Source organism: Blautia sp. MSJ-9, assembly GCF_018919065.1.
Lineage (GTDB): Bacteria > Bacillota > Clostridia > Lachnospirales > Lachnospiraceae > Blautia_A.
On record NZ_JAHLQG010000053.1, the window covers coordinates 1 to 100,214 of the forward strand.

At 40.3% G+C, this 100,214-nt stretch carries 80 protein-coding genes, 8 tRNA genes, 1 rRNA gene and 2 pseudogenes; 9 read left to right on the forward strand and 82 right to left on the reverse strand.

The annotated features are described in order from the left end of the window. The 3 genes and pseudogenes from KQI87_RS14880 to KQI87_RS14890 form a co-directional block, all read right to left on the reverse strand. Nucleotides 1-3,872: pseudogene (locus KQI87_RS14880) on the reverse strand (hypothetical protein); the annotation flags it as partial. Between the two features lie 274 nt (nt 3,873-4,146). Continuing rightward, entirely contained in the window at nt 4,147-5,166 is a 1,020-nt protein-coding gene (locus KQI87_RS14885) for a PD-(D/E)XK nuclease family transposase (protein ID WP_330655903.1), read from the reverse strand. Nucleotides 5,167-5,945: 779 nt separating this feature from the next. Next, nucleotides 5,946-7,241 (reverse strand): ATP-binding protein, encoded by a 1,296-nt coding sequence (locus KQI87_RS14890; protein WP_026650289.1) that lies wholly within the window; start codon nt 7,239-7,241, stop codon nt 5,946-5,948. A 643-nt stretch (nt 7,242-7,884) separates the two neighbouring features. Between KQI87_RS14890 and KQI87_RS16705 the strand changes: the two genes are divergently transcribed. Genes KQI87_RS16705 through KQI87_RS14900 form a run of 4 tightly spaced genes read left to right on the forward strand, consistent with a single transcriptional unit; the run spans nt 7,885 to nt 9,523 of the window. Next, nucleotides 7,885-8,643 carry an AAA family ATPase gene (locus KQI87_RS16705; RefSeq protein WP_253292546.1) on the forward strand — a complete coding sequence of 253 codons (759 nt, stop codon included), beginning with the start codon at nt 7,885-7,887 and terminating at the stop codon, nt 8,641-8,643. Then, nucleotides 8,624-8,815: a hypothetical protein gene (locus KQI87_RS16710; RefSeq protein ID WP_253292547.1), complete on the forward strand. Its 192-nt coding sequence runs from the start codon at nt 8,624-8,626 to the stop codon at nt 8,813-8,815. Before KQI87_RS16705 ends, KQI87_RS16710 begins: the two co-directional genes overlap by 20 nt. 20 nt (nt 8,816-8,835) lie before the next feature. After that, nucleotides 8,836-9,069: a hypothetical protein gene (locus KQI87_RS16715; RefSeq protein WP_253292548.1), complete on the forward strand. Its 234-nt coding sequence runs from the start codon at nt 8,836-8,838 to the stop codon at nt 9,067-9,069. Next, the gene (locus KQI87_RS14900; RefSeq protein WP_216460804.1) at nt 9,062-9,523 is read left to right on the forward strand and encodes a hypothetical protein; all 462 of its coding nucleotides are present in this window, start codon (nt 9,062-9,064) and stop codon (nt 9,521-9,523) included. Before KQI87_RS16715 ends, KQI87_RS14900 begins: the two co-directional genes overlap by 8 nt. Nucleotides 9,524-9,980: 457 nt before the next feature. Here the strand turns inward: KQI87_RS14900 and KQI87_RS14905 are convergent, their stop codons facing one another. From KQI87_RS14905 to ileS, 6 genes are all read right to left on the reverse strand, one after another. Further along, entirely contained in the window at nt 9,981-10,190 is a 210-nt protein-coding gene (locus KQI87_RS14905) for a hypothetical protein (protein WP_216460805.1), read from the reverse strand. A 115-nt stretch (nt 10,191-10,305) separates the two neighbouring features. Continuing rightward, nucleotides 10,306-14,514 carry a hypothetical protein gene (locus KQI87_RS14910; RefSeq protein WP_216460806.1) on the reverse strand — a complete coding sequence of 1,403 codons (4,209 nt, stop codon included), beginning with the start codon at nt 14,512-14,514 and terminating at the stop codon, nt 10,306-10,308. 310 nt (nt 14,515-14,824) lie between these two features. After that, nucleotides 14,825-15,814 (reverse strand): translation initiation factor 2, encoded by a 990-nt coding sequence (locus tag KQI87_RS14915; RefSeq protein ID WP_118338827.1) that lies wholly within the window; start codon nt 15,812-15,814, stop codon nt 14,825-14,827. Between the two features lie 6 nt (nt 15,815-15,820). Beyond that, nucleotides 15,821-16,276, reverse strand: a complete 456-nt coding sequence (locus tag KQI87_RS14920) for a DUF4869 domain-containing protein (protein WP_118338828.1) — start codon at nt 16,274-16,276, stop codon at nt 15,821-15,823. Nucleotides 16,277-16,473: 197 nt separating this feature from the next. Further along, nucleotides 16,474-18,936, reverse strand: coding sequence for a glycogen/starch/alpha-glucan phosphorylase (locus KQI87_RS14925; RefSeq protein WP_216460807.1), 2,463 nt, complete (start codon nt 18,934-18,936; stop codon nt 16,474-16,476). Nucleotides 18,937-19,260: 324 nt separating this feature from the next. Further along, a complete protein-coding gene (ileS, locus tag KQI87_RS14930) occupies nt 19,261-22,416 on the reverse strand; it encodes an isoleucine--tRNA ligase (RefSeq protein WP_216460808.1) in 3,156 nt (1,051 codons plus the stop codon). A 704-nt stretch (nt 22,417-23,120) separates the two neighbouring features. On the opposite strand from ileS, the gene KQI87_RS14935 reads away from it, so the two are divergent. Further along, entirely contained in the window at nt 23,121-24,359 is a 1,239-nt protein-coding gene (locus KQI87_RS14935) for a D-alanyl-D-alanine carboxypeptidase family protein (protein ID WP_216460809.1), read from the forward strand. Here the strand turns inward: KQI87_RS14935 and KQI87_RS14940 are convergent. From KQI87_RS14940 to KQI87_RS15160, 46 genes and pseudogenes are all read right to left on the reverse strand, one after another. After that, a complete protein-coding gene (locus tag KQI87_RS14940; RefSeq protein ID WP_216460810.1) occupies nt 24,330-25,289 on the reverse strand; it encodes a 3'-5' exonuclease in 960 nt (319 codons plus the stop codon). The two genes, KQI87_RS14935 and KQI87_RS14940, sit on opposite strands and share 30 nt — an antisense overlap. A gap of 35 nt (nt 25,290-25,324) precedes the next feature. Next, nucleotides 25,325-26,275, reverse strand: a complete 951-nt coding sequence (locus tag KQI87_RS14945) for a nucleoside hydrolase (RefSeq protein ID WP_216460811.1) — start codon at nt 26,273-26,275, stop codon at nt 25,325-25,327. A 278-nt stretch (nt 26,276-26,553) separates the two neighbouring features. Beyond that, on the reverse strand, nt 26,554-27,102 hold the full coding sequence (locus KQI87_RS14950) for a TIGR00730 family Rossman fold protein (protein WP_216460812.1): 549 nt from the start codon (nt 27,100-27,102) through the stop codon (nt 26,554-26,556). A 155-nt stretch (nt 27,103-27,257) separates the two neighbouring features. Beyond that, on the reverse strand, nt 27,258-28,382 hold the full coding sequence (locus tag KQI87_RS14955) for a DUF362 domain-containing protein (RefSeq protein ID WP_216460863.1): 1,125 nt from the start codon (nt 28,380-28,382) through the stop codon (nt 27,258-27,260). A gap of 229 nt (nt 28,383-28,611) precedes the next feature. After that, nucleotides 28,612-28,866 (reverse strand): DUF1292 domain-containing protein, encoded by a 255-nt coding sequence (locus KQI87_RS14960; protein ID WP_253292549.1) that lies wholly within the window; start codon nt 28,864-28,866, stop codon nt 28,612-28,614. Between the two features lie 196 nt (nt 28,867-29,062). After that, complete coding sequence (locus tag KQI87_RS14965) at nt 29,063-30,745, reverse strand: phospho-sugar mutase (RefSeq protein ID WP_216460814.1); 1,683 nt, start codon at nt 30,743-30,745, stop codon at nt 29,063-29,065. Between the two features lie 234 nt (nt 30,746-30,979). Then, the gene (locus tag KQI87_RS14970) at nt 30,980-32,092 is read right to left on the reverse strand and encodes a U32 family peptidase (RefSeq protein WP_216460815.1); all 1,113 of its coding nucleotides are present in this window, start codon (nt 32,090-32,092) and stop codon (nt 30,980-30,982) included. A 102-nt stretch (nt 32,093-32,194) separates the two neighbouring features. Next, the gene (locus KQI87_RS14975; RefSeq protein WP_216460816.1) at nt 32,195-33,580 is read right to left on the reverse strand and encodes a hypothetical protein; all 1,386 of its coding nucleotides are present in this window, start codon (nt 33,578-33,580) and stop codon (nt 32,195-32,197) included. After that, complete coding sequence (locus KQI87_RS14980) at nt 33,577-34,074, reverse strand: antitoxin (protein WP_216460817.1); 498 nt, start codon at nt 34,072-34,074, stop codon at nt 33,577-33,579. Before KQI87_RS14980 ends, KQI87_RS14975 begins: the two co-directional genes overlap by 4 nt. A 15-nt stretch (nt 34,075-34,089) precedes the next feature. Then, nucleotides 34,090-34,692 (reverse strand): DUF3990 domain-containing protein, encoded by a 603-nt coding sequence (locus tag KQI87_RS14985; protein WP_216460818.1) that lies wholly within the window; start codon nt 34,690-34,692, stop codon nt 34,090-34,092. 19 nt (nt 34,693-34,711) lie between these two features. Further along, complete coding sequence (locus KQI87_RS14990; protein ID WP_216460819.1) at nt 34,712-34,933, reverse strand: hypothetical protein; 222 nt, start codon at nt 34,931-34,933, stop codon at nt 34,712-34,714. Nucleotides 34,934-35,152: 219 nt separating this feature from the next. Next, nucleotides 35,153-36,892 carry a DUF262 domain-containing protein gene (locus KQI87_RS14995; RefSeq protein WP_216460820.1) on the reverse strand — a complete coding sequence of 580 codons (1,740 nt, stop codon included), beginning with the start codon at nt 36,890-36,892 and terminating at the stop codon, nt 35,153-35,155. Between the two features lie 99 nt (nt 36,893-36,991). Next, complete coding sequence (locus KQI87_RS15000; RefSeq protein WP_216460821.1) at nt 36,992-37,525, reverse strand: hypothetical protein; 534 nt, start codon at nt 37,523-37,525, stop codon at nt 36,992-36,994. Between the two features lie 143 nt (nt 37,526-37,668). Then, the gene (locus KQI87_RS15005) at nt 37,669-37,863 is read right to left on the reverse strand and encodes a type II toxin-antitoxin system RelB/DinJ family antitoxin (protein WP_216460822.1); all 195 of its coding nucleotides are present in this window, start codon (nt 37,861-37,863) and stop codon (nt 37,669-37,671) included. Nucleotides 37,864-37,991: 128 nt separating this feature from the next. Further along, nucleotides 37,992-40,070: a lysine--tRNA ligase gene (gene lysS, locus KQI87_RS15010; RefSeq protein ID WP_216460823.1), complete on the reverse strand. Its 2,079-nt coding sequence runs from the start codon at nt 40,068-40,070 to the stop codon at nt 37,992-37,994. 374 nt (nt 40,071-40,444) lie between these two features. Continuing rightward, nucleotides 40,445-40,927: a transcription elongation factor GreA gene (gene greA / locus KQI87_RS15015; RefSeq protein WP_117676877.1), complete on the reverse strand. Its 483-nt coding sequence runs from the start codon at nt 40,925-40,927 to the stop codon at nt 40,445-40,447. Between the two features lie 266 nt (nt 40,928-41,193). Then, nucleotides 41,194-42,153 carry a tRNA dihydrouridine synthase DusB gene (dusB, locus tag KQI87_RS15020; protein WP_334300751.1) on the reverse strand — a complete coding sequence of 320 codons (960 nt, stop codon included), beginning with the start codon at nt 42,151-42,153 and terminating at the stop codon, nt 41,194-41,196. A 52-nt stretch (nt 42,154-42,205) separates the two neighbouring features. Continuing rightward, a complete protein-coding gene (locus tag KQI87_RS15025; RefSeq protein WP_118512249.1) occupies nt 42,206-42,571 on the reverse strand; it encodes a DUF6145 family protein in 366 nt (121 codons plus the stop codon). Nucleotides 42,572-42,697: 126 nt separating this feature from the next. Then, a complete protein-coding gene (locus KQI87_RS15030; protein ID WP_216460824.1) occupies nt 42,698-43,501 on the reverse strand; it encodes a biotin--[acetyl-CoA-carboxylase] ligase in 804 nt (267 codons plus the stop codon). Beyond that, nucleotides 43,501-44,502 (reverse strand): ornithine carbamoyltransferase, encoded by a 1,002-nt coding sequence (gene argF, locus KQI87_RS15035; RefSeq protein ID WP_118572081.1) that lies wholly within the window; start codon nt 44,500-44,502, stop codon nt 43,501-43,503. Before argF ends, KQI87_RS15030 begins: the two co-directional genes overlap by 1 nt. Nucleotides 44,503-44,538: 36 nt before the next feature. Continuing rightward, nucleotides 44,539-45,480, reverse strand: coding sequence for an SPFH domain-containing protein (locus KQI87_RS15040; protein ID WP_173697013.1), 942 nt, complete (start codon nt 45,478-45,480; stop codon nt 44,539-44,541). Between the two features lie 2 nt (nt 45,481-45,482). Beyond that, nucleotides 45,483-45,917, reverse strand: a complete 435-nt coding sequence (locus tag KQI87_RS15045) for an NfeD family protein (protein WP_008707795.1) — start codon at nt 45,915-45,917, stop codon at nt 45,483-45,485. 20 nt (nt 45,918-45,937) lie between these two features. Further along, nucleotides 45,938-46,711 carry a TrmH family RNA methyltransferase gene (locus KQI87_RS15050; RefSeq protein ID WP_119241357.1) on the reverse strand — a complete coding sequence of 258 codons (774 nt, stop codon included), beginning with the start codon at nt 46,709-46,711 and terminating at the stop codon, nt 45,938-45,940. A 9-nt stretch (nt 46,712-46,720) separates the two neighbouring features. Continuing rightward, nucleotides 46,721-47,374 (reverse strand): potassium channel family protein, encoded by a 654-nt coding sequence (locus KQI87_RS15055; protein WP_055060112.1) that lies wholly within the window; start codon nt 47,372-47,374, stop codon nt 46,721-46,723. A 74-nt stretch (nt 47,375-47,448) separates the two neighbouring features. Then, entirely contained in the window at nt 47,449-48,843 is a 1,395-nt protein-coding gene (locus KQI87_RS15060) for a TrkH family potassium uptake protein (protein ID WP_226824596.1), read from the reverse strand. Between the two features lie 3 nt (nt 48,844-48,846). Next, nucleotides 48,847-49,845 carry a 6-phosphofructokinase gene (gene pfkA / locus KQI87_RS15065; protein ID WP_216460825.1) on the reverse strand — a complete coding sequence of 333 codons (999 nt, stop codon included), beginning with the start codon at nt 49,843-49,845 and terminating at the stop codon, nt 48,847-48,849. 74 nt (nt 49,846-49,919) lie between these two features. Next, nucleotides 49,920-53,387, reverse strand: a complete 3,468-nt coding sequence (locus tag KQI87_RS15070; RefSeq protein ID WP_216460826.1) for a DNA polymerase III subunit alpha — start codon at nt 53,385-53,387, stop codon at nt 49,920-49,922. Between the two features lie 137 nt (nt 53,388-53,524). Next, nucleotides 53,525-54,364 carry a CvfB family protein gene (locus KQI87_RS15075; protein ID WP_216460827.1) on the reverse strand — a complete coding sequence of 280 codons (840 nt, stop codon included), beginning with the start codon at nt 54,362-54,364 and terminating at the stop codon, nt 53,525-53,527. Between the two features lie 24 nt (nt 54,365-54,388). After that, entirely contained in the window at nt 54,389-54,793 is a 405-nt protein-coding gene (locus tag KQI87_RS15080; protein ID WP_216460828.1) for an HI0074 family nucleotidyltransferase substrate-binding subunit, read from the reverse strand. Further along, the gene (locus KQI87_RS15085; RefSeq protein WP_216460829.1) at nt 54,780-55,082 is read right to left on the reverse strand and encodes a nucleotidyltransferase family protein; all 303 of its coding nucleotides are present in this window, start codon (nt 55,080-55,082) and stop codon (nt 54,780-54,782) included. The genes KQI87_RS15080 and KQI87_RS15085 overlap by 14 nt, the downstream gene beginning before the upstream one ends. A gap of 146 nt (nt 55,083-55,228) precedes the next feature. Next, nucleotides 55,229-56,050 (reverse strand): alpha/beta hydrolase, encoded by an 822-nt coding sequence (locus KQI87_RS15090; RefSeq protein ID WP_216460830.1) that lies wholly within the window; start codon nt 56,048-56,050, stop codon nt 55,229-55,231. 129 nt (nt 56,051-56,179) lie between these two features. Then, nucleotides 56,180-56,872 carry an L-ribulose-5-phosphate 4-epimerase gene (locus KQI87_RS15095; protein ID WP_291807797.1) on the reverse strand — a complete coding sequence of 231 codons (693 nt, stop codon included), beginning with the start codon at nt 56,870-56,872 and terminating at the stop codon, nt 56,180-56,182. Nucleotides 56,873-57,111: 239 nt separating this feature from the next. Further along, nucleotides 57,112-57,822 (reverse strand): acyl-[acyl-carrier-protein] thioesterase, encoded by a 711-nt coding sequence (locus KQI87_RS15100; RefSeq protein ID WP_216460831.1) that lies wholly within the window; start codon nt 57,820-57,822, stop codon nt 57,112-57,114. A gap of 82 nt (nt 57,823-57,904) precedes the next feature. Continuing rightward, on the reverse strand, nt 57,905-58,192 hold the full coding sequence (locus KQI87_RS15105) for a helix-turn-helix domain-containing protein (protein WP_216460832.1): 288 nt from the start codon (nt 58,190-58,192) through the stop codon (nt 57,905-57,907). Continuing rightward, the gene (locus KQI87_RS15110; RefSeq protein WP_216460833.1) at nt 58,179-58,544 is read right to left on the reverse strand and encodes a type II toxin-antitoxin system RelE/ParE family toxin; all 366 of its coding nucleotides are present in this window, start codon (nt 58,542-58,544) and stop codon (nt 58,179-58,181) included. Before KQI87_RS15110 ends, KQI87_RS15105 begins: the two co-directional genes overlap by 14 nt. Nucleotides 58,545-58,877: 333 nt before the next feature. Continuing rightward, nucleotides 58,878-61,550: a sensor histidine kinase gene (locus KQI87_RS15115; RefSeq protein WP_216460834.1), complete on the reverse strand. Its 2,673-nt coding sequence runs from the start codon at nt 61,548-61,550 to the stop codon at nt 58,878-58,880. A 67-nt stretch (nt 61,551-61,617) separates the two neighbouring features. After that, nucleotides 61,618-62,313: a response regulator transcription factor gene (locus KQI87_RS15120; protein WP_167829779.1), complete on the reverse strand. Its 696-nt coding sequence runs from the start codon at nt 62,311-62,313 to the stop codon at nt 61,618-61,620. 112 nt (nt 62,314-62,425) lie between these two features. Then, nucleotides 62,426-63,118 (reverse strand): HAD family hydrolase, encoded by a 693-nt coding sequence (locus KQI87_RS15125; RefSeq protein ID WP_216460835.1) that lies wholly within the window; start codon nt 63,116-63,118, stop codon nt 62,426-62,428. 64 nt (nt 63,119-63,182) lie between these two features. Further along, a complete protein-coding gene (locus KQI87_RS15130; RefSeq protein WP_243139568.1) occupies nt 63,183-63,395 on the reverse strand; it encodes a hypothetical protein in 213 nt (70 codons plus the stop codon). A 40-nt stretch (nt 63,396-63,435) separates the two neighbouring features. Beyond that, nucleotides 63,436-63,585 (reverse strand): annotated as a pseudogene (locus KQI87_RS17625) (aminotransferase class I/II-fold pyridoxal phosphate-dependent enzyme); the annotation flags it as partial. Nucleotides 63,586-63,829: 244 nt separating this feature from the next. Next, nucleotides 63,830-64,090 carry a hypothetical protein gene (locus KQI87_RS15135; RefSeq protein WP_216460836.1) on the reverse strand — a complete coding sequence of 87 codons (261 nt, stop codon included), beginning with the start codon at nt 64,088-64,090 and terminating at the stop codon, nt 63,830-63,832. Nucleotides 64,091-64,177: 87 nt separating this feature from the next. Beyond that, nucleotides 64,178-67,072 carry an MFS transporter gene (locus KQI87_RS15140; RefSeq protein ID WP_216460837.1) on the reverse strand — a complete coding sequence of 965 codons (2,895 nt, stop codon included), beginning with the start codon at nt 67,070-67,072 and terminating at the stop codon, nt 64,178-64,180. Beyond that, nucleotides 67,069-68,172, reverse strand: a complete 1,104-nt coding sequence (locus KQI87_RS15145) for a hypothetical protein (protein WP_216460838.1) — start codon at nt 68,170-68,172, stop codon at nt 67,069-67,071. The genes KQI87_RS15140 and KQI87_RS15145 overlap by 4 nt, the downstream gene beginning before the upstream one ends. After that, nucleotides 68,169-69,809, reverse strand: coding sequence for a PP2C family protein-serine/threonine phosphatase (locus KQI87_RS15150; RefSeq protein ID WP_216460839.1), 1,641 nt, complete (start codon nt 69,807-69,809; stop codon nt 68,169-68,171). The genes KQI87_RS15145 and KQI87_RS15150 overlap by 4 nt, the downstream gene beginning before the upstream one ends. 65 nt (nt 69,810-69,874) lie before the next feature. Further along, complete coding sequence (locus KQI87_RS15155; RefSeq protein WP_334300750.1) at nt 69,875-70,288, reverse strand: ATP-binding protein; 414 nt, start codon at nt 70,286-70,288, stop codon at nt 69,875-69,877. Nucleotides 70,289-70,353: 65 nt separating this feature from the next. Then, on the reverse strand, nt 70,354-70,656 hold the full coding sequence (locus KQI87_RS15160) for an STAS domain-containing protein (protein ID WP_216460841.1): 303 nt from the start codon (nt 70,654-70,656) through the stop codon (nt 70,354-70,356). Between the two features lie 285 nt (nt 70,657-70,941). Here KQI87_RS15160 and KQI87_RS15165 point away from each other — a divergent pair, with 285 nt between their 5' ends. Further along, complete coding sequence (locus tag KQI87_RS15165) at nt 70,942-71,586, forward strand: orotate phosphoribosyltransferase (protein WP_216460842.1); 645 nt, start codon at nt 70,942-70,944, stop codon at nt 71,584-71,586. 289 nt (nt 71,587-71,875) lie between these two features. Here the strand turns inward: KQI87_RS15165 and KQI87_RS15170 are convergent. After that, nucleotides 71,876-71,947, reverse strand: a tRNA-Gln gene (locus KQI87_RS15170). A 438-nt stretch (nt 71,948-72,385) separates the two neighbouring features. Between KQI87_RS15170 and KQI87_RS15175 the strand changes: the two genes are divergently transcribed. After that, on the forward strand, nt 72,386-73,849 hold the full coding sequence (locus KQI87_RS15175; RefSeq protein WP_216460843.1) for a nicotinate phosphoribosyltransferase: 1,464 nt from the start codon (nt 72,386-72,388) through the stop codon (nt 73,847-73,849). Nucleotides 73,850-73,913: 64 nt separating this feature from the next. Beyond that, entirely contained in the window at nt 73,914-74,486 is a 573-nt protein-coding gene (locus tag KQI87_RS15180; protein ID WP_216460844.1) for a M15 family metallopeptidase, read from the forward strand. Nucleotides 74,487-74,567: 81 nt separating this feature from the next. Here KQI87_RS15180 and KQI87_RS15185 read toward each other — a convergent pair whose 3' ends face one another. From KQI87_RS15185 to KQI87_RS15230, 10 genes are all read right to left on the reverse strand, one after another. Next, nucleotides 74,568-75,770: a metallophosphoesterase gene (locus KQI87_RS15185; RefSeq protein ID WP_216460845.1), complete on the reverse strand. Its 1,203-nt coding sequence runs from the start codon at nt 75,768-75,770 to the stop codon at nt 74,568-74,570. Beyond that, a complete protein-coding gene (locus KQI87_RS15190) occupies nt 75,767-76,012 on the reverse strand; it encodes a hypothetical protein (RefSeq protein ID WP_216460846.1) in 246 nt (81 codons plus the stop codon). Before KQI87_RS15190 ends, KQI87_RS15185 begins: the two co-directional genes overlap by 4 nt. A gap of 241 nt (nt 76,013-76,253) precedes the next feature. After that, nucleotides 76,254-76,802, reverse strand: coding sequence for a stage V sporulation protein T (spoVT, locus tag KQI87_RS15195; protein ID WP_216460847.1), 549 nt, complete (start codon nt 76,800-76,802; stop codon nt 76,254-76,256). Nucleotides 76,803-76,959: 157 nt separating this feature from the next. After that, entirely contained in the window at nt 76,960-80,307 is a 3,348-nt protein-coding gene (locus KQI87_RS15200; RefSeq protein WP_216460848.1) for a DEAD/DEAH box helicase, read from the reverse strand. A 99-nt stretch (nt 80,308-80,406) separates the two neighbouring features. Next, entirely contained in the window at nt 80,407-82,431 is a 2,025-nt protein-coding gene (locus KQI87_RS15205; RefSeq protein ID WP_216460849.1) for a beta-galactosidase, read from the reverse strand. 177 nt (nt 82,432-82,608) lie between these two features. Beyond that, nucleotides 82,609-83,385, reverse strand: coding sequence for a TraX family protein (locus KQI87_RS15210; RefSeq protein ID WP_253292550.1), 777 nt, complete (start codon nt 83,383-83,385; stop codon nt 82,609-82,611). Between the two features lie 4 nt (nt 83,386-83,389). After that, entirely contained in the window at nt 83,390-84,244 is an 855-nt protein-coding gene (locus tag KQI87_RS15215) for a sugar ABC transporter permease (RefSeq protein ID WP_216460850.1), read from the reverse strand. Then, nucleotides 84,244-85,704: a carbohydrate ABC transporter permease gene (locus KQI87_RS15220; protein WP_216460851.1), complete on the reverse strand. Its 1,461-nt coding sequence runs from the start codon at nt 85,702-85,704 to the stop codon at nt 84,244-84,246. Before KQI87_RS15220 ends, KQI87_RS15215 begins: the two co-directional genes overlap by 1 nt. 265 nt (nt 85,705-85,969) lie before the next feature. Beyond that, entirely contained in the window at nt 85,970-87,235 is a 1,266-nt protein-coding gene (locus KQI87_RS15225) for an extracellular solute-binding protein (RefSeq protein ID WP_216460852.1), read from the reverse strand. 499 nt (nt 87,236-87,734) lie between these two features. Beyond that, nucleotides 87,735-88,742, reverse strand: a complete 1,008-nt coding sequence (locus KQI87_RS15230) for a LacI family DNA-binding transcriptional regulator (protein WP_216460853.1) — start codon at nt 88,740-88,742, stop codon at nt 87,735-87,737. Nucleotides 88,743-89,190: 448 nt separating this feature from the next. Here KQI87_RS15230 and trhA point away from each other — a divergent pair, with 448 nt between their 5' ends. Then, a complete protein-coding gene (gene trhA / locus KQI87_RS15235) occupies nt 89,191-89,853 on the forward strand; it encodes a PAQR family membrane homeostasis protein TrhA (RefSeq protein ID WP_216460854.1) in 663 nt (220 codons plus the stop codon). Between the two features lie 190 nt (nt 89,854-90,043). Here the strand turns inward: trhA and KQI87_RS15240 are convergent, their stop codons facing one another. The 16 genes from KQI87_RS15240 to KQI87_RS15315 form a co-directional block, all read right to left on the reverse strand. Next, entirely contained in the window at nt 90,044-91,015 is a 972-nt protein-coding gene (locus tag KQI87_RS15240; protein WP_253292551.1) for a hypothetical protein, read from the reverse strand. Nucleotides 91,016-91,062: 47 nt separating this feature from the next. Continuing rightward, the gene (locus KQI87_RS15245) at nt 91,063-91,305 is read right to left on the reverse strand and encodes a GIY-YIG nuclease family protein (RefSeq protein ID WP_216460855.1); all 243 of its coding nucleotides are present in this window, start codon (nt 91,303-91,305) and stop codon (nt 91,063-91,065) included. A gap of 328 nt (nt 91,306-91,633) precedes the next feature. Continuing rightward, nucleotides 91,634-93,073, reverse strand: coding sequence for a glycoside hydrolase family 32 protein (locus tag KQI87_RS15250; RefSeq protein WP_216460856.1), 1,440 nt, complete (start codon nt 93,071-93,073; stop codon nt 91,634-91,636). Then, entirely contained in the window at nt 93,070-95,070 is a 2,001-nt protein-coding gene (locus KQI87_RS15255) for a PTS beta-glucoside transporter subunit IIBCA (protein ID WP_216460857.1), read from the reverse strand. The genes KQI87_RS15250 and KQI87_RS15255 overlap by 4 nt, the downstream gene beginning before the upstream one ends. A gap of 388 nt (nt 95,071-95,458) precedes the next feature. Further along, entirely contained in the window at nt 95,459-96,448 is a 990-nt protein-coding gene (locus KQI87_RS15260) for a LacI family DNA-binding transcriptional regulator (RefSeq protein WP_216460858.1), read from the reverse strand. A 310-nt stretch (nt 96,449-96,758) separates the two neighbouring features. Continuing rightward, entirely contained in the window at nt 96,759-97,628 is an 870-nt protein-coding gene (locus KQI87_RS15265) for a M23 family metallopeptidase (RefSeq protein WP_216460859.1), read from the reverse strand. A gap of 61 nt (nt 97,629-97,689) precedes the next feature. Then, complete coding sequence (locus KQI87_RS15270) at nt 97,690-98,520, reverse strand: SpoIID/LytB domain-containing protein (protein WP_216460860.1); 831 nt, start codon at nt 98,518-98,520, stop codon at nt 97,690-97,692. A gap of 160 nt (nt 98,521-98,680) precedes the next feature. Beyond that, nucleotides 98,681-99,046 carry a hypothetical protein gene (locus KQI87_RS15275; protein ID WP_216460861.1) on the reverse strand — a complete coding sequence of 122 codons (366 nt, stop codon included), beginning with the start codon at nt 99,044-99,046 and terminating at the stop codon, nt 98,681-98,683. Between the two features lie 242 nt (nt 99,047-99,288). Further along, nucleotides 99,289-99,361, reverse strand: a tRNA-Lys gene (locus KQI87_RS15280). Nucleotides 99,362-99,389: 28 nt separating this feature from the next. Further along, nucleotides 99,390-99,462, reverse strand: a tRNA-Phe gene (locus tag KQI87_RS15285). Nucleotides 99,463-99,466: 4 nt separating this feature from the next. Then, nucleotides 99,467-99,540 (reverse strand) — tRNA-Met (locus KQI87_RS15290). A gap of 13 nt (nt 99,541-99,553) precedes the next feature. Beyond that, nucleotides 99,554-99,626 (reverse strand) — tRNA-Thr (locus tag KQI87_RS15295). A 17-nt stretch (nt 99,627-99,643) separates the two neighbouring features. Next, a tRNA-Tyr gene (locus tag KQI87_RS15300) sits at nt 99,644-99,725 on the reverse strand. 5 nt (nt 99,726-99,730) lie between these two features. Continuing rightward, nucleotides 99,731-99,803 (reverse strand) — tRNA-Val (locus KQI87_RS15305). Nucleotides 99,804-99,846: 43 nt separating this feature from the next. Further along, nucleotides 99,847-99,920, reverse strand: a tRNA-Asp gene (locus KQI87_RS15310). Between the two features lie 72 nt (nt 99,921-99,992). After that, nucleotides 99,993-100,214: ribosomal RNA gene (locus tag KQI87_RS15315) — 23S ribosomal RNA — on the reverse strand; the annotation flags it as partial.

A 100,214-nucleotide genomic window follows, 5' to 3' on the forward strand; every position in this document is an offset into this window, starting at 1 on the left:
CTTACTTTAACGTTTGTGATAACCGGAGCATCTGGTGTGATTGCTGTTACAGAGAATGGATAAATGTTAGACCATCCGCTGAATACTTTCTTACCGTTTGCATCACGTGTCCAAGCATGACAATATGCATAATATGTTCCCTGCTGTACATACTTGAAGTCACCTGTTGTTTTAATCTGGTTCTTTGTTACGTCAACACGCTCTGTTGAGTAGTCGTTTGCTTTGGAGATAACATAGTCATATCCGCTTGCTCCATCGCTTTCACCAGAAAGGATTACAGTAGCTTTATTACCAACAACTTTAACGCTACTGATTACAGGAGCCTGAATCTGAACGTTATTCATCTTAACGGTCTGAGAACCTGTATAGTTCTTGCTTCCTTCTTTAGCTGCAACTGTTACAGTACCAGCTGTTTCATCTTTTGTTACTGTATAGTCAGATGGATCAACAGTCATATTGCCATTTTTAACTGTTACAGTATCACCAGAAGAAGTTACATTTGCCGCTGCGAAATCAAATTTGTCAATTCCCCATGCAAATGTGTTACCGCCTGCGACGTTATCAAATGTATATCCACCCATTGCAACAACATCTACATAGAAGATTTTTCCATTAGTTGCATTAATAACGGAATCTGGATATGTAAAGTCGTCATCGGCAGACTGAGGACGGATATTTAATTTGTAATCTTTGCCCTCGACTAATGTCTTACCTGCAACAGTTACTGTTACCTGTGGTTTAACTGCAAGACCACTTGCATAAACGCCATTGGTTACTGTGATATCGCTTGCAGTGAATACATTTGACATAATCTTAAATCCAATAGCATCGATAACATTAGTTGCAAGCACTTTCTTACCTTCAACTAATTTTCCATTAGTTGCGGTCGCAATAGTTGTACTTCCATCTTTTAATGTATCATTTAAATTACCTTCGTAATTTCCTTTTGCAACAGCTACAACATAGCCATAACCAGCATCTACATTATTGATATACTTGATTTCATAATCAGTACCTTCTTTTAATCCTGCTTTGTCTGGAGTAAATGCTGCATTTGCAAATTTAAGCTCATTTCCTGAATAACGGAAGTAGAAAGCTCCTGTACCTGTACTCTGTACTACTTTGTTAGAAGTAGTATAAGATTTTTTATTAGAATCATAAACTTTTAATGTTCCGGTTAATGCAATTCCTTTAATATTAAATTTATGAGTCTTAGTACCTGTAAAGTTTTTATTTCCGGATTTAAGGGAAATGGTAACGGAACCAGCTTCTTTTCCTGCCTGAACATTTTCACCATAAACTAAACGAGAAGTATTGAATTCATCTGTAACAGGTACACCATTTAAAGTGATTGATGCAACACCAGGTTTAAGCTGTTTTCCTGTATAATTCATAGTATTGTTTGTTACACCACTTAATGTAACAACTACATCTTCAGCATTTGCAGGAGTAATTTCAAATGTTGCGGATGCACTGCTGTCAGTAGCATAATCAGAACCAGCTTTTGGTACAACAGTAACAGTTGCAGTACCTACATTCTTATTATCTTTTACCTTTAATGTATAATCATCATTTAAAGTAAGAACAGAAGAACCATCTTTTACAACTAAATCAGGAATAATTTCTTTTCCTGTATATGTATAAGAAGATTTATCCAGTGTAATAGTAACTCCGCTGATTGATTTTTTAGTAATATTTGCAGCTTTAGCAAGGAATGTTTTTCCATTTTCGCTGTAATTACCTTTTTTGAATGTAACTGCAGCAACTAATTTACTTCCAACAGCATTATCACCAGCAGCAGCTTTAATCTCTTTTTCTGTTTTTCCTGTAAGATTAAAACTGCTTGGTACATAATAGAAGTTTACTGTATAGTCTTTGCCTTCTTCAAGTGTAGTTTTAGCTTTTCCTGATACAAGTTCTTTTTCAATTTTAAATTTAGACGCTGTCTTGTAAAGAGATGCATCTGCATCATTATCTGGATTGATTGCAACATCTTTAATAGTAATATCATCAATTGCTACAGTTGCTGGACTAATTTTGAAGTAGAAATTCTTTACACAACCTTCATAACTTCCGTGACCAGTTAATGTAACTTTGACAGTTCCAGCGTTAACATTATCATCATAAGAGATAGAGTATTCATTTGATTTTAATCCAGCTGCTGCAGATAAATCATTTCCTGTATACAGACCAAAACCTGTCATTTTTTCAACCTGTTTAGCAGTTCCATCATAAGTTGCTAAACTTGTTGCGCTAGCAGCAGTAGTTGCTAATCCTGTGCCGTTGACCTTTATTCCAATATTATTAAAGTTTCTTGTTGTTAATCTGATTGGAAGTGTAATTGTACCAGTTACATTATTTCCTCCTGCCAGATAAGAAATAGTAAATGCTTTATCTACAAGACCAGTAGTACCGTTTGCTACAGCAGTTGTTAACGCAGGTTCAACTGTAACATTTACAGAGCTGCTAATATTACTTAATGTAAATGTTTTTCCATCTTCGCCTTTTAAAATAATCTGATCACCAATACCAGCAATAACGGCACTGACCTGAGCAGGTGTTTTATCTTTCAAATCATCTACATTAAGAGCTGCATTTACTTCACCAGTACATTTGGAAAGATTACGAGCAACAATTTTATATCTATTTGTTGTTGTTGCAATTGAGCTTGTGACACCAGTAATATCGAAATTCTTCATAATGTCACTGTTTGTATCTAACTGATTTACTGGAATAACTAACTGATAACCATCTTCAGATACATTGGTATCACCTGTGAATTCAGCATCATCTTTAATTGCACCAGAAATGTCAATGGTAGTTGTATCGTTAATCTTTACACCAAGTTTAACATCAGATTTTCCAAATTTCTGAGCAGTTCCTGTATACTGAACAGATTCAGTATTCATTGTTGCTTCAACTTTTTGAGCTCTGTTGGAATCTGTAATCGCAAATTTTGTAATCTGATATGTCGCAGATGCAGTTTCTCCAGTATAACCATAAGCTGGAGAAGTTGGATCTTCTGTCCCTTTTACAGTACCTACTACAGTAATATTTTCACCTGTAACATTAGTAAAGTCATTTCCATTTGTAGAATAGTTCCAAGCAATACAATCCTTAGTTACTCCAGAAACTAAGCCGGTAAATTTATCTGTAGGAACAAGTTTCTGCTCTTTTCCGTTGTATGAAGTATTGTTAATACCTGCAAGAGTATTATTTGTAGATGTTTTTAATTCAGAACTTATGTCTTTAGCTGCTACTTTACCACCTTCAATTGTGCTCTGGTAAATAATAGTTCCAGCACGTTTTACAGTAACCATGAGGGATAAAGTCTTATTAAAGTCTTTTTTATCTGGAGTATAAGCTAAAATTCCATCACTAGCAGCTTTAACTGATTTATTTGCAGCAAGATCACCTGATACTCCGCTACCAGCTGCTTCAATTCCATCTGCCAGCCAAATATAACTTGCTGTAATTGCATCTGTAGATGCATTAGCGGATGTCTTTACTTCGTTTCCAGCAGCATCTTTTAATCCACCAGTAACAGTTACTGCACTACCCCAAGCACCTACTGTTACTTTTAAATTTGAGGTATATCCCTCGGTATTAGTTGTTGTACTATCAGCAGTAGCCGGAGCAACTGTTTCTTCTGTAGCAACTTCCGGAGCAGCTTCGTCTGTGAAAGCTTCTTCAGCAACATCAGCAGTTGTATCGTCAATTACCGGTGCTTCAGATGTTACAGTAGCATCAGTACCATCGCTGAACTCAGCAGCCCATACCGGCACATTAGAAGTAGCAAGCATTGCAACAACAAGTGACATACTTAATGTCTTTTTTGCCATGCCCTTCTTTGTGTTTTTAATCTTTGTCATGATTATAGTTCCCCTTTGGGTGGTGTACAGGTTGGTTTTGTGGGAATTTTTATATACAGAATAGTTTTCACGACGGCAGAGTATATGAGATACATGATTTATAATTATGTTTTTATAGGATTTTACATTAATATTATTAGTTATATCAGCGAATAATTATGTTGGCACGTAAAAAAGCCTTCAACCATATCAATAAGATACAATTGAAGGCTTTACTTTAGGCAATAAATTTTCTTTTGTTCCCATTATGTATAAATGCCAATAGGGACGTATTTTAGGCAGTAAGGTTTGTTCCAATAGATGCTGCGATCTCTTTTAATTTATCTGCGGAAAATCCAGTATATTTTTCAATCTTATCAAGAGATTCTTTATCCTTAATCATCATTTTTGCAAGAGATAGATTTTTCTTTTCAACACCTTTCTCAATACCTTGTTCGATACCCTGCTCAATGCCTTGTTCAACAAGTGCTTTTCCCAGATTACACATATTCTGCACCTCACTTTCAAATTCTTCTGTCATGGCGATGCCGAAATCTTTCTGAAGACGGTTTTTCTTTGTCTCAGAAGATGTGGAAAGAGAGAAGAGTGTATTCAACAGATCAAGAATCTCCAGATCACTCTCTTTATCTGCATCACCTAAATTTACAATAACAACCTCCATAAGGTCATAACCGTCAGGCGTTTCATAAGGTTTTCCCAATACTGTATCCTGTACAGTATGATATCTGAAAATCCCATTTCTGCGTTTTTTCGCCGGATCGGGGCAGATCCAGATACTGTAAACTTTCTGGAGTTTCTCATACTGCTCACCAGTAAAGACCGTTCCATACTGCTCGGAAATCATTCTTGCACAATAATAAAATCCTCTTGTAACTAATGGATATCCCGGAGTGTCATTTAACTGAATCTCCAGATTGATGATCAGCTGTACTGGTTCTGTGCTGTTTGGAATATACGCCTTAAAGCGGATATCATAATACACCGTCTGGTCTTTGATGGCAACTGCTTCGGAATTAAGGCTGTCTATCCGTTCATTTCCATTCAGTAGTAATCCGCTGCGGTCAGGTTGATCCTGGTGTACTGCGCGACTGGAGATTTCAATATTTTTTTTCAGGCAGTTATCGCAGATAAATTTGACACTGTATTGGGAAAATTCTTTTGTACAGGATTTGAGAATCCAGGCAATGACTGCCTTATAGGTTAATAGTTTTTTGGCACATTCATCATATCTTGCACGATCTGCGGCAAGGTCTATCGTTTGTGCCAGGTTCGTTTGACGTACTATGGATGTCACCTCCTGTCACATATTTTGTACTTATATTTTATCAGAGCAGGTATTTATTTACCAGAGAAAATTTTCGACAATCGCAGGACAAATTCTGACAAAGAAAGACTCCGATCGTAGTGACCGGAGCCTTCTTTTTAGGAATCTGTATTATTTACCCAAATGGATTATTTAACAGTAGCCTTTTTCAGGTTTGACCATGGGCTGAAGACTTTCTTTCCGTCTTCGGATGTTCTGTTGAATGCATGCATTCCAACTGTCCATGTTCCCTTTGGTACGTTCTTGAATGTAGCTGTTACTGTACCTTCTTTGAGGTTCAGTTTCTTGTGAGCTCCATAGTTGTATGGACGAGTCTCACCGTTTTCTTTCTTGGAGGATGTTCCAAGTACTACGTCGTAACCAGTTGCGTTTGCAGCTGCTTTATATGTTACTTTGATAGTAGATCCGTTTACTGTTACGTTTGTGATAACTGGAGCGTCTGGTGTGATTGCGGATACAACGAATGGATATGCGTTTGACCAGTCGCTGAATACTTTCTTACCGTTTGCGTCACGTTTCCAAGCGTGGCAGTATGCGTAGTAGGTTTAGTCAGGAATATAAAAAACAGAAAAGTATATAGATGGAATAATTTATAACTATTATTTTAATGCTATAGTTTATTTAAATAATAGTTATATAGTGTTAAAGATATGATTAGAGATACTTTTGACAGAGCACTATGATAAGATATATTTCAATTTTATTTTTTAAGAAAACTCCAGCCGTAAATGACCGGAGCTTTTTTGAAGTTACTTTTCGATACATTCTGGTTTAAGTAGGAAATCATAGATATTTATAGTCAAGATACCATATTCATCGTAATATGGCTGAACGATATCTTTCGTAATGACGATTTTTTTAAAAGAGTCGTCAATCTTTCTGAAAGGTCGGATTTCCTGAGTGCGCTTTGCTTCATCAGGCAGCGAATATGCCGACTGGATATAGTATCTGGAAGAACCAAGGTTGCAAACGAAATCAACCTCCAGCTGTTTACGGATTACTTTTCCCTCCTTATCTCTTTCAGCAATAGGAACAACACCCACATCTACGTTGTAACCACGCATACGAAGCTCATTGTAAATTACATTTTCCATAGAATGGGTCTGCTCGAACTGACGAAAGTTAATTCTGGCATTGCGTAGTCCAAGATCGGAAAAATAATATTTCTTAGGAGTTTCAATATATGCTTTGCCTTTGATATTGAAACGCTGTGCAGATTCGATTAAGAAAGAATCTTCAAAATAGTCCAGATACTTCTTAATGGTATTTGCAGTAATTTTTGATTTTTTAACAGTCTTAAAAGTGTTTTTCAATTTTTCAGGATTGGTCAGCGAACCAATAGCAGAGGAAAGAATGTTCAGAAGATCTTCCAATTCACCAACATTTTTCACCCGGTTTCGCCTGGTAATATCTCGAATATAGATCTCATTGAATAAATTTTGTAATGCAGCAGCTTTATCATTTGCATCCTCACGTAACACAACCAAAGGAATACCACCATATAGCATATATTCGGACAATCCCATATACTTATCGCCATTGTAAACTGTCATAAATTCAGCAAAACTCAGAGGATACATATGAACCTCATCACCACGACCGGCAAATTCAGTAGCAATGTCTTTTGATAAAAGCTTTGCATTGCTTCCAGTCACAAATACATCCATATTATCTTTTCGCAGGTAACCGTTCAAAACGGCTTCAAAACAATCCAACATCTGAATTTCATCAAATAACAAATAGTACATTCCATCATCGATGACTCTGGAACGAATATAAGCCATGAACTTTTCCGGGTCAGCTCCACGCTTTTCTTTTTCGATTTGAATAAGGCTTTCGCCAATCATATAAAGATCATCCGCTGAGTCAAAGGCGAAACGAATGATATGGTCAGCATCTACACCAGTCTCCAACAGGTGATGATAAAAAAGATTATTCAGCAGATAAGATTTACCGCATCTGCGAATACCAGTAATAACCTTGATTAATCCGTTATTTTTTCTTTTTATCAATTTATCCAGATAGAAATCTCTACGAATCTCCATAAAAACCTCCTTGCGAAAGATTTTTGAAATCTGATACAGTTTTCTGTTCTATTTTAGCATTAAGTTAGGAACAAATCAATATAACACATTATTTAAGAAAGGATTTTTGCAACTTTTTACATTTATCCTTTGCAAGAATCAACATATAGTATATGTATTCTAAAGATTTTTATGTAAAGGAAGTACGAATGCTTGCATTATTTTCTGGAATTGCTATAGTTTCTGATCAGGTAGAAATTGATATGTGACAATCTCAGAGGTTGATTAGTGTGATTTTCGAGCATCAGTTCTTTATTTGGAATAAAAACTTTTCCATTGATAAGTGTAAGCAGGCCGTATACAACCATGGCAGAATAAATCTGGTTTCGACTTTTCAGCTACATGACAGAAGCCGCGAACTCATCTATTTTCGCATTTATGCCTTCACCGTAAACCATTAATGCCAGATTATTTTTTATCTGGTCAATATCATTGCGGATATAATAAAAAATTTTATCGTAAGGTCCGGAACTGATCCAGTAATTGGGATTATAGAAACTCCGCTGTCGAAATCTTTATACTGACAATAGAGGCTAAACAATGTTATAATTTCTATAAACAGAAAATAGTAAAAATTAGTTTGGAAGAAAGGTGGTTTTTGTTTATGGGATTATATTTAAATCCAGGCAATGAGGGATTTTTTGAGTCGGTTTCTTCAAAAATTTATGTAGATAAAACAGAACTCATTCAATATACAAACCAGGTATTTCGAACTAAGCAGAAGTTCCTTTGTGTAAGTCGTCCAAGACGTTTTGGAAAATCTATGGCTGCTGAAATGCTGGCAGCATATTATCAGAGAAATTGTGATTCACAAAAATTATTTGCCAACATGAACATAGCCAAAGATCCTTCATTTCCAGTTCATTTAAACAAATATAATACAATTTTTTTGAATATGCAGGATTTTTTCAGTCGTACGCATAATATTGACAAAATGTGCGAACTTTTTAGCAAATATGTGCTCCGTGATCTCCTGAGAGAATATCCTGATCTTGATTATCTGGATCAGACAGATTTGATTGATGTGCTACAGGAAATTTATAGAGAATACAAAATACCATTTGTTTTTATTATTGATGAATGGGACTGTATTTTCAGAGAAAATAAAAATGATATGGAAGCCCAGAAAAAATATCTGGATTTTCTCAGAAACCTGTTGAAAGATAGAAACTATGTAGGACTTACTTATATGACAGGAATTCTTCCTATCAAAAAATATGGTTCACATTCTGCCTTAAATATGTTTGACGAATTTTCTATGACCAATCCAGGAGCACTTGCTGAGTATGTTGGCTTTACGGAAAATGAAGTGAAAGAGTTATGTGGACAATTTGACATGAGCTTTGAGGATACAAAGCGCTGATGATGTATTAACGCTGTTTATCCATCTGGGATATCTCGGATATGATTTTTCCAGAAAGGAAGCATTTATTCCAAACAGTGAGATCACAACAGAATTTATTACTTCCATACGGAATGCCGGATGGCAGGAAGTAGTTACAGCAATAAGAAATTCTGAAGAATTCTTCGGGTAACATGGAAACTAGATAATACAGTGGTTGCTGAGAAAATACAGGAAGCACATTTTGAATGGAAAGATGCATGGCAGGTATACAAAGACGAATCAGATGTGACAGCTGATTTTCACGCTCGCAGAGAAGTAAATCAATTTCTTTCTGCAAGAAACCGTGCAATTCTGTTGGAAGGATTTGAGGTTCCGGGAATTACGGTGAGAACTGCTATGGAGAAAAAATTAATCTACCATCAGGAGGGCGGTTTTTATGAATGATCCGGCATATGATTCAGGTTACCTAAATAGTGCAAAGCTATCTGGCAGATATTTATTTAAATTGATAGCACGAAACTGCTCTGACTGTTTTGACATAATCTATAAATATATGAAAAGTGATTATCGTAAATATATGGATATGGGAAACCCCTTGTATTTATGCAAAACTCCGAAGCAGATTCTGGGAAATATGGGAATTTCTGTAGACTTAAATACAGAAATAAGTGATACTTATGATGAATTTATTCTGGAATGGATGTCTGACTGCTATGTTACTCTGCAATGGAAGTATAGGCTTTGGTCTTCGGAAATAATCGACATTGTAAAACCAGAAAAATTATATAAGCAGTATTATCCACTGCACGAAACATCTCTTACCAATGCGGTTACAAAAATATATGAGATTTATCATTTGAAAGACTTATGTATGCATCGTGCTAAACGTATCTATTAAAAGAAAAGCTTTAATCGTAAGGAAGAAGTCTGATTTATTATGAAATCATAGATATAGTAGTAAACCAAAAAGAGCGGCTCCAATTACTGTATTGGAGCTCTATTATTTCTGATTTTACCCAAAATCTCATTTTTACCCGGATTAGGTGGCAAATTTTTTATCATCGAGACATTATTACCCGAAAAAAGCGATAGTCCTTTATTTTGTTTTCTATGTTTTATAAAAATTTCAGTCTTATTTTATATGGAACTTATTTTCTTGCTGGGTTCTTTCATTGGTCAAACCCAAGCTGTCCACCATTCAAATGATTTATCGAGGTAATTGGTTAAAGTGTTCATTAATGCAAATAAGGAGGTTTCACTCCCATATATTTGTTTCTTATAACTTACGCAAAAAACTTGATAATCCTATGAGGAACGTACGACTGTAAGGAGTGTTCAATCAAACGTTTTTGAGATTATTTCCTCTTAGGATTAAAATCATAATATCCATGTGCCTTAGCCATTGCCATAGCAGCTTCTTTGTCCTGTTTCTTACCTTCTAGATATATTCGCTCAAGTGCATAGCGAGTTCGAAGATTGTATGTTTCTTCATCTATTTCGCGCCGATCCCATTGATCTTGAGCAGCTTGCTTTTCATGATACCAACGTTTAACAGTCATTGTCATTTATTATTATCCTCTTTTTGTTTTCTATATAATTAATTATATTTTACAAATCCCTCTCAACTAATATAGTTGAGAGGGATTTGATTTAGGAATCTGTATTATTTACCCAAATGGATTATTTAACAGTAGCCTTTTTCAGGTTTGACCATGGGCTGAAGACTTTCTTTCCGTCTTCGGATGTTCTGTTGAATGCATGCATTCCAACTGTCCATGTTCCCTTTGGTACGTTCTTGAATGTTGCTGTTACTGTACCTTCTTTGAGGTTCAGTACTTTGTGAGCTCCATAGTTATATGGACGTGTCTCACCGTTTTCTTTCTTGGAGGATGTTCCAAGTACTACGTCGTAACCAGTTGCGTTTGCAGCTGCTTTGTATGTTACTTTGATAGTAGATCCGCTTACTTTCACGTTTGTGATAACCGGAGCATCTGGTGTGATTGCTGTTACAGAGAATGGATAAGCATTGGACCATTCACCGAATACTTTCTTACCGTTCTCATCACGTGTCCAAGCGTGGCAGTATGCGTAGTAGGTTCCCTGCTGTACATATTTGAATGTAGTAGAAGTCTGAACCTGGTTCTTGTTTACAGAAGCATAATCTTTGTTTGTGATGCAGTCACGATCTGTAGAGATTACATAATCATAACCTGAAGCACCTTCAACATCACCAGAAAGGATTGCCGTTGCTTTATTACCAACCACTTTAACACTGCTGATCATTGGTGCACCAATCTTGGTTGTTCCAAGATCAACTGTAACAGAACCAGTGTAATTTACACCACCATCAACTACAGATACAGTAGCTGTTCCATCACCGTTGTCCTTTACATCAAAGTTTTCTTTCTTTTCAAGAACATTACCATTCATAACAGTAGCATTAAGATTCTTATCTACATTTACAGAACAATCTTTCAGATCCTTTTTGTCAATTCCCCATACATACTGGTTTGTACCATTGACATTATCGAAATTATATCCACCTTTAAGATTTACTTTTACATAATAAGGTTTATTAGCAGTAACGTTTGTAAATTTGTCAGGTGTTGATTTTCCATCAATAGAAGAGAGAACTAATTCATAATCAGTTCCTTCTGTTAATGTCTTTCCTCCTACAGTAACATTTACCTGAGGTTTAACTGCTAAACCACCAGCATATACACCGTTAGAAACTGTAATATTTTTAGCTGTTACGACAGTTGGATTAATATAGAATGCAATTACATCAATGATATTAGACTCTATGACAGAAGTCTTATTTCCTTCTACTTTTTTGAGCTGACCATTTTCAACTTTGTAATTAGGAACTTTCCACTGAGCGTTAGTATATGTTGTGGTTCCCTGATAATTTCCTTTAGCTACAACAGCTACAAATGCATATCCAGCATTTACATTGTTGATGTATTTAAATTCGTAATCAGTACCCTCTTTTACATCTACATTTCCGTTAGCTGTAAATGTCTCGCTTGCAAATTTCTGCTCAGATCCATCATAATAGTAACTATATGCATCTCCATTTTTATTCTTAGCAAGACCATCTACTACATTAACAAGTGTTTTGTCATTGTAATATACTTTTAACTTACCAGTTAATTCGTCACCTTTAATATTAAAGAGATGAGTTTTTGTACCAGTAAAGTTTTTGGTTGTTGTTTTTGGTGAGATTGTAACACTACCAGCACCTGTTCCAGCAGTATTATTTTCTCCATATGTCGGATATGTGATGTCAAAATATTCAGTTACATCATTTCCATTTAATGTGACAGCTGTAACCTTTGGCTGAATTTGTTTTCCCTTGTTATAATCAAAAGTATTAGCAATAGTTGTACCATCTGCTTTTTTTGAAGCAACTGCTTTATTATCATTTCCGCTTAATGTAATTTTAACGTCTTCAGCCTTAGCTGCTTCAATCTTGAATGTTGCAGTAATAGTTGTTGTTGTGTCATAATCACTTACATTTGTAGGAGTAATTGTAACAGTTGCAGTTCCAACATTTTTATTGTCTTTAACTTTTACAGTATAGTCAACACCCTTTTCAAGAGTATAGGAACCATCTTTAACGGTAAGATTTGGAATAATCTCAGCACCTGTAAAAGTATAAGTATCTTTTTCTAATGTGATAGTTGCACCACTGATAGATTTCTTGGCAATTTTAACACCTTTTACTAATTTTCCATCTGCACCTGCAAATGTATAGTTGCCATCTTTTACAGGAGTAGCTACTACATAGAGATACTGTCCTGCATTATTTGTTCCTGCATTATTTTTTATCTGAGTTTCTGTTGTAAGACCAGCTACTGAAGCATAGTAATATTTAGTTGTGTAATCTTTACCTTCTTCAAGTGTAACTTTGGATCCGGTATTCAGAGTAGTTTTTACTTTTGCATCTAATGCTTCTTTATATAAGGATGCATCACTGTTATTATTCGGATTAACTGTTACGCTGTCTTTTGTTTCTAATCCAGTAGTTGCAACATTTGCTTTTGCAATTTTAAAGTATACTTTCTTAGTACTTCCTGCATATGCTTCTTTACCAGTAATAGTAACAGTTACAACACCAGCATTTACGTTATCACTGTATGATAACTCATATTCACCGTTTAACACATGAGAGTCGTCAGAAATTTTAAAATCTTTGAAAATATCAGATTTCTCTAAATCATAAGCAGTACCATTATATGTAACTTCAAATGCAGGTGCTGTTTTTGTTGAAGTATTTAATGTTGTAGCTGTTGATGCATTATTTACTTTAACTGTTACAGTTGCATCTGCAAGACTCTGTTTTGTTAATACAATAGGAAGATTTAAAGAACCTGTTACATTTTTTGTATCTGTTTTGAAAGATACAGTTACTGCATCTGCAATTGTTCCTGTAGTATTATTATCAGCAGCATTTTTAGCAACCTGATTTACTGCAATGTTGATATCTCCAGAAGTCACTAAATTCTCAAGAGTAAATGACTCACCGTCAGGTGTTGTAAGTTTAATATCAGATGCTGCAACAGTGTACTTGTTAGCTTTAAATGTATTTGTTTTGTATTCTTTTGTAACTTCGCCAGTGCATTTGCTAAGGTCAAGCATTGTGATATCATATCCGTTTTCAGATGTTACAGTAGCAGTTCCCCACTTTCCAGCATCAAAGTTATCAAGGATTTTCTTTGCAGCATCATCTTCGGTATTTAACTGATTATCAAGAGAGTTCATTACAAATGTAACTTTATTGTTTTTACTTACAGCCGTGGCTGTTCCTGTAAATGTAGTATCTGCTTTGAATGCATTTGTAATATCAATCTTATTATTATCATCTAAAGAAACGTATAAATTAACATCTGCTAATTTGAAGGTATGAGTTTTACCAGTATAAGAAACCGATGTTTTCTTAAGATCCATTTTGATGTTACGAGCATCAATTCTTAATTTAGAAATTTTATATGTTCCAGGTTTTTTAGTGGATGTTGTGTAGCTATATCCATATGCTGCAGAACCCTTAACATATGTTCCTGCAAGAGAACCAACTACATTGATGTTTTCATCAGTAACATTTGTGAAATCATCACCTTTTGTTGTATAGTTCCATGTAATATCTTCTTTTGTAACTTTATTTGCACCGATTTCATTGTTGATTTCGTTTACAAAAGCAGCTTCATTCTTTGGTGTTACTTTCTGTTCTTTTCCATTATAAGTAACTTTGTCAAAAGACGGAGTTACACTACATGTGATTTTCTTAGGCTGAACAACTCCGCCTTCAAGAGTTGTACAGAAAGTCTTTGTTCCATTTTCATCTTCTTTATAAACTACAAGAGATAATGTTTTATTAAAGTCTTCTTTGGCTGGTGTATATTTAATAGTATCTACTGTAGCATTAGTTGCAGTACCAACGGCTGTTGATTTTCCACTAGCATCAACTCCTGCTGCCTGATATCCATTTGCTAACCAAGTATACTGTAAGTCTTTTACGTCATTTCCGTTAGCATCTTTTACACTACCTGATAAAGAAGCTTCACTACCCCATCCATTAACAGTAAGTTTTAAATTGCTAACAGTATATCCTTCACTGTTAACTTCTGTTGTATTATTAGTGTACTGATCAGATGCAGCAACAGCAGTATTGTCTTCAACAACTGGAGCTTCTGCAGTATCTGAAAATACATCTGCACTATTATCTGTAATAACTGGAGTTTCTGCTTCGGTAGCTACAGCAGCATCTGTACCATCGCTGAACTCAGCAGCCCATACCGGCACATTAGAAGTAGCAAGCATTGCAACAACAAGTGACATACTTAATGTCTTTTTTGCCATGCCCTTCTTTGTGTTTTTAATCTTTGTCATGATTATAGTTCCCCTTTCCTTAATATAACTATTTCTTTTTGGGTAAAGATTCCTAGACATAATCTGTCTGTTATGGTTAATAATAGTGCTTTCACCACTTTTTGTCAAGGGTAATGCTCAAGAATTTTACAACTTTTTTAAATTTCGTACACTTCTAAAACATTTATTTTCCTTGATTTTCCATGTCTGAAATCTATAATTTGTTACAAATGTGGTGAGTTTTTCATCTTTATCACAAGATGATGTATAAGCTCACATATAAGTTAAAAAGTGGCAGAGAACCCTGTCCGATTCTCTGCCATTTCTAATTTCATAATTGTTGTTTCTGATTTACCATTAATGCCAGTTTGATTTTCTCAGGAAGCTGGCTTACAATCTTTCGGAAGTTTCCAGCTGTCAGATATGTATCTTTAAGTTTTTTCTTACTATATTCATATATTGTATTTCGTGTTTGTTCTATTAAATAGGCAGTGTAAAACTCTTCCCAACTGAAATACTCTCTACTATCTGCCAGTTCATAAGTCTTTTCTGTTGCTTCTGAGGTTCTGTCTATAATATTTGCTCTTAACAACAAATACTCAAATGATTCCGGTGCGTATAATACGATTTTGTTTCTGCTATCTCTTATATACTGCATTACATGCTGCATCTCTGGACCGAATGCGGCTCCGTCTACAATTGCAAGAATTTCTTTCTCATGGCTTTTCTGCAGATACGAAAGTATGTTGCTTTTTCCTTCTGCTGAGCAACACGTTTCTCCGAACAATTTATGATAGAATTCGTATCCTGAATTAGAGTCTTCTGTTATGATCAGATCTGGATGGATATCTTCATTTGCCTGCAAATTATATAACTGATAAGTTTCATTATATATCCTTCTGGCGTTCTGATATTTCTGGCTATCCCGTTCTTGTCTCATACCGTAAATTTCTTCAATACTATATGGCAAATGTTCCAGACTGTCCCTTGTGACCAGAACAAAGTAATTATCGCTTCCTTTCACCATCTTAGTAAACTCTTTACTACGTAAGAATAGTGCCCCTTCATCAATAAATATAATACATTGCTGTAGCGTGGCAAGTCTTTCTTTCCATGAAGCGTTTTCTATTACCACACATCTCTTTTCACATATTTCAGTAATTCCTGATGATATGCCATTGTTCTCATAATCAGAAATCATTCTAAGAAGTTCTGTTTTTCCTGTTGCGGAATCTCCCTGAATAACGGTGATATTTCTCTTTACGGTAAGATGATAATGAACTCGTTTATTATATATTTCGATATCATACTTTCCTGTCATAATTTATTATCCTCTCAACAATCGGTTTACAATGATTTCGTCATCAAGTTCAAGCATAGTGTGTACAGTTTTTCCTGTATTTACAATATAGATATCAAATGGCTGTTTTCCAAAGTCCATGATATATCCCAGGCGAATTGTAATATCTTTTTGTTCTGCCAGTCTTAAAATCCATTGTGCACAATTATTTCCACAGGCAGATGCATTAAAAATATGGTCTGGATCATTTTGCATCAAAATCAGGGTTTTTACTCCTCCCGACAGACGCTCTGGTGGAATCGGGCCGAGAAATGGGCTGTCGATCATACATGGTCCTTTTACTTCTGATCCATCTATATCTTTAATCATTTTTCTGGAAGTCTCTGATGTAATCCACTCGTCTTCATATGTGTTATTAAAGAACACATCGGGATTAAAAATATAATTGCCTCCCGGGTTGTCCCCAAAGAATATTTTCAGCATCTTGTATTCCTCCATTCTGTCAAGACTGATTATCTTTCCTTATTCTATCAAAAATACATTCTTATTACCAGTATTACAAAAAACAGCAGGGAACTTTCTACTGTTCTCTGCTGTTTCTTTACTATTCCTTTCAGAATGATAGCCTCTACTATCATGGGCCTGAAGTGAACGTTTTATTTCTTATTATAATCTGTTCATTATTTCTTTCTAACAATAACCTTATCCAGATGCCAGATATCATCTACATATTCCTGGATAGTTCTGTCGGATGTGAACTTGCCGCTGCATGCTGTGTTGAGGAGTGCTTTCTTTGCCCAGCCTTTTTCATCTTTGTATGCTGCTTCTACGCGTTTCTGTGCGTCTGCATAGGAACGGAAGTCTGCGAGGATAAAGTAGCGGTCTGCTCTGTCTGTATTCTTTGTGTTGAGAAGTGAATCGTACAGGTCACGGAAGAGTTCTGTATCATTGGAGAAGGTTCCGTTGATGAGCTGCATCAGTACCTGACGGATTTCTTCGTCTGTGTTGTAGATTACGTTTGGATCGTATCCGCCGTTGTTTTCGTAGTTGATTACTTCGTCGGAGCTTAAACCGAAGATGAATGCGTTTTCTGCGCCAACTTCTTCTACGATCTCTACGTTGGCACCGTCCATTGTTCCAAGTGTAGGAGCACCGTTGAGCATGAACTTCATGTTACCTGTACCGGATGCTTCTTTACTTGCTGTGGAGATCTGCTCGGAAACGTCTGCTGCTGCGAAGATCCACTCAGCGTTGGATACTCTATAGTTTTCGATGAATACAACTTTGATCTTGCCGTTGATGGAAGCGTCGTTGTTTACTACATCTGCTACTGAGTTGATGAGTTTGATGATCTTCTTGGCTGTTGCGTAACCTGCGGATGCTTTTGCACCGAAGATGAATGTTCTTGGATAGAATTCCATTTCCGGATGCATCTTGATCTGGTTGTACAGATAGATAACATGCAGGATGTTCAGGAGCTGACGTTTGTACTCGTGAAGTCTCTTAACCTGTACATCGAAGATGGAGTGCGGGTCTACTTCTACGCCATTGTGCTCAAGGATGTATTTAGCCAGACGCTCTTTGTTCTTGAACTTAATGTTCATGAATTCCTGGAGTGCTTTCTCATCATCAGCATAAACTGCCAGTTTCTTTAACTGCGGAAGGTCTGTAACCCAGTCCGGTCCGATATGCTCTGTGATCCAGTCTGCAAGGAGTGGATTTGCGTGGAGCAGGAAACGTCTCTGAGTGATACCGTTTGTCTTGTTGTTGAATTTCTCAGGCATCATTTCATAGAAGTCTTTTAATTCCTGATTCTTCAGGATCTCTGTATGAAGGCGTGCAACACCGTTTACAGAGTAGCCTGCTGCGATTGCAAGGTGAGCCATCTTAACCTGTCCGTCATAGATGATAGCCATCTTTTTGATCTTTTCATAATTTCCCGGATATTTTGCCTGGATCTCAAGGATGAAACGACGGTTGATCTCTTCGATGATCTGGTATACACGCGGAAGCAGTCTGGAGAAGAGCTCGATCGGCCATTTCTCAAGTGCTTCGGACATGATTGTATGGTTTGTGTAAGCAACAGATTTTCTTGTTACTTCCCATGCTTCATCCCATCCGAGTCCTTCTTCGTCCATGAGGATACGCATTAACTCTGCTACTGCTACAGTCGGATGTGTATCGTTCATCTGGAAGGTTACTTTTTCATATAACTTCTTGATGTCGTCATGTTTCTTTTTATATTTTGCGATTGCAGCCTGTAAACTTGCAGATACGAAGAAGTACTGCTGTTTCAGTCTCAGCTCTTTACCTGCATAGTGGTTGTCGTTCGGGTAAAGGACTTCTACGATATTGCGGGCAAGGTTCTCCTGCTCTACTGCTTTCTTGTAATCACCTTTGTCAAAGGAATCCAGCTCGAAGTCTACGATCGGTTCTGCATCCCAGATACGAAGTGTGTTTACTACATCATTGTCATATCCTGTGATCGGCATATCATAAGGAATGGCTTTTACTGCCTGGTATCCTTCGTGGATAAATTTGTTTCCGCCCTTTTCAGGATCGTACTCTACTCTTACATATCCGCCGAAGTGTACTTCCTTGGCATATTCCGGACGACGCAGTTCGAATGGATAGCCGTTCTTTAACCAGTTATCCGGTACCTCGATCTGATAACCGTTCTGGATTTTCTGTTTGAACATTCCGTAGTGGTAACGGATTCCGCAGCCATATGCTGCGTAATTTAAAGTTGCGAGAGAATCAAGGAAGCATGCAGCCAGTCTTCCCAGACCACCGTTTCCAAGTGCCGGATCCGGCTCCTGGTCTTCGATACAGTTAAGGTCAAATCCCAGCTCTTCGAGAGCTTCTTTTACTTCACCGTAAGCGCAAAGGTTGATCAGGTTGTTTCCGAGAGCACGTCCCATCAGGAATTCCATGGACATATAGTATACGATCTTCGGATCCTGTTCTTCATATGCTTTCTGTGTTGCAAGCCAGTTATCAATGATAACATCCTTAACTGTGTAGCTTACTGCCTGGAAAATCTGCTCCTGTGTAGCTTCTTCAATTGTTTTTCGATAGAGGAATTTTACGTTGTCTTTTACGCTTTTCTTGAATGCCTCTTTCTTGAACATTTCGTTTGTCATTTCATACCTCCCGTAATGGTTTCACTGTTCACTTTATTCTCAGCAATACACCTTTCGGATATTGCCGGTGAACCTCTTCATTCCGTCAACTCTTCTGTTTTCTCATATCAGAGAAATTGGGGGCAAAGAATCTCCGCCTCCAATTTCCTCTCTGAAATCAGACTGTCACAGATAATGATACTCTTTTTTCGACAGTCTGTCATGTGTATAATTGCCGAATTTTATAACATTTTTTTGTTATCGTGCATTGCGAAAGTAGTATATTTCCTGTGAAATACCTGTAACTTATCAGTACCTTGTCAATAATTGATCAAATGTTGTCAATTACAGTTTCTTAACACCCATAGTTACTGCTTCTTTGTTGATGTTCCACTCTTTCACATAACCATCGGTCTCGCCAAGTACCATTTCGTCTGCAAGTACTTCTGACTTGATCTCATCTTCGTGTGCTTTCATGACATCCTGGATCTTGTCGTTTCCGTGAGCGTATACTACGATCTTGTCCATGACTTCGAAGCCGGCTTCCTTACGCATGGTCTGAATCTTGCTGATGATCTCACGTACGAATCCCTCTTCGATCAGTTCAGGTGTCAGGTTTGTATCCAGGACTACGGATGTTTCGCCGTCAGATTCGGATACATAGCCTTCTGTCTGTGCTGTTTCAATAAGAAGGTCTTCTTCTGTGAGTTCTACATCGTTTCCGTTGATATCCAGTTTCAGGACACCGTTGGTTCTCAGTTCGTTCATTGCTGCTGTTCCATTGATGTCTGTGAGAGCCTGTCTGATTCCTCCAAGGAGTTTACCGTATTTCGGTCCTACTGTACGAAGCTGTGGTTTGAAGCTGTAGGAGATAAAGGATTCTACATCATCTGCAAATTTCACTTCTTTGACATTCAGTTCGTCTGCGATGATGTCAGTGTAGAATTCACTCATTTTCTTCTCAGCTTTTACATACATGGTTCCAATCGGCTGACGGTTCTTGATGTTTGCTGTATTTCTGCATGCACGTCCGAGAACTACGATCTCAAGAAGTTCTTTCATATCTGCTTCGAGGTCTTTGTCGATCCATGCTTCGTTTACAGTCGGGAAGTCGCAGAGGTGGATACTTTCGATAGCATCTTTGTCTACGCTTCTTACCAGGTTCTGGTACATGTCTTCTGTCATGAACGGGATCATCGGAGCTGCTGTCTTGGCGATTGTTACCAGTGCATGGTACAAAGTCATGTAAGCGTTAATCTTATCCTGCTCCATTCCTTTTGCCCAGAAACGTTCACGGCTTCTTCTTACATACCAGTTACTCATCTCATCTACGAATTCCTGAAGTGCTCTTGCTGCTTCCGGAATCTTGTAGTTTGCCAGATCATTGTCTACTGCCTGAACAGTTGTATTTAATCTGCTAAGGAGCCATTTATCCATGACTGGAAGCTGGTCATAGTTCAGTTCATATTTGGTCGGGTCAAAGTTGTCGATGTCTGCATATAATACGAAGAATGCGTAAGTATTCCACAGTGTGCTCATGAATTTACGCTGTCCTTCCACAACTGCCTTGCCATGGAAACGGTTCGGAAGCCATGGAGCACTGTTGATGTAGAAGTACCATCTGATGGCATCTGCGCCGTATTTGTTCAGTGCGTCAAATGGATCAACTGCATTTCCTTTGGACTTACTCATCTTCTGTCCGTTCTCATCCTGGACATGTCCCAGAACGATTACGTTCTTGTATGGTGCTTTGTTGAAGAGCAGTGTGGATTCTGCAAGGAGTGAGTAGAACCATCCACGAGTCTGGTCTACTGCCTCGGAGATAAAGTTTGCAGGGAACTGCTGCTCAAATAATTCTTTGTTTTCAAATGGATAATGATGCTGTGCGAAAGGCATTGCTCCTGAGTCGAACCAGCAGTCGATAACTTCCGGTACACGGTGCATTTCTCCGCCGCACTCCGGACACTTCAGTGTGATCTCGTCGATGTATGGACGATGAAGTTCTACTGTCTTAGCTTTCTCGTCGCCGCTCATCTCGAATAATTCCTGACGGCTTCCGATAGAATGCATATGTCCGCAGTCACACTGCCAGATGTTCAGTGGTGTTCCCCAGTAACGGTTACGGCTGATACCCCAGTCCTGAACGTTTTCCAGCCAGTCACCGAAACGTCCTTTACCGATGCTCTCAGGGATCCAGTTGATTGTATTGTTATTTCTGATCAGGTCATCTTTGACTGCTGTCATCTTGATGAACCAGGATTCTCTTGCGTAGTAGATCAGTGGTGTGTCACATCTCCAGCAGTGTGGATATTCATGCTCGAATTTCGGAGCATCGAAAAGTTTGCCTTCTTTGTCCAGGTCTGTGAGAACCATCGGGTCTGCTTTCTTTACGAAAACGCCTGCGTATGGAGTCTCTTTTGTCAGGTTACCCTGTCCGTCTACGAACTGTACAAATGGAAGATCATAGTTACGTCCGATTCTGCTGTCGTCTTCACCGAATGCAGGTGCGATATGAACGATACCTGTACCATCGCTCATAGTAACGTATGTGTCACATGTTACGAAATGAGCTTTCTTTTTCTGTTTTGCTGCTGCTTCTCCTGCACATGCAAAAAGTGGCTCATACTCTTTGTGTTCCAGATCTGTTCCTTTGTAGGTTTCCAGAACTTCGTATGCTTTTTCACCTTCCTCTTTTGCAAGTTTGCCGAGGACTTTGTCCAGAAGTGCTTCTGCCATGTAATATGTGTATCCGTCTGCTGCTTTTACTTTGCAGTAAGTCTCATCCGGGTTTACGCAGAGTGCAACGTTGGACGGAAGTGTCCATGGTGTTGTTGTCCATGCAAGGAAGTATGCATCTTCACCGATAACTTTGAATCTTACAACTGCGGAACGCTCTTTGACAGTTTTGTATCCCTGGGATACTTCCTGTGCAGAAAGCGGAGTACCACAACGTGGACAGTAAGGAACGATCTTGAAACCTTTATACAGAAGTTTCTTGTTCCAGATTTCTTTCAGTGCCCACCATTCGGATTCAATATAGTCATCATAATAAGTTACATATGGGTGTTCCATATCAGCCCAGAAACCAACTGTGGATGAGAAATCTTCCCACATTCCTTTGTATTTCCAGACACTTTCTTTACACTGTTTGATAAATGGCTCCATACCGTATTCTTCGATCTGTTCCTTGCCATCCAGTCCCAGTTTCTTCTCTACTTCCAGCTCTACCGGAAGTCCATGAGTATCCCATCCTGCTTTACGCGGAACCATGTAACCTTTCATTGTACGGTATCTCGGGATCATATCCTTGATTACACGTGTAAGTACATGGCCGATATGTGGTTTACCGTTTGCAGTTGGCGGTCCATCGTAGAAAGTATAGGTTTCTCCCTCTTTTCTGTTTTCCATACTTTTCTCAAAGATATGGTTCTCTTTCCAGAATTCTTCTACTTTTTTCTCACGGTCTACAAAATTTAAGTTCGTATCAACTTTCTGGTACACAGTAATTTACCTCCTGTTTATATTATTTGTATAAGATGTCGAAAATATATGCCTGATAATCATATCCTCATCATTTACCGGCATCACTTAAGAACGAAAATAATCCTTCCATCTTTTTTGTTTCATTTTGCGAAGTTCTTTATGATACATCAGGGGTATCCTGGAACGAAATCAGATTCCCGTTAGCAGGAATCTCATCTCATTCCAGGATAAAACAAAAAAATCGCCCTTTTTTGTAAAAGGACGAAAGTTTATTTACGTTCGTTATACCACCAGTTACATTGTACGGGCATCTTAGCCGATACATGATCCGATAACGGCGGAATCACCGCCAGTTCTTATCTGCTGCTGCCTTGGGAACTGAAACTCCGGAGTGATCTTCCGCTGTATTTACTCACACCGGGCTTGCACCCTCCCCGGCTCGCTGAAGCTTTCTGATACAGTTTACTGTCTCCATCAACGTTTTTGTGGACTTATAATCTATTTAACTATGCGGATTTATTATAAGGTCTGGAATTTCACTGTGTCAAGTATTTTTTGGAATATTTAAGGTAACAATAAATTTTACATATCCATTGTAAATAATGATATAATAGGGTAGAATATTTTGTCCGGATATTATTGCAACACGGAATAACGACAGAAATATGCACCGGACTGAAATGAACAACCGATATGTATATTAATATGAAGGGTAATTTCAAATGTTTAATAAAAAATTTCATACGATAATAAAGCGTTCTCTTACCGGAATGCTCTGCGCAGGACTTCTGGTGTCCCAGCCTTCTGTCACTTATGCCACGGAGACTGATTCCGCCACTTCTGAGGTCGCTCATTCTGCGACTTATTCACAGGCTGCAGATACGGATTCCATAAAAGACTGGCCAACCGGTCCAAATATTGAGGGACAGTCTGCTGTACTAATGGACGCCGTGACCGATACAATCCTTTATTCAAAAAACGCAAATGATCAACTCTATCCTGCAAGTATTACCAAGATCATGACTGCACTTCTGGCATGTGAGAATCTGGATATGGATGATACACTCACCATGTCACAGGAAGCTGCTTACGGAATTGAGGCAGGAAGTTCCTCTATCTACGCAGAAACCGGAGAAGTATTTACTGTAGAACAGGCTCTGATGGCCCTGATGCTGGAATCTGCCAATGAGATGGCGCTTGCACTTGCAGAGAAAACCAGTGGTTCCGTTAAGAAGTTTGTTGAGTTGATGAATCAGAGAGCAGCACAACTCGGATGTAAGAATACACATTTCAACAATCCTAATGGTCTCCCTGATGAAACACACTATACAACTGCCAGCGATATGATGAAGATTGCCAAAGCCGCATGGTATAATCCAAGATTCCGTAAGTTTGTAACAACTCAGACTTATGAAATCCCACCGACAAATAAGCAGCCGGAAACCCGTTATCTGCTTAATCACCATAAAATGATGGCCGGACAGTCTTATGCCTATGACGGGGTTATGGGTGGTAAAACCGGATATACAAATGTAGCCGGCAATACACTTGTCACCTATGCCAAGAGAGGCAATTCCATTCTCATTGCAGTTGTATTAAATTCTACAAACGGAGCTTTCCCGGATACTGCATCTTTATTCGATTATGGATTTGATAATTTCGAAAAGGTAGATATGAACGTAGATGCCAATCCCACTCCTGTGAAATTTCTTCCCTGTGAGAAACATCTGTTAAAGGATAACGGAAACCGCTGTTCTTTCTATTATATGAGACATGTATATGTGACAGTTCCGGCGGGAACTGATGTAACCCAGCTTGTTAAAAAGCAAAAAACTCTTAATAATTCTGTTGGGCCGAAACGAATTAAAAGTAAATATTATTTTAATGACCATATGGTCGGCTATGGAATGCAATATGAAAAGGAGATCCTTTCAGATCTCCTTCTCGGCACTTCTTTTTAATTTTCGTCTAAGGCGGAGGACTTCTTTTCTTTCACGAAGTTCCTCCGCTTCTTCTGTATCTGTGAAACGTAATGTTTTCACGGCAAAATATTTCTCTTCCTCCGTTTTCCTGATACGTATCTTGCCTTTTACCAGACCATGCTCCTCACAGACGGACACGCTGTAATAAACTTTTGGATTGTTCATGAACCATCGCAGCTTTCTTTTTGCAGGCAAATGACAGATCGGACATCTGGTGCTTGTCACTTCGCGGTCTTTCATGACTCTCTCTCTTGTGGCAAATTCCCTGGATACATATTTGTCATGATCCGGATAGGAAATATGGATCTCATCTTTTTTCTTCTTCGGATTCTGGTATACGTCCAGAGACGGATGATTAATGATCATGATATTGCTTATTTTCTTCAGAACTTCTGCTGTATACCAGGCATCTGCAAGTGCCCGGTGAAACCCCTGCGACTTCTCTATCTTCAATTCATCAATCGCATGTTCCAGTGCACATCTGCGCTCACCATCATCGTAACTGATGCTGTACAATTTCTGTACATCATAATAAGTCACGGGACCTGGAAGCAAATCCAGCAACTTATAAAACTTCATATTTCTCTGAAGTTCCATCACATCCTGATTTCCCCATGTAAAAAAGTACCAGTCTTCTCCACACCAATCAAGAAATTCCCGGACCGCCTGTTCAAATGGCACACCTTTCATAAGGTCTTTGTAATCCACATGGATCACCTCATGAATACTGTCATGGATCCATTTATAAACCTGTGGTTTGATCAGTCTGTGAAAACTATCTGTAATTTCTTTCCTGCTGTTTACTTTTACAGCTCCGATCTCGATAATCTCAAATGGAAGTTTGTCGTTACGCGATTTCTTTCCCGCAGGATTCTGGTTCCATTCCAAGTCAAAGACAATATAGTTCATTAATCCGTTCCTTTTATATGCAGTTCAGCATCTTTTTATTTTACTTTCTCTCCCAGTTCATAAATTGCTTCTATAAGATATTCCTGGAATTTAGCTACATCCACATCCACAACTGCAATATTCTCTTCTGATTCTTCATACATCCACCAGCGGAAATCTACGATCGTTCTTCCTGCGGATACTCCATCAGAGCAGTCTACATCCAATGCCACTTTCTCTACCTTGAAGATTTCCGGATGTGTCAGATACATATATGGTACTGCATCATGAATGCTTACTTTTCCTCTGAATTTGTTTCCATTTGCCAGACTGTATCCTGTCATTTCACCACAGAATCTGGCAATCTTATTCTGAGACTGGCTGAGTTTCTGGATCTGTGAGCTTGTCAGCGCACATTTCTCTGTGACATCCAGTCCACACATAACGATCGGAAGACCGGATTTAAATACGATTCTTGCTGCTTCCGGATCTACATAAATGTTAAACTCTGCTGATGCTGTCACATTGCCTCCGGCTATTGCTCCGCCCATAAGAACAATCTCCTGAATTTTCGCTTTTACTTCTGGATAGATTTTAAGAAGTAAACCAATATTTGTCAACGGCGCTGTACAGATCAGAGTTACTTTCTCTCCTTCCGGAAGTTCTGTGAGAAGTTTCTTAATATAAAAGACTGCCATCTCCTTCTCCGGTTCTGCATCTGCTCTCGGGATTGTGCAATCTCCAAGACCATTCTTTCCGTGAAATTCGGATGCTGTCTGTAGCTCTCTGACAATAGGTTCTACCATTCCTGCTGCAACCGGCACGTTCAGTTTAAAAAGTGCTGTTACATCCAATGCATTTCTGGTTACTTTTTCAATTGTCTGATTTCCTGCTACTGTTGTCACAGCCAGAAGTTCAAAAGCTTCCGGATGTACTGCCGCATACGCAAGAGCGATTGAATCATCAATTCCAGGATCACAGTCCACAATAATTTTTCTTTTTTCCATAGTTTTCGTCCCCTTTGCATGTAATTTATAAATACCTTTTATCCCATTCACCTGTATCGGGTGTCTGTTTTATAGTATAACAGACAGAGATTTTACTGTAAACACCTGATATCCTGACGTAAAACGCAAGATATTGTTACTGTTCATTCCGTTCTCAGTAACAATCACATTATTACGCTTTTTATTCTTATCATATACAAAATCCCCGTAAACATAACTTTTTGCATTATGTTTACGAGGATTGCTATAATTCCATTCAACAATGTTGTATCGTTTCTTTACTTCTCTGCGCAATATTGTTCTATGTAATCGAAAATTTCTTCCGGTTTATCCATAAACTTACACATATCCAGAATCTTCGGTTCCATAAATTTCTCTTTGACTGTATGCTCCAGAAGCTGCTTCATCAGGTCATAATAGCCATTGATATTATAGAAAACAATGGCACGATCCAGACGTTTCAGACTTTTAAGTGTAAGAATTTCAAAGAATTCTTCGTAGGTTCCGATTCCTCCGGGAACTACAATGGTTGCCTGGGACTTCTCTTCCAGAAGATATTTTCTCTCTCGCATTGTTTCAGTCATGATAAATTCTGTGCAATGCTGATACAGAATGCCAGGTTCATCAAAGAAACGTGGGGCAATTCCCAGAAGGTATCCGCCTTCTGCATCCACACCTCTGGCCGCAGCTCCCATAAGTCCTGTCTCGCCGCCTCCGAATACCAGACCATGGCCACGCTTTGCCATCTGTCTGCCAAGTTCTTCTGTTTTGTCGTAATAAATCTGAGCCAATTCCGGGCTGGCTGCGCCATAGATGCAAATGTTCATTTCAAGAATCTCCTTATATTCTCATATAACAATATTATTATATAAATACTTCGTATCTGTTCAGCAGCTTCTCAGTTGACTACTGAATAGTCACAATATTTCTAATTACAGACGCCTTGATAAATTTCTGAATTAGCCTGAAAAATTAACTGCTATTATTTTATAACTTTCAGCTCATACTGTCTGGTTCCCAGTCCGACTTTCTCTGCCTGATCCAGTGTTGCCTGCCATTCAATGTTCGGGTTGGAATCTTTGAAATGGTCGTGGTGACAGTGCCAGTCAGGTTTTGCCAGATGTTCTCCAAGCTGGCTGTTCTCGATTGGAGTTGCTTTCAGACAGGCATCTGCACATGCCTGATCCAGAGCTACCGGGTCAAAGCTTGCGAACATTCCGATATCAGGAAGGATTGGTGCGTCGTTCTCTCCGTGGCAGTCGCAGTTCGGGCTGATATCCTGAACCAGAGCTACATGGAAATGTGGACGACCATGACAGACTGCCTGTGCATATTCTGCCATCTTACGGTCAAGGAGTTCGTTTGCACTGCTGTTTGGATTGTATACTGCGTCAAAGCTGCAAGCTCCAATGCAACGGCCGCATCCTTTACATTTATCATAATCAATGACTGCTTTTTTGTTCGGATATGTAATCGCGTCACTTCCGCATTCTTTCGCGCAGCGACGGCATCCACGGCAGAGTTCTTCGTTTACTGCAGGTTTTCCACTGGCATGCTGTTTCATCTTGCCGGCACGGCTTCCGCATCCCATTCCAATATTTTTCAGAGCGCCGCCAAAACCGGTTGCTTCATGACCTTTGAAGTGGCTTAAGCTGATAAAGATATCTGCATCCATGATCGCATGTCCGATCAGTGCAGTCTTGCAGTATTCGCCATTTACTACAGGTACTTCTACTTCGTCTGTACCGCGTAAACCATCACCAATGATGATCTGACATCCGGTTGTGATCGTATTGAAACCATTCATGTTTGCACAGTCCAGATGCTCCAGCGCATTCTTACGGCTTCCCGGATAAAGTGTGTTACAGTCTGTGAGGAACGGAAGTCCTCCCTGATCTTTACAGAGATCAGCTACTACTTTTGCATAGTTCGGACGCAGGAAAGCCATATTTCCAAGTTCTCCGAAATGCATTTTGATTGCTACGAATTTACCATCCATATCGATGTCTTTGATTCCGGCTGCAATGCAGAGCTTCTTGAGTTTGTCAAGCTGGCTGGTGCCTACCGGACATCGAAAATCAGTAAAATAAACAGTTGATTTTTCCATCATTTTTTCCTCCTGTTCTTATTGGTCAAGTTTAATTTTCTTTTCTATTTTATCACAAGAGACAAGTTCTTTTCGAAATATTTTTTATTTACATCTGCTCATAGAATTTTGTGGTTACTGTTCACACGCTACTATCCCGCGAGGTGTTTTGGCATGAATATGCCAAAATCCCGAGACATACAGCGCGAATTTATGCGATTAGCATAAATTCTGTGCATCGCGAAGCGTGTTACTGGGCACGGAGTGAACAGTAACATTTTGTCACTTTTTTGTATTCTGACGGTAAGGTGATCTGCTCTACCACAACATCTCCATCTTCGGCATTATGATAACGGTAGATATATACCCCCTCCTGAATTTCATCGCCCTCGATCAGAGAAACTGCCAGATATCCCTGTCCTTCAAATTCAAAAGTATCCATGATCGCAAAATCCCGTTCTGTTCCGTCTGATACCGGGATGCTGATTACTTCATATTCTTCCATAGTATGTTTTCCTTTCATTCATAAATGTTTTTATCTTTATTTATTTACAATATTTTTATTGTAACAAAGAGCATTTATCAAGTCAAAAAATATCATACAAATTTTTTTGAAGAATAAATCGCAAAAGAACGACTGCATCTCTACGAGCACAGCCGTTCCTGTTTAATACATTTTATTCAGTTCAGCTTGCAGCTGTTTATGCCATAATTGGTTTCAGTGCTTCTGCAAGCTTCTCTTTCTCAGCTTCTGCCTCTTCAAGGTTCTTGCCGAGAGTTGTGTAATAGATCTTGATCTTAGGTTCTGTTCCGGATGGACGAACGACTACAGTCTCACCGTTATCCAGTTTATAGATAAGTACGTTTGCTGCCGGAAGTCCTGTTTCTTCTGGTTTCTTGTAATCTGTTACTTTGACGATCTGATGACCAGCGATCTCTGTGAGAGGTTTGTCGCGAAGTCCCTGCATCAGAGCTGACATCTTGTCCATTCCGCTTAATCCCGGGAATTCAAAGCTGTCTACTTTATTAAGGTAACGTCCGTACTGTGCATAGATTTCTTCCAGTCTCTGTTTCAGAGAGCTTCCGATGCTTCTGTAGTATGCTGCCATTTCGCAGATCAGCATGGATCCGATAACGGCATCTTTGTCACGTACATATGGACCTGCAAGGTATCCGTAGCTCTCTTCGAATCCGAAGATGAAACGGTCTACTTCACCTGCTGCTTCAAGCTGTGCGATCTGATCGCCGATCCACTTGAATCCAGTAAGTACGCTTCTGAGTTCTACACCATAATGCTCTGCTACTGCATCTGCAAGTGGTGTGGAAACGATAGATTTAACTGCTACCGGGGTCTTTGGCATTGTGCCTTTTTCGATACGGCCTGCACATATGTAGTCAAGGAGAAGAACTCCTACTTCATTACCTGTTACCAGTTCATAGGAACCGTCCGGGCATTTCATTGCGATACCAACACGGTCTGCATCCGGGTCAGTTGCAAGCATTAAGTCTGCACCTGTTTCTTTTGCAAGGTTTAATCCTAATTCAAGGGCTGCAAAGATTTCCGGGTTCGGATAGCTGCAGGTTGTGAAGTATCCGTTCGGATATTCCTGTTCCGGAACGATTGTGATATCTGTGATTCCGATATCTTTTAATACCTGAGTTACAGGTACAAGTCCGGAGCCGTTTAATGGACTATAAACTAATTTCAGGCCAGCTGTTTTGCATAAGCCTGGACGAACCTGGCGGGACTCGATTGCTTCATAAAGTGCCTGTTTGCAGTCATCACCTACGAAACGAATCAGACCTTCTTCTACACCTTCTGCGAAAGACATGTATTTCGCACCTGTGAGTACGTCTGTTTTCTGGATTTCATCGTATACAATTGCTGCTGCATCGTCTGTCATCTGGCATCCGTCAGGACCGTATGCTTTGTATCCGTTGTACTTAGCCGGGTTGTGAGATGCGGTTACCATGATACCTGCGTTGCATTCATAATAACGTGTTGCAAAAGAAAGTGCCGGTACAGGCATCAGTGCATCATAAATTCTTACTTTGATTCCGTTTGCTGCAAGTACGCCTGCTGCGTTCTTTGCAAATACGTCGCTCTTGAGACGGCTGTCATAGCTGATAGCTACTGTCTGGTTTCCGCCCTGTGTTTTTACCCAGTTTGCCAGTCCCTGTGTTGCCTGACGTACTACATAAATATTCATACGGTTTGTTCCGGCACCAAGTACTCCACGAAGTCCTGCTGTTCCGAACTTCAGTGCTACTGCGAAACGATCTTTGATCTCTTCATCGTTTCCTTCGATCTTGGATAATTCCGGATTGAGGTCTGCATCCTGCAGATCTGCTGCCAACCAACGTTTGTATTCTTCTTGATACATTTTGACCACTCCTGCCCTGTTTTTTTAGTATATATTGTATATATTAGCTTAATATAGTTCCATCATACCATAATTTAAATCAATCAGCAACAAAACAGGGAAATTTAAGTTAAGTTTTCTAACGGTTTCTATCGAGGTTTTTGGAAATAGTTCTTCCTTGATGAATTATGATTTTGTTAATCTTTTCAGTAGTGATTTTCCTTGCAAATATTGTATTTCTGATGTTGGTACAGGTTATCTGTAGTAGCAATTTTCACTGCATCCATTTGGAAAAATCGTCTGCTTTATTTGCTGCTGAAATATTTTCTCATTATTCTGATCCTGCTGGAGATTCTTGATATTTCTATTCAGAATGTCCAGTACCCGTCGGAGGTTACGGATGTCCTTTTCCATGAAATCTGTGTAGTTGCCTCTGCCTACCAATTTCAGATGGGTGATGCCGGCTTTTTGCAGCTGATAAAGGGCACATAGACCGCATCCGGTTTCACCACATAGATAGCCTGTATCATCGTATCTCTTAAGCCAAGTTTCATCTTCTAAAATATCTTCCACTTCTACAGACTCCTTGTCTGAAACTTCTGACATCTGCCAGCTATGCCTCTCGCCATTAACTGATTTACACTCATTTATCTTATCAAAGTCACTGCTATTGTAATCACTTGCGTACATACATAATCTGTCTTTTTTTGCTATCTTTTCCAGATGATATGGTACTCTGCAAAGATATCCCATTTCATCACAATGAAGAGAATTGCAAAATGCACCGCTGAACTGACACATTTCGTTGAGAATAAATGCTTCGAATTCTGTCTGCGCCCGTTCGCCACCTGCCAATTGTTCTGCATGGATTACTGACTGCATGTCTTCGAAAGTATTCTTCCTGTGAAATATAACGCGTTTGAGTTTCTGACGCTGTAAAACATCGACCATACGGCTGTTTATTTCCCCGGTCTCTCCGCTTAGGTGGATGTCGCAGTCAGTTCCGTGATTTCGCAGATATAGAATTAGTGCCGGATCTGCTATGATATAGCTGCAGAATCCCAGTTTCATGCAGTTTTGAATGATTTCTGCTATTTCTGGATATTGTTGTGGGATATAATATAGAGAATTAAATGTCAGATGGACTGGTTTTCTGTATTTCTTTATCATTGCGGAAAGTATTTCCAGTTCACTGTAGGAGCCAAGCTGGACATTGTAGCAAAATACTTCCCGCCTGTTTAACGGCATCACTGTGCCATATTTTTTTGCCCAGGAATAAGGGACGTAACCGCAGAAAAATTCGTCTGCGCCAGCTTCTGCGAATCGAATGTATTCATCTATTGAGCCTAAGCCTGCTGTGATTTTCATGATTCTTTTTCCTTTTCTCCAAGATTTTTTTAGACATTATTTACCAAACGGACCTCTTTAATTAAATCAGAAAACTTACCAATTTTGATTAAACGTAATTCTCTACTCCCATCCAATAACAAGACGGTCGATTCCTGCGTTTGCGTAAGCTTTTATTTTCTCCGGATGATTCAGTAATTCTTTATCTATTCCAAACAAAGAGTTAAAGCGTCCGGTTATATTCAGATGTTTTGGATATGACAACCTATATATGCTGCAATAATGCGAGCATTCTTTTACCAGATACTGTATGCCTCGGTTTCCTGTTGTGCAGATTGCGTAAAGCGGACAATACTGAGATGTATTGGTCTGATAGTATGGAAGATGCAGACTGTTTTTTCCCTGTGGAAATTCCTGTTCATAGCCGCAGGATTCCCATTCATAACGCTGAATTCCAAACTCACTTTGCAGATATTTGCGATAGAAATCTGCATTTAAATTGTTCTGACTGTACAGACTTTTATCACCTTTTTTATATGGGAATCTTGGGTCTTTTTTTCGCTTGTTTAACAGAATACCCAAACATGGAATAAGATACTGTCTCATCTCGTTAATAGCTTCTGATTTCTTTATTGCTAATTCTGCATTTTGTTTTGCTATAATATCTGCCATCGCCCAGTCATTTATAACGATTTCTATACAGGTATCTTTTTCTTTGCACCATTGTGCAAGACGATTTATCAGTTCTTCGATGGGCTTTAACATAAACTCCCGAATATAAGAGAACGCAATTGTAATTCCAAGAGATTCTTTATACGCTTTCTCTAACATCATAAATAATTCTTTCTCATCTGGAAATAGCAGATGGCAAAACTGATTTCCAATATAAATACGGTTCAAATTAAGTCCATGTCCAATATTCGATTTGTTGTCCGGGCTATCATTTTGCTTATTTGAGTCTAATTGATTTCCCGTTATCCTCTTCCATTCGTAACATTGCTCTATCAACTGTTTTATGTCGTTTTGCAGATATTCTCTGTATAATTCCGGTCGGTCAATTTCAATTGCCGTTTCCAGACTGTAATTTTGTCTCTCTTCCAGGCTATAATAATTAACCGGCTTTTTTTCCGGGTATTCCGTTAATGCTCTGGCAAGTTCTTCATCGTCATCTTCCAGTTTCAGGCGGATATACCTGCTGTACTGTCCCTGCAGTTTTCTTACTTCCTGCTTGTAACTCTCACTATTTACAAGCACTGTGTATTCCATACAAAACTCTACAAGTTCCGAAGAAACATTGTCCTCTTCAATTGTATAATTCCTGATTTCTATTTCATGATAATCAGCCTGTTCCATATCATAAAAGCAAACCAAAAAAGATTCCGGCGAAGCTGCCTTTTCAGCCAGTCTGAACCGGAATCCCTCTTCAGCAAGTTCTATAATCCTGATTTCCTTTCCATCCATAAAACCGGATAGCAGACCGAAAGGAATCATTGATATTCCGTTTTTCATCGTTCTTCTGCTCTCTGCATTCTTATTCTTTTAAATATTTCATACTGTCGTTCCAATTCCGCATTTTCATCTGCTAACATACCCTTTGCCTCCAGTATTCTCTCAATTGCCTGAGACGGATCCATTGTATGATATGGTAAAAATAAACCTCTCAATTCTTTTGGTTTTATAATTTTATAAACTTGTGCAGATGTTAATTCATAAGTAATTGAAAGATATCTGTAAAGATACCCAATCCAGTACATTTCATTATGAGTATATTTTACAGATCCATAATCTGAAACTCCATATTCTTCATCTACTAATTGTAAAATATCATTTGCCTGAATATTACTTTCAAGAACAGATTCGTTATCAAGCCTTTTTGCTATCTTACTTCTCATAAAACGTCTAATAAAAATCTCAGAACTCGATTCCATTTTATCAATAGAGTTTTCAAATGCTGTCGCCTGAAGTTCGCATAAAAGTAAACCGTCTTTATCTATCTTTTTCATGCACCAGTCACCTCTTTACTCCAATATTTCATCAATATACCGACCTTTTCCTCTATATTGCTTTCTTGCCAATTTTACTTTATTATCCCCTAATTTTGACTCTTCAAGTCGTACATTCTTATAGTATTCCCTCTCATTATTCGAAATATAACAACGTTCTATAAGCTTTGCCTGAGACACTGCTTTTTCACTTATAAAAATATACTGCATTCCAAGATTTGTTGCAGCAAGACAGTGCTTGCATTGTTCATCAGTAAGTTCCCCTGCAATAAATGAATTGATGATCTGGAACATACGATTATCTGCTATTGGTGCTATTATGTAATCACAATCTCTTGACTGCTCTATAAGTTTCTCTATAATTGGATGATTCCTGTACTCATCCAGTGCGCCTCTATAATAAGCAATTGTCATCATCCACTCCTGATCTACTTCGTATCTTTTACACTTTAAATTTTTATCATCAAAGCGAATATAATATACAGATGAATGGTCAAATCCCGAAACAAACGAAATTGCCTGCTCATAGCTTTCTCCTGTATAAAATCCCTGCCCGAAATCATTATTATGTCTCTGCTTTTTATAGGTTAACTGCTCAAATTGAAATTCTTCTTCCACTAATTTCGATTATGTTTTATTACCTGCGTACAACTCCACATACCAGTGAGATAATTCCAACTACCACTACAAGCGGCAGTGCAATTGTAACCAGTCCGCCAATTGTCAGGGCAATTAAGACAAACGGTAGAAATACCAGTGTAAACAACACTTTTGCAATTCCCCATGTCATCTTAAACGCCAGTCCGATCAACTTTCCAAAAACTCCGATCATCAGGCAGATAAATACTAATGTAAGCATATCTTTCACTCTCTCTTTCTCAAACATACTCAAATATTATTTAGTTACTCAGCAGATTTTTCTTTATTCCACTCTACTGTACACATTTCATCTAATCCAAGATAAATGTTCCTCATATAATATAACGTCTGAGAATTTAATTTGTATTCGGGATTTTCTTAAGTTTTACTATAGATTTTCTGAGATGTTGATATTTGTTAACATCTCTTTATCAGGTAACTACTGTTTCAGCAAATTATTCTGCTGCAGATAATTGATAAAGCAGGCAATCATATTTTTATATCGGTCAATAATATCTTTCTCTGCAAAATCAGTCAATCCATCTGTCAAATCAAGAAGCTCAACGACACCTGTTTTCTCTTTTACTTGTCCCTTGCTATTTGTAAATCCTTCATAATACTTCTTTTTATCCGCAAAGCGATAATCAGAAGCCCGAATATTGATTCTTTTTTCAAGCAAAGCTTTATTTCCTAATGATTCTACATTTCTGGCATCACTTAACGAATTTTCTTTCTCATTTCTGTTCCGGGCATAAATATGTTCAATCTCAAAGATAGTTTCAAGAGAAAGCAGTGGTTGTTTATCATTTTGATATGCCCACCAGGCTAACATTGCCTTTGTAATTGGACGTCCATTATTAAAACTGAAATTATCAAACACACTTCTTATGGTATCCGCATCAAATTTATATTTTGAAAACTCAACAGGCTTATTATTTACTATATTTACCATTTCAGCATACACTGGAGTTCTAAGTGCATTCACTCCCGGAGTTGTAACAGAATACGTCCATATAAAGCCAGTTATCTTTCGTAAGAATGTATAGAACTTCTCATCATCAAGCAAACCTTCGTTATCTTTATTCTGCATAAAATATACAGATACAAAATATGTCCACATTCCATTAGGCGCATAGTTCAATATAAAGAACTGCTTTAAAACCCTATTTGAAAATCTATCGGCATCTTGATTAGAAACGTCTTCCCAAAATTCAGCTAATATAATTAATTCTGTTAATGTATTTGTATCCTTCAGAAGAGCATAGGAATTTTTCTCATAAAACTTTCTTAAAGCTTCCGTCGTAGATGATACAATTCCCATCTTAGCACGAATAAAATACATATATCGTGTAAACAATTCGTCCATCGGTGTTCCTGAAGCAGGATGAAATATTCTCTCACAAAGTTCTTCGAGCTTTTTCCATTGAGTAATAAACTCTTCCTTTTTACCTAATTTAGAAAAATGCTTATAAAACTGTGCCTTAAAAATGTCTGCATCAGACAATGGTTTTCCTCTATCATTAAGCGTTGAAAAAATACGCAATGCGGTGTCCTGCGACTCTGCTTCAATCGGAAGAAGGATACAATTATTCATAATACGAGTAGGCAAATAAGCAAAATATGTAGGATATTTCGTCAGGAAGTCATCAATATTCTCCTGGAAAAATCTGAAATTGCAGGCATATCTGCTTTTCATCTCTTTGCTGACTATTCCCGTTTTTAAAATTTCAAGAAACTCATCTTTGTCATTATCAGTAGCAACCTCTGAATCTATCTTGAGCTGCGACATATCTGGTTCTCCAAATTCATCCGTTTTCCATAAACATTTTTCAATGTTTTGTCTTGTTGATACTGACGCTTTGTCCTGCATATGACCAAACTTAGAATAGAATGCTCTTAAAAGTAACATAAGAGTTGTCAATCTCTGCTGTCCGTCAATAACCTCTAATTTATCTTCATTTCTAAAGGTTACAATTGGACCGAGAAAATACTCACTATTGCTGTCAAATTCTGTTTTTCCTTCATCAGGAATAGCAAAAGAAAAAATATCATCCCAAAGAGTTCTGCATTCAGCTTCGCTCCATGCATAAGGTCTTTGATAATCTGGTATTAAAAAGTCCGATTTTTTACTCTGAAATAAATCTTTTATCGTCTTTTGGTCTACATTTAATTTTGACATAACTTAATTCCTTCCTTTTTTTGCAAAAATCTTCTGCCTTCTTTCTATACATTATCTATAAATACACAATAAGATTTTTCCAGAAAAATAAATTCTCAATCATTCCTTTTGTTCATATTCATCACATAATGTCTCAATTGCATCTGGGGTTAATCCACATTCTTTACGGTATTCGATGTGCTGTCTAGTTGCGTCAAGTGCTTTATTTAATCCTTTCTGTCCATATTCCCGCAAAATATAGTCAAAATATTTTTTCGTTGCTTTCGCACTGATTGCTCTTTTATAAACAACGCCATCCAACATACCACTTACAGCATATAAATACATCAACGCAGAATTACGGTTCATTCCTGTTTTCTGTACAATCTCATCTGCCATTTCCTGTGCATTCTTACCTTCTGAAACTTTCTTTCCATATTCATAGCAGGTTCTGATCATTTCATCTGTCATTTTTTTATATGATATAGACAAGTGCTTCACCTTTCCACTCCCCTCATTATCAACTAAATCTTCCTCATTTTCATCTTCTATTCTTGCTGAAATATTCCCGACCTGTTGCTTTAACAAACGTACCTCATCTTCCAATATTTTAATTCTGGATAACAATTCCAGAATTATAGTTTCATATTGCATATTTTCTCTCCGTTTCTTTTATAATAAATATTTCTATTTATTATATACTATATATTTCTTTCTATTTCAATACATTTCTTTATTTTCTACAATATTTCTATTTGGTTTAAATAGACGTTTTCATAGTCGAAATTCCTATTTATCTAAAAATCCCACGGATTGCAAAAGCAAAAATCTGGAAGTTTCATCTCAAAAGAAATTCCTCTCTGAAGTACAACCTGTCTCAAAAATATTCCTACTGCATTGGACATCAGAATATCAAATCGATCAAGCACTTGTTCTGCCTGTTCTTCTACTTTAGACTCAACACGCGCAAATACATTTGCTGTTCTTTCCATAGATTCTTTCGATAAACAGATAAAAATAAAATTATCCTGAACAAGTTACAAGTCAAAAGCACTTGTAACTGCCAGGATAATTTATTTTCACTATCTTAGTCAACGATAGTCCGCTTTATTTCTTAATTTTAGTACAGTTTTGCACCAGCTGGGATATGATTATCAACCATAAGCAGATGAAGTTCCTCATCCTCTGAATCTTTAAGGTTGTTCACTGCTGAAAGCAACATTCCGCAGGATTCGATTCCCATCATCTTACGTGGCGGCAGGTTTGTGATTGCGATCAGAGTCTTGCCAACCAGTTCTTCCGGCTCGTAGTAAGCGTGGATTCCGCTTAAGATTGTACGGTCTGTGCCGGTTCCGTCGTCCAGGGTGAACTGGAGGAGTTTTTTGCTCTTCGGAACTGCTACACACTCTTTAACCTTTACAGCTCTGAAATCAGATTTGCTGAATGTATCAAAGTCTACTGCTTCCTCAAATAAAGGTTCAACCTTTACATTTGAAAAATCAATCTTCGCATTGTCTGTGAAGAAGCCATTGTTGTCACCTGCAGGTGCTGCTGTTTCTTCTGCTGCGCCGGCCTGTGCTGCATTGTTTGCTTCGTTCTTTGCTGCACCCTGACTCTTCATGGTCGGGAACAGAAGTACGTCACGGATTGCCTGGCTGTCTGTAAGCAGCATAACCAGACGGTCGATTCCGTATCCGATACCACCTGTAGGCGGCATACCGATCTCCAGTGCATTCAGGAAATCTTCATCTGTGTGGTTAGCTTCCTCATCTCCTGCGTCAGCAAGAGCATCCTGTGCTTTGAAACGCTCTCTCTGATCGATCGGGTCATTAAGCTCGGAATATGCGTTACACATTTCCCATGTATTAATGAACAGCTCGAAACGTTCTACCTTATTCGGGTCAGAAGGTTTCTTCTTTGTCAGCGGAGAAATCTCGATCGGATGATCCATGATAAATGTCGGCTGGATCAGTTCTTTCTCACAGTATTCCTCGAAGAACAGATTGATGATATCACCCTTCTTATGACGTTCTTCATATTCGATATGATGCTCAGCTGCAAGCTTCTTAGCTGCTTCATCATCTGCAACTTCATCAAAGTCAATTCCTGCGTATTTCTTGATCGCATCATTCATAGTCAGACGTTCAAACGGTTTGCTGAGATCGATCTCGATACCATTGTAGGAAATCTTCGCAGAACCGCAAACCTTCTCTGCCAGATAACGGAACATGGATTCAGTCAGTTCCATCATGCCTTCATAATCTGTATATGCCTGATAAAGCTCCATCAGAGTAAACTCCGGATTATGACGGGTATCTACACCTTCATTACGGAATACACGTCCGATCTCATAAACTCTCTCAAGACCACCAACGATCAGTCTCTTCAGGTAAAGCTCAAGAGAAATACGAAGCTTAACATCTTCGTTCAGTGCATTATAATGAGTCTCAAAAGGTCTTGCTGCGGCACCACCTGCATTTGCAACCAGCATTGGAGTTTCCACTTCCATGAAGTCACGGTCTGCAAGGAAGCTGCGGATCTCTTTAAGGATTTTGGAACGTTTGATAAATACGTTCTTGCTGTCCTGGTTCATGATAAGGTCTACGTATCTCTGACGATAACGTGTATCTGTATCTGTCAGTCCATGGAATTTCTCAGGAAGGATCTGTAAGCTCTTGGAAAGAAGAGTCATGCTTTCTGCATGGATAGAAATCTCACCTGTTCTTGTTCTGAATGCAAAACCTTCCAGTCCGAAGATATCACCGATATCGGATTTCTTGAAGTCTGCATAAGAGTCTGCTCCGATCGCATCTCTTGCTATATATACCTGGATATTTCCCTGTAAATCCTGGATATTGCAGAAAGAAGCTTTTCCCATGACTCTCTTGAACATCATACGGCCTGCGATCGCTACGTGGATCGGGCTTGCGTCCATGATTTCTCTTCTCTCTTCGTAATCTTTCTTAACTGCTTCCTTTGCCTGTTCTTCATCAAGACCTGTTACATCTACTTCTGCACGGTCTTTGAGAAGTTCTGCCTCATGTGCTTCATAAAGATTCTTCACTTCCATTGAGTGATGAGTCTGGTTAAACTTTGTGATCTGAAATGGGTCTTTTCCATTAGCCTGAAGATCTGCAAGCTTGTCGCGACGTACCTTCAGTAACTGGTTTAAATCCTGTTCCTGCTTCTGCTGTGCCACCTTGGTTCCTCCTTGTATTCTTAAAAATGATTAATTATTTTACATTTCCAGATATCAGATACTGTTTCTGATTACGCGAATTCACGTTTATTCCGAAACCGTATTACTGGTATCATTTTATGTAACTGTTCAGTACCTTCACAGTTACGAGTCAAAATCCATTAAAAATCGCCTTTGGCGATGGGATTTTGACTTGTATGTCTCGGGATTTTGGCATCTTCATGCCAAAACACCTCGTGGAATAGTGGACTGCTGAATAGTTACCATTTTATTTAATATACAGATTTATTCTATCTGCTTATATAGTCAGAGAAAGGTGCGCGTCATGCTTTTTTGCATGGTAAATGTTTACGCGCACCTCAGTCATCTGTCTCTTATACGTTTCTCTGGATCTCCAGAACTTTGTATTTCATGATTCCTGCTGGCATTTCTACCTCTACTACGTCACCTGTGTGAGCACCCATAAGTGCTTTTCCAACAGGAGATTCGTTGGAGATCTTGCCTTCAAGGCTGTTCGCCTCTGTGGAACCTACGATCTTCAGTTCGATGTCTTCTTCGAATTCAAAATCGTGTACTTTAACCTTACATCCAACGCTGATCTTGTCCAGGTCTACTTCGTCCTCTACAACTACTTCAGCATTCTTTAAGATCTTCTCGATTTCTTCGATACGTGCTTCAATGTCTCTCTGTTCGTCTTTCGCTGCATCGTATTCCGCATTCTCTGATAAGTCGCCCTGTTCTCTGGCTTCCTTAATTTTCTCTGCTACTTCTTTTCTCTTTACTACCTTTAAATCATGCAGCTCTTCTTCTAATTTTTTAAGTCCTGCATAAGTTAGTAAGTTCTTCTTTTCTTCCATAACAACCTTACTCCCTTCATCCGGTATCATCTTTGGTGTGTCCTGCACACCCCGGATCACTACATGGATTTATGTGCTTCCTGATACATCATACCTGAAAAAGGGCAGACTTATTCTAGGATATTCACAATTCCTGTATTATACATAAAAGCGCCCGGATTGTCAAGCATTCCGGGCACCTTTACTACTGTTTATATTTCTCATTTCAGCAGATACAAAATAACTTACAAACTATGATTCTTCAGCATTTTCTATCGTCTGAAGTTCTATCCCAGTCTGGACAAAAGCTGCTCCAGAGCTTCATAGCTTTCAATGGTATTGGATTCCCTTCGAAGTCCGGCACTGTGGCGCATGCCTGCAGTATACCAGGCAACGTGCTTGCGCATTTCGCGGATTCCTACGAATTCACCTTTCAATTCAATCTGCTTTCTGGCATGACGCAGGATCATCTCACGGATTTCCTCTACAGATGGGCGTTCCAGCAATTCTCCTGTCTGGAAGTAATGATTCAGTTCGCGGAATAACCATGGATTTCCTCTTACTGCACGGCCAACCATAACGGCGTCGCATCCAGTCTGTTTCACCAGCGCTTCTGCTTTCAGCGGAGAATCTACATCTCCGTTTCCAATCACAGGAATGCTAATCGCTTCTTTCACTCTGCGGATAGTATCCCAGTCTGCTGTACCTGAATAGTACTGCTGTCTGGTGCGTCCATGCACTGCAAGTGCTGCTGCTCCCGCATCCTCGATGCGTTTCGCAATCTCAACAATATCTATCGGTTCATTTTCAAATCCTATACGCACCTTGACAGTTAATGGCTTACTGATAGCAGATGATACTTTTCGAACAATTTCTTCGATCAGGTTAGGATTCTTCAGCAATGCAGAACCCTCACCATTATTGACTACTTTCGGCACCGGGCATCCCATGTTGATGTCCAGAATATCAAATTCCCTGTCCTCAATGGATTTCGCAACCTCTGCCATGAGGTCCGGTTCACTGCCGAAAAGCTGCATGGATACCGGATGTTCGCACGGATCGATTTCCATCAGGGCAATAGTATTCTTATTGTGAAAAGAAATCGCTTTGGCACTGATCATTTCCATACAGATCAGACCGGCCCCCTGCGCCTTGCAGAGAGTTCTAAATGGAAGATCTGTTACACCCGCCATTGGTGCAAGGACAAATGGATTGTCAATCTGCACATTTCCAATTTTCCACTGCATCTTCATGAATGGTTCTTTTGCCTGTACCGACTCATTCTTTGTCTGCATGGATTCAATCCTCACTGCCCGGTGTTTTCTTCAGTTCTTCTTCCGGGATGTCTCCGAGGAAGAATACTTTATAATACATTTCCAGAGATTCCAGAAGTTCTTTCTTGTCCTGCTGGATCTGTTTAATCTTCAGACCGCTTCCGATCTCATCGTAGCGGGCATCTGCTTCCAGAGCCTCTGTCTTGAACTGGAGTCTGCCGTTTTCGTCAAATTCCAGAGTCAGGATTCCGCCCACATCTTCTGTGTAAAGAACGCACATGATCTGTAGTTCTTTCTTTACATGATCCGGAAGTGCGTTGAAGTCCTGGTTAAAATAAAATTTCTTCTCATAGGCGCTTGCGCCGCAGAGAGTAATATTATCCTGATACATAAATTACTGTTTCCCTCTTTCGAAATTCTTCAGAATCATGTAATTTAACTTAAATCACAGATTCCATATTTATTAATAATTCTCAGGCGGTTAAAAAGTCATATCGTATAATGCCCGAACGACTCTTTATACATAACTGTAAAGTCCACGCACCGAGACCTCTCCAGCGCTGACTTTCACAACTTCTTTGTCCTGCTTTTCCACAAGCAGCTCACCTTTTTCATCGATTCCTCTGCAGATTCCCTCGAAACTTCTGTCACCATCGATCACTCTGACCGGCTGGTTCAGGTTTGCAAGGATTCTGTGGTAATCATCCAGCAGATGAGTAAAATCACAGGTTTGGATAAATCTCTCATAGTTGATCTCGAAATATTTCATCACCTGTGCAATCACCTGATTTCTGTCATATTCATGACCGCCCTCCAGAATCAGTGAAGTCGCTTTGTCCTGCATTTCTTCCGGAAATTCTTTCAGGTTTACATTGATTCCTACTCCGATGAGAACATAATTGATCTTCACACCATTTGTTCCCATCTCGGTCAGGATACCACAGATTTTCTTCTTAGAGATCACAATATCATTGGGCCATTTAATACTTACGTTAAACCCCAGTTCCTCTGCTGCCTGTGCCACTGCCATTCCCATAACCAGTGTCAGCATAGACGCATACTGCGGTGAAAATTCCGGACGTAAGAGCAGTGTCATCATAATAGAGCTGCCCTCCGGCGCTTCCCATCTTCTGTCAAAACGCCCTCTTCCCGCAGACTGAAATTCCGCAACTGCCAGAGTTCCATGCTCTGCACCATCTTTTGCCAGACGCTTGATCCATGAATTGGTAGAATCTGTTTCTTTTGCAAAATGGACGGTTTTGCCCGCCCATTTTGTGTCTATCGCCTGTGAAATTGTTTCTTCATTATACAGATGTGCCATTATTTGTTCTCCGGCTCTCCTAATGTTGCTACCATAACAGCTTTGATAGTATGCATACGGTTCTCTGCCTCATCAAATACTTTGGACTGCTCAGATTCAAATACTTCGTCTGTTACTTCCATGTCTGTCAGATTGAATCTCTCGCCCATTTCCTTGCCGATCTTTGTCTTAAGGTCATGGAATGCAGGCAGACAGTGAAGGAAGATTGCTTTCTCTCCTGCGTTCTTCATAACGTCCTTTGTTACTTTATAAGGTGTCAGATCATGGATTCTCTCTGTCCATACCTCATCCGGCTCACCCATGGATACCCATACGTCTGTATAGATAACGTCTGCATCCTTTGTTCCTGCCTGAACATCCTCTGTCAGAGTGATGCTTCCGCCGGATGCTTTTGCATATTCCTCGCACTGAGCAACTAACTCTGCATTCGGGAAATATTTCTTAGTTGTGCAGGCTACGAAATGCATGCCAAGTTTTGTGCAGGCAATCATCAGGGAATTACCCATGTTGTAGCGGGCATCACCCATGTATACAAGCTTACGTCCTTTTAAATCTCCGAAATGCTCACGGATTGTCAGCATATCAGCGATCATCTGTGTCGGATGATATTCGTTCGTAAGGCCATTCCATACCGGAACACCTGCATGTTTTGCAAGCTCTTCTACGACTTCCTGACCAAATCCACGATATTCGATACCATCATACATTCTTCCCAGAACTCTTGCTGTATCTGCAATGCTTTCTTTCTTACCGATCTGAGAACCTGTCGGATCCAGGTATGTGCTTCCCATTCCAAGATCATGGGCAGCTACCTCAAAAGAGCAGCGGGTTCTTGTACTTGTTTTTTCAAAAATAAGTGCAATATTTTTGCCTCTGTAATATTCGTGAAGCTCGCCGGCTTTCTTCTTTGCTTTAAGTTCTGCGGATAAATCAATAAGATATGTGATCTCCTCCGGTGTAAAGTCTTTCAGTGTCAGAAAGTTTCTTCCTTTTAAGTTCATAACAATTCTCTCCCCGATGTCATTTATTCTCTTTTGTTATTTGTCTGTCTCCGCTTTCGGATCAGTGACGATCTCTTTCAGCGAACTTGCCAGACCTGCGATTCCCTGAATATCCGACGGAATAATGATCTTGGTTGCCTTACCGTCTGCTGCCTTGGCAAATGCTTCCAGACTCTTCAGTGTCAGAACTGCCTCATCTGCTCCTGCCTCTCTGATCATGCGAATACCCTCTGCATTGGCATTCTGAACTTTCAGAACTGCCTCAGCCTGTCCTTCTGCCTCCTTGATCATACGCTCTTTCTGAGCCTCTGCGCGGAGGATTGCTGCCTGTTTCTCAGCTTCTGCATCCAGAATTGCGGATTGTTTCTTACCTTCTGCAACAAGGATCGTAGATTTCTTCTGACCTTCTGCGATCAGGATTGCTTCACGACGTTCACGCTCAGCTTTCATCTGTTTCTCCATTGCATCCTGAATAGCTGCCGGAGGAATAATGTTCTTCAGTTCCACACGATTGACCTTGATTCCCCATGGATCAGTAGCTTCATCAAGAGAAGCTCTCATCTTGGTATTGATCGTCTCACGTGATGTAAGTGTCTCATCCAGTTCCATGTCACCGATAATATTTCTTAAGGTTGTTGCGGACAGATTCTCGATTGCCATGATCGGATTCTCCACACCGTAAGTATAAAGCTTCGGATCTGTGATCTGAAAGAATACGACAGTATCGATCTGCATGGTTACGTTATCCTTTGTGATAACCGGCTGCGGTGGAAAATCCACTACCTGTTCCTTCAGATTTACCTTTCTGGCTACTCGTTCAATAAACGGAACCTTGAAGTGAATTCCTGTACTCCAGGTTGCCTGATAAGCTCCCAGACGTTCCAGGATTACTGCATATGCCTGTGGTACAATGCGGACGCAGGATGCAAGGACCCATACCGCAATAACGATAATAACTATCAGAAAAACCACGCCCATAACTAATCCTCCTTATTCTGTTTTACGATAAGTTTCACACCTCGGATCTCTTCGATCGTTACAACGGTGCCTTCGCCGATTTTTTCGTCATCAGCAGAACGTGCAGTCCATTCAATGTCATTGATACGAACCTGGCCTGTCTGCGCCAGATTGTCAATCTCCTGAATCACAACTGCTTTCTTTCCAATCAGACTGTTTGCATTGGTCTGTATGGTTTCTTTGTTGAAGTACTTCATTGCCAGTGGTCTGGTAAAGATGAGAAGTACCAATGAAACACACAGAAACAGCAATATCTGTACAGTGAGGTTCGCTCCTGCATAACATGCAATAGCAGCGACCAGTGCGCCGCCGGCAAACCAGATGGTGGTCAGTCCTGCAGTAATCGCCTCTACAACAAGCAATAATGCAAGAATCCCAAGCCAGATCAAAGGCTGCATGAAACTCCTCCTTTCGTCTGCTATCGTCTCTGACGAGCAGCTTCATACATGAGAATCCCGGATGCCATGGCAGCATTCAGAGATTCTACTTTTCCACACATAGGAATCCGTATCAGACAATCAGCACTGTCTGCCGCTTCATCTGTCAGTCCTTTTCCCTCATTACCAATCAGGAAAGCAGTTCCTCCTGTGTAGGATTCCTTATCGTAAGAGTTCTTACCATGCAGATGTGCCGCAAATGTGCGGATATTTCTGTCTTTCAGTTCCTGTGCTAATGATACCACACTTTCCACATATAGGAAAGGCATTCTGTAGACAGAACCCATGGTTGATCGTATAACCTTCGGGTTTGTGATATCCACGCAGGTCTTTGTCAGAAGAACCCCGCTTACTCCGGCGCCCTCTCCTGTACGGAGAATAGTTCCCGCATTTCCCGGATCCTGCAGATCCTCCAGAATCATAACCAGCGGATTTTTCCCGCCGAGAATATCTTCTAATGTATAGGAAGGTTTCTTAAGCACTGTCATAATTCCCTGCGGCGTCTGTGTATCGCTCATCTGTCGAAAAACAGAATCTGCTACTATCTCATATGGAAGTTTCTCCACCTGAGCCATCAGTTCTGCATCACCGCTGAGAGCTTCTGATACATACACCTTCGAGATCCAATCCTTCGGTGCTTCGCCGAACATTTTTCTTCCTTCTGCAACAAAAAGCCCTTGTTCTCTGCGGGCTTTTGTTTTCTGGTTCAGCTGTATGATATTTTTTACCTGTCCGTTATTTACACTGGTGATCATATCTTATCCTCAATTTTCCGAAACCTTATTCAGGTCACTGTTTGCTCCTGCTGCAACAACTGTGCAGTCTGCCGGAAACACTTCATCCGGCGCCACATTCATATTCATCTTATCGCCATGCTTCAGACCGATCAGATTGATGTTATACTTTTCCCTGACCTTCAACTCCCGAAGTGTTTTTCCTATCCATTCCCGCGGGATCTTAAATTCTGCCATACTGAAATCAGAAGAAAGCTCAAACATATCGACAAATCCACTGGAGAGAAGATTTCTTGCAACTCTGATACCCATGGAATGTTCAGGATAAATCACCTTATCTGCCCCTATTTTCTCCAGTATCCTGCCATGAAGAGGATTCATTGCCTTCGCCATGACAAAAGGAACTCCAAGTTCTTTCACCTGCATCGTTGCTGTAATACTGGCCTCCATATTCTCGGCTACTGCGATGACCGCAACATCTACGTTCTGAACTCCAAGCGATTCCAGAATTCCCGGATCACGCACATCTGCCTTGACAGCATAGGAAACTTTCTCTGCGATATCCTGCACATTATCATCTTTATCGTCAATGGCAAGTACATCGCAGTTCGCCTCTGCCAGAGTAAGGGCTACCGTCATCCCGAACTGCCCAAGACCGATCACTGCATAAGATTTGTTCTTCATTTTCTTCCTCATTTCTCTTTCTGAACATGTATTCGTTATCCTCTGCGAATATCCGCCTGACTGCCGAACCGTTACTATCCAATCATAATATCTTCTTCTGCCAGATGTGAATCTGCCGGCATTTTCTGTACACGTACAGTCACTGCAGTTCCCAGAGTCAGCGGACCGATTCTTCCCAGATACATAGTCAGAATCACGATCCATTTGCCTGCTGTATTCAGGCAGGGTGTCAGCCCTCTGCTAAGTCCTACCGTTGCAACCGCAGATGTAATTTCATAAACAACATCTTCTATAGGTGCTTCCGGCATGGCTGCACACAACAACATACTCATGAGAATAAGTACTGTAAGTACCATACCTGTCACTACGATGGCAGAACGGATATAGCTGTCTCTGATTCTCCTGTGGTGTACTTCCACATCCCGTTTTCCCTGAAGATTGGATTTCAGACTCAGCAGAAGGACCGCAACTGTTGTTGTCTTAATTCCACCTGCTGTTCCCATAGGGGAACCACCGATCAACATCAATATCAGGCACAGCATATAAGTTGCATTGGAAAATCTCTCCTGGCTTACAGTGAAAAATCCGGCTGTTCTTGTGGTAACTGACTGGAACAAAGATGCCATCCACTTCGTTCCCGGCGAATATGTCCCAATACTTTCCGGATTTCCATGATCAAACAGAAAGATCAGTACTGTACCGCCCACAACAAGTATCAGCGTCATCATCAACACAATCTTACTATGAAGACGAAGATTTTTAAACACACGTCCCACAGGAAGTTTCCCTCTGATGACTCGTTTGATCTTATCCCAGATATCCCACCAGACCACAAACCCAAGACCTGACATAATGATCAGTCCTACACTTGTAAAGTTTACGATCGGATCAGCAACATACTGAGCCAGGCTGTCCTCTCCCAGCAGATCAATACCAGCATTACAGAATGCAGATACTGCCGTAAAAACAGAGTATCCCAGACCTTTTGCCAGACCGAACTGCGGAATAAATCGAACTGCATAACACACTGCACCGATTCCTTCTGCTCCAAACACACAGATCAGAACTTTCTTCACCAGCCTGACCATCCCACCCATTCTGTCCATATTATAGGACTCCTGGATAACACGCCGGTTCCTCAGCGATATTTTCTTTCTCAGACTTATAAAAATAATACTGCCCAGGGAAATCAGTCCCACACCTCCGATCTGGATCAGGATAAGAATAATAATCTTGCCTGCCAGAGTCCAATGAGTTGCCGTAACAACTGTCACAAGCCCTGTTACACATATACTTGTGGTTGCGGTAAACATGGCATCTGTAAAAGATGTGTGGTATCCGGGTGCCGTACAAAACGGCAGCCACAGAAGTAATCCCCCTAAGATAATCACCCCCGCAAAACCGAGGGTAATTATCTGAGCAGTATTTAATTTATGCAGTCTGTTATATAACTGCATCTTTTTATTCATTTGTTATTTGTTGTTTTTATCATAGTTATGAGAAAGTGACTGGCATACCTCCCACTGATAGTCAGAGATACCTTTCTGCATAGCAAGTGCTTCATTGATATCGAAGTCTACGAATTCACCGTGACGATATCCAACAACACGGCATGTCTTGCCTGCAACAAGAAGATCTACAGCCAGAGCACCCATCATAGATGCATATACACGGTCTTTACATGTCGGGCTTCCACCACGCTGCATGTGTCCAAGGATTGTAGCACGTGTTTCAATACCTGTGGCAGCTTCGATACGTTTTGCCATTGCTTCAGAATGGCCAATACCCTCTGCATTGATGATGATGTGATGCTTTTTGCCTTTCTTACGGCTCTCGATGATGTTGTTGATCAGCTTCTGCTCATCATAATCATATTTCTCTGGGATCAGAACGTCCTCAGCACCGTTAGCAATACCACACCACAGGGCAAGATATCCTGCACCACGGCCCATAACCTCGATGATACTGCATCTCTCATGAGAAGTAGAAGTATCACGTACTTTATCGATTGCTTCCATTGCTGTGTTTACAGCTGTATCAAAACCGATTGTATATTCTGTACATGCAATATCAAGGTCAATTGTTCCCGGAAGACCAATTGTATTAATTCCAAGGTTTGCAAGTTTCTGAGCACCTGCAAAAGATCCGTCACCACCGATAACAACAAGTCCGTCGATACCATGTTTTCTACAGATCTCTGCACCACGCTGCTGTCCTTCCGGTGTACGGAATTCTGCACAACGTGCTGTGTAAAGGACTGTACCACCACGCTCGATCGTATCAGATACATCTTTTGCGCTCATGTCAATGATCTCTTCATTTAACAGACCATTGTATCCTTTCAGAATACCTTTTACATTCAATCCTGCGCTTAAACCTCTTCTGACAACTGCACGGATTGCAGCGTTCATTCCCGGTGCGTCACCACCGCTGGTAAGGACACCAATGGTTTTTATCTTCTTTTCTGCCATCTTTTCTTCCTCCATCTTATGAATCTATCTCATCTTTTTACTATACACATATTCGGGTATAGTTTAGCGCATTTTTATAAGTTTTTCAATCCTCTTTCTACAACTTTAACATTGGTTTGACCATATTTTTCGTACATGTAATTCATCCATGAGTCCTGTATTTGTGCATGATAACCAACTGGAAGCTTCTTTATGGCCTTTACATCTTTCAGATAGATCACAACAGCACTGTCACCAGGTGATCTTCGAATATCTGAGAGTAATTCCTGGGACAGTTGTGCATAGGCTTCTTTGTTGTCAAACTGGAGCCAGATTTCTCTTGGCATGTTGTCAAACGGACGGATTTTCTCGAGGATCAGTTTGCTGGCACGGTCATCTTCTGCAGATACTCTTCCCTGGATAAACACTCTGGCATCTTCATTCAGAAACTGCTGGCTTTTTTCATAATCGCGCGGGAATACAACTACTTCTACTGTTCCTACCAGATCTTCTACTGTCAGAAATGCCATGACCTTGTTAGTCTTTGTATATTTGATGGTTTTATCCGTAATCATTCCGCCAATGATCACTTTCTGACCGTCCATGACTTTCGGAAGATTTGTCTCTTCATCCTGCTGGAAATCAGAAGTCTTTGCGGAGATGGTTTTCTCCATCATTGTACGGTAATTCTCAAGAGGATGTCCACTGAGATAAATTCCCAGAACTTCTTTTTCATAACCGAGAAGTTCTTCCTTGCCAAATTCCTCTACGTTCGGCATGCGGATTTCGAATTCTTTCTTGTCTTCCTCACTGACCAGGTCAAAAAGACTCATCTGTCCCACAAGACTGTTCTTCCGCTCCTGGCTGATGTTATCTGCAATCTGCTGGTAGACCATCATCTTCTGACGGCGGTTGCCTTCCAGACAATCCAGCGCACCGGCTTTGATGAAGTTTTCTACTGCACGCTTATTCATCTGCTGTGTATTTCGCTCCATGAAATCCTTCAGTGAACGATACAGTCCGTTCTGTTGACGTTCACTTACCAGACTCTCGATGACCGGACGACCTACACTTTTAATCGCTGAAAGTCCGTATCGGATCGCACCGTTATCTACAGAAAAACCATACATTCCGCAATTGATATCCGGTGGAAGGATCTTGATTCCCATCTGGCGGCATACCAAGAAATACTCTGCTACTTTTGTCGGGAAATCAATAACTGAGGTCATCAGAGCTGCCATAAATTCTACCGGATAATAATATTTCAGATATGCAGTCTGATAGGAAACAACTGCATAAGCTGCTGCATGAGATTTATTAAACGCATACTTCGCGAAATCAATCATTTCATCGTAAATCTTATTGGCTGTTGCTTCATCGATCCCATTAGCAATACATCCCGGAACTCCTTCTGCTTCATTTCCATATACAAAGTTCTGGCGTTCTTTTTCCATGACTGCCGCTTTCTTTTTGGACATGGCACGACGTACAAGATCGCTTCGTCCAAGCGTATAACCGGCCAGGTTACGAACGATCTGCATAACCTGCTCCTGATATACAATACAACCATAAGTCGGCTTAAGGATCGGTTCCAGCTGAGGGCAGTCATATTTAATGGTATCCGGACGGTTTTTGCCACGGATATACTGTGGAATAAAATCCATCGGACCCGGACGGTAAAGGGAAATTCCCGCGATTACATCTTCAAGGCTCTGCGGTTTCAGCTCTTTCATGAAGTTCTTCATTCCTGCGCTTTCAAGCTGGAACACGCCATCGGAACGGCCGGTGCCGAGGGAGTCGAGAACTTTCTTATCATCATAATTTATTTTCTGCATGTCCAGAGTGACACCTGCATCCTTCTGGATCAGCTTTACTGCATTCTGGATCACAGTCAGGGTACGAAGTCCCAGGAAGTCCATTTTCAGAAGTCCCAGTTCTTCCAGTGTTGTCATGGTGAACTGAGTAACAATGGAACCGTCCTGTGCTCTGGAAAGAGGTACATATTCGGATACGTCTTTCTGGCTGATAACCACACCTGCCGCATGCATGGAAGTATGTCTTGGAAGACCTTCCAGGCGTCTCGCCATATCGATCAAATAATGAACATCATCCTGTTCTTCGTATGCTTTCTTCAGCTCCGGATTCATTTTCAGAGCTTTGTCGATGGTGATGTTCAGCTCCTGCGGGATCATCTTTGCAATGGAGTCCACCTGTGCATAAGGCATGTCCAGTACACGGCCAACGTCACGGATTACACCGCGGGCTGCCAGAGTACCAAAAGTAACGATCTGAACGACGCAGTCATCACCGTATTTGCGGCGCACATATTCAATTACTTCCTGTCTTCTCTCGAAGCAAAAGTCAACGTCAATATCAGGCATGGAAACTCGTTCCGGATTCAGGAATCGCTCAAAAAGCAGATCATAACGAATCGGATCAAGCTGTGTGATTCCCAAAGTATAAGCAACGAGACTTCCTGCTGCAGAACCTCGTCCGGGACCTACCATAATCTCATGGTCACGAGCATATTTGATGAAATCCCATACGATAAGGAAGTAATCCACGTAACCCATGTTCTTGATAGTAGATAATTCGTATGTCAGACGGGATTTTAATTCCTCTGTAACCGGATGATAGCGCTCTTCCAGTCCTTCGAAACAAAGTTTATTCAGGTATTCCCAGGATGTAAAACCATCCGGTACATCGAATCGCGGCAGCTTGGTTACACCGAATTCAATCTCTACATGACATCTCTGAGCAATCTTATGAGTGTTCTCCAAAGCTTCCAGAGCATATGGGAAAAGCTGTGCCATTTCTTCAGGGGATTTCACATAATACTGCCCACCTTCATACCGCATTCGATCCTCATCTGCAAGTTTCTTGTTAGTCTGCAGACAGAGAAGGATATCGTGCGGTGCAGCATCCTCTGCCATTGTGTAATGCACGTCGTTGGTTGCTACCAGGTCAATTCCTGTTTCTTCGTGCATACGCAGAAGTTCCTGATTAACTACCTGCTGTGCAGGAATTCCGTGATCCTGTAATTCCAGGAAGAAGTTTCCCTTTCCAAAAATGTCCTGATAACGGAGAGCTGCTGCCTTTGCATCTTCGTACATTCCTCTCTGAAGATATCTGGCAACCTCACCTGCAAGGCAGGCACTTAATGCAATAATACCTTCATGGTATTCTCTCAACAGTGACAGGTCTACTCGAGGTTTATAATAAAATCCCTCTGTGAAACCTTTCGATACAATTTTCATCAGGTTTGCGTATCCCTGATTATTCTCTGCCAGAAGAACCAGATGGTAATATCTGTCTTCTCCGCTTCCTGCTTCACGGTCAAATCGGGAGCCGGGAGCTACATAAACCTCACATCCCAGGATCGGATTGATTCCCTCGGCCCTTGCTGCACGGTAAAAATCGATCACACCGTACATGACTCCGTGATCTGTGATCGCCGCGCTGTCCATGCCAAGTTCCTTGACACGAGCTACATATTCTTTTATTTTATTGGAACCATCCAGCAGACTGTATTCTGTATGGACGTGAAGATGTGTAAACTCCAACTTTGTATCTCTCCTGTTCTTATGCTTTAACTATTATATTGGTTATATTATCTGCAATTATTTGCAAAAAATTTTTCGTCCGGCAGATTATTGAATCTGCCAGACTATACTATTTTTCTATGTTTATGCAGTTCTTTTTACTTCGCATAGATTCTCTTATCTTTAATTTCTACTTTGCCTTCCTTCATCAGATGTCCGATGGCACGTTTGAATGCACCTTTGCTCAGGCCAAATTCTCTCTGGATGACTTCCGGTGATGCTTTATCATCGAATGGAAGAACACCGGCAAATTCATTGATAACTTCAAGAACATTCTCTGCATCCTCATTGATCTGCAGATATGCTTTCTGGCGGTCTGTAACGTTCATTTTTCCGTCTTCTTTTACTTCGCTGACACGCAGTTCCAGAATCTTGCCCGGACGGTATTTTCCCTTGGCTTCTCGTGCAGGGATCAGTGCGGAATATTTGTCATCAACAGCTACGAATACACCGAATTTGTCGCTGATCTCATAGACACGCCCCTTTACCATATCTCCTACTACATAAGGAGTTCTGGTGGAAAGGTAGTGATAAACCTTCATAGTTGCGCAAAGGCGGCTGCTCTTGTCGATATAGAGCGCTACCAGTACATCTTCGCCTTCTCTTACTTTCAGAGTCTGCTCATGATATGGAAGCAGGAGGTCTTTTTCCAGTCCCCAGTCAAGGAAAGCACCGATTCTGGTTACCTGAGATACTTTCAGAACTGCTGTCTGGCCTACCTGAAGTTTTGGCTCTTTTGTTGTTGCAATGAGACGGTCCTGAGAATCTTTGTAAATAAATGCTTCGATGCTGTCGCCCTCTTTTGTTCCTTCCGGAACCTGTTTGGACGGAAGAAGTACACGGTTCTTTGCATCCGCATGCATATCCTCACCAAGATATACACCAAAATCTACGGACTTTACTACTGTTAATTTCTGTTTTTTTCCTAACTCTATCATATAATCTCCATTTCTGTTGTGTTATTAAAGAGAATCTAAAACTGTGCCATACTGTTTCAGAACATTTTCCTTCATCTTTTGAAAGCAGGGAATATACTCTTTCAAAATTATCTTTACCAAATCTTCAGCTGCTTTTTTATCATATATATGTGTCATATCATTGCGGGATTTCAGCATAGAAAGCCATGTGTCCTCATCAATAAAATCATATACAAAATACGCTGCTTTTAAAATCTCTCTTGGGGAACCTGTATTCGCTACGCTGTTTCCTTCATATTTGAGAAGTTCCTTTAGAACTTTCCATCCCAACTCAAATTGAATGGAAAATTTATCAATAATTCCACTTACAATAAACTCATTATTGATATCTTCATCTTTCGCTCTTTCTAAAACATTCAGATGTGAAACAAAGTTATCAAACTTTTTCATAAAGAACGATCCCCTCTTTCTTAATCGACAGCAGCAATTTTTCATCTATCTGCTTACCCAGATCCACAATATCAAAATCCAATAATGTAGAAGTAGTATCTTTGACATCTAAGGTAAAACCTGTAATATTCCCATCTTTAACCGCCAGATCAATATCACTGGCACGATAAAAATCACCTCTTGCTCTTGATCCAAACAAAATCACCTTTTTTACCTGATATTTATCTGCAAGATTTCTGATCTCATCAATTACAATTGGCTTTATTCCTGTTTTTTCTAACTTTTCCATTTTTATTATCTTACCTTTCTGCCAGGTAGTTTTTCTACTCTATCATGTATTATTTTGAAATACTATAATACTGGAGCTTTACATTTCAGTATAACACAAATAATAAAGGCGGCACAATGCCGCCTTTGTATTTTTATTATCTTATTTTACTTCATACTTTCTATCCATTTGCACGCCAGCTCCATCCATGACTGACATTCTTTTTGTATACATCCTCCATCTTCATGGCTTGTCTCTTCGCTTGCCAGACTAAGACCATGTCCACCTACCGGATAAAGGTGCATTTCCACCGAAACTTTAAATTTCCGCAGTGCATTGAAAAACAATAAAGAATTTTCTACAGGAACGCAGTCATCTGTTACTGTATGCCATAAGAATGTCTGTGGCGTATCTGCAGATACCTGAAGTTCCAGAGACTGTTCTTTTCTCTTATCCGCATCATTATAATCATCTCCTAACAGACATTCAAAAGATCCTGTATGTGCAAATTCCCCGGAAGTAATAACCGGATAGCTTAAGATCATACCGTTTGGTTTTACCATCTCAGAAGTTACCCCAAGTGTCTCTGCAATAAAGCTTTTCTTCCAGAAAACACCAAGACTTGCAGCAAGATGTCCTCCTGCTGAAAATCCCTGCAAAATAATCTTGTCTGTATTAATATGAAATTCTTCTGCATGTTTTCTCAAAAATGCTACTGTTTTTGCCAGCTGCAAAAGTGCCAGCGGATATCTGGCAGGCTCTACGCTATAACGCAGGATCACTGCATGATATCCCTTTGCCAGATATTGCATGGCAATTGGTTCTGCTTCTCTGTCGGAAGTCATGGAATAGCCACCACCCGGGCAGATCACAACTACCGGACGCTTTCTGTTAATATGCATTTCAATGGAATTATCCAGAAAATATGTATACAGGTCTGCTGTTTGTTTATATCCGGTTATAGATATTTCTATTTTTTTATATATCATAAGTTCCTCCATATTTATGAAAAGGGAAGAACTTACTTCAGGTTCTTCCCTTTTCATATCTCTTATTTATATTTCATTGTTAAGTAGATAAAATCATCCGCTTCAATACCTGCTTGATCCGATTAATTCTTATTTATTTCCCTGACCATAATATGCATTTGCACCATGTTTTCTGTAGTAGTGCTTATCCTGCAGATCCTGTGGAGCAGGTTTTACCTGTGGGTTGATCATCTCGCAACGTGCTGCCATTTTTGCAACTTCTTCAAGAACTACTGCGTTATGTACTGCTTCGTGCGCATCTTTGCCCCATGCAAATGGTCCGTGGTTTTTGCAAAGCACTGCAGGTACTGCTTCATAATCTTTATCTTTGAACACATCTACGATCAGGAGTCCTGTGTTCTTCTCATATTCATCAAATTCTTTGCCTTCCAGACAACGTGCACATGGAATTTCTCCATACATGTAGTCTGCATGTGTGGTTCCATAGCATGGAATTCCTCTTCCTGCCTGTGCCCAGCTTGTTGCCCATGAGGAATGTGTATGTACCACTCCACCGATATTCGGGAATGCTTTGTACAATTCCAGATGAGTTGCTGTATCAGAGGATGGGTTATATCTTCCTTCTACTTTATTTCCCTCCAGATCCATAACGACCATGTCATCCGGTGTAAGTAAATCATAGTCTACTCCACTTGGTTTGATAACAAAAAGTCCTTTTTCTCTGTCGATTCCGCTGACATTACCCCATGTAAATGTAACAAGTCCGTATTTCGGAAGATCCATATTTGCTTTGTAAACTTCCTCTTTTAATTTTTCCAGCATAGTTTCCTTCTCCTTTTGCTTTTTCAATTATATTTTCTGCAACGATTTTCATATTCTTCCAGTTCTGTATTCCTGCACAATATCCCAACCGGAAAATATCCTGCTGTTACTTGCATTATATCACTTGTACGGTACATGTACCAACTTGTATCTTTCTATAAACATCACGAAATAAATGTTACTGTACACTCCGTGCACAGTAACAAATAAATACCGGGGTATCATTCCTACAAATTTCCTTATTTCTCCGCAAGCTCCACAATTGCATACGGCTTCCCCTTCTCATCATCCAGAGATACAACGACTTTCCCTGATTCCACTTTCGCCTTCGGCCAGATCATATCACCCAGCTTTGCCTGCATCTTATACTCTGCACGCATCTGATATACTCTGAAATCTTCCGGCAGGAAATCTTCTGCCATACAGATATACTGACAGTTGTTTACATGATGATTGGTATCAAGGTGATGCTTCTGCACTGTGAATGATTCCTGTGAAATCATATCATCCGGCAGTTTGATTTTTCTCGGTGCATAATCCATTTCCAGCTTTTCACTGAGTATGTAATTGTCTGTATCTGCAGGTGTCAGTCTCGCCGGAATTCCTGTACTGATGGCCAGATGTGTCCAGTTGGAGTTCGCCCAGGCAAGCTTCTTCCCATCCATTGTTTCTATGGTGAAATTACGCATACCCATGAAGCCTTTGAAATCATAAGGTGCTGTCGTGATCCCGATTTCGGTTCCCATAGCAGGATATTCATCCACAATTACCTGCCAGGAAGAAAGAACCCACGCTCTGTCTCTTGCCTTCAGCACGTCTCCTCCAAGCCCGACCGACTCCGCATGAAATGTACAGCAATCCTGAAAATAATTCAAAACACCCGGTAATGTCAGTTTGCCGTTCTCACCTGTCTCACTATATCTGACTCTGCTGTTAAAACTGTAATTCATTTTTTATGTCCTCTTTTCTTATGTCACTATGATTTTTTAATATACTTCGCTTCTATTATCTGAAAGTCATATAAACGCATTTTTATATCTTTTGTTTTGGAACAAATTCAATCTTAAGACTCATTCCCATTCCTTCTGCCAGACGTTTTAAAAGATTTATAGATGGATTTCTTGTTCCATTTTCCAGTTTACTGATGTCCGCCTGATTAATTCCGGTTCTTTTGGCCAGTTCATTTTGTGTCAGATTCTGAGAAGTCCTTGCATTGACAATAGCTCTGATTACATCCATTTCCGGCTGGATTGCTTCATATTCTTTAACAAATTCCGGGTCCTGCATTTGCTGTTTTTTATACTCTTCAAATGTTTTCATTTTTCTCCATCCTTTCTACAAAATCTTTACGTCTTACTCTTGCTTCCTGAATTTGTTCTATTGGTGTTTTTCTGGTCTTTTTCACAAAACCATTTGTTAATATTATCTTTCTCTCATAAATAAAAAAATATAAAACTCTTGTGATATCGCTTCCAAATTTACATCTTAACTCAAAAATCCCATCCCCCAAAGATTTACTATAAGATTCCCTTAACATGTTTCCCTTTTCTTCCAGAATTTCAATCATTCCTACTAATTTTGCCCGCATTTTTTTATCAAGAGAATTTAAAAACTCCTCTATGGGACATTCTCCCCTTACAGTCTCATAAAAAATTATTTTAAATTTTTTCATACAATACCTCTTTTATTTTATGGCATATATGCCATAATGTCAATGTTGTTTATATGTTGTTTTTCTTTTACAAATTTTCTTACTATACTATAGATTGGGAATTTTTCTGACAGAATTGCCAAGAATATATAAGTGAATCAATCAAGCGAATAAAATCATCCACTTCTCTACTTGCTTGATTCGGTTAAAAATATATTTTACAGTATACACTTTAATGCAAGGGCCTGCAATGCCAACCTTTCGACAAAATCTTGAATCAGACAGCATAAGGCATAAAACAGTTTTTATAAACTATTTTATGCCTTATCTTTGTTCTACCTTATATCACTTACTTCACTTTGCCGCAAATGTAATCATCACCTTAAACAGATCCCCATCCAGATACAGCTTAAACTCACCGCCTTGCAACTCTGTCAGGCTCTTTGCGATAGAAAGTCCCAGTCCGCTTCCTTCTGTATTTCTTGCCACATCTCCTCTGATAAACCGTTCTGTCAGTTCATCCGCAGAGATATTCAAAGGCTGTGCTGAAATATTTTTCAGGGAAAAGGTTACTTTTTTATTTCTGTTACTGATCTCTGCGTAAACTCTGGTGCCCTCCATTGCGTACTTCACAACATTGCCGAATACATTTTCCAGCACACGCCACATTCTCTGACCGTCTGCGTAGATAATGGACGGTTCGTCTGTGAAATGTACCATCATAGTCAGGTTCTTCTCCTGGAATTTCTCTTCAAATTCTCCGATCACCTGCTGCACCATTTCCACAAAATCAATATCATTCATCTCCAGCTTGATGTTTCCGGTGCTTGCCTTGGATGCCTCTACCACATCCTCTGTGAGCACCTTCAGTCTCTGGGATTTCTCATCCAGGATGCGAAGATATTCCTGTATTTTCGGATCTGTCGGATTTTCCCGTTTCATCAGATCTACATAATTGATAATGGAAGTCAGAGGTGTTTTCAGGTCATGGGAAACATTTGTGATCAGCTCTGTCTGCATTCTTTCCTTTTTCAGGCTGTTCTCCACAGCAGCATCCAGACCACCTCCAATATTGTTGATATATTCTGCCATCACCTTCTGTTTTCCGGTAAGTGTATCTGTTTTGATCTTATATTGCAGTTCTCCATCGCTTATTTTTTTCAGACCATCCATAATAAGATCCAGTCCGTCCGCTTTTCTGATGGCGAAAATCATAACAGCCACATCTACAGCCATCAATGCCAGTAGGAATACTCCTGCACCACTGAATACGCAGCCGATGATCAGGAACTGCAAAAATAAAAATGCGCCTCCCACAAGCAGAACTTTTATTTTTTCTGCTGTATTTCTGGAAAAAGCTCTGGCAAAATCGGCAAGCTTCCCACTGCATTTTCCAATCCATTTCAGAACTGTTCTAATCAGACTGTTTTTCCATAAGGTTCCTGCTTTTATTCTTCTTACCAGGCTAAGATATCCGATCAAAAACCATGCCATTGTATAAGTTCCACATATGAGGCAGGTAACAATCACTGTCACTACTGCATGACTGTAACCCAATGATGAGTTGGCGATCAAAGTTCCCGATATGATCATTCCTGCCAGCCATATACCGATCACTGCTCCTGCCGCGATTTCTGTATACCATCTGTCAAATCCATTCAGATAAATTTCTTCATCCTCCGGTTTCCTTCCTGCTGTCACAGTCAGCCACACCATACCGATCAGCCAGAGCACACTTCCGAAGATTGCTCCTGCCAGCATCGGAAACATAAGCTTTGAATATGTCTCATAGTTCTCTGCCTCATCAGCCATGGAATCTGCCACAGAAAATTTCGTATCAACCGAAACTGCAAATACAAAATCCTTTGTGTCAAAGCTCTGATCAATGGTATGATTCCACAACTGCAGATCTGCATCCGGAATATTTGTTACACACTCACTTAATTCCGGGTAAACAACTGCATATGCTTTTTCTTTAAATATTGTCTCAAGGTTCTGCTCCAGCTGCGAATAGCTGCTGTATGCTTTTCTGTTTGTATAGATTGTCTTTTTCTCTTTATCTGCGAAAAGATATGTGAGATTGGTACTCCCTTCCTCATAGTCTCCGGATGTCTGATATACTGACGTAAGTGATATGGCACAGTCACTGACATTTATATCATCCTGAACAGCTCTGATACAGTCCAGGACCTTTGCCAGTTCACTGTAGGCATCCTCAAGTTTTCCATTCCATTCCGTACTGGAATTGACTGCATCCGGAAGACTTTCCGCACCCTGGGGGTTAAATTTCTCTGTAAAACTCCATATCTCACAGAAATAAAACTCCGGATATTCTGTATTATGTTCTTTATCTGTAATACTTCCCAGACTTCGGTGATCCGAATCACTCCAGTAGCCCAGTTCAATGGCAGCATCTATTTTCTGATTTTCTGTTTTTTCTGCAAATTTTGTCTCATAGGAAGCATCATACTCTTCCATGATATCCTGATCATAATTAACCTTTAATGTCCCATCTGTCGCCAGTTTCTTAAAATCATTTAAAGCAAAATAATGACTGCTGCCATCCGAAGCCTTACACTGGATAAACTGTCCTGTATTGCCAAAGCTTCCTCCATCATCATAGCGCTCTCCAACTCCTGCCCAGTCCTGCGCCCACTCCAGCAGATCTTTTACCGAATATGCCACTCCGGATCCATTCTTAAAAGAAAGCTCACTCAACGAATCACGGTTGATTTCCTTTTCTTCAAACTCTGCCAGATCGATCACTGCCGATGAACCTGCGTTTGTAAGATAATCTATATCCTCTTTTGCTGACAGACTTGCCAGAATATCCGTACTTCTGGAATTCAGACGTTCCCTGAATCCCTCTGACTGAATATAACTTTTCCCTCTGTCATCCAGACGAATCCCCGTCTGATAGATCATTACAAAAAATGCTGCACATATCACAGCCGCCACAGCTGCCAGATGTACGATTATGATCCAGACCGCCTTGGCAGCATTGCTCCTGTATCCTTTTCCCTTCATAATTTTGTCCCTTTCCTTTGATTTTAAGTCAGACGGATAAAATCATCCGCTCCGTTACTTAATTCGATTAAATTTTTTCAACTTTATATCCAAGCCCCCACACAACCTTCAGGTATCTTGGTTCTCTTGGATTAATCTCAATTTTTTCTCTGATATGCCGGATATGCACTGCCACTGTATTATCTGCAGCAACTGCTTCCTCATTCCAGATGTTTTCGTAAATCTGATTAATAGAAAATACCCTTCCCTGATTCTTCATCAGTAGAAGAAGGATATTGTACTCAATAGGTGTCAGCTTCACTACATCACCGTCTACCCTGACTTCCTTCAGGTCATCGTTTATGCTCAGACCTCCTGTCTCGTAGATATGAGCATTCTCCACAGGTATTGCTGCTCCCAGCCTTGTATATCTTCGAAGCTGTGATTTCACCCTTGCCACCAGCTCCAGGGGATTAAAAGGTTTTGTCACATAATCATCTGCTCCTACATTTAATCCAAGGATCTTATCTGCATCTTCTGATTTCGCAGAAAGAATAATGATCGGAAGAGGATTCTCTTCCCTTATCTTCAAAGTAGCCCGGATGCCATCCAGCTTCGGCATCATAATATCTATGATCAGCAGATCCACCGGCTGACTGTGCAATATATTGATTGCGTCCAGACCGTCATATGCTTTAAAAATCGTATATCCTTCCTGCTCCAGATAAATACTGATTGCTTCTACGATGTCCTTATCGTCATCGCAGACCAGAATATTCGCCACTTTCTGCACCTCCCTCTTAAATCTTTTACTTTCTTTTTCTGATATTAGAATAATCGAAGCATCTTAATATGAAAGGGACAAATTCTTAAGATTTTCTTAGGATTATTCCAGATTATCGAATCAGTTCCTCAACGTCCAATGTCTCAAATGACTGAATCACTGGATACTCCACTTCTGTTTCCGGTTCTTTTCCCTGTGTATACCAGATACCTTTTAATCCACATTTTGCAGAACCTTCTACGTCTTTTTTCAGGCTGTCACCGATAAATGCACATTCATCTGCAGAAACTCCGGCTTTTTCTACGCAGATTTCAAACAGATGTGGATCTGGTTTCTCTGCTCCTGCTTCCTCACTGGTCACAATAAAATCAACATATGGTGCCAGTCCTAATGCAGTTAATTTTTTATATTGAATATAGGCAGTCATATCCGTTCCAACTCCAATCCGAATATTTCTGCGTTTTAAATCCTGCATAAACTTTTTCACTCCCAGTGACGGCTGCGCCTGGCGAATCAGCGTATCCCAGTATGCATGATACATATTTATGGCATGTGGAAATAATGGCTTTTCCCAGAGTTCCAACATAATCTGAGTTCGAAGCAGGCGACTGTGAATCGCAGCTGTATCTGTTCGGATTCTGCCCAGCATAACTTTTTGTGCTTCCTTATAGCATTTTCTCATTTCTTCCTCTGATTTTCCAAAGGCCCTCTCACAATAATCTGCCAGAGCTTTCATTCCATAAACATGGTTTTTATCATAGTCATACAACGTATTATCAATATCAAAAATTACAGCTTTTATCATTTTATTTTCCCTTTATAAAACCACACTCATATACCTTTTTATTTTACAAATGCGGCTTTATTATTTAATTCATCAACAGGAACCGTTTTTTGTCTTCTGTCAGCTCCACTTTACTACCTTCGTCAATTCCATGCGCATACAGCCAGGCATCCTCAACCTTCAGGGATTCTTCCTCACCATTTTCTCCTTTCAGAAATACCCTGACCATATCTTTCATTCCTTCCGGTCTGCCCTCACAGCCAAAATCCAGTTCTTCTATTCGTTCTACTGTGTACATTCTCATACCGCCTTATACTATACAATTTAGACTTTCTATTAACAACGCAGTCATTTGCTTTGTAAACTTCCATTGCTTTCTCGATCTCCCACTTCTCCCATACTCGCCCACATGGATTATGAGGACTGCAGAATACTGCCACATGAATGTTATTTGCCTTGATTTTCGCATCCATATTGTGTCTGTCTATGATTGATGTAAAATCGTATTTCATGTTCTTTGTAAATTCTCCCAAATAATTTAAAAGTCCAGATCATTCGACCCGGACTTTATTATATCATTCTGCATATGTAACTTCTATCTGAAAATTTCACATAGTCTCTCAAACGAATTTCTCTACATTCACTGCTTGTTTATAACTGAATCGCTGCTTTACAGTTTATCAGAAAATATTTAATCTCTCTGATATAAGTAAATCCCCAACCCAAAGTCAGTTATGCCACAATCAACGACATCAGATAGAATGGAGTTTTATCTTTTGTATCTGTGTCCTCAACGATAATCTCTACTTTATGTTTCTTATGGATCCCATGATGCAGGATTGGCTGCAGATACAGGCAGTCACCCCAGTCTTCATCGAAATTACTGTCTAACAGGATTGGATTTTTATCATCCTCATCAAGGATCAATGTCGCTTTTACTGCTGGACGTCTGATTGTTTTTCGATACTGAACAGCAATGCATCTCAATTTCACTTTCGTGATTATGCTGTATTTTTTCTCTCTGTTTTTGTTAAAAATTCACGCAAAAAGACACCTCTTTCGAAGTGCCTTTTCCATAAATCATTTTTTTCTGTTGATCAGGTAATACAATCCTCCCATTCCTGTAACTATTATACAGAGTGGCAGAACTCCCCTTGCCAGAGGTGAAATAAACATGATCTGTCCCATAACAACCGGTCCCAGGGACTCGCCTATATTTTCCGTAAAATTATAAATACCGATAGACTTGTCTTCCCCGTATTCTTTTACAGACTCCAGATCCAGGAAGTACATTTGCTGGACAGGTTTCCCAAAGCATGCACTGATTCCCATAAGGATCAGCGCCAGGATCATTCCAGGCAATTTAGGATAAATCAAAAAGGCAAGCAATGCCAGAACATTTAGGCCACATGACAGATACATGGAAGAATATTTCATCTTTTCAATCGCCCACTGCGTCATTTTATTTCCAAGAATTACCGGAATCTCCGCATACAATAGAAGCAGCAACGTAGCCGTTAATTCCGAAAATCCCGCATTGTCGCAAAACAGCGGCACATAATAAAATACAAAACTTCCAAAGATAATATACGGATTTTGGATCAGAACAAAGAAACTGCTAACTGCCTTATCTGCCAGAAATTTTCCTGCACCGATTTTACCGGAAGTTTCATTTTCTTCCTCTTCTTCAGCAGAGTCCCTATCCAACATCGCACCAATTGCTATGATCACAACCACAAGAAGAACCCATGTTGTTGAAACAAAGATAAAAACATTTCTCTGTCCAAACTGTACAGCCAGAAGGCTTCCAAGCATAATGCCAAAATTCAGTCCTGCAAGGTATGCGCTGTTATAAACAGCCAGTCCCTCCATCCTGCTCTGAGGATCAACAATCCTGCTGATCAGGATATAAACTGCATTCGTCATAAATCCTACGCCAATTCCATCTAAGATCAGACCCACAACGATCAGAATATAGGACGGCGCTGTAAAAAGCATCAGATTTCCTGCAAAAGAACATAAACCGCTCAAAATGGCAAGCTTTCTGATTCCCAGTTTTACTGTAAGCTTCTGGCATATCAGTGATGTCACTCCTATCACAAAGATATTAATGGTAACAGGCAGAGACGCCGCCAGTTCTGTATTGTGAAAATGAGCATTCTGAACATAACGCATCAGATATACCGGAAGAAAAGATGCTGTCATGTTATAAGCTGCAAATACGCCAAATATGATCAGCCTGATCCAGTGACATGGGAAAATACCACTCTCCTGTTTCTCTCTTTCCTGAAATTTTCTCTTATCTTCCAGAAAAGCCAGTACCTCCTCAAAGAAGATACAGAACAGTAAAACAAGTACTGCCAGTACTGCCACAATACTTTTAATAATGTCCGTTAATATCTGGTCCAGTACGATCAGCTCTGTTCCAACTGCAACCACACCGGTAACTTCGTCGGACGCATTTTTTACGGGAACTTTTATGTAAGTATAAGTTCCGGCAATATCATCTTTTCCCTTATTCCATACTGCCTTTCCTGTTTCATATACCTGCTGCACTTCCTCGGTTTCCACTTCATCCAGAGGAAAATAATTTCCAATAGACTGGTCAAGATATACAACCGCATACGCTTCTTTCTGCTCATCCAGCACCAGAATATTGCAATAAATATTCTGATAGAATTCGATATCTGTCGGAAAGCTTTCCGTCATAATGCGACTGACATTCTGAAAAGCTTTTCCGTCGTAATCCGCTGCTGTTTTTATTGAACTTATATCTTCATTCTTCAACTGTTCTGCTTCCATATAAGCAGCAATTTCAATCTGTTCTTCTACTTTTCCCTTATAACTGCTCCGAAATTCCCGAAGCAGCATTCCGGACACAGTTGCGGCTACCAGGATCAGCATGGCTCCGATCAGAAGTCCCAGTCGTTTCGTACCCGACAGAACATAAGCATATTTTCTGATCAGCATGAGCAGAAAATAGATACATCCCATTGCCCCTGTGCAGAGCAATCCTGCAGAAATGATCCACAAAACCTCAGGTATTATTTCCGTGTGAATCTCTGTCAGAACATCTAACTTCGTTCCATCCATCTGCCAGATTTCCCCGGATTCTGCACCTGTCAGGAAGATCATATCTGCATTTTCTTTTCCCGGAAAAACAGTAAGTGTATCTGTGTCCTCTACTATCGTAACTGCAGTGTTATCCGATCGTACCAGCATCACCATGCGGTTACGGATATCTGTATAAAACAGTTCTCCAGCCGATGAAATTCCTAATCTGTAAGGAATTCCATCTGAATATTCGCACTGATTTACATCAAATATTTCACGCACCTCTGTCTGCTGCGCAACATTTTCTGCTTTATATATTTTTCCATCTTTATCCAGTACAAAGAGACTGTCCTCAAAGAAAACACAATCACTGATCCGGGTTTCAGCATCACTGTAATTGAGCTCTGTTTTCTGATCCCGTTCTACTTCTATCTGATCTTTATTTAGAATCACATACTGCAATTTCCCATGCTGCAAAGACAATCCATAAATCCTGTGTTTGTAAACCCACTCTGAACTGTAATCCCACTGTCTGACCACTTTCTGATTTCTTCCATGCGAGTCATAACTCAGAATGATTTCCTCCGACAAATGCATTCCATCCCAGCAGCTTGCCTGAAGATAAAGATTTCCTGATTCATCTGCGCAGAAATCATCAATATATAAAGTCTGCTTCTGGTCATCCTGAGGATTCTCTATACTGTACAGCAGTTTATTCTGCTGATCCATGCATAACAATCGCTCATGTCCCTGATCCAGAAGATATCGTCTGCCATCCTCTCCCTCTTTGAATGAATAAGCCTGACTGATCGTCACTTTTCCCGGATAAGCGAATCCGGTAAAGTATAAATAAAGAAATCCCAGCAGGATCATTACAGGAAAAATGGCGAGTAATTTCACATTCCATTTTCTTTTTTTCATAAATAATCCTTATACTCCTGCTCTGCGTGATAAACGGTATTTCTGCCGTCCGCACTCAGTTTCTCAGGATACAAAATACAGCTTAAATTTAAAATTCCTTTATGTGCTCTTGCGCATTTTCGATAAGAATCTGTCTCATCCACACTGTCAATTTCCAGAATGTCCTTAATCCCCAGCAGATAAAAAGGCAATGCCGGCATAGAAATATAATCCTTTACAGATTCCTTTCTATTCGGCATAGCAGTTATCATGCGAAGTATTTTATTTCGTTCTATATGAGGAACCCTCTCCTCAAAAAAACGCTCACATAGTTCTGTATCTCTCTCATGTACAACCAGACACCTGACATTCGGATAGCTTTTTTCCAGAGAATAGATCAGATCCAGATAAAGATCACTGATCCTCCAGGATACTTTTCTGAAATCTTTTAAAATCTGCTCCTTTTTATCCTCCGGCATCTCAGAGATCACTGCTGAAAGGTACTTTACATAAGACATATCCGGAAGTGGGATCACCGCCACTGCATGCAATGCTTCTGCTGCCTCAAAAACATAAAGAATACTCTCATATTCCTGATGTGTAAGTCCTTTCTTTTTATCATGAAAAATAACTCTTTCGATGCTTTGTGCATGATCTTTAATGAAAGACTCCATATCTGTTTCCAGAAATCCTGTACTCTCACCGTATCTTTTTCCTGTACAATAATCAAAAATGCAGGTATCTCCATCCTGCAGCATAACCTCTACCTCTACTTCGTGAGCACCAAACAGGCAGGGGCCTCCCTCTACAGCTACCGGACGGTTCTGTTCCAGTGCTTCCTGCAGTTTACTCAAATTAGCTGTAAAATACGGTGTCTGTTCTCTGTCCGGAAATTTTACTTCCGACAACTCTGGTACCTTTCGAGCAATTCTCTGGAAAACTGATACATCTACCGTATTTTTAAACCGGATTTCTTTTTCTCCGGGATTATCTCCGGTGATCTCATAAAAATCACCGGAAACAATTGGATAATCAAACAGTTCTTTCTGCTCTGCACAATAAGAAGTTTCTTCGATCAGGGTATGTTTATTCTCTAATATGTTTCTTAAACTTGTTATCATTTGAATTCCTTAAACTCCATACACAACATTGTAATATCGTCAAACTGCTCTGCCCCATCTGCGAATTTATCTACATCCGCACGTATATTCTTAAGCATCTGATCCAGTTCCGTAGTCTTATTTTCCTGCAGTATCTGCACAAGACGCTCCATTCCATACTGTTCTTTCAGAGGATTAACCGCCTCCGGAATACCATCTGTATACAGGAGCAGTCTGTCACCTTTTTTCAGATTCATTGTTCCTGATTGATACTGTATTCCCTCAAGTCCTGCCAGTACAAAACCAGCCCGGGTCTGATATACTTCCCATGAATCTTTATCCTTATGATAAACAATCGGCTTTTCATGTCCTGCATTTACAAACTCCATCTCACCGGTCCGAAGATCGATCACTCCCTCAAAAGCAGTGATAAACAATTCTTCTTTATTGGATTCACACAAGAGATCATTTACCTTTGTAAATACTTCTCCCAAGGAACCACCGAAGTTTGAATAATCCTTGATCAGTGTCTTTCCAATTACCATAAACAAAGCTGCCGGCACTCCCTTACCTGATACATCTGCCATAACAACTGCCAGGTGATTTTCGTCGATCATAAAGAAATCATAAAAATCACCGCCAACTTCTTTTGCAGGGGACATACTTGCGTAAATATCAAACTCCGAAACATTTGGAAACGGAGGAAAAATACATGGCAGCATACTTGCCTGTATTTCGGTAGCAATACTTAATTCTGATTCGATCCGTTCCTTTTCCTTTGTTTCACGAAGCAGAGTGTTCATATAACTTTTCAGGTCATTAGATAAAGTCATCAGCGAGTCTGACAAGGTCTGTATCTCATCTCCTGAATGAATTTCAGGATCCGTAAATTCCAGTTCTGACGGCAACAAACTTTCATGGCTCTTTTTTACAAAATCATTTGCTGCATCATCCAGTTTCTGGATCGGCACAACAATTCTGCGGCGTATCCAGCGATATAACGCAATGAAGAAAATCACCGCAATAATAATTCCCGCTGCTGCAATGCTCTGAATGTATCTTGTGAGTACATCGACCATTTCTTTTATGGAAACATCCACTGCCAGAACAGCTATCGCTTCGCCTTTGCTGTTTCTGACTGCTTCCAGTCCACTGTACATATATCCAAAAGTAGTTTTATTTGCATAATAAGTAATGCCTTCGCTGGACATAGCTGAAATATAATATTCAGCTACTTTCTCGCTATATTCCGACCCTGAAAGTTTTCCTAAATAGGCATTGTCTTTATCATTCATTTCTTCTTTACCGATACCGGATATTACATACATCATATTATCCGGTTCTTCCATCTTCAGAGGCTTAACCATGTAGATATACTCAATATCGTAACTGTCTCTGATCTGATTTAATAATTTTTGTCTGTTTTTATATTTTTCAGATTCTGTCAGCGTGTTTATACACTGTTCCAGATCATCTCCATCCAGATCTCCGGCTGCCATAGTAAGTATACCTGATATGTATTTTTTATAGTGATTTATGGTACTTTTATAATAAATAGCAATACCAATACATCCCATACCAATGCAAATACATAATGAAAAAATGATACTGATGATCATCAGATTCGTTCCCAGATGTTTCTTCTTTTTTTCATTCATATTTAATTGTTTCCTTTACTTAAATTTTTTCTGATACTTGTTGTCAGGCGAGTCAAACATACAAATTATAAATCTTTTATCAGTTTCAAAATATTCTGTCCGTCTACATATTCATATAAAACTTCATCCATCATTTCCTTAACCAGAAAAATCCCCAATCCACCAATTTTTCTTTCTTCTATATCCAGGGTAACATCCGGATCTTTATTTTCTAACGGATTATAAGGAATACCTCTGTCTATAAAAACCAGTTCCAGTCTCTTTGGAGAATCTTCTATCTCAACCTGTACCGTTGCCTCTCCACTTCCTGGTGCATAAGCATAATACGCAATATTGCTGAATATCTCATCTATCACAATATCAATCTCCATCTGCACTTTCATAGAGCATTCATTTTTTTCCAATATAGAATTCACAAAATCAGTAACTAACACTATATTTTCTATTTTGGCTTCTGCTGTAATACTTTTCAAATTCACTTCTCCTCCTTCACAATATTCTAAAAAAGGATTCTGTTATAACTCCAGAATCCCCTTTTTTGTATTTATTCGATTGTCAGTATGTCTACAAAACCTGTGATCTCAAACACTTCCTGTATAACATCACTGACATGGATCAATTTCATACTTCCTTTTGCATTCATAAGTTTCTGCATCTTCAGAATGACACGCAGACCAGCCGATGAAATATATTCAAGCCTTGCAAAATCAAGTACAAGCTCCTGCGTATTCGCTAATTCTTTCCCGGCAAAAGCATCCAGTTCCGGAGCTGTTGCTGTATCTAATCTTCCGGTCAGAAATACTGTATCCTTTGTTCCTTCATTTTTCTTTTCGATTGTTAAGCTCATTGTTTCTCCCTCCATTTTCAGATGATTGGGCAATTATAATTTCTTATAATACTTGTTCTAAGTATATCATTTATATATTAAATCTGAAAAGTACTTTTTATTATTATTTAGAGTTTCTCATTTGCATTTTCTCAATATTTTGGTAATTATTTAACAATTTCCGCAAATACTTTATATTTTCTTATTTATTTCATACAATATTATTTATTTTTTCCTCATGTGATGGTACAATACAAAAAAAGCTAATGTACGGAAAGTACCATGCTTTACAAGGGAGGTTTTATTATGAATCAGGAAAACATGACAAAAGTCTATGCCAACAGCGACAGTCGTATTCAGCTTAAGGTAATTCCAGGACATTTCGTAACATCTCAGTCCCATATCACGCATTACCTTGATCTCACAACCATGAAATCAAGAACTGCAGAAGCCCAGCGTATTGCACACGAACTTGCTTCCAATTATGAAGTTTCTACTCCAATTGATACTATCATCTGCATGGACGGACTGGAAGTAATTGGTGCATATCTTTCAGAAGAACTTACCAAAGCCGGAATCTTCTCCATGAACGCACACCAGACAATTTACGTGATCACACCTGAATTCGGTAATTCCGGACAACTTATCTTCCGTGATAATTATCAGCCAATGATCAAGGGTAAAAATATCCTAATCCTGAACGGTTCAATTACTACCGGTTCCACTTTGTCCAAAACAATTGAAAGTGTCCTTTATTATGGTGGAATTATCCGTGGTGTTGCAGCTATTTTCAGCAGAGTAGAAAGCGTTGCTTCTCTCCCTGTACATGCCATTTTCAACGCCAAAGATGTACCGAATTACCATTCCTATCCATCCAACAACTGTCCAATGTGCCAGAAAAAACAGAAAATTGACGCACTGGTCAGCGGTTATGGATATTCTGCATTGTAGAAAAACATCCTAAAACAGAATTTGTTTCTTAAAAATAAAACTATCCTGAACAAGCAACAAAGCCAAACAGCCTTGTACTTGTCAGGATAGTTTCTTTCTTATATTTTATTTCTTTATCGTGCCATTCGGTAAATCTCCGCCATATCACTCTGACAAAGCACTTTTGCAGATCCCAGGCAAGGCGAGTAACCCATAACATACTTTATCTTTTCTACAATTTGAATATAAATTACAAGCATTTTTCTTTCTATACGCCAAAAAGCACCTCTTATTGAGGTGCCTCATGTAGCAGGGCTACAAGGATTCGAACCTTGAACTGACGGAGTCAGAGTCCGTTGCCTTACCGTTTGGCGATAGCCCTTTATATTTTGTTTTCGCTACTTCGTTCGCGACAATGAGTATTATATATTAGTCTTCCGGAAAATGCAACCCCTTTTTTGAAATTTTTTTTATTTTTTTTATTTTTCTTCAAAAAAGCGAAAATACCGCCTATTTCAGGGACTTTTTTTATGTATTCCGGGTAAAATTATGCTATAATCAAGAAAACCTTGCTGCATTCACTTAGGATTAACAATTCATCATTCTATGATGACCATAGAACTGCAGCCGAAATTCTTCAGTGCTTCATTCCCTGACTGGTTCCGTGATATAATACGGTTTCCCCAACCTTATTAGTTGAAGTGCTGACACTCATTCTCGTCTGCGTACAAAAAACGACGAAAATATTAAAAAAGAAATTTTAATAATAATACGCTCTTTACAATGAGACATTATTATTAACAAAAAAGGAGAGCTTATTATGAGAGCAAATAACCTTACTCTGCTCACAGACCTTTATGAACTTACTATGATGCAGGGCTACTTTAAGAATCCGACAAATCAGACCGTTATCTTTGATATGTTCTATCGTATCAACCCATGCGGCGGCGCATTCGCCATCACTGCCGGACTGGAACAGATGATCGAATATATTGAGAATCTCCATTTCACAGACGAAGATATCGAATATCTGAGAAGCCTGAATATTTTTGAGGATGACTTCCTTGAATATTTAAGAAACTTCGAATTCACAGGTGATATCTATGCAATCCCTGAAGGAACTGTTGTATTCCCAAGAGAACCTCTTGTAAAAGTTGTTGCGCCGATCATGGAAGCACAGCTTGTAGAAACTGCCATTCTGAACATCATCAACCACCAGAGCCTTATCGCCACCAAAGCAGCCCGTGTCTGCTACGCAGCAAAAGGCGATGCGATCATGGAATTTGGCCTTCGACGTGCTCAGGGACCGGATGCCGGTATCTTTGGCGCCCGTGCCGCAGTCATCGGCGGATGTGCCGGTACTTCCTGCGTTCTCACAGGCAAAATGTTCGATGTACCGGTTCTTGGAACTCACGCACACAGCTGGATCATGAGCTTCCCGGATGAATATACCGCATTCAAAACCTATGCAAAACTTTATCCAAACGCATGCACCTTACTGGTAGACACTTACGATGTTCTGAAATCCGGTGTTCCGAATGCGATCCGCGTATTCGAAGAAATGCGAGAAGAGGGTATTCCACTTACCAGATACGGCATCCGTATCGACAGTGGTGACCTTGCTTACCTTTCCAAAGAAGCATACAAGATGCTTGCTGCTGCCGGATTTGACGATGCGATCATCTCCGCTTCCAGTGATCTGGATGAATACCTGATCGACAGCCTGAAAGCTCAGGATGCCAAGATCAACTCCTGGGGTGTCGGAACTAAACTTATCACTTCCGATGATAACCCGGCATTTGGCGGTGTATACAAACTTGCTGCAGTTAAAGACGCCGACAGCACAGAATTCACACCTAAGATCAAACTTTCCGAGAATACTGAAAAAGTTACCAACCCTGGAAATAAAACCGTATACCGTCTCTACAGCAAGAAAACCGGCAAGATCAAAGCGGACCTTATCTGCCTTACTGATGAGAAATTAGATGCGGACGAGAATATGGTTCTCTTTGACCCGATCGATACATGGAAAAAGACCAAAGTTCTGGGTGGAACTTATGAAATCCGTGAACTTCTCGTTCCGGTTATCAAAAAGGGTAAACGTGTCTACGAATCTCCATCTGTTATGGAACTCCGTGACTACTGCCAGAAAGAGCAGAATACTCTCTGGGATGAATCCAGACGTTTCGCAAATCCGCAGAAAGTCTATGTAGACCTGTCCCAGAAACTATGGGAACTGAAAAAAGACCTGCTTGAAGAAATGAGTGAGAAATCTCTCGACTGATAAAATAATCCACATAAAAGCCCCCATTCCCTCATAGACATAAAAGGGAAAGGGGGCTTTTCTTATGAATCTGTATACTCGTCTGATCAACAAAGACCATCCTCTGCCACCAGACTATGTTCCTGAAAATCTGACTGACATCGGGATTCCATTTGATGCACCCTGCGGAGATTCCAAACGGCTTCTGGAAATCCGCACCGCCCATGCAGTGCTTACACTGATACAGGCAGCACAGAAAGAGTCTCTGGTCATTACCGGAGTCTCCGGCTACCGTTCCTACAAACGCCAGCAGAAACTCTCCACCGGGAATCCTTACGTCGCAGCTCCGGGCACCAGTGAACACCAGAGCGGACTCGCACTGGACGTCTCATGTCCATCAATTCAATACCAGCTCATCCCGGAATTTGCTGAAACCCCTGAGGGAAAATGGCTCAAACGAAATGCTTCTCTCTACGGCTTCATTATCCGCTACCCTGCAAACAAAGAATCCGTCACAGGTATCCCCTGGGAACCTTGGCATATCCGCTATGTAACCCGTCCACTTGCCGGGTGCCTCACACTGACCGGACTTACTCTTGAAGAATACTACTCTACTTTTGGTGCTCCTTTACAAAATCCCGAACCAAAACTTCCATAAATCAAAAGCTACGATTTCTATTCTTTGTCATGACTTAACTACTATAATTATCAATTTACTCCGACAATCTTTTTCACACGATCACTTAAAATGTATCATAATATCACAGATCTCGCTTTTCGTGCCAACACGCATGTTTGGTCCGAAAAGCCCTACCCCGGAGGTAACAATACTGTGCATATTATCTTTTTTCAAATATCCACATGCATTCTCCCACATCAGCTTAATCGTAAGATTTCCCGGGAAAAGCTGTCCGTCATGGGTATGTCCACACAGATCCGCATCCACGCCTGCATCCGCCAGCTCCTGCAGTTCTCTCGGCTCATGATCGATCACCAGCACTGGCAATGACAGATCCATATCTGCCGTAATCTCCTGCGGACTCTTTCTCTCATCAATCCCACGTCCCGGTCTCTCATAATCCGGTCTTCCATACAGATAAAAAGAATTATCAATCAACGCATACTCATCTCTGAGAAGTGTAATTCCTGCTTTTTCCAGAAACTTATCCATCTTCACAGAGCTCTCTTTCTTCTCCTTACCGCCAAAAGTAAATCCCGCCAGAATTTTCTCCTGAATATCATGATTTCCATAACATGCATATACACCATACTTTGACTGAATCCCTCTCAGGATCGCCGCCAGTCTGTCCGGATTCTCCAGTGCCTCATATTCATTGTCAAAAATATCTCCGGCAACCACGACCAGATCCGGGTTCTGCGCATTGATCTTCTCCACCATCTTCTCCATATGGCGGCAGCCGATATTATATCCCAGATGAAGATCTGCGATCAGCACCACATTCAGCGAGTCCAGATTCCCCGCTTTCTTATCAATGGAAATATCATACTTCGTTGTCTGTATATTTCCTGCATTGATCATTCCATAAATACTGACCGTCGTAATAATCACCGCACAGACCACTCCCACTACAGCAGTTCCCACATTTCCAAAAAGCAATGCTCTGCCCGGAAAATTCAGATTCTTCAGAGGATACTTCAATAATAATCTCAAACCATCCGCAATTCCCACCGTCATGATCGTATATACCAGCACGCCGAGCCAGTAGTTACTCAGAAGCTTCATACATCTCCGAAATCCCGAAGCCGGCGCCATAAACGCAATCAATATACTGAACACTACAAACAAATAGATAAGTCCAATTCCTCTGCATACCCACACATTCTGGAAAACGACGTGCAATACCCGTATCCAGTTCAGGGTTCTCAGCAGAATATAGATACACACCAGCAGATAAACCGGTGCCAGATAGATTGCTATCATATATTCATTTCTCCTCTCCGTTGTTCTTTACCAGGCAAATACCCCTCTGCGCCTTCCTGTGTTTCACCTTCCAAAGCTTTGTCTACCGCAGTTGTTGCCCTCTCTCTGTAAATGCTTGGCATGAAATTCATGGTAAACTCCGCCCCGATAAAGGATGCCAGCATACACACTGCCAAAAGCAGAATATAATGCTTCTTCACAATCTGCCAGGCATTTTTCTTCATTTCTTTTCTCGTTTTCATGATATCTCCTCAACGTATAAATCATTTTGAAAACAATTCATCAACTTTATAACTGTTCCTTTATTATACAAAAAAGAATCTCCAGTTGCTACCATTCGCTCCTGAAGATTCTCTTAATTTATTATGAAGATTTATACTCATTTACATCTATTCTGCAATATTTTTGATATGATCATATTCGAACTTTAAAGTAACTTCTACTTATCCTTCTGTTTCATATAAACCATATATTGCAACGCACTTACTGTTCCATCTGCCGTCCCAGAAAACCACTTGCAGTCCTGATCAGCATTTTTTCTGATTCACCCATCACATCTCTCTCGTTCTTCCCCAGAAGAAGTACTGATCCCACAGCGTCCCCTGCACTGATGATCGGCTGCATGATCTGGGAATACAGCGGTTCTCTCTGCTCCTGCGTCACCGGAATCCTGCTTCTGTCATTCCCATTGGCAAACACTGAACCTCTCTCTGAAATCGTTTCCTCAAGAGCCTTACTGATCGGCTTTCCCACATATTCTCTGCTTCCCTGTCCTGCTGCCGCAACTACCTGATCATGATCCGTAATGCAGGCCACCATCCCACTGGACTGTGCCAGCGCCTCCGCATATTCCTTTGCAAAAACATTCAGCTCCCCGATAGGTGAATACTTTTTCAGAATAATCTCACCCTCCCGGTCTGTAAAAATCTCCAGCGGAGTTCCTTCTTTTATCCGTAATGTTCTTCTGATTTCCTTAGGAATGACCACACGTCCCAGGTCATCAATACGCCGAACGATTCCTGTAGCTTTCATGCACTTTTCTTCCTCCTGTTTTTCTTTTTATCGAAGTTTACTGTCTTTGTATCCTTCAGTTTCCATATCATGTGTTGTATGGTTATTATGTGGAAAAAGCAGGGAGAATATACATCTCTGTATTTACAAAAAATGCCATTTAACAGCAGCCAAGCAGCTATTTTCCGGAAAGTAATTCCATCAGTTCCTCTCTGGTGAAACTGCCACCGTTCAGTCCTTCGCCCTCCAGGATCTGATCCGCCAGTTCCCTTTTCTTTTCCTGCAGTTTCACGATATTTTCTTCAATCGTATCCTTCACGATCAGCTTATATACATTCACTACATTCTTCTGACCGATTCGGTGTGCTCTGTCCGTTGCCTGATTCTGCACTGCCAGGTTCCACCACGGATCAAAATGGATTACAATATCTGCTGCGGTCAGATTCAGTCCGGTTCCTCCTGCTTTTAGAGAAACGCAAAATACCTGCGTCTCATCTTTATTAAAGTTCTCTACCATCTGCGCACGTTTCTCCCTGTTTGTAGAACCAGTCAGCATATAATAGCTGATTTTCTCTTGTTCAAGACGTTTCGCAAGATGGTCCAGCATAGTTGTAAACTGCGAAAACAGCAGAATCTTATGTCCACTCTCCACTGCATTGCTGATCATATTCAGACACATATCTACTTTTGCAGAATCGTCTTTGTAATCTGCGAAAACAAGAGACGGATCACAACAGATCTGACGCAATTTTGTCAGCTCCGCCAGAATTGTAATCTTTGAAGTCTTAAATTCCTCTTCTGACTGCTTATCCAGCATCAGCATCATACGTTTCACATGTGCATCATAGAGCTTCTGCTGCTCTCCTGTAAGCTGCACGAACATATTCTCTTCCAGCTTATCCGGCAAATCTGTAAGCACTTCTTTCTTCAATCTCCGAAGTACAAACGGCCGGATCATTTTCTGCAGGCGCTTCATGGCATCTTCATCAGAATTCTGAACTGCCGGGATTTCCACCTCTTCACGAAACTTCTTATAACTGTAAAGAAAACCAGGCATCAAATAATCAAATATACTCCACAGCTCACTCAAACGATTCTCCACCGGAGTTCCGGTAAGCGCCAGTCTGAAGTCTGCCTGAACCTCTTTTACCACTTTCGCAGCCTGAGTATTTGCATTCTTGATATACTGAGCTTCATCAATAATCTCACATCGGAACTTATACTTCTCATATTCACTGATGTCTCTTTTCAGCAGATCATAGGAAGTCAGAAGAATATCTTCAGAGTCTGCCCCTGCCAGAATCTTTCTTCGCTCTGTCGCAGTTCCTGTCACCATCTTCGCTGTCAGCTCCGGCGCAAATCTCTGAATCTCACTGCTCCAGTTATAGACCAAAGATGCAGGAGCTACAATCAAAGCATTTCTCTGCTTCTTTTCATATTGCTCATTTACATCCCCTACTGTATCATTTTCCAGTCCAGCTTCATTCTCCATCATATGAACATTTCTTTCCAGAAATTCCGACAGCAGAAATGCAATTACCTGTAGCGTTTTTCCAAGTCCCATATCATCCGCAAGTATCCCGCCAAATCCATTATAATTCAATGTCTTAATCCACAGAAATCCTCGCTTCTGATACTCCCGCAAAATTTTATCCAGACTCTCCGGCACTTCGAAATCATTGTCCTCGACAGTCTTCATGTTTCTCACCAGTGACCGGAATGCTTTATCCTTTACTGTCGCTACAAAAGGACTCTCCTTCAGCTGTCCGTCCAGATAAAGTGCCCTGTACTTCTGCACTTCGATCGCATCCTGCTTCATCTGCTTATCTGTAAGCTGAAGTCCTGTCTTTAACTCTGCAACTGTATCAAGTCCTGAATCCTCAGCATTAATAAAAGATCCATCCTTCAAACGATAGAATTTCTTTTTCCTGTTATAGCGGGAAAGAATATCGATCAGTTCATCCTTCGACATTTCCCCTGCAGTTAATGTCAGTTCCAGTAAATTTCCGTTCAAAGAAACTCCTACCGTAATCTTAGGTGCAGACTTTATCTCCATTCGTTTCAAAGCTTCTGAAACAAATACCTCTCCAAGCGCCTGCATTGCCGGAATTCCGTACATTAACAGATCATATACCATTTCATCGTCATCCACGATTGCAGAACTCTGCGTATCAGGATCAAATGCATTGGAATACTCATGAATAACCTTACGAAGTACTGCTTCCTTCGCCATATCACGCATAGCAATCTCTTCCGTTGTATACAGAGAAATCTGTTTTTCCCCATAATAAACCTCAGGTCTGCAGGTGATCATATTTTCCTGCGGTGCATCCAGATAAATCTTAAATTCCGGTTCCAGCATTCCATAATCTGCCGGGTCAAAGTTCTTTACCTCACATTCATAAAATTCCTGAAGAACTGGCAGAAGATCCTTGCAGAAGGCCGGAACATCACTATTCGAAATGAATGCACGCTCTCCCCTCACTGCAGTCATACTATCCATAAAGTCCGCAACAGGCAAAAGATCTTCTGCATTCTCTACGAAAATCCATCCGCCATAGAAATAAATCCGATACTTTTCAGTAATTCCTGCACTGAGAAATTTACTCACGCTCAATTCAATTCCCTGCTCAGAGCCTGTAATTTTTATTTTTCTCGGCAGATGTTTCGTAGTAATCTGCCACTCCCGGCAATATTCACCAACAGCCTCTCCGTTCAAAGTTCTTCCCTCCATCAGAAGCAAAAACTCCGCCAGTTCATTTCCCTTTAGACTTATATGTCTTGTTTTCTCCATCGAACTGCCATAATATCCATACAAAGAACCAGGCCGGTAAAGTGCTTTATGATCCTGCACCCATTTCCGTATAAACTTCACCAGCGGTCTCGACTCTTCATCAAAAGATTCCTCCGTATGAACAAACTGCAGATTCTTACCATATTTATAATTTTCCTGATCCGCCATTGCCTGGTCAAAGGTAAACACATCCTTCAATACATACAGTTTACCTGCTCCGATCTTAAACTCCACATAGAAGTTTCTGCCATCAAATGTAAAAGACGGCTCAAGTCTTACCTTTCCATAAGTACTCTCCTGGATCAGCGGCAATGATTTTGCAACAGCCTGTTTCTGCAGAAGCTGCGCCAGTTCCGGAGTGGTACGCATCTTCATACCCTTTTTTACGCCATTCATCTGCTCCAGATTTTCACGGACAATAGCCTTTCTCTGTTCCACCACATAATTATTATATTCCAACAGAACTGCTACACAATGCTTACAGATTCCACTATATTCTCCATATGCCGGGCAGTCACAATAACTACTTTCTATTTCATTTTCTTCTTTATTTACGGATATATCCACTTCATAAATATTTCTGCCGCTGCCCTGCACGGAAGCAATGATTTCGTCACTTGCTCCTACATCCTGTATATCCATATCCAGAACTTTTCCGGTCCGGTAAATATCCTGGCCTCTGACATAAGATGCCGCACCTGACAGATATTTAATTTGCGCTTTTGAAATCATACTTTTTTGCCTTTCCCTGAGTAAAAAAAGAACCCCTCCACCAGGCAGCCTCAATCTCTGCTTAAAGTGAAGGGATTTCCTCATCCATCGCTATTTATTTTACACGATAACCTTTGCAACTGCAAGACCATAAACTTTCAATTCATCGCTTCCATTACCATAGATCCAGCTTACCTCGCCTTCCGGTACCGGAAGTTCTGCGCTTTCTGTTCCGAAGTTCTGGTAAATATAGTATTTTGCATTTTCATTCTCTCTCACTGTGATCTCCAGTGCATCCGGGATTTCTCCTTTGATTCCACTGGAAACGCCGCTGTCTTTCAGCACTTTTCCAAGGAAGTCACTGTAGAACTCTTTATCAGCATCTGCTGCCACATACCATGCTTTACCCTTGCCATATTCATTCACCGTCAGGCAGGAAGTTCCTTCATAGAAATCACTTCCGTAAGTCATTAATGTACGTGCTCCGCGAAGCTCCACAAGATCACACAGATACTTACATGTATAAGTCTTATCCAGACCAAGTTCATTACTCTCTACAGGAACAAAAGAGTTCTCTTCCCAGTCATAAAGACCATCAATCTCAGCACTTCTGATTCCCAGTACATCCATCAGGCCATGTGGTGTTCCTTCCAGATAGCATCTGTCTGTGTCATCTGCGATTCCTGACCAGTAACTTGTGATCAGTGTACCGCCGTTTTCTACAAACGCACGAACCTTTTCTGCAAAACCTTCCTTAAACATATAAACCATCGGCAGAGCCAGTACTTTATATTTGTCCAGATCACAGGTCATATCGATCAAATCTACGTTAACACCCTGTTTACGGAAACCTCTGTAGAATTTCAGCATGGCTTCCAGATAATGAAGGCCTTTATTTCTCGGTCCCTGGCTGTCCTCCATAGCCCACTGGCTGTCCCAGTCATAGATCATAGCCACCTGACTGCTCATAGTTGTTCCTGTCAGTTCCTGCAATTCTTTTAAAGCTGCTCCAACTTCAGAAACCTCTTTAAATACTCTTGTATCCTTCCCGCCGTAATGGTCGATCACTGCTCCGTGGAACTTCTCGGAAGCACCTCTGCTCTGACGAATCTGGAAGTAAAGAGATGCATCACTTCCGTGTGCAATTGCCTGCATAGACTGTGCGAAAAGCATTCCCGGTTTCTTCAACTTACTGACGCTCTGCCAGTTAGTAGAGCTCGGGCAGGACTCCATCTGTAAAAATGGCTTGTCCTTCAGGGAACGCATCAGGTCATGGCACATACCATTGTCATAAGCAGTATCGATCAGTGCTTCTTTATGCCACGTCGGATAAGTATCCCAGGAAACCACATCAATTTCTTTCGCAATCTTAAAGTAATCCAGACCGCCAAAATAATGCATCAGATTTGCAGTTGTCGGCAGCTCACTTCCGCCATCTCTCAGTGCTGCGATTTCATGGTGAATAAAGTCTGCTGTCTGATGAGTGACAAATCTCTTCCAGTCCAGATTCAGTGCATGAAGCTGAGTCTCACCAATCTTAGACGGACTTTCAATCTGGTCAAAGCTGTTATAAGTATGGCTCCAGAAAGTGGTACACCACTGATCATTCAGATTCTCAATGGTCTGATATTTCTCTCTCAGCCAGTTACGGAATGCCTCCTGACAAAGCGGGCAGTGGCATTCTCCACCGTATTCATTGGAAATATGCCACAGGATCACACCCGGATGTGTAGCAATTTCCTCTGCCATTTTTTTGTTAATGATATGGATCTTCTCTCTGTAAACCGGAGAAGTATAGCAGTGATTATGTCTGAATCCAAACAGTGCTCTGTGGCGTGTCTCATCTACACGAAGTACTTCCGGATATTTATCAGCCATCCATTTCGGTCTTGCACCAGATGGTGTAGACAGGATTGTGGAAATTCCTCTCTTATAAAGTTTATCAATGATCTCCTGCAGCCATCCAAAGTTAAATACGCCTTCTTCCGGTTCCAGTGTAGACCAGGAAAACATTCCCACACTTACTACATTGCAGCCGGATTCTTCCAGCATCTCAATATCTTTTTCCAGAATGTCCGGTCTCTTTAACCACTGCTCAGGATTGTAGTCGCCGCCATGGAGCAGCTTGTCAGTTCTAAAGTCCATACTTGTTCTCCTCTTTAAATCTCTATTCTCAGTCGTTTTCTCTTTCGTTATCATATTTAAGATTATTGCTCACTCCATTTACCCAATGTCAGGATATTGATTTGTGAACAATAACCGTATAAGTTCAAGTATTCATTAATATAGTTTCCGCACTTTTCCCGCAAAAACTATATTTTTTTACAGAACAAATTTCGCAATTACTCCAAGCACCAACAGATGCAAAGGATAAAAAGCATAATAAACATATTTATTGATACGGTCTTTTCTCTCACCGTTGTAGCACCAGATTCCATAGAACGCGATCGGTCCAGTCACATACATCAGACTGATGATGCAGCCCAGCACTGTCTTCAGCACATTTTTTGTATCAAACACATAGAACACTGTCACCAGCAGCACCATGCACAGACCATATTCTGCACGGAAAATACTCACCCACACGATCGCAGCGATCATGATCAGTATCCTCACCATACTGCCTGCAAATCCCGAAGAATTGCTAAACAGTTCCATACATTTCAACATGATCAGGCAGATGCACATCGTGATCATTGCATTCTGACTGGAAAGATCCCACACCTTTCCACATATCGCCAAATCATACGGAATCTCACTGACCAGTGCAGTGATGATCATTGTCAGCAGATATTTCTTATAGTCAGATGTATTGCGAAATCCCTCCACCAGCAGAAACGCAAATACGGGAATCGCCATCCCTCCAATAAGCTGCATGATGGACCCGATTCCCGCAAGTGTCATCAAACGGGAATCCTGGGACATCGCCTGGTTCAGACTTTCCTGCGTGTACTGGTCTAAATGAATCAGTCCTTTTTCAATAACAGCAATTCCAACTGTCTGGATCAGCATGACAATACATGCAAACATCTTCAGCCCATCGGCCGTGATGTCCGGAGTTTTCCAGACGATTCCTCTTCTTCCCGTTGTCATATTCATAATATCAACCTTTTACAGCACCGCCTGTAATTCCTTCCACATAGAATTTCTGCATGATCATAAACAGAATAGAGATCGGTATGGATACCAGTACACCACCAGCACAGAACTGAGTAAAGTAAGAATTGATCAGACTCTTATCCAGCATCTTGTACAGACCAATGGCAACTGTATATTTGGAAGAAATTCCGGCATTCAGGATCATCTTTGCATACACGAAATCCATCCACGGTACCAGGAAACTGCTGATAACTGTATAAACAACGATCGGGCGGCTCATCGGTAGAACCATCTGGAAGAAAATTCTTGCCTCGCTGCATCCGTCGATTCTGGCTGCCTCGCAGAGTGCTCTCGGAACTGTATCAAAGAATCCCTTCGCAATCAGATAACCCAGACCTGATGAAGCAGAATAAACCATGATCAGACCGGCATAGCTGTTTGTCAGGTTAAAGGATTTCAGTGTAAAGTAAACAGCGATCATTGCCAGCATACCAGGAAACAGGTTCAGGATAACTGCCATGTTCATCAGCGGTTTTCTCATCTTAAATCTCATAACAGACGTTGCATAGGCAACCATCAGTACGAACATAGTGGAAATCACACATGTAAAGCATGCGATGATGAATGTATTCAGAAACCACTGTGGAAACTGAGATACAGAATCCGGATGAAACAGTTTCAGGTAATTATTAATGCTCCATTCCTTCGGGAAAAATGTGCTGGTGTTCATTCCTGAATAAGCACTGAAGGAAGTACATACGAGCCAGATGATCGGAACCAGCCAGATAAATGCCAGTACAGCGATCAGTAAGTTATGTAATACTATAGAAGAAGTACGACTATCTTTCATCTTTCTCATTATTGATATGTTCCCTCCTTATCTCCCTTGATCATCCTGTTAAATGCAACCAGGGTGAATATTGCACAGATGATGAACACGATAATACCGATTGCTGATGCCATCTTGTAGTTATAATAATCCTGAGTCAGACGGAACAGCCAGGTAACCAGAAGGTCAACCTCTTTTGCCTGTGAGCTTGCCATTGCCTGGTTTGTTGTTGTATAAACATCCTGTGTGAGCAGATAAATAACATTAAAGTTATTAATATTTTTTACAAAGTCTGTGATCAGAGCAGGTCCTGTTACAAAGAGCAGATATGGCATTGTGATCTTTCTGAATATCTGGAAGTTTGTTGCACCGTCTACTCTTGCACTCTCAAGCTGGTCAGAAGGAAGGTTCATCAGAACACCTGTTGCAATCAGCATCTGATACGGAACACCAATCCAGATATTAATAAGAATGATCATTACATGTGCCCAGCCCGGTGCAGAAAGAAACGGGATGTAACTTGTGGACACAAGTCCTATGCTTCTTAAAAATCCGGTCAGTCCAATACTGTTGCAGATTGTATTGACAATACCTCCATTTGAAAAGAAGTTACGAACCAGCAGAAGTGATACAAACTGCGGAACTGCAATCGTTACGATAAATAAAGTACGCCACATCTTCGGCAGTCTTGTCTTCTTGCTGTTGAGAAGCAGGGAAAGCAGGATACCTCCGATATAAGTTGTAAATGTTGCGAAGAAAGCCCATACAAGTGTCCATCCCAGAACCCGCACAAATGCATATCCGAACGTAGATGTAAGGCCACCGCCGCCAAACAAACTGATAAAGTTACTGAAACCTACCCATGAGAACAACTCAGTAGGAGGCATATGCTGCTGATCATAATTTGTAAATGCTACAAAGATCAGAAGTAAGATTGGGATTAATGTGAAGATCACAACTCCAAGTACCGGAAGTGTCAGTAATGTGATGTGAAACTTCTCTTCTGTCAATGATCTGAGATCTTCTTTAAAAGTATTGATATGCTTTCCCGTTTCTTCCATTTTCTGAAGTGTATAAGCATTGATCACGTTCTTAAACCACACAACTGCCGTTGCAAACCACACAACAAAGCTGAACAATGAGAACAACAGGATGGTGAATGAGTTATCATAATCATTAAACTCACTCTTCATTGTTTTCATGTTAAAGACTTTTTCCATCTTTACAGTACCAAGACTGCCGAATTTCGGCACATACTGCATTGCAAACTTTACTGTGAAAAAGATTACTGCAATCTCCAGTAAAGTCATCAACACTGCTTTTACATACTGTTTACGTTTCGCATATCCTGCTCCCATCCAGATCAGGGAAAGCTTTACGAACGCATCACCTTTTGCTACAGCAGTACCAAAATCAGCAAAAAATCCGCCGATGGCTTTAAAGAAACCACCTACTGCCGCTACAGCAGAATTATTTTCCTGTGCTGCCATGTCTCTCCTCCTCGTTATTTCTTTTTTGTTACTGCCTGTTTTCAGACAGCAACAGTCTTTTCCTTAAAACAGCCCACATGCCGTTATGCATATGGGCCATTTTTCAGAAGCTATATCATATAATTTTTTTATTTTCCAATTATATTCCGCATGTTTTTTATATTTTAGTCAGAAACCTTAAAAATTTTACGTTCTTATTTATGTTCTAACCACTTACTGTTCACTATGTTCTCAGTAATTCAAAGCATGTTTTGTCAGCTCATAATTATTCTACAGGAGCTGTAACACCATCTACCAGGTTATCAAGTGCTTCCTGAATTGCATTGTCATCATCTGCGGATAATGTTCCCTGTGCAACCAGTTCACCAAATGTCTGAGCCGGATCCCAGTATTTTCCGCCAACTTTCTGAGCCTGAGCATATTCAGACTGAGCTGAGAGTGCTGCAAGAGCTACATTTTCCTGAACAGAATCAGAAGCTGCTACATTCTTATTGGAAGGACCACTTTCTCTCTGGTCAAAGAACATCTGCTGGGATTCTTCGTTTGTAAGGTACTCAGCAAGAAGAACTGCCCATCCGGAATTCTCGGAATATCCGTTTACACCAACATATTTGTAACCGGCAACAGATCCCTGCTGAACCTGTTTGTCACCAACTGTAAATGTAGGAAGCTTTGTTGCTGCATATCCGTCACCAAATACATCCTGTGCTGTGATCGCATCCCATGTACCGGAAACGCATGCTACCAGATTACCGGATGCAAGCTGGTTAGACATATCCCCATCAGCAACTGCCATAAATGCTGAATTAGATGTGATATCAAGCATTCCTTTCACTACATCAACACCTGTATATCCGTCAGTACTTGTTCCGTTCCAATCCATAGTTGTTGTTCCGTCATCGTTAAGTCCTGTTGTAAATCCTGCTCCATAGAAGAAGGAAGCATTGTACCATCCGGATGCAAGTGTCATACCGACTTTCTTTCCGGCCTTATCAGCCGCTTCAAGAAGGCTGTCCCAGCTTGCTGCATCTTCTTCGGAAATTACAGATGAATCATAGTAAAGAAAATATCCGTTGTCAGCAGCTCTTGGAAATGCATACAGGCTGCCATCAATTGTTGCTGCATCAATAGCACCTTCAACGTTTGCTGCTTTTACATCATCAAGTGTTGTATCTGCAAGCTGAAGTGCTTCCGCATAATCATCAAGTTTCAGAAGTGCTCCTGCTTTTACAAGATCTGTGAGCTGATCATCTGCGAATGCATATACATCTGCACCAGCCTCTACGTCTGTCAGAATAGTATCTTTTGCAGTAGACTCAGATTCTACGCCAATCTGAATATCAAATTTCTGATCTGCATACTTCTCCTGGAATTTATCTGTCAGTTCTTTTAATAAATCCTGGTCTTCCTCAGCTCCCCATACAGTCAGTTTAATTGTCTCATCCTCTGCTGCGCTTACACATACTGTGCAGGAAAGTGCCATAGCTGCTGCCAGCAACGGTGCGATCACCTTTTTTACATTTTTTCTCATTTTCTCTTCCTCCTGATTTCTGGTGGGTCTGCCCAAACATTCCATCATCCGCTTTTCCGGAATAAACGCTCGTTGTCTTGTCTGCGCAACCGCTTGTTCATGTTTTTAGTATATTCCATTATATCATCAAAGTCAATTAGCCATTATTATCTAATTTCAGTACTGTATTTTTGCTATATTGCACAATTCAGGACTTGATTTTCCGTTTTTCTGCGCAAACATCATCCGCTTTTGTGCAACCGTTTTCACTAAAAACCGCCTGCATGATTCTCCGCCTGCAACGGAACCTCCCATGATACAATATAAAAAGTTCCCTGTTTATTGTTTTCCAATAATACAGAGAACTCTTACGCTCATTTCTAAGTTTTTAACCAAATCAAGTAAATCCCCTGCTTCAATTGTGAAAAGCAATAAGCAGTGGGTGGGGACTTGCTCATAAAATCGACTTCATTTATCCGCGTGACTTACGCCTCAATTTATTATCAGCAGATGTTCCTTTCTACTGTGTCGATTCACGCAGCACTACCTGATAATTTAATGGCAGTATATCTTCTTCCGGATTCTCTCCAAGAATCTTAAGCAGCTTGATACAGGCTATCTTCCCAAGTCTTATTGTATCAAACCGAATACTGGTGATCGGTGGATTATTATATTCCAGATTTTTGCTGTCATACATACTTGCAACTTTTATATCTGCCGGAATCTGTATTTTCTTTTCCCGCAGACTGCTCAGACACATACCGCAGATCACATCATCCATACAGACAATTCCATCTGCCCCTTCCTCGATCAGCTGATTCACCGCCTCAGATACCGCTACCTGATTATCCGCATCCATAAAAATCAGGTGCTCATTTACAGGAACTCCCATCTCCTTATGAGCTTCCAGAAATCCCTGATATCTGCTTCCAGTTACATCGTAAGATTGATTTCCTCCAAGCAGTGCCAGATTCTTAAATCCCTTCATCAGCATAATACTTGTCAGCTCTTTTCCGGCTTCCTGGTTCTTATTGTCCACAAATGGAACCTCCGGATCTGAAGATGGTCCGATCAATATGTATGGTTCCTTACAGTTCTTCAGATATTTCTGAACCTTAGAACTTACTACCGTCCTGCTGACAATGATTCCGTCGACTTTCCGATTTGCTTCCAGCCTTTGTATCTGCGATACATCTTCCCCATCAATCATAGAAATAATAATATCATAATCATAGGAAGATGCCACCTCACAGATTCCATTCATGCAATCTTTAAAAAAAAGGAATTCTGTAGCAACATAATCCTTCGGCATCAGCAGTGCAATATTATAAGTTTTACGCTGTGCCAGTCCCTTTGCCACCACATTAGGCCGGTAATCATGTTCTTTAATAAATGCCTGCACCCTGTCTCTGGTAGCCTGACTGATTCTTCCCTTTCCTGAAATAGCTCTTGATACGGTTGTTTTGCTTACCCCCAGTTCTCGGGCAATGTCTTCAATCGTATATACCTTCTTCTCTTCTGTTTTCATAAAAACACCCCGTTTATCTTTTACGCAACCGATTGCCCATCTTGCTTAGATTTAGCATAGCAAATTCCAGTTTCTATGACAAGCCCCAATTTGACCGAAGCTTTACTCATACTTCCATTATATGATGTTAGGGTCAAAAAGTATTTTTCCCCTAACTTGATATCTACGAATTGCTCCGCTGCTTCGCTGCTCCTGCAATTCTCATTATTTTATTTTGATTTTCAAAATAGGTGCTTGATTTTTTGAATATTTGTGGTATAGTATTCGTATACTTAATATATAGTTTTAATTACTACTTGATATTGTTTTTATTTATATTTGCATGTTAAAACCGAATTTCTGTTAAATTTTCTCAGAACTCCGGCAGGTCAGACAGATATTCACAATCTACATTGTTATCTGATCATAATCTCATTAACATACACCCAAATGAATGGAGGCGTTTACTATGAAATTCAAATTAAAAGATCCAGGAAGTGCGATCACTCATGGCATCGCTCTTCTCCTCGCAGCAGTCGGTGCTGTCCCGCTTATTATCAAAGCGGCACGTTCTTATGATGTGATCCATATCGTAGCATTGAGCATTTTTATCCTTACAATGATCCTGCTTTATGCTGCCAGCACAATCTACCATTCCGTAGACTCTACAGAGAAAGTTAACCGCCGTCTTCGAAAGATGGATCATATGATGATCTTTGTAATGATCGCAGGCAGTTACACTCCGGTGTGCCTCATTGTTCTTCACAATCATATTGGCTATATTTTGTGTGCCCTGGTATGGAGTATTGCGATCCTTGGCATGATCCTAAAAGGATGCTGGATCACCTGCCCGAAATGGTTATCTTCCGTACTGTATATTGGCATGGGATGGCTCTGTGTCCTTGCATTTGTCCCAATCTTTCATGCACTCCCACGTGCTGGTTTTGACTGGCTTCTTGCAGGTGGAATTATTTACACTATCGGCGGTATGATCTATGCTCTGAAAGTTCCGCTTTTCGATTCCAGACACAAGAATTTTGGTTCCCATGAAATTTTTCATATATTTGTGATGCTTGGAAGTGCCTGCCACTTTATCGTAATGTATTTCTTCGTTGCGCCACTGCCTGTCTGACCAACATCATATATAAAAAGATGTCCAGGATAATGATTGACACGTCAATCTTCCCGGACATCTTTTCTATTATCAAGCGGATAAAATCATCCGCTTCGCTGCTTACTCATAACCAAATAACTACTCCGCAATTTATCAGAAGTAACTTACCTCCTGATACAGGCAAATCCTATTTATAAATCTGTTTTTTTCAGACAGCTACTCTTCTCTCAGCATACAGACCATAAGAGCCATAACTTACACCAAAATATCCATAATAACTCTTTGCTTCTGCAAATAATGGATCGTATACCAGACCTCCGATTTCAGCCCAGCAGTGTCCGCTTCCATCTGTTGATGTTGTATCTACGCAGACATATACATTATTGTATCCCAGTGCTTTCGCCAGATACGCAAACGCACATGCATCAGAGAAACAATCTCCGCCCTTTCCGCTCAGGATCAGATAGTCATTAGCATATAATGCCGGCCATGCAGTCTGATTATGGAAAATTCTTTTTGTCTCATAATAATGCTGATACATTACCCATCTGAAACAAGTCTCAAATTTCTGACTCTTTGACATACTTGGTTTGGTAATCGCATTTACCACATTCTTTGCTCTCTGCAGAGTTTCATACTCATATGCTCTTGTAGAATTCATTTTCTTTCCATTTGCATAGTAAAAGCTGCTGCCTTTTTTCCATGCTTCCAGAATTCCTTTTTCTGTGCAGTAATAAGTGGTATTTCCTACTTTAACAGTTTTTGTTCTCAGAACACCTTTATCACTAAAATAGTAATATTTTCCTGAAATCTTCTTTACACCAGTGCAGCGTACTCCATTGGAACCGAAATAATACTTTTTATCATTATATTTAATCCATCCGGTTTTCATAAATCCCTTTGGACTAAAGTAATAAACCTCTCCATGAATCTTTCTCATTCCTGTCAGATACTTGCCATCCTTAAAATATTTCTTATTCTTTGTTCCGTAAGTATACCATCCATTCTTTAACGCAGGTGTTGGTGTTGGCGCAGGTGTTTCAATCGGTGTGATATCTGGAGCCGGAGTCTCAATCGGAATTGGTGTTACTGTAATATCCGGTGTCTCTGCTGCCATAGCCGGAACACTAAGCATCATACAGGCCACACACATGGCAAAGCATTTGGTCATCTTTTTCATTTTCTTTTATCCTCCTGATACAATTTGGGAAAATACAGGCAGCAATATCAGAATTTCATCAGCTCCAGTTTCTTATTTCTGGTAAGCTGTTTAATCTGATACTCTCTTCTCATTGCCTCTTCTTTTGTCAAAAATCCTTCATAATATACAAGCGTAACCGGTCTTTTGGTCTTCGTATATTTTGCGCCGTTCTTTCCCTCATTATGTGCTTTCAGCCTTTTTTGCAGACAATTTGTCCATCCTGTATAAAGGGTTCCGTCTGCACATCTTACAATGTAAGTATAGTTCATTATAATCTCCACTCCCAATGTACCTGTGACAAATACCGTTTAAACCTTAATTTCGGTATTCCACTTATACCATCTGCACTTTCACTGACATAACTTATACTGTCCATCCTGTACACTGATCTATGTAAAGGATAACCGCACATTACCATCTGCAGTCATCCTTATTTCTATAATAAACAGCCGGCATTAAAGCACGTATTTCACCCGGACATATCCACGTCCCCGGATACCTTTTGCAGTATCTGAAGTCATTTTTATGTCAAAAAAGCAGGCAGGGAAACCGACTGCGGATTTTCTTTCCCACCTGCTTTATTATACGTTTATTTTCCTATTTTGTGAATATCATTTTTCGGAGGTTCCAGAGATTTCCCTTAAATTTTCCACCAAGAATCTTTAACTGAAGATCCTCACGATCCGGATAATATCTTGTAGAAAAAACAGTCTCTCCATCATTCAGGTAGATTTCTGCTGCCGAAGTGTCTGCAAGAAGTCTGATATTCTTCAGCTCACCAATCTTTGCCTTTCGTTTCGACCTTCCTGCACCTGCAATTCCGGAAAAGCCAATCTCCGCAACTCCATCTTCATATTTAAAAATCATCTGTCCGCCCATACTGATCTTGAAGCTGCTGCCCGTCATAACGATCTCATCAAGTACCAGGTCAAACCCTTCATTTACTTCCACACGAATCTCTACGATTGATTTCTCATCATGAAGAACTGTCTTCTCTTTTCGAAGACCTTCCAGTTCTTTTGCAGGAGCCTGGAGAATTTTTCCGTCACGTACCGTTAATTCTCTTGGAACAGTGAGACAATGCTGCCATCCTTCATCAATAGTCTTATTCACATATTCTTCATCTGCATCCGGCATTCCCATCCAGCCGATAAGAAGCCGTCTGCCCTTATTATCTGTGAACGTCTGTGGCGCATAGAAATCAAATCCCATATCCCATTCTCTGAAGTCATTCACATCTACAGAGCCATCTTCCTTCATCGGAAAATATCCGGACTGATAGATATTCTGAAAACGATACTCTTCACGACTCAGCCCCTGTGGAGAAACAGACAGGAACTTCTGTCCATCCAGTTCAAAATAATCCGGACATTCCCACATATAACCGAATACCTCCGGCGTAGTGATCACACGTTCCTGTTTCCAGTCTCTTAAATCCTCTGATTCATATACCAGAACTGCTCCTTTATCCTCTTTGAGACGTCCGCCCAGAACCATCTTATATCTGTCATTCTCCTTCCAGACCTTTGGATCTCGGATATGGCAGGTAAAATCCTCCGGATATTTCTCAAAGGAAATAACCTCTTCTTTATCGCTGAAATGAACTCCGTCTTCACTCTCTACATGAAGGGTGCTTGTCTCCCTTCCCTCATTAATGTAATCATAATCACCATCAATCTTTACATTGCCTGTAAAAAACAGATGCATTTTATCCTGATCAATCAGTGAAGACCCGGAATATACCCCATGACAGTCATAGGAGGAATCCGGATAAAGAGCTGTCCCTTCATACTTCCAGTCAAGCAGATCCTCGCTTGTATAATGTCCCCAGAACTTCAGTCCACCTTCCACATCAAAAGGTGCATACTGGAAGAACACATGATATCTGCCCTTGTACCAGCATAATCCATTCGGATCATTTAACCATCCCACCGGAGGCATCAGATGATGCCCAAGGCGGAATCTTCCTTCCTTCATATTTGCATTCTTTTCAATCTGTGATACATTTCTCTCAAGAACTTTTGTTAAATTACTCATTCTTTCACAATCTCCAATACTTTATCTGCAGGTGTTACCGGACCTTCATGTAAGGCTTTCACATCTCTGTAATCGTCTGTGTTTGTTACAATAAGCGGAGTAGTTACATCATATCCTGCTTCTTTGATCTTATCCATATCAAAGGATATGAGAAGCTGTCCCTTCTTTACACGATCACCGTCTTTTACATGAGCTGTGTAATATTTTCCACCCAGTTCTACAGTATTGATACCGATATGGATCAGAAGTTCCATACCGCTTTCTGTACTTAAACCAACTGCATGTTTGGTGTCAAAAACGGTCTCAACCGTTGCATCACACGGAGCAACTACTTCACCCTTAGCCGGATTTACAGCAATTCCTTTTCCTAGAACTTCAGAAGCAAATGTTGCATCATTTACCTGAGAAAGTGGAATTGCAGTTCCATCTAATGCACTGTAGAGTACGAAATCATCTGCGCCGCCTGCTGTTTTTTCTGTTTCAGAAGCTGTTTTGTTTTCATCTGTTGCTGTAGCATTTTCATCACTTACCACAGAATTTTTTTGCCCTTCAATACTCTCTGCTTTTACAGCATCTTCACTCTTATCTTCATTTTTTACAGCTTTACTCTCTGCTGCCACATCTTTATATCCAAACAGCCATGTCAGTACAAATGCTACGCCAAATGCAATCACAAACATCAGAATATAAGATACCGGGTTGTTCAGGCAAAGCAGAATTCCGAAAATACCGGTTACGCCAGTTCCTGTAGCGCCCAGTCCTGTAATAGATGCAAACAGCGCACCAACTGCACCGCCGACACAGCCCATTACAAAAGGTTTTCCGAAACGAAGGTTTACACCGAAAATTGCCGGTTCTGTAATTCCCATGCATGCACTTAATGCAGACGGAACTGCCATGGATTTAATCTTCTGATCTTTAGTCTTAAGTGCTACTGCAAGTGTAGCACCGCCCTGTGAGATATTTGCTGCAGATGCAAGCGGCAGCCAGTAAGTAACTCCAAACTTGGAAATCTGTCCAAGGTCAATGATCGTGTACATATGATGTACACCGGCCACAACTGTCGGAGCATAAAAAGCACCCATAATAAAACTTCCAATACCGAACGGCAATGCGATCAGCCACTGGATTCCATTCAGAAGTCCGTTCTCAACGGCTACGAAGATCGGTCCGATAATGGATAATGTCAGGTAACCTGTTACAAATACACTTACAAGCGGAGTAACAAACAGGTCGAACATTGCAGGTACAACCTTGTGAAGCCTCTTCTCAATCTGTGCAAGTACCCACACAGCAATGATAACTGGGATAACATGTCCCTGATAACCAACCATGTCAATCGAATAAAGTCCAAACCATACTTTCTGAGTTACCTGAACCCCTTCTGTTGCAACTGTCCATGCATTCTGCAGGTTTGGATGAATCATGATCATACCGATAACCGCACCCAGATATGGATTAGCGCCAAACACTTTTGCACCGCTGTATGCGATCAGGATTGGCAGGAATGTGTACGCCGTATTACTGAAAAGCTGCGCAAAAGTATAAATAGAGCCGCTGGTATCAATATTCAGGAAACCATTATTTACCATGAAATTCAGCGCTTCCATGATTCCCATAAGGAAACCACTTGCAACAATAGCCGGAATGATCGGCACAAAAATATCTCCAAGAGTCTTAATCAGTCTCTGTACAGGATTTGCTCTGGAAGCTGCAACTTTCTTCAGATCCTCCTTGCTGCTCTCAGAAACTCCTGCAATCTGGATGAACTCATCATATACTTTATTCACAACACCGGTTCCCAGAATGATCTGCATCTGTCCCTGTGCAAAGAAAACGCCTTTAACGCCTTCAATGTTCTCAACATATTCCTTGTCTGCCTTCGAGTTGTCACCAATAACCAGTCGAAGACGTGTGGCACAATGAGCTGCGGAAATAATGTTCTCTTTTTTACCGATATGGTCATATATTTCCTGAGCTGTCTTTCTATAATCCATAATATCCTCCTTCTTATTTATGTAATCGTTCCCACATTTATATACACTATTTGTTTTATGTATATATGGTTATTTTACTGTTAATATACATTTATGTGTGTTCTTTGTATGGAATCGTTCTCATATGTTGTTTTCATTATATCCGTCAGATTTTCATTTGTAAATATGTAACTTAGCACAAATATTTTGTCGCATTTTTATACATAATATCCAAAACAGGTTTTATCTATTAAATGGATGTTCGCAATTGAAGCAGGATTCTCCAACGCAAAGTGATCCTAACCAAAGTTTTTTTCTATGTCATTAAAATATTACGGAATAATTTTCTAAGACATAAAAAGAGCTAAGATTTTTCACCTGTTTCGTGAATTCTTAGCTCTCTTCTCATTTATCTGCTCCTGTGAGACTCTCTCATTACCACCTTACATCCCATCTTAATTTCTTTATGTATCGATACATTCTCCGCCTCCATCAGCTCTACCAACATCTTTGCAGACTCCATTCCGCTCGTTTTATAATAGAAATGTACTGTTGTCAACTTCGGCTCTATAATTTTTCCCAGAGAACTATCTCCCATACCGGCAACCTGAACCTGCTCCGGAATCCGGTATCCATTCTTCTTTAACCAGCTCACTGCTCCAACTGCCATAGTATCCGTTGCACAGATAAGTGTATCAATATCCGGATGTTCGCCAAACAGTTCTCCTGCTTTTTCATATCCCGATTCCAATGTAAAATCACCACATTTCACATATTCACTGCCAAATTCAATCTTATTCTTACTAAGAATCTCTTCAACCCCGGACATTCTTTTTCTTCCAACAGCTTCATCTTTATCTGTAACTGTAATATATCCAAACTTGTTGCCAGTCTTTACCATCTGTTCTGTAAGCGTCATTGCCGCTTTCTGATCATCCTGAAAAATACATGGATACCCTTCCAGACGCTGTCCCAGCAAAACAATTGGCACTTTATACTCTTTGAGCATATCACGGTGCTGTTTCGTCAGGATTGTGGCAATGAAAATAACTCCATCTACCTGGTTATCCTTAAATAGTGAAAGATATTTCAACTCTTCTTCAATATTATTATTTGTATTCGCCAGGATTAGTTGATAGCCTTTTTTCGTAAGGATATCACTGATTCCGGCTACTTCTCTGCTGATCGTGTTGGAATCGATCTTCGGAAGAATCACCCCTACCAGTTTCGTCTTTTTGGTACGCAACATCTGTGCCTGTGAAGAGGGCTGATATCCGGTTTTTTCGATCACTTTGCGGATAATTTTCTTCTTCTCTTCACTAACATAGCCATTATTTAAATATCTGGATACCGTAGCCCTGGAGACCCCTGCCAGTTTCGCTATCTCGTTAATATTCATGCAAAAGCTCCTTTTCATGCTATTGATGTGATGTTTTTAGATACTGTTTCACATCGTTTCCTTCTGAAAGTATTTTCTACATTATACTACAGATATCCTTTAGGTTGCAAATGGCAAAACTTCTGTCCAAACGGACAAAATTCTCCGCCTCGATATGCGGCTCTATACCGAATAACTGATCCTCAGTTTATCAGGAGAAGCTTACACTCCTCCTGATACAAGTAAGTCCCCACCCACTGCTTATTGCTTTTCGCAATTGAGGCTGAAGCGTGTTTGATTCTAAGCAGAGAATCTATTTGATTCGATTGAATTACGGAAGATATGCAATTGGGTCGATTGGTTCTCCATCTTTCTTCATTTCGAAATAAAGATTCGTTCCTTCTGTACTGTAATATTTTGTTGGCTGTGCAATATATCCGATAGTTGTTCCTTTCTTTACTGTATCCCCTTCAGAAACAGTCAGATCTGTAAGCTGTCCGTAAACCGCCTGATATCCGTTTCCCAGCTCCATGGTCACGGTTGTACCAGTCTGTGCATCCTGTTCCACTGAATAAACTGTACCGTTTACTGCCGCAACTACCGGTGCTCCCTCTACTGCCCCAACTGCAATGGCAGGGTTTAATCTGTACTGATCCAGAGTTGGAAAATACGTAGTCTGATCCATACTGTAATCCAGCAGAATATTTCCATTTACCGGCCACTCCATTAATGTATCTTCTGAGAAATTTACTGTCGGCAGATTGATTGCAGATGCCGAAACATCCGTTGCTTCTCCTGCATCAGTATCCTCTACATCCGCTGATTCTCCATCTGTACTGTTAACATCACTGCTTTTATCCACATTCACAGATACTTCAGCTTTATTCTTATCCACAGTATTTTCATTCATATCCCCATTCGGGTTTACAAGTGTATTTCCATCTCCGGAAGTCATTTCCACATCATCCTGATTTTCCTCCTCCAGTGATGGTTGACTCTCTGATTCTGTCTGACTTATTCCATCCTCTCCAGCAAATATATCATCCGTATTTTCACTTTGAGCAGTATCTTGAGTTTGCTCCTTAGGTGCTTCCTCTTTAATCGGAGATGTACCTAACTGATATACAGTAATTCCTAATGCTGCTACAGCTGCCAGACCAACGGTATTGGCGATAATTCGCGTGACTCTGTTATTCATCATATTCCTTTCACCTCTATTTTCATCTTCATATCTATAGGGTGTCCAGAATTATTACATCTATTCAGAAAATTTCTGTAATCTCCTGAATTTCCATACTTGGAAAATAATACGCCAGAATTTCCTCTGCACTATTAGAATTTTTTGCCAGCTCATTCCCTCCGTACTGCGAAAATCCCATTCCATGTCCTCTTCCTTTGCATAAAAAACGCACCTGATTTCCAATATTCTGTATTGTAAAATTTGCAGAAGTAAGTCCCATACCTTTTCGAAAAGATTCACCTTCCAGCGTTTTCCCGTCAGCCAGAAGTTCTGTTACATATCCGGCGCTGTCTCTCTCCTTCACTTTCAATTCCTTTGGAAGTATCTTTTGATTTATGTATACACTGTTAAGATAATTTTTTGACTCTTTATCCACACTGCTTTGGACAGATTTTAAATAATCTTCCTCCTCACTGTGGAAAACTTCCCTGCCATCCCTTGTCTGTCCGGCACTTAACTCATGATAAGGAATTTGTTTTAGTTCTCCATCCCATGTCATAACCATCCCTTCTGTATCAGTCACTGCCTTTTCGTATTTTTCTTGCGAGACTGCAAGATATAAGGATTTTCCCTTCACTTCATTCCTGATTTCATTCAATACTTTTGAAAAACTATCCTGCTCCTGTATTTTTCTGCAAAAATTGGACCGTGCAATGATCGTCTGCGCTTTTATTGTTTCTAATTCATAAGTTTCTCCAATTTGCGATGCAACAATAACTGGTAAAATCATTTCCATATCAAATTTTCTGTTGACCAGAGTACTTTCTACACCGTTAAAAACAATCGTAATCAGATAAGGGATAAAAAACAGACAAAAGATTCCCGTTGTTCCGGGAAAAAAAGACTTTCTCATAATAAGACCATCCAGACGTACGGCCATGATTTCTCATAACCTCTTTCCTTTTAGTATATACATATAACTTTCTCTGTATGTACACTTTTAATCAAATCACTCTTTTGACTTCATTAAGAATATTTTCCTAACTTTTCTATCAGCTTATTAATACGGGGACTCACCCCGTATTAAAATATGCAGCTTTACTTATTCTATTCTGGATTCTTGGTTCATTCCAGTATATAATTTTATTTTTTTTGGTATTCCTTTTTTCTTTTGGATGCAGATCCGTCCTGTTTTTCTTAGAATCTGTATCTTTTACAATATATTCTGAGATCATTTTTGCTTTCGGAGTTTCATATACCAAACACATTCCCAGACTTTTCCATAATCTTCCCAAAAATCCGCTTCTTTTTACTGTGCGCTCATCACAGCTACCTGTGCATGCACTTTCTCTATCCTTTACAAATCCCATTACAAAGCAGGTAACAGCTGTCACAATCAGCTGAAAATAATTCTTCAGATTCTTTATCGAATTCTTCATAGAAACTCCTCCTGTTCTGCATTACATGATTTCATAATATTATACAGCCTGTCCACCGTTAAGACTGCGCACTTCCTACGGTTATCAGGTACTAATACTTTATGCAGAATGAATACCATTTTAGAACTAAAATCGAACTAAAAAATATCCTGCCTTGAGAGCTTTTTTATGTCATTAGAGCTTTACAAAGTAAATTCTTATAACACAAAAAAACTTCTGTGAAATTCACAGAAGTCATAAAGTGAAGCATCGGGGATTCGAACCCCGGACAACTTGATTAAAAGTCAAGTGCTCTACCGACTGAGCTAATGCTCCATATTCAATTGTCACTTTCCAAAGTGAATGCCCAGAGCCGGAATCGAACCAGCGACACGAGGATTTTCAGTCCTCTGCTCTACCAACTGAGCTATCTGGGCAAAATAGCGGGGACAGGATTTGAACCTATGACCTTCGGGTTATGAGCCCGACGAGCTTCCAGACTGCTCCACCCCGCGGTATTAATTTAAAAGCCGATGATCGGACTCGAACCGATAACCTGCTGATTACAAATCAGCTGCTCTGCCAATTGAGCCACATCGGCTTAGCTGTTAAGCTAAGTGGATGGAGAAGGATTCGAACCTTCGAAAGCGTTGCTAACAGATTTACAGTCTGCCCCCTTTGGCCACTCGGGAATCCATCCAAGTATGGAACCTATAGGGCTCGAACCTATGACCCTCTGCTTGTAAGGCAGATGCTCTCCCAGCTGAGCTAAGATTCCATATCCATATGCAATTTACTAAACATCGTTAGCTCATTGCTAACGACCCAGAAGAGACTCGAACTCTCGACCTCCGCCGTGACAGGGCGGCGCTCTAACCAACTGAGCCACTGGGCCATTAAAGGTTTTGCACCTTCAAAACTACATACATGTTGACATTTCCTTGAGATTCATTACTTCCTGCGATTCTTGGTCAAGCCCTCACCCGATTAGTAACAGTCAGCTCCATGCATTACTACACTTCCACCTCTGCCCTATCTACCTCGTCGTCTTCAAGGGGGTTTACTTCTTTCGAATGGGATATCTCATCTTAAGGGGGGCTTCACGCTTAGATGCCTTCAGCGTTTATCCCTTCCGGGCTTGGCTACTCGGCCGTAGACTTGGCAGTCTAACCGATGCACCAGCGGCCCG

What these genes read in the sequence shown, in the direction of transcription:
- KQI87_RS15210 (WP_253292550.1), bottom strand. Translation starts at nt 83,385, where the DNA reads ATGAATATGACAACGGGAAGAAGAGGAATCGTCTGGAAAACTCCGGAC.
- KQI87_RS14905 (WP_216460805.1), bottom strand. Translation starts at nt 10,190, where the DNA reads ATGACAATGACTGTTAAACGTTGGTATCATGAAAAGCAAGCTGCTCAA.
- KQI87_RS15095 (WP_291807797.1), bottom strand. Translation starts at nt 56,872, where the DNA reads ATGCTGGAAAAATTAAAAGAGGAAGTTTACAAAGCAAATATGGATCTT.
- KQI87_RS15215 (WP_216460850.1), bottom strand. Translation starts at nt 84,244, where the DNA reads ATGAGAAAGATGAAAGATAGTCGTACTTCTTCTATAGTATTACATAAC.
- KQI87_RS15250 (WP_216460856.1), bottom strand. Translation starts at nt 93,073, where the DNA reads ATGAGTAATTTAACAAAAGTTCTTGAGAGAAATGTATCACAGATTGAA.
- KQI87_RS15090 (WP_216460830.1), bottom strand. Translation starts at nt 56,050, where the DNA reads ATGATATATAAAAAAATAGAAATATCTATAACCGGATATAAACAAACA.
- KQI87_RS15105 (WP_216460832.1), bottom strand. Translation starts at nt 58,192, where the DNA reads ATGAAAACATTTGAAGAGTATAAAAAACAGCAAATGCAGGACCCGGAA.
- KQI87_RS15175 (WP_216460843.1), top strand. Translation starts at nt 72,386, where the DNA reads ATGAGAGCAAATAACCTTACTCTGCTCACAGACCTTTATGAACTTACT.
- KQI87_RS15025 (WP_118512249.1), bottom strand. Translation starts at nt 42,571, where the DNA reads ATGTATCAGGATAATATTACTCTCTGCGGCGCAAGCGCCTATGAGAAG.
- KQI87_RS15150 (WP_216460839.1), bottom strand. Translation starts at nt 69,809, where the DNA reads ATGAATGAAAAAAAGAAGAAACATCTGGGAACGAATCTGATGATCATC.
- trhA (WP_216460854.1), top strand. Translation starts at nt 89,191, where the DNA reads ATGAAATTCAAATTAAAAGATCCAGGAAGTGCGATCACTCATGGCATC.
- KQI87_RS14950 (WP_216460812.1), bottom strand. Translation starts at nt 27,102, where the DNA reads ATGAACATTTGCATCTATGGCGCAGCCAGCCCGGAATTGGCTCAGATT.
- KQI87_RS15045 (WP_008707795.1), bottom strand. Translation starts at nt 45,917, where the DNA reads ATGCAGCCTTTGATCTGGCTTGGGATTCTTGCATTATTGCTTGTTGTA.
- KQI87_RS14975 (WP_216460816.1), bottom strand. Translation starts at nt 33,580, where the DNA reads ATGAAAAACGGAATATCAATGATTCCTTTCGGTCTGCTATCCGGTTTT.
- KQI87_RS14960 (WP_253292549.1), bottom strand. Translation starts at nt 28,866, where the DNA reads ATGGAAGAATATGAAGTAATCAGCATCCCGGTATCAGACGGAACAGAA.
- KQI87_RS15270 (WP_216460860.1), bottom strand. Translation starts at nt 98,520, where the DNA reads ATGAGAAAGTCTTTTTTTCCCGGAACAACGGGAATCTTTTGTCTGTTT.
- KQI87_RS15180 (WP_216460844.1), top strand. Translation starts at nt 73,914, where the DNA reads ATGAATCTGTATACTCGTCTGATCAACAAAGACCATCCTCTGCCACCA.
- KQI87_RS14965 (WP_216460814.1), bottom strand. Translation starts at nt 30,745, where the DNA reads ATGTATCAAGAAGAATACAAACGTTGGTTGGCAGCAGATCTGCAGGAT.
- KQI87_RS14980 (WP_216460817.1), bottom strand. Translation starts at nt 34,074, where the DNA reads ATGAAAAAGATAGATAAAGACGGTTTACTTTTATGCGAACTTCAGGCG.
- KQI87_RS14995 (WP_216460820.1), bottom strand. Translation starts at nt 36,892, where the DNA reads ATGTCAAAATTAAATGTAGACCAAAAGACGATAAAAGATTTATTTCAG.
- KQI87_RS15005 (WP_216460822.1), bottom strand. Translation starts at nt 37,863, where the DNA reads ATGGAAAGAACAGCAAATGTATTTGCGCGTGTTGAGTCTAAAGTAGAA.
- KQI87_RS15165 (WP_216460842.1), top strand. Translation starts at nt 70,942, where the DNA reads ATGAATCAGGAAAACATGACAAAAGTCTATGCCAACAGCGACAGTCGT.
- KQI87_RS14925 (WP_216460807.1), bottom strand. Translation starts at nt 18,936, where the DNA reads ATGACAAACGAAATGTTCAAGAAAGAGGCATTCAAGAAAAGCGTAAAA.
- KQI87_RS15260 (WP_216460858.1), bottom strand. Translation starts at nt 96,448, where the DNA reads ATGAATATTAACGAGATAGCGAAACTGGCAGGGGTCTCCAGGGCTACG.
- KQI87_RS15225 (WP_216460852.1), bottom strand. Translation starts at nt 87,235, where the DNA reads ATGAGAAAAAATGTAAAAAAGGTGATCGCACCGTTGCTGGCAGCAGCT.
- KQI87_RS14900 (WP_216460804.1), top strand. Translation starts at nt 9,062, where the DNA reads ATGAATGATCCGGCATATGATTCAGGTTACCTAAATAGTGCAAAGCTA.
- KQI87_RS15185 (WP_216460845.1), bottom strand. Translation starts at nt 75,770, where the DNA reads ATGATAGCAATCTATCTGGCACCGGTTTATCTGCTGGTGTGTATCTAT.
- KQI87_RS15190 (WP_216460846.1), bottom strand. Translation starts at nt 76,012, where the DNA reads ATGAAAACGAGAAAAGAAATGAAGAAAAATGCCTGGCAGATTGTGAAG.
- KQI87_RS14920 (WP_118338828.1), bottom strand. Translation starts at nt 16,276, where the DNA reads ATGCTGAAAATATTCTTTGGGGACAACCCGGGAGGCAATTATATTTTT.
- KQI87_RS15220 (WP_216460851.1), bottom strand. Translation starts at nt 85,704, where the DNA reads ATGGCAGCACAGGAAAATAATTCTGCTGTAGCGGCAGTAGGTGGTTTC.
- KQI87_RS15145 (WP_216460838.1), bottom strand. Translation starts at nt 68,172, where the DNA reads ATGATAACAAGTTTAAGAAACATATTAGAGAATAAACATACCCTGATC.
- KQI87_RS15230 (WP_216460853.1), bottom strand. Translation starts at nt 88,742, where the DNA reads ATGAAAACAGAAGAGAAGAAGGTATATACGATTGAAGACATTGCCCGA.
- argF (WP_118572081.1), bottom strand. Translation starts at nt 44,502, where the DNA reads ATGAACTTAAAAGGAAGAAACTTTCTGACACTGAAAGACTTTACACCG.
- KQI87_RS14970 (WP_216460815.1), bottom strand. Translation starts at nt 32,092, where the DNA reads ATGAAAATCACAGCAGGCTTAGGCTCAATAGATGAATACATTCGATTC.
- KQI87_RS15200 (WP_216460848.1), bottom strand. Translation starts at nt 80,307, where the DNA reads ATGATTTCAAAAGCGCAAATTAAATATCTGTCAGGTGCGGCATCTTAT.
- pfkA (WP_216460825.1), bottom strand. Translation starts at nt 49,845, where the DNA reads ATGGCAGAAAAGAAGATAAAAACCATTGGTGTCCTTACCAGCGGTGGT.
- greA (WP_117676877.1), bottom strand. Translation starts at nt 40,927, where the DNA reads ATGGAAGAAAAGAAGAACTTACTAACTTATGCAGGACTTAAAAAATTA.
- KQI87_RS15275 (WP_216460861.1), bottom strand. Translation starts at nt 99,046, where the DNA reads ATGAAGAATTCGATAAAGAATCTGAAGAATTATTTTCAGCTGATTGTG.
- KQI87_RS16705 (WP_253292546.1), top strand. Translation starts at nt 7,885, where the DNA reads ATGGGATTATATTTAAATCCAGGCAATGAGGGATTTTTTGAGTCGGTT.
- KQI87_RS15060 (WP_226824596.1), bottom strand. Translation starts at nt 48,843, where the DNA reads ATGAATAAAAAGATGCAGTTATATAACAGACTGCATAAATTAAATACT.
- KQI87_RS14890 (WP_026650289.1), bottom strand. Translation starts at nt 7,241, where the DNA reads ATGGAGATTCGTAGAGATTTCTATCTGGATAAATTGATAAAAAGAAAA.
- KQI87_RS15125 (WP_216460835.1), bottom strand. Translation starts at nt 63,118, where the DNA reads ATGATAAAAGCTGTAATTTTTGATATTGATAATACGTTGTATGACTAT.
- KQI87_RS15100 (WP_216460831.1), bottom strand. Translation starts at nt 57,822, where the DNA reads ATGAATTACAGTTTTAACAGCAGAGTCAGATATAGTGAGACAGGTGAG.
- KQI87_RS15000 (WP_216460821.1), bottom strand. Translation starts at nt 37,525, where the DNA reads ATGCAATATGAAACTATAATTCTGGAATTGTTATCCAGAATTAAAATA.
- dusB (WP_334300751.1), bottom strand. Translation starts at nt 42,153, where the DNA reads ATGCAGTGGAAAATTGGAAATGTGCAGATTGACAATCCATTTGTCCTT.
- KQI87_RS15265 (WP_216460859.1), bottom strand. Translation starts at nt 97,628, where the DNA reads ATGATGAATAACAGAGTCACGCGAATTATCGCCAATACCGTTGGTCTG.
- KQI87_RS14935 (WP_216460809.1), top strand. Translation starts at nt 23,121, where the DNA reads ATGTTTAATAAAAAATTTCATACGATAATAAAGCGTTCTCTTACCGGA.
- KQI87_RS15160 (WP_216460841.1), bottom strand. Translation starts at nt 70,656, where the DNA reads ATGAGCTTAACAATCGAAAAGAAAAATGAAGGAACAAAGGATACAGTA.
- KQI87_RS14945 (WP_216460811.1), bottom strand. Translation starts at nt 26,275, where the DNA reads ATGGAAAAAAGAAAAATTATTGTGGACTGTGATCCTGGAATTGATGAT.
- KQI87_RS15030 (WP_216460824.1), bottom strand. Translation starts at nt 43,501, where the DNA reads ATGGCACATCTGTATAATGAAGAAACAATTTCACAGGCGATAGACACA.
- KQI87_RS15115 (WP_216460834.1), bottom strand. Translation starts at nt 61,550, where the DNA reads ATGAAGGGAAAAGGATACAGGAGCAATGCTGCCAAGGCGGTCTGGATC.
- KQI87_RS14990 (WP_216460819.1), bottom strand. Translation starts at nt 34,933, where the DNA reads ATGCTTACATTAGTATTTATCTGCCTGATGATCGGAGTTTTTGGAAAG.
- KQI87_RS15050 (WP_119241357.1), bottom strand. Translation starts at nt 46,711, where the DNA reads ATGATCACCAGTGTAAATAACGGACAGGTAAAAAATATCATACAGCTG.
- KQI87_RS15245 (WP_216460855.1), bottom strand. Translation starts at nt 91,305, where the DNA reads ATGAACTATACTTACATTGTAAGATGTGCAGACGGAACCCTTTATACA.
- KQI87_RS15240 (WP_253292551.1), bottom strand. Translation starts at nt 91,015, where the DNA reads ATGAAAAAGATGACCAAATGCTTTGCCATGTGTGTGGCCTGTATGATG.
- KQI87_RS15130 (WP_243139568.1), bottom strand. Translation starts at nt 63,395, where the DNA reads ATGTACACAGTAGAACGAATAGAAGAACTGGATTTTGGCTGTGAGGGC.
- KQI87_RS14940 (WP_216460810.1), bottom strand. Translation starts at nt 25,289, where the DNA reads ATGAACTATATTGTCTTTGACTTGGAATGGAACCAGAATCCTGCGGGA.
- KQI87_RS15040 (WP_173697013.1), bottom strand. Translation starts at nt 45,480, where the DNA reads ATGGGCGTGGTTTTTCTGATAGTTATTATCGTTATTGCGGTATGGGTC.
- KQI87_RS14955 (WP_216460863.1), bottom strand. Translation starts at nt 28,382, where the DNA reads ATGGAAAAATCAACTGTTTATTTTACTGATTTTCGATGTCCGGTAGGC.
- KQI87_RS15085 (WP_216460829.1), bottom strand. Translation starts at nt 55,082, where the DNA reads ATGGAAAAGTTAGAAAAAACAGGAATAAAGCCAATTGTAATTGATGAG.
- KQI87_RS15110 (WP_216460833.1), bottom strand. Translation starts at nt 58,544, where the DNA reads ATGAAAAAATTTAAAATAATTTTTTATGAGACTGTAAGGGGAGAATGT.
- KQI87_RS15075 (WP_216460827.1), bottom strand. Translation starts at nt 54,364, where the DNA reads ATGATAGAGTTAGGAAAAAAACAGAAATTAACAGTAGTAAAGTCCGTA.
- KQI87_RS15080 (WP_216460828.1), bottom strand. Translation starts at nt 54,793, where the DNA reads ATGAAAAAGTTTGATAACTTTGTTTCACATCTGAATGTTTTAGAAAGA.
- KQI87_RS15055 (WP_055060112.1), bottom strand. Translation starts at nt 47,374, where the DNA reads ATGAAGAACAAATCTTATGCAGTGATCGGTCTTGGGCAGTTCGGGATG.
- KQI87_RS14915 (WP_118338827.1), bottom strand. Translation starts at nt 15,814, where the DNA reads ATGACAGGAAAGTATGATATCGAAATATATAATAAACGAGTTCATTAT.
- KQI87_RS15140 (WP_216460837.1), bottom strand. Translation starts at nt 67,072, where the DNA reads ATGAAAAAAAGAAAATGGAATGTGAAATTACTCGCCATTTTTCCTGTA.
- KQI87_RS14910 (WP_216460806.1), bottom strand. Translation starts at nt 14,514, where the DNA reads ATGACAAAGATTAAAAACACAAAGAAGGGCATGGCAAAAAAGACATTA.
- KQI87_RS15205 (WP_216460849.1), bottom strand. Translation starts at nt 82,431, where the DNA reads ATGGACTTTAGAACTGACAAGCTGCTCCATGGCGGCGACTACAATCCT.
- KQI87_RS15255 (WP_216460857.1), bottom strand. Translation starts at nt 95,070, where the DNA reads ATGGATTATAGAAAGACAGCTCAGGAAATATATGACCATATCGGTAAA.
- spoVT (WP_216460847.1), bottom strand. Translation starts at nt 76,802, where the DNA reads ATGAAAGCTACAGGAATCGTTCGGCGTATTGATGACCTGGGACGTGTG.